This window comes from Trebonia kvetii (genome assembly GCF_007827045.1).
Lineage (GTDB): Bacteria > Actinomycetota > Actinomycetes > Streptosporangiales > Streptosporangiaceae > Trebonia > Trebonia kvetii.
In genome coordinates, this window is sequence record NZ_RPFW01000003.1 from 1 (window position 1) to 115,343 (window position 115,343).

Below are 115,343 nucleotides of genomic sequence, written 5' to 3' on the forward strand. Positions count from 1 at the left end.
TGCCCCCATCGGCAAGGTGCCGCCGCCGACGAACACCCAGGCCAGGGAAACACGCAGCCCAACATCATCGGGAAACACAATGCCGGAAACCCGGAACTACGTGAGCACCCAGGGTGCCGCTCAACACACCCCCGGCTACAAGCCCAAAAGCAAATGGAAGCCTGCCACCGGCACCGGCATCGCCCCCGACATCCACCCGCCCGCCCGGCCCCGCAAGAGCAGCCGGCAGGACAACAGCACCCCGGCACGTCGTAACGGAGGCAGCCAGCCATGGCACTGACCCTCCTCGACGACGCAATCACCAGCGACTCCACCCCACACACGGCCTGGCGTGTGCACGGAGAGGAGCACCTATGGCGAGTCTCCTCGCTCCCCGGCCGCTCCATGGACCGCTACAGCGCGCTCACCGCCGTGATCCTTGCCGACCTCACCAGCGGCGACATATACGCAGGGCACCCACGATGGAGCCACCTCGAATGCTTTGCCGCCGAACTCGGCCTCACTGTGCCCGACGTCCTCATCCTGACCGCCTCGGCCAACCGTCACACAGACGCTGGCAAGAACGCCGTGTCAACTGACCCCGAGGCCGCGGGATGAGTGCCCGGCACTCATCTAGGAACCGGGCACCCGGCATCACGCCCGCACCCGAAGCTCTCGTGCCACGGCAAGCCAGCAGCCCGGAAACGACCCCGCCCGCCGAACGGCTGGCCTACTCCGTCGACGAGGCCGCTGCGCTCACCGGCCTATCCCGCGACCTTCTCTACGACGAGATGCGCCGCGGCCACCTGGCCTACCTCAAGATCGGCCGGCGCCGCATCATCACCCGCCAGCACCTAGAACAGTTCCTCGCCATCACACCCAAGCCCCAGGCATCCCCAGGCAGCGAACTCAAGGCGGCAAACCGTGTGCCCTGATCCCGACCCCCAGGACAGGCGGAGAGTTGACCTGGACCTGTACGAGCACCTGATCAGGCAAGGCGTCGCCGAAGCAGACGAGCGCGGCACCGCCATCGACCACGTCACCGCCCGCCGCATGGCCCTATGGCTGCTGCCCCGCTCCCAGGACGACCCCGACTTCATGCGACACCTCATCCGCTTCGCCCAGACCGGAGCCGTCACCCGCGCCCTCAACCCGAAACTCCGCCAAAGGGCCTGGTCGGCCAGCCACCCCAATCGGCCATACGCATCCCGGCTCCTGCAGTACGTCGTCGCCCGCGGCGAGGACCGCGGCCCCATCGGCCCGAACTTCTCAGCCGTCTGCGAGCAGATGGACCAAGCCGACGCCAAGCTCATCGACCTCCGCGACCGACTCCGCGACAGCGGCCGCCGCCAGCAGCCGCCACCGGAAGCCGGCTACCGGCCGGTAATTACTCTGGCTCACCACGACCCCGAAAGCCAGACCGTCACTCTCATCCTCGACACCGACACCGCCACTGCCGCCATCCACGCCATCACCAGCAGCGCCACCAACCGCGAAGCCCATACCCGCGAAATCCAGCGCGAAAGCCAGAACCTTCCCCCAGGTTCCTTCGGCAAGCAGAACCGCGAGACCATCGCCTTCCAGGAAGCCCGCACCGCCGCCCGCCTGCGAGCCGTCGAACGCGCCTACCAAGCAGCCATCAATCACGAAGGCACCCCAGCATCAGAGCTCGCGCAGCTTCGCCCCCGCGTCGTCGGACCCAACCGTGAGATGGATGTGGAGTAACGCTTTCGGCGACTGCCTGGCCTGCGGCTCCGGGGTCCCATGCTCGGCTTGGAAGCAGCGCACATGCGCTGGTGGACTCACGGCGGCCCCAAGGAGGTGTGAAATTGGATGTCAGCCTGCGACCGCCAGATCGGTGGGGCGTCGCGTGCTTGACCTCCCCAGTTACCTGGGAGGTTCGGGCACCAGTCGGCGCTTGTCCGCTAGGTCGGTCACTTATTGTCCTAGTGATCTATAACTACGTGCGAGATATTCGAGCAAATCTCTGTGCCGAAATGAATACTCATATTGAAGGTTATATCCAACAAACCGTCGGAGCCATGACCGTTCCGGCTCGGAGCACCAGTCCAGAAATCCTTTCAGATCGGCCGGTAGCTGCCCTTCTCTGGCGAACGACCTTTCAATCAAGTACAGGTTGAAGAATCTTCCAAAACGGCTAAAGAAGGCGTAACAAATGGACAAAGATAGCGTGACGGCAGCAATGCCCGCCGTGATGGATTCCGGAATATAGTGCTTTATGACGAGTGCCAGCACAACGGCGGCAGCCGCGCACTGGAGGATGACGAAGCTCACATCACCGACAGCGCTTGGCGAGATTGTGCGTTCCGCTAGTCCTTTGTTGTTGCGTCGGCGTGACCGTGGTGCGATATAACCGATGAGCCTTGCAGACAAGTTGCCAACCATCCGTGCAGGGTACAATGACAGTCTGGACGCGTAAATCGAAAAAACCGATATAAAGAAAATGAAATAAAAGATTGGACTTAGCAGTAGCAACGCAGGATCGTCACGAAGCACCTCGATGACCGAGCTTCTCCGATTATTGGAGGTTTTTCTTTGGCTATTCTTCCGACTTTTCTCTCTCATCTTCTTAACTGCAACCGGTTCGGGAAGCATTGCATAAAAGAGGGAAAGAGTTGAGCAGGCATACCAGAACACTATCAATGAAGGAACAAGGGCGCCAGGCGCGCCAAATCTGTAAAAGGCACTAAGCCATGTGCCAATTGCGGCGAACCATGCTGGCACGAAGCTCAGAAAACCTTCCGCACAGCCTCCTAGCTCGGCGTCGTTGAGTTCGAATATCAACTTGGCGAAGCTGGGGGCGTACCATGCACCGATCCCTGCCGCCAGTCCGGCAATCACAGCAGTCAGGGTCGCTCCGTATGCCATTGCTACGAATCCAGCGATGAGTCCGCTTGGGATGGCTGCGAAAATATTCTGGATCAGTCTAGCACTTTTCAGTTGGCTCTTGTCTGCGTGGCGGAAGATATCAGTTAGCGAAAAACTCTGAGATGAACTTTCATCCATCCATGAGGCAATCGTGCCCAGCCACCGCTGGACGTCCTGCGCGCCATCGTATCCGAATACGCCGCCGTTCTCCTGCAAGAAACGTTGCCACAGGACATCTCTGGCTGCTGATACATCAAGGCCACGAAGTTCGGTGGGATCAGAATACTTGTATACTTGTGTGGCAATAGAGAATCGAAGCGGGCTTGTGAAAATTTCGAGCAGCCTCTGATCAGCGTCTCTAAGGTCCTCGCAAATTCGCTTCCATCCGGTCGATCGAGCACTGAGAGAATGCAGCGCACGAATTACCTGTTCTGCCTCAAGGCCAAGGAGGATAACTCTCTGGTCCGTTGATATCCAGCTATCGGGAACCTCAAGAAAATCTCCAACACGCGATGTTAGGACAAACGGCCTGAAAGGAACTGTACGTCCTGCGTACGCTTCAATTGCTCTACGGCATTCCTCTCTCTTCGTGGCTGGGATTTCATCGAACCCATCGAACAAAGGCAATATACTACCCTGCTCAACCAAAGCCTTTGCTGTCCCGGACCCTAGTTCCGGATATTCTTGGGCGAGCCGGGCTGCAATCCAATCGTCGATTTGCGGAGAGCTTCTAAATATCTGCCATCTATACCATTCTGACAATGGGAACAACTCCGCTACGGGTAGCGCCCGATCATTGACTGAATTGATCTGACCGAGTAGGACTAGCGCTGTAGTTGTTTTACCGTAGCCCGGTTCTCCCAGGATTACCATTCGACGGGGATCTTGAGACCATATCTCAGCGATCTGAGTAACTAGAAACTTGCGACCGCGCACCACGAGGCGCCCGGATTCAGAGATTGAAAAGCTTTTAGAATTTAGATTGAAAAGATCACCGACGACGCCTTGACGCTCGAGAGTCGAATGGGGCCCGTAGAGTCTCCTGGAAAGAATCTGGGTCCTCAGCCACTTAATTTGAGAGTGCGCGGGGTCGTGCAATTCACCCTGCTTCGACGGGTGCTTGTCGGTGATTTCGGCAAGCCATTGAGTGAAGCCTGGCCCAGCCACAGTTGAGGCAATGCCGGCCCCAATAGAGGCAATAATGCCGACAATGGCGAGCTTCTCGTCTATCGACCAATCGTGGTCAGATTTGAGAGCGAACCATGTGACAACCGGCAGTGCAACGCCGCTTACGAGAGCGAGCATTGCCACCAAGAAAATAACCGTACGCGCCCGCGTTCCTCTGGACAAGATTACTCTTTACTCATTAAGAAAGCGGGTTAATGGACAGTGAGGCGGACGATGCATACATGCAGCGAAGAGCTGTGGTTAGCTGAGATGCCACTTGCAGGCGTGGTGCCCTACATCTCCAACTGTGCCTCACAGCCAGCAGACGAATGCGGCTCCTCCGAGGAGTGGGCCACAGAAACGCCCAGTAATCTACAGGTGCGATCATGAACTCTCCTGTAAAGGTCTGCTGACGTGGGGACTCACCCCAACCATCAGTGGCCAGTCTCGATTTGGCAATGTCTAATTCTCGTTGATCACTCGTTTTCTAGCGAATGTCCGAATTCTACATTCCGGAGGGGCCACGCACGGTGGCGAGGGATGCGTCGCCATGGCGGGTAGTCGCGCGGTGTTTGCTGGGCCGCGCCCGTCAGCGCCTCCGCTCGAAAGGGCGCGGCTCAGCCGACGCCCCGGGCGTCGAGCTGCCCCGCACTCCAAGCTGCCCTGACGGTTGTAAGCACCCGCAACACTGCCAATGACGAATCCACAATCGTCGTGGACCTCTCCGGCGCGGACCTCTCCGGCGCGAAGCTAATCGGCATGCACTTCTTGAGCTTGCCCCCGTTTCCCGGACACCTTGTGGACTTCACCGGCGCGGACCTCTCCCATGCGGACCTCACCCGTGTTGGCCTCATGGGCGCGGACCTCTCCCGCGCGGACCTCACTGGCGCGAAAGGTTTCGAACCGGTGCTTCTTGACGCAGCCGGAAAAGACGGTGACCGCCGGGATACATTTCCCTACCCAGCCGAGCCGCAGTCTTGAGTCGAGGGGGCCATTCGGAGAGCCAACACTGCCAGCCACCCGGCGACGCAAGGCGACCCAGGTCGACGGTTATCCCAGCTAGCAGGCACGTCAGGCCCGCCAGGCAACCTTGCGCGACGGTAAAATTGCGCCTGAAAAGCGAAGTCCGACTGGTTCAGCGCCTTGACTCCCCATGGCACCTTCCGCCCGGACTTCCTCGATGCCGCTGGCCCGTTCACGTACATGCAGCTGTTCCCTGAACTCTGTAGGTGACAAACTCGGCGCCACCCGTGCCCGCAGTGCTGAAAACCCGCGATGCGGCCAGCTGGATCCTCCGCGACGCCGCCTGCGGCGTCCTCCAAGCCCAGCGCCCCGTAGGCGTGCTCGAGGGCGTCAACCAGATGGCCATCCAAGAGGAGGTGATCTGCAGCGGCCCATCCGGCCCCGGGACCCCAGCCCGAGGCCGAACTGCCGTTCGCAGCGGAGGCTAACACCCGGATAAGCGGTGAGATGTCTGGGCACCTCGTCCCCATTACGTCCCGGGATCGGGAGTCACTCGCGAAGATCCCAGCCCTCACGAACCAACCCAGGAAGTGGATGGCGCTGACAACGCGACTTGGCCGTTACCGAACAGACCGGCTCTCCGACGCGAATGCTGGCCATCCGGCCGAGCCCCCTCGCGGAAAGCTCGCGGAAGCGAGCCAGCAAGAACTGTCGGCCGAGGCGAGGGCGCTCGCAGCTACGCCGACAAATGCTCCTCTGAGATCACATTGTTCACTGCGATCACTCAAATTGGATCGTCTGGGCTCGGGGAGAGCAGTCACAGGTATCCGGGAAACCATGCCTCGGGTCCAGATTGCCCGGGCGGGGCAGTGCGCCTTGCTGGGCGGGCTCCAGAGACGGTACGTTCCCGAGGAGCCTATCTAGTCTGCGTGGCCTGGGAGAATGATGACGGAGCAGGTCGGCGAGGCCGAGATAATGGAGGCGTTCGCAGCGGGGCATCTCCTTGATTGCGGGGACTGCGGCACCCGGCGACCCGTGGATGCAGCCCTCCTTAGACAGTGCTGCGATGAGCAGAACGATCGTGCTGGTCGTCACGGGGTGAGGCTGCGTAACGCTGTGATTACAGGTTCCCTGGACTTCTCCGGGGCGGATGTGCGCTTCCCGCTGTGCTTTGAGGACTGCGAGTTCGAAATGCCGCTCATCGTTGAGGGTGATCTGCTCCGAGCTTTCCGGACAGCGGATTAATGACTAATTCACGCTGCGGACTGCCGTTCCAGGTATTCATCGTGGACCTGCTGCGGGGTCCGGTACTGTAGCCCGGAGTGCCGGCGCTTCGAATTGTACCAGAATTCGATGTACCTCACAACGTCTCGCCTGGCTTGTTCCCGTGTCGGGTACTGGGTGCGGTGGACGCGCTCGTTCTTCAGCGCGGCGAAGAATGACTCGGCCATTGCATTGTCATAGCAGATGCCGGTGCGGCCGACGGACTGCCGCAGGTTATATTTCTTCAGCGTCATGGCGAACTGCCCGGACGTGTAATTGCTGCCGCGGTCGGAGTGGAAAACAGCGGCAGGAGCGAGCGTGTAATTGCGGGCGGCCATCTCGACGGCCTCCTCGATGAGAGGCGTCTTGTAGTTATCGCCCGTCGCCCAGCCGATCACGGCCTTCGTGTGGCAGTCGATAACCGTATCAGTTACGTGGAATCCGAGCGCGGAAGGCACTGTCGGCCGAAGGCCGTCCTCACCTGCGAGGATTCCCACGTAACACGGATTCTGTGGACTGCGACGAAGGAGCATTCCACAGAATCGCCAAATACAGCCAGCCCTGCCACGTCGGAATATAGGTGATGTCGCCGACCATTACCCGGCCGGGCGCGCTGGCAGTGAAGTCCCGTTTCACGAGATCGGGGATGGCGTGCTCCTGGCCGTCGCCCTCGGTGAGGCTGAACCGCCACGGCCGCGGCTGGCACGGCTCCAGGCCCAGCTCGCGCATCACCGAGCGCACCAGCTCCGGCCCGGCCGGCACGCCCCAGGCCGCCAGGTCGGCGTGGACCCGCCGGTACCCGTACGTCCCGTCAGAATCGTCGAATGACTTCCGCACGATCACGGCGATTATCCCGCGCCTTTTCGCCGTCGCCGATTCCGGCGCGTTCCGCCATTCGTAGAAGCCTGATCGCGATACCTTCATCCACCTGCACATTTTCACGACTGACGGCACGTGCATATTACCCGATTCCAGGTAAGCCGCATACTCCGCGTCGATGAACTCGAATTTCTCGGTCACCGATGGTCGCGGGCGAAGTATGCTGCGGCTTTTTTCATGAACTCAAGTTCCATCTTGAGTTCCCGGTTCTCCCGCTCGAGCTCGCGGAGCCGCGCCCGCTCGGTCAAGGTCGGCGGCGGCTCCTCGCCGGCATGATCACGGCGATAGGCGGCAACCCAGTTGCCGAGGGTGCCCTCATTGATACCGAGCTCTTTCGCCACCCTGGCGATCGGGCGCGACGTCTCGATCACCATCTTCACGGCTTCATCCTTGAATTCAGGCGAGAAGCTCTTCTTCGGTCGGGGCAAGTTTTCAACCTTTCCAGATAATCCATCCTAATGGACGGACTGTCCGGAAGGCTCGGGGCACCTCAGGGCGCCGAACTTTACGAGCTTGGACTGAGAGGATGCACGCCGCTACCGGGCCTGCTGGCGAACGGTGTCTGACCTTGCCCCCGTTCGCCGGACACTTCGGGTGTGGGGTCAGGCGCCGTGGTCTGGCGGCCTGAGTCGTGTCTCGAAGTCGGCTGGGCTGAGCATCCCGAGGCTGGAATGCCTTCGCGCGGGGTTATACCAGCATTCTATCCATTCGAATATCGCGTTCGCTAGCTCTTTCCTGGATTTCCATGCCTTCCGGTCAAGAAGTTCTATCTGCATGGTGCCCCAGAACGATTCCATCATCGAGTTGTCGTAGCAGTCCCCGACCGTTCCCATCGAGCCGAGCAGCCCCGCGTCGCGGAGCCTTTTCCCGAAAGCCCAGGACGTGTACTGCGTTCCGTGGTCGGAATGCAGGATCGTTTTGCTTGACTCCGGGCGGCGCCGGAGGATAGCCATGCCGATCGCGTCGATGACCAGCTCCGATTTCTGGCTGACGTCAATTGACCAGCCGATGATCCGTCGCGAGCAGGCGTCCATGACCGCCGCGCAGTACACCTTTCCCTCGGCTGTCGGGTGCTCGGTGATGTCGGTCAGCCAGAGCTGGTCGAGCTCGGCGACCGCGAACTGCCGGTGCACCAGGTCTTCCTCGGTCGCGGCGTTGACCAGGTTCTTCCGGCCTTTGCGCCGGTGGACGCCCTGCAGGCCGGCTTCGCGCATCAGCCGGGCGACCCGCTTGCGGTTCACCGTCTCGCCCAGGCCCAGGACCAGCTCGGCGTGCACCCGCGGCCACCCGTAAGTGCCGCGCGATTCCTCGTGAACCGCCGCGATCATCTTCGCAAGCTCCCTGTTCCTCGCGTTTCTCGGCGATTCCGGCTTTCCGAGCCATTCGTAATAGCCGGACGTGGACACGTTCAGTACCCGGCAGGCCGCCGCGACCGGGATTCCGGTATCGGCCAGCTCTCGGACCAGCCGGAAGGTTACTTTGGGAGGACGCTTTCCCTGGCAAAGTAAGCGGCGGCGCGCTTGAGGATGTCGTTTTCCATCTCAAGCTGCCGGTTTTTCCGGCGCAGCTCTGCGATCTCTTTCTTTTCCGCGCTGGTTGGCTTTAGCGGGCTGCTGCTTTCGTCGGCGTCGGCCTGGGCGAGCCAGTTCCGCAGGCACGATTCGCTGATGCCGAGGTCTTTCGCGGTCTTGGCGATCGGTGCGGTGCCCTGGCGGGCGAGCTCGACGGCGCGCTGGCGGAACTCCGGAGGGTGCGGTGCGGGCATGGGGACATCCTTCCTGATGGCCGAGGCCATCTCAGGTCAGGTGTCCGGGAAACGGGGGCAAGCTCAGTCCGGATCCGCCGGGATCTTGACTTGTCCCGAACGCGAGTGACGGGGGCCCTGCGGACCAGCGCCAGCACATCGAAGCGGTCAGCGATCTGGCTATGTGAGTCGGAGATCGGCGGTCGGCTGCTGTGCGTGGATACCGTGATTGACGGCGGTGGCGAACGCTCCATTCAAGCTGACCGGATGCACGTCGGCGGCAACATCCGGCTGATCCACAAGTTCACGGCGCTTGGAGAACTGCGTTTTATAGGCGCGCGGGTTGGCGGCTCGCTTGACCTCACGGGCGCAAGGCTTGAATCGCCACTCACCAGACTGGCCCTGGACCTCGGCGAGGCAGTGGTCGAGGGCAGCATCTTTCTGGTTGACGACACCTCCGGCCGGCGTCCGCTCGTCCAGGGCCTCATCGACATGGGCCGCGCGCGGATCGGTGGGCAGGTTTTCATTCGCAACGCGTCGCTCGAGGCCGCCGCCGAGATGCCGGTGGACAGCGGATACTCACGGGCTAGGACGGGGGGCACTGCCCTAAGCGCCCCCCGGCTTTCCGTGGGCGCGGAGCTTGCCCTCGAAGGAGCCTGCCAGGTGAGCGGCGGCATGGATCTATCCATGAGCGAACTGAGCCGCGTATCCATCGGCACTGGATGCTCCTTGACCGCGCCGGGCCGCACCGCACTGGACCTGACCAACGCCGACCTCCTCTCTGATCTGAGGCTAGACAGTGGCGTGACGGTCCAGGGCACCACGCGGATCACCGGGGCGCGCATCCACGGGCGGCTCTCTCTAGGAGCCACACTGGAGTGGCCCGATACCAACAGCGAGCTGAGCACGCTCATTGCCGCAGAAGGCGCGGTGGTCGATGGTGATGTTGACTTGCAAGGCCTGCGTGCCAGCGGCGGTGCCATCCGGTTCCGGAACGCGACGATAGGCGGCATTGTCCTTGCCAAGGACGCCCAACTGTCTCACTCAGGCGGATACACACTCAACCTGCACCAGGCAACAGTGAAAGGCTCGGTGCGCCTGGGCAACGGTTTCCGTTCTGACGGCCTCCTCGTCCTCAACCGCTGCCTGATCGAAGGCCGGCTGGAATGAGCCGTTTCCAACCTGGTTATGCCTCGCGTAGCTGCAGTACGTGAATGGCCTTGGCGAGTTTCCCGGCGCGCCAGGGGCAGCAGCGGAGCTTGCGGAGGATCCTCCACGTCTTGAGCTGGGCATTCGCACGCTCGCCGGGCGCGCGGAGTTTCGCGTGTGCGCGGTTGGCTGCTTTCTGCGGTTCGGGTTTGTTCCGGCCCTTGTACGGGACTTTTGCCCAGGTACTCCCTTGGTAGCCCTTGTCCGCGAGGGTGACCAGGCCGGCTTTCTCCAGTTCGTCGAGCACGCCCCAGATCCACTCGGCCTTCTTGTCGTGCACCGAGCCGGGCAGCGCCCCGGACACCCACAGGATGTCCCCGTCCGGACTGGCGATGACCTGCAGGTTCATCCCGTGCATCTTGTGCTTGCCCGAGTAGAAAGGCCGGTCCGCGGCGAGACGGTCAATTGCGATAAGCGTGCCGTCGAGGATGACGTAGGCATGACCTGCCCTTTTAGCATCGCGGACTGCCTGCCGGAGTTTCGGCGCCCTGGCCGCGAGGAGCTCCACGACCTCGTTCACGTACCGCCAAGCCGTGGTCCTGCCGATCCCGAACCCGGCCGCGAGGTCGGCGAACGTCTCGCCCTTGCGCAGGTAGGCGAGCACGAGCAGCGCCTGCTGCCCCGGGTTCAGCTTCCGCCACCGCGACCCGAGCGCCTTCAGGTGCCGGCGGACGATCCCGGCCACGAAGTTAAGGGTCTTACGGGACAACGGCAGCGCAGCACGGTAGAAAAGCACGGAAGCCCCTGGTAGTCGAAGTGAAGCAAGTTTTGGTCGACTAGCTCACTTACCGGGGGCTTCCTCATGCCCGGCAGCGACACGCCGCGCCTACGCCAGATCGTGACGAACCCATTACACCCAGGATGGAATCAGCTCAATGTAACGGCGGGCGGTTCGAGGGCACGCCTCTGCAGCTAACCCCGCAACGAGACCACGCGATTGAGGCCATCTCAGCGACCATTAACGGCGGCATGGATCTGGGCTGGGCATCCATCTCACCTAGCGTGGACTTCACCAACGCGTCGACCACGTTCCTGGCCGACTCGCCTGACAACTGGCCGGCCCGCTTCACCATCTCTGGATTCACCTACGACCGCTTCCAGAACACCGGGCAGCCCAGCGATGCGAAGATCTGGGACGAGGGCGCCCGCTGCCGTTGGCTCAGCCACCAGAGCCCATTCGACCCAGGACCCTACGAGCAAGCCGCCCGCGTGTTCCGCCAGCACGGCTACTCCAGCCATGCCGAACACATGCTGATCACCCAGCGACGCATAGCCCGCGGAATCATCAGTGGCCGCGGCGCCTTCGCCCGGCGCGCCCTGGACGCTGTCTACGGCGCGACCGTCGGCTACGGCTACCGTCCAGGACGCGTGCTCTGGCTCCTCGCCATCCTGCTCGTCCTGGTAACCGCTTCGCTTGAACTGCCGTCAGTCAATTCGGCAATGCGCGCAACGACATCCTCCGGGTCCGTTTACACCACCCAGGGACTTCTGCCGGGCCAAGCCAGCCCATCCACGAGTGCCCTAACAGTGCCATCTGAGGTGCCCCGAGCCTTCCGGACAGTCCGTCCATTAGGATGGATTATCTGGAAAGGTTGAAAACTTGCCCCGACCGAAGAAGAGCTTCTCGCCTGAATTCAAGGATGAAGCCGTGAAGATGGTGATCGAGACGTCGCGCCCGATCGCCAGGGTGGCGAAAGAGCTCGGTATCAATGAGGGCACCCTCGGCAACTGGGTTGCCGCCTATCGCCGTGATCATGCCGGCGAGGAGCCGCCGCCGACCTTGACCGAGCGGGCGCGGCTCCGCGAGCTCGAGCGGGAGAACCGGGAACTCAAGATGGAACTTGAGTTCATGAAAAAAGCCGCAGCATACTTCGCCCGCGACCATCGGTGACCGAGAAATTCGAGTTCATCGACGCGGAGTATGCGGCTTACCTGGAATCGGGTAATATGCACGTGCCGTCAGTCGTGAAAATGTGCAGGTGGATGAAGGTATCGCGATCAGGCTTCTACGAATGGCGGAACGCGCCGGAATCGGCGACGGAGAAAAGGCGCGGGATAATCGCCGTGATCGTGCGGAAGTCATTCGACGATTCTGACGGGACGTACGGGTACCGGCGGGTCCACGCCGACCTGGCGGCCTGGGGCGTGCCGGCCGGGCCGGAGCTGGTGCGCTCGGTGATGCGCGAGCTGGGCCTGGAGCCGTGCCAGCCGCGGCCGTGGCGGTTCAGCCTCACCGAGGGCGACGGCCAGGAGCACGCCATCCCCGATCTCGTGAAACGGGACTTCACTGCCAGCGCGCCCGGCCGGGTAATGGTCGGCGACATCACCTATATTCCGACGTGGCAGGGCTGGCTGTATTTGGCGATTCTGTGGAATGCTCCTTCGTCGCAGTCCACAGAATCCGTGTTACGTGGGAATCCTCGCAGGTGAGGACGGCCTTCGGCCGACAGTGCCTTCCGCGCTCGGATTCCACGTAACTGATACGGTTATCGACTGCCACACGAAGGCCGTGATCGGCTGGGCGACGGGCGATAACTACAAGACGCCTCTCATCGAGGAGGCCGTCGAGATGGCCGCCCGCAATTACACGCTCGCTCCTGCCGCTGTTTTCCACTCCGACCGCGGCAGCAATTACACGTCCGGGCAGTTCGCCATGACGCTGAAGAAATATAACCTGCGGCAGTCCGTCGGCCGCACCGGCATCTGCTATGACAATGCAATGGCCGAGTCATTCTTCGCCGCGCTGAAGAACGAGCGCGTCCACCGCACCCAGTACCCGACACGGGAACAAGCCAGGCGAGACGTTGTGAGGTACATCGAATTCTGGTACAATTCGAAGCGCCGGCACTCCGGGCTACAGTACCGGACCCCGCAGCAGGTCCACGATGAATACCTGGAACGGCAGTCCGCAGCGTGAATTAGTCATTAATCCGCTGTCCGGAAAGCTCGGAGCAGATCAATCCCAGAGCAAGGGAGCACGACAGCTAGATCCCTGCGGCGACGGCCAGGTCCGCTGCTTCAGCCCAGCCTTGTACGCCGTCGACACCGTCATCCCCCTTATATCCTTGGATCAGCGCTCCACGTGGTATCCCGACCCCAATGTCAGCAACGGAACATTGATTCAATGGTGGCTCAACATCGCAGCGATGCTGGGCTGGCTCCTGTCCTCAATCTTTGCTCTCTCCTTCGCGCGCCTAGCCCGTAGCACCCAGTAATCGTGAGAGCATCTCAGCTGCAGGAGTTCGCACCACCTCTTAGCGTCGCAACCTGGACGCCGATCCTCCAGCTGGATCGGCGCCCTGGCGGTCTCCCTGAAGCGGGCCATCAGGTATCACGAATCGGACGGGGCGGCGCAGCGCGACGTTCTGGATGCCGCGGCCGGGTACCTGTCCGTCACCGCCGCCCGGCTGCCTGAGAGCCCCGGTCCTGGCAGACCAGTGAAGCAGCCAGCTGGCCGGGTACCGGCCCGCCGCGTTCCGGCCTTACCGCGGCCGGCCGCTCCCCGGCGAGCCGCGCGTGAACCCGCCTGTCCTAGAAGCGGAAACCGAACAGGCCGCCGTCTTCGGAGGCGTCGGTAAGGCGCGGTTCCATGACGTACGGGGCGGGGTCGAAGCCGCGGCTCTCGGCCTTGGCGAGGTCGTCGGAGTTGAAGGTGGCGATGTACTGCATGCCCTCTGCCGCGCAGGTCTCGGCAGCGACGGCAAGGGCGCGGGCGAGCTGCCGGTCGTCGACCCCGTCGAAGAGGTGGCTGTCGTGGACGAGGAAGTCGGGGCCGCGGCCGTCCTGGTGGGCGATGACCGCGGTGGTGAGGTCGAAGCAGAAGATAGACATGTGCCCGATGCCGTGGCTGGCGTCGGTCTCGATGCGCGGCGTGATCTTCAGGCTCGTCGGGGCGGGGTCGATCACGAGGTAGCCCTTGCGGCCGGTGCCGTACAGGCGCTGCGCGTAGTCGTCGAATAGCAGCATCGCCCTTCGCACGCGCGCCCCTCGCTCTTCCAGGTCGGTGCGGATCTCCTGCTGGAGCCCGGCCCGCTCCGCCCGGATCTGCTGGGCGCTGGCTTCCAGCGCCCGGGCGGCATCCAGGCGGTTGCGCAGGGCCTCCAGCCCGGCTTCCTCGCGGGCCAGTGCCTGCTGCATCATGGTGAGCGCTTCCAGGGCGCCGCCCTCGCTGAGCTGGCGGAGGACCGCGGCCTGCTCGGTGCCGAGTTCCGCGCGCTGCCTGGCCCGGTCGGCGAGGCGCCGGCGCCTGGTCTCGATTTCCTCGGTCAGGTATACACGGCGGTTGCGGACGACGGCCTCGTGGAACGCGCGGACCTCGTCGAAGCGGCGGCGGACCTGGTCGCCGAGGAGGACGCCGAGGTCGCTGTAGACCGGTTCCAGGTACCTGACCTCGGTGTCGGCGGTCTCCTGGACGGCCCGCTCGAGCTGCTCGAGGTTCCGCTGGTCGATGACGTCGTCGTTGCCGAGCTGCCGGATCCGCCGGTCCAGGTCGTCGGCGCGGTCCTTGAGAGCCTCGTACTGCGGCACGACCCTGAACTCGCCGACCTGCGCCCGCAGGTCAGCCGTCCTGGATTCCGCGACCGTGACCTGCGCGCGCAGGTCAGCGGTGGTGCCGACGATCCTTCCCCAGATGGGGTCGTTCACGGCCCTGCGGAGCTGCTTGCGGGCGGCCTCCCTGGCTGCGAGGTCGCGATAGCGTCCCGCGAGCTGCCAGTCGAGCCCCAGCAGGTAGGCGAGGTTCGTGGTCGCGTCGGCCTCGGGCTGCCGGCTGAAGCTGCGCTGCGGCTCGTTGAACGCGTGCGAGGTGACCCGGCGGATCGTGAAGGACAGCAGCGCGCGGCCGCTCACCCCCGGGTGGTCGCCATGCAGGCCGTACAGGGCCGACTCGATGAGCCGGTTCCACTCCGCGACCGGCGCGCTTCCCCGGGCCTGGCGGAACATGACGCCAGGGGACTCGGTGATGTCCGGCTCGAGGCCGACCACGCCCGCGCGCGCCCCGGACCGGGAGACCCGCACCCCGGCGGGCTGGCCGGGCCAGTCCAGGTCCAGGCTGAACGTCACAGGCCGGAGCTGCCGTTGCATGACGACCATGCCGTCGGCCTGCGCGCCGAGCAGGAAGTGGAGCAGCTCGATCACGCTCGTCTTGCCCGCGCCGTTGCGGCTGTCGGTGGTCGCGGACCTCGCCGTGGTGTCGGATACCAGGATGTTCAGGCCCGGGCGGAACTCCAGCGTCTTGAACCGGGGATTGTCAGCGCTGAGGCGGCGCAGCATCGCCCGGCCTCCTCACCGTCAGCAGGTCGTCCCGCAGGTCGACGGCGCCTACCGCGTGCAGGACGTCCAGGGCCAGCACGAACCAGCCGAACGGCACCGGCGCCTGGTAGCCCTGGCCTGCCCGCCAGTCGCACAGCTTCCGCCACGCCTGGCTGACGGTCGCGGGCTGGTCGAGCTGCTGGACGATCTGCGCCCCCACAGACAGCAGCGCCCGGTCCGGCGTTATCCCCTTCGTCGGCGTGATCAACTTCCCGTTCCCCCGTCGGGCTCCGGCACCCAGCCGTCAGGTGCCGGCTCGAAGATATGACAGCGCTCGAAGAAGAACGTGACGACGGCCCAGGCTGCCACGTGCTGCCGCAATCCTGGGCGGCGGTTTCCCAGCACGTAGGACACCAGGTCCTCCATTACCTGGTCCGCGTCATCGCCCCGCTCTGCCCTCGACTGGCGGTAGTGATAGGCGAATCCTGCGGCCATCTCGTCTTCCAACATCGGGTCATTCATCCCCTGGATGTACTCGCCGACAAGCGGCGAATCACGCATTCCCCTGGTAAGTTCCTCCCGGTATTCCGGAGATATTTTATTGTACTTCATCTTGCGTGTATCCGGGATGTAGACATGGTAATTGCCAGGAATTTCCCTCCTGGCGGCAATAAGGTGCTCAAGGAGCGGCTCAAGGTCCGCAAGGCCAATTCCGTAAACGAGTTCCTCGACCTTTATCCGGCCGAACAGGTCCTCGCAATGTCCTATATCGAGGTGCATGATCTCGTTCCACAGCTTCCTCGTCCCCATAGAAGCAAAGGAGAGGCGAGGCAGGGCGGCCTGTGCTTCGGAGAGCATCATGGAGATGTCCGGGTGAGTTCCCCAACGGTCATTGCTGACGAATACGAAGGTGTCGAACTCTCCTCCGCGCTGCCTAGTCGCCGATTCCAGGTCCGACTCGAACTTCTTCCTGATGGCCTTCATGTCGATCGCCAGGGGCGAGTAACAGGCGTAGAGTTCCCGAGCGTTCACCCTTAATCCGTCGGCGCCCCTGTCCCCGATGTTCCCGTACGCCCTTATATCGATGTAATCATCGAAGCGGCGGCTCATGACATCATGAAAGAAGTCCTCGAACTCCTCTCCGCGGCACTCATCCATTTTCTTGTGGAACTCAATCTTGACAAGAACCCTCTGCTCGTAGAGCATCTGCACCCCGGCCTCATGGAGAATCGAAATTCAAGCGTTCATCATAACCTGGAAATATGCCGGCGAGAAGGGCTGGTCCCGGAATTGCACGGGCAGTTTCTCCTGGGCTCGCCTGCGTGGCTGCCGCGGGCGCAAGGGGGCGCTAGGCACACCGCGCGGTCGGCTCCAGGCGGCGGCCGACGCCCTCGAGCGCGGACACGGGCCTGGCGGGCGGTCAGGTGACCGAGGTAGCGGCGAGCAACGCTCAGAGCGCGGCCGCGTCTTCGTGTGCTGCCGCTCTGCGCTTGCCGCCGTCCTCCCATGCCGCTCTGGAGTCATGACTCAAGCGACGGTTGCCGGTCCTGCGGGATCTTCGCCCTCACCAGCTGGCTGAAGGCGGCCTGTCCGATAGCAGCGCGCTCGCGCTTGATTCCGCAGGTGACCGGGATCCCAGTTCCCGGTCACCTGATGCCGCAGCAGCGCGGCATCCAGCAGCACTGTCGCTGCGTCGATGCTCCGACCAGCCTCGGCGAGCAGCAGGCCAAGCTATGTCGGCAGCGTGGCTGCTAACAGACCTCAGCCTTATCAAACCGCCCCCGCTCTAGGGTGACCACGCCGAACTGACGGTAGGTGACGGCCTGGCTTCTTGCGTCGCCGACCGCTTCAACGTCTACCAAAAGTCACTACAGACGTGTCACGTGGTCAATACGAGGCCAAGTCATCAACGGAAGAGGTGGCAAGCAAGTCGTTTGTGCAGGTAGGGCAGTACGAAGACGTGTAGCGGACGACCGGACTCATGATCTGCCGGCCGCGGAGACGGTGCAGATGTCAGGCAGATGGTGAGATGGAATGGCGCTGAAGCCTAACGCATGCTGACGACCGCTACCGAAGCGCTGTGCCCGACGCACTAACCGTAGGGCTACATCTTTAATACCGGGTGGAGCAGGAACCTTCTCATCTGGGAGCCAAACGGGGAGCCAACGAAGGCAGACACTCAGCGACGTAGGGCGATGGCGCGCGACGATTGTCGCAGCTGAACGGCATGCCGAGCCATAAGCAGCGACCCCCAGCGATCAGTCGCATGCGCCTTGTAAGCGGACGGTCAGCGGTTCGAATCCGCTCACCGGCTCCATCCCAGACCGTCAGCGTCAGCCCTCCTGCCTGCGGAAACGCAGGGGGGAGGAAGGAAGATGACGCCGGCACCAGCCGCGATCTTCAAGATCCCCACAAAATCCCCACAGCGGGCCCGGGCGGTCCTCCAACTTCAACCGTCGCATCCTCCAGCCCGCCTACCTCGCCGCAGGCTGGCGGAACAGTTCCGGCGAGGGCCAGTGGACCTGGCCGCGGCAGGTGCCTGTCGCGGTTTGAGCGGTGCCCGCACTGGCCGGCGCGCTGGGAAGGCAACCACCGGCGTCCAAGCGGCAGAGTAGGCGTCCCTCGCCGTGAGCGCCTGTTACTGGTCGTGTCAAGACGGTTGGCGACCCGGCCGAGAGGTGGCGCGAGATCCGCCGATAGGCGCGGCTAGAGAGGCCTCGGCGCCGGGGTGCAGATGCGTATCGAACTGGCTGATCTGCGTGCTTGTGCCATCGTGATGCGCGCCGCGAAGCGTTCCGGCAGCGACGCAGGGTCCGCCGTGCGCTCTGCAGGGTGAAGTCAGGCGGGGAGGGACGGACGGGGGTCAGCGCGGAGAACGGCGTAGAGGATGCCATCGTGATACGTGCTGTCGCGCCACTGCGCGCCGCGGGTAACGCCCTCGCGCTTGAACCCTGCCGCCTCCAGCGCGCGCTGCTCGGCCACGTTCTCCACATCGGTGTGCGCCTCGACCCGGTTGACTGTCGTGTGCCGGAAGAACAACTCCACCACCTGGGCTTGCGCCGCAGTTCCGATGCCGTGGCCCCGGTACTCGGGCCGCAGCCAGATGCCGATCATCGGGCACCGGGAGCCCGCGGTCGGGCCCCACTGCGTCCAGTGCCAGCTCACGTCCCCGGCCAGCTGGCCATCGGCGGCGATCACAGCCAGCCCGCCATCGGCGTCTAGCCGCGCGGGCCTTGGCTCCGTCCGGCTCGCCGGCCCGAAATCATCGAACGGGCTCTGCCCGCCGGTCAGCAGGTGCATGTCGTCAGGTTGCTGCGGACGCAGGCTGACGGCCAAGAGTGTCCTCCAAGACAGGAATTGCCACAGTGATCAGGCAGAAATTACCATCCTCAGGTATTGACCCGGGATGCCCGGTCCGGCGCCTCTCGCAATCCGGGTATCCATGCGCGCCGGTGGCGGTTACCGGCGAGCAGCGTCCTCGAAACCCTGGAGGCCTTCATGGTCTCACGCGCAGAATCGGGCAGTCGGCGCCCAGGCGCGCTCACAGCCGACATGGTTAGGTACCGTTCCTATTCGGCGATATCGGACGCTTGGCTTCGAGGCTACAGGGATGATCAGAACTCACAGTGACGGCACCTGGGCGCTTGGCAGCCGTGGTGGCGTTAGGCCGTTCCGTAGCTGATGGCGCTGGTGCATGATGGGTGCCATGACCACCCTGGTGCGCCCGGGCAGCGCCGCCCGGGCGGAGGGCGCCCGGAAGGTCGCGAGTGATAGCGAGCTGCGGGAGATCGCTGCCGCGGGTGCCGGGTTCATCATCGACCCGTTCAACAGGCGGTGGCACGCCGCGGCTTGCCCGCGCGTCGCAGTCATGACGGTCGGGCAGGCGAAATGGCACGTCGGCACGGCTGCCGCGCGAGAGGCGTTCCTGGAGCAGCGGCTCGCCCGGTATCCCGCCGCGCAGCCGGTCCTCCCGTGCCCGTCCTGTGGCGAAGATGCTCCAGGGCCGCGGGCACTGCCTGGCATCTTGTCCCCTTCTGCGGGCAGCGGGGCGGGAGCGCAGCTGCGGGATCCGTGCATGCGTCGCTCGGCCAGCGGCTTTGGGGTCTGGGCTGATGAGTATGTCCGCAATGACTCCGCCGCCGGATCGTCTGCCGGCCTACTGCGCCGCGTAATCGTCGGCGAGATCCGCTCCTTGCCCGCGCCGGCCGGCCGCGTCCTGCACGCGAGCTACGGCGGCCAGCGCCGGCCCGGGACCGACGTGGAGAACCTGCTGTTCAACAACATCGACCAGACGCTCGCGCTGTTCGGCGGGCCCGGCTCCGCGGGCATCCGGTTCGAGGACCTCGGCCCGGCCGTGCCGCCGGCACCTGACGGCACGCCGCGGCATAGTTGCTACCGCTACTGCCTGGCCCCGCGCGGCGCCGGGTTTACCGCAGTCCAGCAGGGACCGCTCATCTGCCGTATCCCCGAGATCCCCGTCCTGGACGGTCCCGCGCGGCTGGCCGCGCGCATCTGGCTCGCAGCCCGCCGGGCACGGCCGCAGCCGGCCGGCGTCCCGGCTGAGCACGGCAGCTTCCTGCTCAAGGTCATCGTGCACCAGCTGGACCCGGCGCAAAGCATCAAGGCGATCATCGACGGCGTGACCGCAGCCATGCAGCGCGACGACCCCGGCCGAGTAACCGAGGCTGTGAGCCGGCTGTCCGTTCTGCTGAACGCCGATCCGGACGAACTGCTCGCGCTCGCGACCGCGCCGGGTGCCCCCCTGGGAACACGATCCCGGCCCGGGCCTGCATCCAGGCAGAGCCTGTTCACGCTAGACAGCAGCGCCCAGGTCCGGGTCACACCTGACGATGACCGCTGCATCGCCGCCGAGGTGACAACCACTGTCAACCACGGCCCCACCCGCCTGTCAGCCGAGGTATACACAGCAACCCGCGGACCAGACGGTACTGGCAAGGCAGGGCAAGCCCAGCCGCCATGACTCGCGCCAGTGACGTGGACTGATATCCGCCTTGCCTGCATCCGCCGGTGATCGCAAGCGTCCGATCTGGGGGTTTGTGCAGTCAATGCCGGGCTGGTCCGGGGATGCCTGAGTCCGCTCCCTGTCCCTGACAGGCGCCGGGTTCTGCGAGCGGGGCGGCGGGTCATAGGGGCGCAGCGCCCGCGCAGTGTTTTACGAGCTGTGCGCGTAATTAGTCGGGGAGTTCGCGGGAAGGTTAATTTCGGCACTGTCTGCGTGTTTTCCGGGTGCGGGGGTTTCCGGTGTCGGCAGGTGTACGGGATGGAACCCGTATTAGCTGGCGGTGCGGAATGACGGCCGGGTCCGGGTTTCTCGCGACCGGTGCAGGGACCGCTTCTACTTGGCCAGACGGCGGCCTAGTCGGCCACTACATGTCCACTATCAGGCAACTTGGCCACTTGCCGATGGGGAGGCCTCCTCGTAGCGCGGTTCTCGGTTGTGGAGCATTAGCCGACGCCCGTCGCGCCGGGGTCGACTTGACCACTTGCGGGCCTCGATCGAGGTCAATCAGGCTCCTGAACTGCACGCTGGTCCTACAACTGGGTTCCCCGCGCGGGCGTGCGGCCCTCGGCGTCGGGTGCCGTGGCGGCCGGCAGTGTCATGCGGGCGACGGTAGCGGTGCTCGGGCGGCGGGTCGAGCCGGGCCGCACCGGGAGACGGGCGGTGAAGCCGGTGACGAGCACCGAATGGCCGGCCTGCATTTTTGTTTTGTGGAAAGGCGTGTAACGTAGAAGTTAAGCTCCGGTCCCTGGCAGGTCCATCCGTGAAATCCGCGGTGGCATCGCAGGCCCGGATTTTTTATGCCTGGGCAGCGCTCGCGAGAATTCGCGGTCAGCTGATGGTACCCGTTTTCCGTCCCACCGGAGGCACTCATGCGTGTCAGATTCATCAGGCCCGGCAACATGGCCCAAGCCATCACCAGCCAGCTCCAGCCGGTCGCCAGCGAGCTTGTCGCGGCGCTGCGGGAGGCGGCAGCCGCAGAGCGAGGCCGCAGTAGGACTGGAGAGCGCCCATGACGCTGCTCGACCATGTCGTCCTCCAAGTCGACGACCTGAACGCCATCGGCGACTGGTACGACCAGATCGTCAGCCTGGCCGGGGGTACGCGAACCTTCGACATGCCGAACCTGATCGGGTACGCCCTGCCTGGCCAGCCAGCCCAGCTGTTCTTCTCGCTGGCGACCGACCCCGGTGGTCGCCAGACCCACGTTGCGCTCAGGGTCGAGGACGAGGCGACCGTCCGACTCGGCCACGAGTTCGCCACCGCAGCCGGCGCCGAGATCCTCCACGAGCCTCGGCTGTGGCCGGAGTACGGACCGGACTACTACGCGGTGTTCATCCGCGACCCGGCCGGAAACAACCTCGAACTCAAATGCCAAGCCTCCACCGGACGGCCAACGCTCTCGACGTAACGCATCACGCCGGCAAGACCATCACAGCCAACCCACGCGCACACGAGGGAGGGACATTCATCATGACCACCATCAGCATCATCGGCTCGGGCAACATGGCCACCGCCATCGGCACCCGGGCGGCGAAGCACGGCCACACCATCGAGGTCATGAGCCGCGACACCGCCAAGGCTCATGCACTCGCCGACAAGATCGGCAACGGAGCCACCGCCGGCACGTTCGGCGCAACGCCGCTGGGCGACATCGTCATCGTGGCCGTCCCGTACGCCAGCGCCGTGCCGGTCGTCGCCCAGTACGGGGACGTGCTGGCCGGCAAGGTCATCATCGACATCTCCAACACCTTCAACGCCGACGCCACCGCGCTGGTCACCCCTGACGGCATTTCCGGCGCGCAGGAGATCGCCATGGCCGCCCCGGCGGGCGCGCACGTCGTAAAGGCGTTCAACACCGTCTTCGGCCACGTCCTGGCCCAGGGCCGCCCGCTGGACGTGCTCATCGCAGGCGACGACGCGGACGCCAAGGCGAGCGTGTCGGCGTTCATCGAGAGCCTCGGGCTGCGCCCGCTGGACACAGGAGACCTGGCGATGGCGCACTGGCTGGAGGGAGTGGGCCCGCTGCTGATGGGCCTGGCCCGCCACGGCGCAGGGTTCAACATCGACCTCGGCGTCAACGTCTCTGGCTGATGGGTGCGGCGGTGGCCGCGTGGCCGGCGGTCGCGCTGGTCGGTTCCTACGAGCTGCTCATGATGGTCATCCGTTCTGCCCAGCTGCCCGCAGCCGGCATGGCCATGGACGGGGCGCCTGAGTGCATGCCTGATAACGATCCGTTGCAGGTGCTGGCCTCACAGGTATTCGCGGTCGAGCTAGCGGCCGGTCGCGTGCCATCGGTGCGCGTCATCCGCGCACGGTTGCACGTGGGTCAGCCGCGGGCCCAGCGGGTACGCGCATACCTGGCCGCGCTCAACAGCGCGCAGGCGACCGCACCCCGTGGACATTCGGCTGCGATCTCCGAGGTTCGACGCGCTGCCTGACGGGACCGCCCCGACAAGCAGCGCGAAATATCCGCCGATATAGCGCGAACCCCGTCGCGTGGCAGCGACGGTCCGCGACGTCCAGATCAGGGCAATCTGTATGCCAGTTGCCTCCGTCGGCCGGGCGACCTAACGCCCGCTCATGCCGATGAGCGGACGGCCGGCACGCTCGGAGACCGAGCTAGGGCTTGCCACGAGGAGCGCGGTGTTACCGCTGCCCGGTTACGGGACAGCCCGCGTGGCCATGATGACCTTGAGGCCGCTGCCAGCGGCGAGGGGGAATCACGTGACGGACACACTGGAACAGATCGGCGCCTTGCTGCACGAGGCGGGCGAGACCCACCATCGCGTTTTCCGGATCATCGACGGAGCCGACGACGACTGGGCTTCCTGGTACACGTGGTGGCTCATCAACCTGTCGGAGCTGACGGACCTGCTGGACGGCAAACCCGTGCCCAGCGAGCTGACCTACCTGCTTGTCAGCCTCGACAAGCAGTACACGGCCGAGGCGCCAGGTGACCCCTGGGAGAACTACTACGCCAGCCGGATCCTGCGCCACTTCCGACCATCCGGTGACTGAGAGCGGCACCGCGCACCGTCGCGTTCCAGCGGCGCGGGTCCCGGTGAAGCAGGCTCGTGACCAGCGCCCAGAACTCAGCGCGAGTCCGGGGAAACGGCGATCCTGTCCTCCCTGGCATGACGCGGGGCAGACCCTGCGATGACGGCGGCATGAGGCCGCCACAGGCAGGCTAAGGTGCCGCCCCCGCACGCGACCGTTTTATCCGGCCAGCCATCGCCTTGCCAGGGCATACCGCTCGACGCATACCGAGATGATCTGCGCTAGGGCACATGCCGGGCCAGCGCGGCGACCAACGACAAATAGTCGGCAGGTCCGCAGGGTCCGCAGGTGCAGTTTTGAGTTGCGTTTGAGTGATCGGTGCCGGGCGGGACGGTCGGGCGGTTCAGCCTGAGGCCGTGCAGCGCGTACCGCCGCACGGTGCGCCTGCCGGCGCCCGGCGGGGCCAGAGCGCAGGCGAACTGGTCCGCCCGCCCCGGGACGAGAGGGAATCGCGTGACCGTGAAGGAGAGCCGTAGGGGGATGCTAGTCCGTGCCCGCCCGGCTGGCCGCGGCCGCCAGCGCCCGGCGCACGGCGGCTACCTGGCCGCTGACCGAGCTTGCGTAGCGCAGCGGCAGGCATCCGTCCGGCACCTCGCCGGCGCTGCCGTCCTCGTCGCGGCGCTGCTCGATGACCACCGGGAGCTGCGGGCACTGGCGCCGGATGGCCGCGGCGATGCCCAGCGCGGGATCGAGCCCGTGCAGCACCACGTCCGCCGCCGCGGGCAGCGGGCACGCCTGCCCGTGCATGACCGGGCACGCATGCGGGTCCTCACCCGGGCCGGAGCAGAACGCGACGTCGAACCCCGCGTCATGGAACAGGGAGAAATCCGAGATCGCCAGGGCTGGCCGGTCATCCTCGATCAGCAGCCGTGGACGGTGCCCGGACCTGTGCGGCGAAAGCCATTCGCTTCTGGACGCCCGCTGCTTCATGATCCACCTCCAACTGCGTACCGTCTCATTAAGCATTCGGGCCTGCTCTCCGGGCAGGGCCGTTGGTCCTGACCGGGGACAGCTGGCGCGGCGTCCGGCGACCGCGTCCTGGCCTGGCGGTGGCAGGTCAGCCGCTTCGCGGCCGCCTTCGCGCCGCAGGCTCCGACAGCGGCCGGGCCGGTACTGCACCCCCGTAACAGCCAATATGCGCTCCCTGCGTTCTTGTTATCTCTCGGCGGGCGAGCGCGAATATTCGGCGTTCGGGCGTTATTCGGCTGCGTCGGAGGGTCAGTAGCGCGGTTACGTTTCGTGATTGGCGGTCGGATTCGGTGCGCGTACTGACACTGAGCCGCCCGATTTTATGGGGGGATTGGCGGTCATGGACTGATCATGGACCCGTGGCTTGAGGGATAACCGGCTGTTCTGCGGGGCCCCTGCGTGGCGCCCGCGGCCGCCGCTATGCGGGAGGCTGCGCGAGGGCCAGCGCCCGGCGCCAGTGCTCGGTGACCGAGTGGCGCAGTCGTTCGGTGTCGACGGCCGGGGAATCGACAAGCCGTTGCAGTCCGATTCCGCGGAGCTGTGCGAGGACGGCGACCGCGGTCTCCTCGGCGGTGACGTCCGGCCGGATGGTGCCGTCGGCGATTCCTGCGGTGACGTCCTCGCGCAGGTCGGCGCGGAATGCCTCGTCCCGTTCGCGGAAGATCCGGGCCAGGTCTGCCGCCGTCGCCGCCTCGGCCCACAGCAGCAGGAATGCCCGGTTCGGCATCCTCAGCTGGCTGAGCGCCCCGATGTACCCGTCGATCACGCGCAAGAGCCGGTCAAGGCCGGGTGGCATGCCGTCGAGCCCGGGCACGAACCCGCTTTGGGTCGCTTGGGCAAGGCGCTGGAGGAGCGCCTGCTTGGACCCGAAGTAGTGGGTGACGAGCCCGCGGCTGTACCGGGCCCGCTCGCCGACGCGCGCCAGCGTCAGCGAGTGCACCCCCTGCTCGACGACCAGTTCGGCGGCGGCATTGAGCAGCGCGGCTTCGGCCTGGTCGCGGCGCTGCTGCTGGGTGCGGCGGTCGGTGGTGGTCATGGATATGAGGCTATAACATACTTGTCATCTAGCCAACAAGTATTTGAGGCTGGCGGTGTCGTCCAGACCATGCTTCGAGCACGTCGGGGCCTGTGCCGGCCCTTACCCTCGCCGGAATGCAGGCCGCGAGGGTGAGGGCCAGCCTCACGGCCAGGCCCGGGGCCATCCGGGCGAGGCGACGCGCCGACGCAAGGGCCGCAGCCAGGCGCGACCGGGCGATGTCGCTTCCGCTCGTTGCGCTGCTGCCGGTTTCGTGCTGCTCATCAGGTTTACTGCGGTCGCGCATGTCATCGTCGGCTCACGGGTCTTCCGTGAGTTCACGAATTCCGAAGCGCCGCCGGCCGGGAACCCGAGGACCCGGACGTGTAGTGCGGTCCTCAGTCCGCAGTATGCCCGGACCCTGTGTCCTCCGGCCCCTCCCGCGGGTCAGGATCGCCCATGCTCAGCCGTACCGGCTTGCCGGTCAGCTCCTCCAGCTCAGCGCAGAGCCGGTCGGCCTCCGCATGGCCATGGCCGATTACCACGCCCGGCCGGGCGGCGCGGATGCTAACCCAGACGTGGTCCAAGTCCCCGCCGACCGACACCGCGGACACCCCCGCCGCCTGTCCTATCCGCCGGCGTACCAGGTCACCGATCTCCTCGATAAGCAGCTCCTGGACCGTCCGGATCTCCGACCCGGCGGCGACCCCGGCCTCCCCGGACCCGGCCACCTCGATGTGGTCCGCCAACAGGCGGCTCGCCATCTCCCGCCGGCCCTGCTCATCAGCGGCCTCGTACGCCCGGGCCGTTGCGGCGGCCACCTCCAGGTCCACATGCGGGTTCAGGTACACCCGCAGCGCCGCCGGCGGCTCGCCGGGGTCCTGCTCCGCGATGACATTGCGGCGGGCGGTGGTGTAGTTCTCCCCGGTCTCGGCCATCCGGGCGCGGACCTGCTTCTTGAACGCGCTGTCGTCAGTCACGCCATGTCCTTCGCGGCGATGCTGCCCCGCGCCCTGATCGCCTGGCTTGGCAGTGACCGGTCGTACACGACAGCGCGAACCAGCGGCCCTTGTCCTCACCGCCGCCGCGGGCGCGGGCCGCGGCCAGCTCGGAGTGCGGCAGGCGCTCCTGCCACCAGCCAGGCTACCCAGCATCCCCGGCACCTCAAACCAGGGCATCCCGCACCGGTTCCGGCCGTCGGCGTGGTCTTAGGCCCGGCATCGCGCCCTGGGTGCCTGCGAACGGCCAGTTCTCTGTGCCTTGGCCTGAGACCGCATGGGACTCGTGGCGCTACCGGCCGGTTTCGGCAGGGCGGGCGTAGGGCTCGGCGCCGCCGACGGTAAGGCCGAACAGGTCGCAGAGCCGTCGGATGTCTCCGCCGGTTGCCGAGGCCTCGTGCAGGATGCGGTCCTCGGGGACGGCCTGGGGGGAGGTGCCGAGGGTGTGGGTGATCCAGCTGCTGCTGACCGGGGATTCGCGCACGGCGGTGTACCAGTCGATGAACAGGTGCGGGTTGACGGTGGCGGGCCAGCGGCGGGCGCGCTCGTCAAGCCAGGCGGCCAGCCGCTGGCGGACGGGAGCGCAAGTAGCCGCCGCTATGCGCAGCATGTGGCACGGGGCAGGATCCGTCGTCCACGCAGCGCAGCATGTTCTGCGCTGGGAATGAAGCTCCTCGCGGGCCTGCGCAGTCCTTCATTCATCGGCTCACCCGGGCTAATGTTTCCGGAGGGGTGATTGCGAATGTTCCCCTTGCGGCCCGAGGGCGAGGGCGGTCCGGAACAGGACATCATCGGCACGGCTGGTGAAGGCCTGAGGCGTCGCCACCTGTGGTGGTACGTCGTGGCTGCCGGCGTGTTCGCGCTGGCCGGCGTCATCACGGTGGCATCGATGTTGTCTTCGCAGCGGCATGCCGCAGCTCCGCATCCCAGCGGAGTCACTGCCAGCCATGCCCGGCCCGAGCCCCCCGCGCCCGGCGCGGTGCCGACCCAGGCCTGGGCTGCCTCACTCAACATCGCCAACTGGCCGATGCCCGGGTCTGGCACAGGAACGCCTGGCGGCATGATCGCTGGCGGTGTCGCCGGAAGCGGCGTGGCCGGGAACAGCGGCTGGGAGCTCACGGTGCGGGACGTCGCGCGGCCCGGACAGCGGTGCACCGCAGCGGTATTGCTGTACCTGTACGGCACGATCACCGATGCGTACCCGATATCACCTCACCCGGCATTGCAGACCCCGGCCGGCGACCTGGCGTTCATCGCCCTCGGCGCGCGATCACCGGGTGTGGGCGTTGCCCTGCTGCAGCTTGACGCCCCAGGAGCGGCATCGGCTGATCCAGGTCGCACCGGCGGATTCGAGATCGACGTACCGATCCTTCCCGTGACCGCATGCGGACAGCGGTACTACCTTGGCGGCTTCGCCTACCCGCTGGCCGGCAGACTGGACCTCTCCGTGGCGGGCAACAGCGCCAGCCCGGTTCACTATCTCGTGCCCGCACGACTCACCCGGCCGAGGGAGCCAGGGGTGTGGCACGGCACCAGATAAGCCGGCAACGCGCGGCGAGTTCCGCCCGGGCACGGCCACCACGAGCATCGCTCACATGTCCAGCGCGAACTGAACCGGCGCGGCGATGACGGCGTTCGCCCAGCCGTCACGCAGCTGGCCGCCTCTGCAGCCAGTCACCAAACACTGAGACGGCCAGGACTGGCCAATCGTCCGCCGCGCACAGGACAGGTCGATCTGCACCCGGTGATTGCGCACGAGCCAAGGTGGCGGACAACGAAAGATTCGGCGATAGGGAACTCGGTCGGTCGGCGTTTCGAACGGTCGGCGACTGGCAGACTGGCGGCATGAAGCCAGTCGCGGAGGTCCCGGACGCCGGTCGCGGCGGTTGCGCTGGTCAGCGGGTAGCTGCCCGGGGCCGTCGGGCTGTTCGCGGCCGACGCCAGGCGCTGACCTGCGGCCGCTTCCTGCAGGGCCCCGATCAGCCTCGGTGATCATCCGCCGACCGCCCGTGGGCCGTGGTCCTCGCTCGGGCAGGCGGCTGCCGGGCTGGTTCAGCGGGCGGTGGCCAGGCGCAGCACGTGGGCCCGCTCTTGTGCTCCGAACCACGGCGGTGACCCTGCGGCGGCGTTCTCCGTGAGCCGGCCTGGCTGGGAAGTGGCGGTCAGGGAGACGTGCACCCGCGGGTCGCTCAGGCCCCATTTGAGCAGGGCCTGAGCCCAGGTGGTGACGCCGAAGGGTCGCAGCGGCGCGAGGTCGGCGGGGCCGGGCGGCCGGCGCATGAGCTGCCCCTCGCCGAGGGGGCGCATCAGCAGGACGCCGAGGCCGAGGTCGTCGGCCAGCGGCAAGATGGTCCGCTCGACCTCCCGGTGAGCCGGGTTGTAGGGCACTTGGACGGCGTCGATGCGGCCGGTGCGCATGACCTCGGCGAGCTCGGCGAAAGCGGCTGGCGAGTAGTGCGTGGCGCCGATCAGGCCGACCAGCCCGCGGTCCCGGGCGGCCTCGAGCATGGGCAGGTGCGCCTGCCAGGCCACCAGGTTGTGGATCTGCATCAGGTCGACCCGGCCGCCGTACCAGTTCACCGCCCGGGACAGCTGCGCCGCGCCGTCGGCCGCCGAGGCAGTCCAGACCTTGTCGGCGACGAAGACCTGCTCGCGGTGGCCGCCCAGCGCGTCGGACAGCAGCTGCTCGGCCTGGCCGTACATAGGCGAGGTGTCGATGACCCGGACACCAGCCGCGATGGCGGCCTCGACGAGCTCCCCTTCCCGGCCGGCCGCGGCGGCGGCTTCCAGCCGCCGCCAGGTGCCCAGCCCGACCACCGGCAGGCTGACCCGGCCCTTGCCCAGGCTCCTGTTCTCCAATCCCGCCGCCCTCCGCTTAGCCGGGTCCCCAGTCCGATCATGCCCGCACACGATCCCAGGTCAACCAGCTGGGCTCACCAACCCCCGGCCATGCGCGGAAGATGGCTCGTGATCCGCCTTACGCGCGCTGGGTCAACCACCGCATCATCGTCTGCGGGTACCGCCGCTTTCACCGCCTCCCAGGAGAGGCCGTCGAACGCGGGATCGCTGACCGGCTCGATATAGGCGCGGAAGCCGTCGGCGTTTCCTGCTGCGCCTGGGTGCTCGCCTGCTTCCAGGCGGTGCTGCCGGTGAAGTCGGTGCGCACGAGTTCTGACCCGCTCAGCTTCGGCAGCATGCCCATGGACAGAGCCTGCCAGGTCCACTGGCACGCGCACCTGTAATCCGCCCAAGGGACATCAGCCGCCGTTGGCCGACGCGTGACAGGCGCCTCCCGCGGTTCGCGCTCTGAGCCGCCGCCGGCACGCCAGAGCCGACGGTGGGCGCGCTAGAAGTCTCTCCGCAAGGGCCCGCCTGTCCCGGCCAGCGCGCCGTGGCGGCGACACGGCGCGCTATGCCTCAGAGCGGACGGACGTTCTCCGCCTGCGGCCCCTTCTGCCCCTGGGTCGTGTCGAACTCGACCTTCTGGTTCTCATCCAGCGACCTGTAGCCGGAGCTTGAGATCGCAGAGAAATGCACGAAAACGTCCGCCGTCCCGTCATCGGGGGCGATGAAACCAAAGCCCTTATCGGCGTTGAACCACTTCACTGTCCCTGTTGCCATCAGTCCACGTCCTCTATCCACTATGCCGCGACGCGGCCTGCCGCGTCGGCTGCGAGTTTACCTGTCCTGGCTCCCACCGCGGGGTCCACCTCATTCCCGGTCTTCCGCAACACCAAGTTAGCTGCCAGGTCAGCCCAACACCCCGTCCGCGTCGAGCACTGCTCCGCCACCTGCCGGGAGCCGGCGCCGATAAGTGCCGTTTGCCTCACATCGAGTTGTTAACGGAAACTATTGCCGTTTCAGGCTACGTTTGCCCGGTTGACGATTCGGCGTAGCCGTTCGTCGTAGGCGTGGTTGTTGCGCCAGATGATGTACCTGCGGATCATGCTGGCCTGGTCTTTATGGCTGGCGTGGTCGGTGCCGTCGAGGGCGAAGTAGCGCAGCGCTGTGAACTGGGCCTCTATCCGGTTCAGCCACGAGGAATTGGTCGGCGTGTAGGCGATCTCAACGTTGTTCGCGCTGGCCCAGGCCCCGACGCGGCCGTCCTTGGCGGTGGTCAGGTGGGGGCTGAAGTTGTCGCAGATGATCGCGATACGCACGGCAGGCGGGTAGAGGGTCCGCAGGTAGCGGCAGAATTCCAGGAACCGGGTCCGGGTCTTGCGCGGCTTGACGTGCCCGAACAGCTTGTCCTCTCCCAGTTCGTAGGCGGCGAGCAGGTGCCGCACGCCCTCGGTGCGGGTGTAGGTGGCGCGCATCCGCGGCCGCGGCGCCCGGCCGGGCTCTTTCCCCTTGCCGCTGACCGCGGCCCACTGCCGGCCGGGCCGCGGCTGGAGGTTCAGCGGACCGAACTCGTCCATGCAGAAGATGACCTCCGGTTCTCCCGCCTCAGGGACCACCTCACGGTCGGCGATCGCGTACAGGTGCTCCACCCGGGCCTTCTTCGCCTCGTAGTCCGGGTCCTTCGAAGCTTTCCAGGTCTTTATCCGTTGAAAGGTGACGCCCTCCTCGCGGAGCAGCATGCGCAGGCCCTCGTGGCTGATGTCGTCGACCACCCCCTCAGCCACCAGGAACTCCGCCAGCTTCGACAGGCTCCAGGCCGAGAACGGCAGGCCATGCTCAGCAGGCTTGGACCTGGCGATCTTCTTGATCTCCCGCCGCTGCGGGAGCGTGAACTTCGGCGGCCGGCCGCCTTTGTACTTCGGGTACAGCGAACCGAACCCGTCGGCGTTGAAGTTGCGGATCACGTCCCGCACCCGGTCCTCGCTGGTGAAGGCGACTTTCGCGATCGCCGGCACGTCCATGCCCTGAGCCGACAGCAGCACCATCTGCGCCCGGCGCCAGGTCACCACCGAACCCGTACCCCGGCGCACGATCCGCACCAGGCGCCGGCCCTCATCATCATCGATCTCACGCACCCGCAGCCGTTCCGCCACCGGCCAAGTCTCCCGGATCAGGACCAGCGGGCACAGCACCACGCCGGCAAAACTCAACCGGGCGAACCTAACTTGTTACGGCACTATATCGAGCACCGCTACTTGAAGCACGATTTTCTTGGGGTGCACCGCCTATATCGCTATGAGCTGAAGATACATCCTGGCCATGCTCATCAATAAGCTCCAGAGAACGCTCAGCCCATCGTTAATGGCGATTGATCCTCGTTCGACTCTTTGGGCGAGAACGCCATTACGTGACGAACCGCTCACGGCCGTACCTTAGGTCGGTTGAGAAGTGTACGCTATAGCGGAATGGAACGTAAATCGATGGATGCCGAATACCTCTTCAAGCTATATCGTAGATGGAGCGGGAGAGGCACCGCCATTGCGTCACCCGGTACGGCGGCGTCCACGTGAAGCCGCCCGGCCGCTGCGTCCGGGCGCCCGAGCGCCGCCAGAACCTGGGCTGGGTCGAGGGCGCGCCGTGGGTCGGACTCACCACGGCCGGCCAGCGCGAGGCCGAGCAGCGCGTACGCGGCGTGCCGTTTCATCCCCATGCGTCTGGCCAGGTCGAGTGCTTCGGCGAACAGAGCCTCGGCCGCGACCGGCGAGCCGTCAAGGTACTCGGTCAGGCCCAGGTTGAAGGTAGCGATAACGGCACTATGCCGGGCGTCGAGCGTGCGGGCGATGTCGATCGACTCGGCGAGGTGGCGGCGGGCGGCGTCGAAGTCCCCTATCCACAGTTCGTAGTCACTGAGGTTGGTGAGCAGTGTCCCCGCATAGAGCCTGTCACCGGTCTGGCGGACGAGCCGTAGTGCTTTGACGGGAGCCCCGTCAGCCAGCCGACCGCGGCCGGACCGAGAACCCGAGCTGCCCGAGCACCTTGACCGCACCGGACTTCCCGCCTTCGAACTCACCCGAGGCCAGCTGCTGGCCGGTGGCGAGCTCGTAGGCGGTGCCGAGGATGGCCTTGGGCGGGTAACTCTTGTCGTCCCAGATCAGGTCGTACGTCGTGGTCGGGGCGAAGCCGTGGGCGGCGAAGAAGGCCTCTGATCCGAGCCGGTCGTATTCTCCGATCGCGCGCAGCACGTCCGCGTGAGTGCCGCGGTTCCAGCTCACGGTCATGGCGGTGTTCGCTCCTCTTTGGGCTGCCGCTGGTCGCGGGCATGACAGGTCCGTCGCGGCACCGGTCACGGCGTAGGCCAGCCCGCCGTCAGTTCTCCGGCGATCACCTGCCTCATCCCTGTCTCCCGCTCCCTCCCGCTCGCGACCCCGTGTCTAAAGCGTCGCCGCGGTCGGGATGAGCGGCCATCGCCCGATCGGGATGATTTTCCTGCAGACTCCGGGGGGCTCAGATCGGCGGCAGAACGGGGCGTGGCCGGGTCAGGGTCGGGACCAGACGGGGCCAGCAGGCTGTGGGCCCGGGCGCGCTCGGCCGGGCGATCGACGTCCCGAATCGGAAAGCGGACCCGCGACCGCACCGCTTACATGACGGCGACGATCTGCGACCTCTCTCCCCACCTCGCTGACCCGAAAAGCCTCGATTGATGCAATTAGCATTTGCTTGTCGCAAATGTTAATTGCAATCGTAATCATTGCCCTGACTGAGAAGCCAAGAACACAAAGGGATATGCTAGTTCCGCTTTGCCGCGCCATGAGATGTCACTATCTGTCTGGTCGGACGGTGCGCGGCGGCGCGTTAGGAGGAGCTGGGGCCCGGCTGGACACAGTCCAGGCTGATTGGCAGGAGGTATCTCCTTACCCGATGGCCAGGGCTGAGGCGAGAGGGGAATGACCAGAATGAGTCCGATATCCCATGGATTCCGACGGCGCCATACCGTGCCCGACGGCGCTGTGGACCGGGTGCCGCCGGGGCAGTACGTGACCGACGGCTTTCCTGTGCTGTCGGCAGGGCCGACCCCTCGCACCCCGCTGGCGGAATGGACCTTTTCCGTCCGGAAGGGCGGCGAGACGCTGAAGTCCTGGAGCTGGGAAGAACTCCAGGACCTGCCCGCGGAAGCCGTGACCGTTGACATCCACTGCGTGACGCGCTGGTCCAAGCTGGGGACCGAATGGCGTGGAGTTTCCGTCGACACCCTGCTGGGTCAGGTTGAGGACGACGCACGGTACGTCATGGCATTCAGCGATGGCGGCTATACCACCAACCTGCCTGCGGAGGACGTCAGGGGCGGCAAGGCGTGGGTGGCCTTCGGCTACGGGGGCATACCGCTCGCGCCTGAGCACGGCGGCCCGGCTCGGCTGCTGGTCCCTCACCTGTACTTCTGGAAGAGCGCCAAGTGGGTCCGGGGTCTGGAGCTTATGGACGAGGACCAGCCGGGATTCTGGGAGACCTACGGTTACCACATGTACGGAGATCCATGGAAGGAACAGCGGTACCAGGGCGATTGACCTGGCAAGTCGCGACAGTCACCGCGGCGCGGCGGGAGACGCCGTCCGTGCGCACCATCGAACTGGATGTCCCGTTCTGGCCGGGCCACCGGGCCGGGCAGCACTTGGACGTCAAGCTGACGGCTGAGGACGGCTACAGCGCGGAGAGGTCGTACTCGATCGCGTCGGCCGCCGGCGAGCAGGTGGCCATCGCGGTGGAGCGGCTCGACGACGGCGAAGTATCCCCTTACCTCACCGACGAGTTGCGCGTGGGCGACCAGCTGGAACTGCGCGGCCCGGTCGGCGGCTATTTCGTGTGGGAGAAGGGTGACGGCGGCCCGCTGATGCTCGTTGGCGGCGGCTCGGGCATCGTCCCGCTCCGGGCCATCCTGCGCGAGCGCGAGCGCACCGGCGGCGATGTCCCGGTCCGGCTGCTCTATTCGGCCCGCACTTCCGCTGATCTCATCTACCGCGACGAGCTTGCCGCCCACCGCGATGGCGTGGAGGTCTTCTACAGCCTGACCCGGGAGCAGCCAGCCGGCTGGACGGGCTACACACGGCGGGTCGACCCCGCGCTGCTGGCCGAGACCGCGTGGCCCGAGGGAAGGAACCCGCTGGCGTTCGTTTGCGGGCCGACAAGCTTCGTCGAGATCGTGGCCGATGGGCTAGTCACGCTCGGCTACCAGTCCGGCCGGGTCAAGACCGAGCGGTTCGGCGGAATGGGAGGACGCTGATGGACAAACTAGACGGAAATGGTGCCGCGGGACTGTTGCATGAGGTCTTCGGGCAGGAAATGACTACCGCTGTCGCGACGTGCGCCTCGTGCGGGGCGGCGGGGCCAATCGGCGAGAGTGACCTTTATCTGGACGGCCCGGGAACGGTTATCCGCTGCAGGCACTGCACGGGCGTCCTGATACTCATCACACAAATACGGGGCATTCACTGCGTCGACTTGATGGGCGTGCGCGCGATTGACACGGTAGGAACCATCGCCTGAGCTGATGCATGAGCAGTAAGCGAAGTTGCTTCCCGTAGCTATCCGGATTCCGCCTCGCCCAGCCGCCTCGCGGCGGGGGAAGCCCCGCCCCAGACGGGTGGTCTGGGGCGGGGCGGTGATTCCGTTCTCTATGGGGCCACGGTTCTAGAAATTGAAGCGCCAGACGCCGCGGCCGTGCGTTGCGGCATAGATATAGCCCCCTGGGCCGGACGTCAGGTCATCGACTGCGACGTTCGGCAGGCCGGAGCCCAGGTGGCGCCACGTGGTGTTGGAGCCTTCGAACTCGCCGGCGGTGTACACCCCGGCGTCGGTGGCCAAGGCTAGCGTGCCGGGGGCGAGCACCAGGGCGTCGGAGGCGACGTCCGGCAGGTTGCCGGAGATGTCGGTCCACGTCTGGCCGCCGTTCCCCGTCTCGAAGACGTGGCCGGTGCCCCCGCCGGGGACGAACCGCCGGGAGTACCCGTTGAATACCGCGTAGGCGTGGGCCGGGTTGGCCGGGTCAACGGTGACGCCGGCGATGTACCGGCCCGGCAGGCCAGCCGTGTTCACCTGGTGCCAGGTGCCGCCGTAATTGGTGGCGATACCCGAGGCGAATGCTGGGCCAGGGTTTCCGCCGCCAGCGACCCACGCGGCGTAGATGACCTTGCCTTTGCCGGCTGACGACAGCGCTGTGACCGAGTGGCCCGCTCCGGTGTCGTATACCGGCGTCCAGCTGCAGGCCGCCTCGGTGGCGCAGGACGTGTTCCAGCCGTCATTGGAAACCCATACGTCCTCGCCGCCGCCGATCCAGGTGTTGGGGTTCTTCTGGTCCTGGACGAGTGGCATGACGAACCGCGGATTCGGGTCGCAGTTCGCGTTCGGCGTCTGGCCGACCGTCGCCTGGCCGATGCAGGTGAAGCTGGCGTAGTCGCTGAACGAGTGGCCGCCGTCCGTGGTGGTGTACAGCGCGCCGTAGGTGTACTCGCCGACCCACTTGTTGGCGTTACCCGGATCGACGATCACGTCGAAACCGTCACCGCCCGCTGGCGCGACCGCTTGGGTGAACGCGGTGTTGTCCACCATCGTGCCGTTGTCCTGCAGGCCGCCGACCACCTGAGTGGTCCCGCCGGGCAGCTGCCCGGCCCGGGCGTCGTAGAACTGCAGGTTGTGCAGCGTGGCGTTGAGGTCGGCCCAGTTGCCGTCCTCGGCGCCGTCGGTCAGCGGCCGGCTGTACACCCCACCGTCGTTGCCGATGACGATCTTGCCGTTGGTGATCATCATGGCGTGCTGGTCGGGGTGCGTTGTGTTCGGGCAGGTGTTCGTCGAGTCGCAGGCGAAGGGGTAGTTCCAATACGGGCTGGCCGTCACCCAGGTCTGGCCGGCGTTGTTGGAGTCGAAGACTTCCTCAAGACCCGCGTATACATGGTTTGGGTTAGCCGGGTCGACCGCGAGATCCTGGTTATACCAGGCCTGGACGCCGACGCCGTAGCCAGAGCCGACGCCAAGGGCCGAACCAGAAGCGGCGAGTGAGGCCTCGTCGCCGATCTTGGTCCAGGGGCCGGTCACGCTGGCGGGGCTGGAACCCGTCCTCGACGCGAGGAAGATGCCCTGGAGCACGGACTCGCCGCCGGCCGCCTGCAGGGCGGGCGACTGGACGACCGCGTACAGCTTGCTGCCGTCCGCCGAGTAGGCAAAGGTGGTGCGGCCGATGTCGGAGGCAACGATGTCTCCGGTGGGCGTGACCTCGCTGAAGGACTGTCCGTGATTGGTCGACTCATAGAAGCCGTTGTAGGTCGTGTGGCCCGGTCCGTGCCAGCCGATCGCGGTGATGACGTCCTTGCCGCCCGTCCCGGGGACAACCGCGACGTCGGTCACCTGCTGGTCGTAGGGCGGAAAATCAGTGGGACCGGCAGGGTCGAGAACCTCAGACCACTGGTGCTTGGACGCGTCCCAGCGGAACAAGCCGTTGTTCGTGGCCGCGTACGCGTCGCCGGCCGGGTCGAAGGCGATGCGGAAGATCGTGCGCGGCCCGATCGGGTCGGCCTGGCCGCCCACCTCCGTCCAGGAATTGCCGTCGTTGGTACTGACCCACACGCCGTCGCCCTGGTAAGAGTCCTGCGACTCATTGGCCTCGCCGGTGCCCAGCCACAGCGAGCCGTCCACCGGATCGACCGCGAGGGCGCCAGTGGACATGTCGGGAAGGCCGTCCGTGACCGGGGTCCAGTGCGCGCCCTGGTCATAGGAGCGCCACACGCCGCCGGCAGCCGCGCCCGCGAACCAGGCACCGTCCCGCGTGGTCGCCAGCGCCGTGACCCGGCCACCGACCACGGAGAAGCCGGCGCCGACGTTCGACCAGAACGGGTCAGTGTAATTGGCCGGCTGGGCGTTGTACGGCTGGGTGGTGAACTGCTGCCACTGGCCCGGCGTCGACGGGATCTGCGCGGCCTGCTGCGCGGCGGCGCCGATCGCGTCACCGGTCAGGTACCCGGCCGGCGCGGTACGCTCCGCGTTGTAGGCGGCCATCGTGTTCATGAGATCACCGTCATCACCCTGGTGGGTGTTCGTCGGAGTGGTCTGAGTGACGGCCGGGCTGGCCGTGCCGGACCTGCCCGCGTTGAGGAAGCCGCGCAGCGCTGACTGGCGCGCCGCCGCTCCTCGCAGCGGATGCGCTCCGGTTGCGGCGGCCCAGCCTGGCTGTGCTGTCCCGAGCGCCGTGGTCACGGCGGCGATGCCGACTGCGAGTGACCCGATCACGCGCAGTCGACGGGGGTGTCTCGGACGTTGCATGTGGTCTCCATTCGATGCCTGAATCCCGGGTCCGCCCTGTCATCCCGCGATCCAACGGCGAGCTGAATGTCCAGATGCTCCTACAAATTAAGGGTGAATGGTAGGCATTCCGTGTAAATTTTTTCGCTTCGCCGTCAACCATTCGGCAGTTTCTCGCTGAAGTTCGCCGCAATAGTCGACTAGCGTGGGGCCAGAGCGGGGCGAATTTGTTAGCTCTGAGTAGCCATAATCCGGGCTCGACGGGGCTGGCGCAGTTCGCGGTCCCGGAAGGCTCAAAGGGCAATCGTGGCTGCTGCAGCAGTCACTAAGTTAGTCCAGGTTGATGGGGTGCAGTGCGCGCTTTAGGTCACGCAGGCCGACGCCTCACGCTTGGCTTGGTGGCGGCAGCCTTCGGTAGCTCTCCAGGGCGGCCCTGACTCGCGCTGCTAGCCAGGCATCGAAGTCCTCGCCGAGCGGCCTCGCTGGATCGTCGGGGAACGATCCCGTGCCGGAAGCCCGGTCTCCGTAGCGCGTGATCCGGCTCCGCTGCCGCCCGCCTGGATCGGTGACCGAGTATAGGAAGAACAAGTGCTCGATCCCCGCCGCCTTGTACCGCTGCTCGAGCTGCTTGTCGTTCACGATGCCGTTCGTCCGTGGCATGAACGTCCGGCCCAGCTCGTAGCTTCGATCGAAGTCCGACATCTCGAACCCGACCCCGAACTCCAGCCAAGGGTCGCCGGCCTCGAAGACGAGCCAGGAGGGGGGTTTCCTGGTGGCGCCGGGGTCGGGTCCGAGCTGGCTCATCCGTCCTCCTGCGTCACGTCAGAGACAGGCCGGCATGCCTGGCGGGGACTTGCCTTTGTTTTGGAGCGCGTACAGGAGTGTATGGCTTGCCTCGATCGTGCGCGGCGGGAGCCAGCCGACGCCGATCCAGAGCCACATGTGCAGGCGTAGAGGCGGCCCGCTGTCATTTGGAATGCAGACGATCGGGGCATCATCGAGAAGATGCACGAGACAGTGACGAACTCACGCGACCTCACCGGTCCCGCACCCGGGATTGTCTTGTTCGGGATCGGAGGGGGCCTGTTCGTGCTCGGGGGCATGGTCGCCGGCGTTTCAGCCCCCTTCTACCGTGCCGGACTGCCTGCGGGGCAGCGCGGTCCCGAATCCGCATGGATCGTGGGATACGTATGTGCCGCGCTGGGCGTCGGCCTGGGCATCGCGCTGCTGGCCGCCCGCGACCGCCTGCACGCCCGGGCGGCCGTGTCCCTGCCGTTCGTTGCGATCACGCTAATCGCTCTGCCGATGCTGGTATCCCGGACGACCACGTTCACCGGCGCGATCCTGCTGCTGTGGCCCATCCTGTACGCCGGGTGCCTGCTGAGCGAGGCCGTGACCTGGGCCACCATCACCGCGAGCCTGCTCTCGCTGGTGGCCGCGAGCGTGGTCGATCCCCATCTCACCGTCACCAGCTACGGTCCCATGGCAGCGACGCAGGCACTGACGGTGTGGGTCATGATCACGCTTCAGCGCCGCGTGCACCGGGTCGTGGGAGAGCTTTCGCGCCAGGCGAGCACCGATCCCCTGACCGGCCTGGCCAACCGGAGGGCACTACTGGACACGCTGGACCGCGAGATGGCCGCACACCTGCGCCGAGGCAAGGCCCTGTCCCTGATGATGATCGACGTCGACCAGTTCAAGCAGCTCAACGATACCGCCGGACACGACGCGGGCGACGAGGTGCTGCGCCGGCTGGCCGCGGTGCTTTCCGGCGGGTCGCGGCGCGGCGACCTGGCCGCCCGGTTCGGCGGCGAAGAGTTCATGCTGATCATGACTGACTGTGCCCTGCCTGACGCGGTGGCCCGTGCCGACCAGCTCCGGGCCCAGATCGCGGCCGAGTCCGTCGGCTGGGACCATGCCCTCACGGTCAGCATCGGTGTCGCCGAGCTCCGCCGCGATTTGCCCGAATCCGATGCCGGAGCCCGGCTCGTCGGTCAGGCCGACGCGGCCCTGTACGCGGCAAAGCAGGACGGGCGGAACCGAGTCGAGGCCTACCAGAGCTGATCATGGCGAGCGCTGAGCCGGTCGGATACTTCAGCCGGACTTGCCTCCGACGCTTGTCGCGGGATATGTGACAGCCTGCCGTTCGCGTCCATGTCACCTACTGGACACCACCACGAGATTCGTTTGCGCGGCGACGGCCTCGAACTGCTGCAACCCGTGCGCCCCGGCCTGCGTGTTCTCATGATGGTGTTGCTTTACGAACTCAAGCGCCGCCTGCACCGAGTCGAAGCGCTGTTCGCTGTCGATGACGTACAAGATCTGCGGTACGTAATGCGAAATATCCTCGCCCTGGTAGCGAACTGCATCCATTTGCGGCCGGCATGCAGATCGCCGGTATATTTGCGATTGAGCCGGAACGCCTTCTTGGCGAGCAGTCGCTGGCCGGGACGGGTGCGCAACAGGCTCTGGCAAGCAACGGGCCGACGACGGCGCTGGTCGCCACGAGCAGGACTGGTCCAAGCCATTGGAACGGCCCGCTGAAATGCACTCTGTCTCCAGTGGTGAAAATTCCCGTCACCACGCATGCGACGACTAGCGTCACGATGACAACTAGCACGCGCTGGTATCGCCGTGACTCGTAAAAGATCGCATTGGCGGCGCGCTGTCCCCTCTTGATGCTGAATTCGGGCTGTCGCATGCTCTCGATGAGCTGCTGGTCTTCCGCCGACAGAGTCATCAGTCCAATCCGTACTCGCGGTAGCGGTCACGCAGCTCGTAGGTTTCAAGGTCCTGGTACGGCTGGATCGCTATAAAGGGACGCAGCGAGTTCCAGGCGCTGCGACAGGCGCGCCGCGTTGTAGGTCAGCATTGCCCGCAGAAGTCGCGCGGGCTGCTAACGCCGGAATAGTGCCGCTTACGCTAACCGTCGCGGGAATCGCACTGCTCTGGTTGTGCTTCACGAGGGATTGGCGCGTCGCCGCTAATCCAGGCGTGAATTTGGCCGCTCCGCTACCGGTCGCGACGGGGAGCCAAGTCAACCAGGGTTAACAATCCGGCCGAGAGGGCGGAAAACGGTGGACCCGGCGAGCCTGGTCGACTGCGCGCGGCAAAAGAATCGCTTTCATCGCACGTCTCCGATCACTCTAAGTAGCGTCTCATGTACTGTTAGTTTCCGATCGGCCCGGTTGCCGACCGGAGAGAGCTGTGGAGGAACCGATGTCTGAGCCTGGGGCCGAGCCGTCGATCCGCGGGAACCTGCAGGTCGGCCGCCGAGCCCCTCGCGATAGCGCTGCTGCGCAGGCTCGCGGTGCTTGACCTACCCGGCGGCCGGTCATCGCACTCTGTGCCGACGCCGCGAGGCGGCGGCGCGCCGATCGCCGTCGGCCTTGTCGCGGCCGTGCTTATCGCGCCAGGGACCGGCAACGCCAGGCCCGCGCTCGCGGCCGCGATCGGGTTCTCCGGTCTGCTCGGGCTGCTCGACGACCTGGGCGGCCTGCCGGCGCTGTCTCGGCTTGTCCTCCAGGCCGCCGGGGCAGCCGCGGTGGCGGCGATGCTCGTCCCGCCGGTCAGGCTCCCGGCTTTCGACCTCGCGGACGCGGCGGTGGCACTGTGGCTGGCCGGGCGCTCGCCCGCGCTTTTTCTCGCAACTGGGGAGGCTTAAGGTGCAGGTGCTCATCGTTACCCACTACTTCCCGCCGGAGACCGGAGCGCCACAGGCGCGGCTGTCAGCGCTCGCCTCGGCCTGGGCAGCCGACGGCGACGACGTGACAGTGCTGACGGGGATGCCCAACCATCCCACCGGGGTATTGCCGCCGATGTACCGGCGGACGGTGCTCTGCCGGGAGATGGCCAACGGCTACCGTGTCATCCGCACCTGGCTGTACGTCACGCCCAACGATGGCGGGGTGCGCAAGAGCCTGAGCCACCTGAGCTTCATGGTCAGCAGCGTGCTGCTGGGCTGGCGGGCCGCCGGGCCGGCCGACGTGGTGCTTGTCTCCTCGCCGACGTTCTTCTCCGTGCTGTCCGGGTGGCTGCTTGCCAAGGTGAAGCGGGCGCGCTTGGTCGTGGACGTCCGCGACCTGTGGCCCGCCACCTTCGTGGAACTCGGCGTGCTGACTAATCGCCGGGTCATCGCCGTGCTCGAGCGTCTCGAGCTCGCCGCGTACGCGGCCGCGGACCAGGTGGTTGTCGTCAGCGAGGGGTTCCGCGCCGATCTGATCAGGCGCGGTGTCCCCGCGAGCAAGGTACACACCATCCGCAACGGGGCGGACACCGAGCGGTTCGCCGTAGCCGAGGGCGCCGAGCGCGGCTGGCGTGCCAGGCTCGGTGCCGGCCCGGAGGACTGCCTCGTCCTGTACGCGGGCACGCACGGTATCTCCCAGGATCTCACGGCGATCGCCGACGCGGCGGCACTGGTCGCCCGCCGGCCCGTCGGCTCGGCCGTCCGGTTCGCGTTCGTCGGCGACGGCGCGGACAAGCGGCGGCTTGAGAGCCACGTCGAGGAACTTGGCCTGCGCAACACCATGCTGCTGCCTGGCGTGCCGAACGGTGAGATGCCCCGGCTGCTCGCGGCGGCGGACATCTGCCTGGTCCCGCTGCGGGACGTGCCGCTTTTCGCCTCGTCCATCCCGTCCAAGATGTTCGAGTACCTGGCCGCGGGCAAGGCGGTCATCGGATCGCTGGCGGGCGAGGCGGCGCAGATTCTCGCCGAGGCGGGCGCCGCCGTGGTGCCGCCCGAGGACAGCGAGTCGCTCGCCGCCGCGATCGCCACGCTCGCCGCCGACCGCGAGCTGCGCGAGCTGATGGGCAAGACCGGCCGTGCCTTCGTCGAGGAGAACTATGACCGCAGGACGCTCGCGAGGCAGTACCGGAACATCCTCGACCTGGCGTGCGTGACGCGATGAGGCTCCTGGTCACCGGCGGAAGCGGGTTCTTCGGCGGCTACGTGCTTGCCGAGGCGGCACGGCGCGGGCACGAGTGCGTCGCCCTCGCGCGCTCTTCCGCGGCGGCACGGCGGGTTGCCGCGGACCACGCTTGCTGCCGGTGTTGTCCGGCATGTCACGGTTAAATATCGTTAACCGCGCATGGCTACCCGTTCGGCGGGGAAGGTTCGTATGGGAGTCCCCTGATCATCGAACGGTGGGGTGACGTATGCGCAGTGTGCTCTCGCGAGGCGCGGGGTGGCTGTGGCACTGGCTCCGTCACTGGCCACGCAAGAAGATCCTCATCTGGGGCTCTGCGAGCCTGGCGCTGGTGCTCGTGGCCGTCGTCAGCACCGGCTACGTGATGCTCGGGCACTTCAACGCCAACCTGCGGCAAGACGACATCCGCGGCCTGCTCGGCGCGCAGCCGGTCAACCTGCACCCGCAGGCGGAGAACATCATGGTCATCGGCTCCGACTCGCGGCAGGGGCTGAGCAAGGCGTACGGCAGCGGCCTGGTCACCGACCAGTCGGACACGCTGATGATCATCCATATCCCGGCCGACAGGAAATGGGCCGAGGTGATGTCGATACCGCGAGACTCGTGGGTGAACATTCCCGCCTGCGAGATGGGCGACGGCCAGCTGTCCCAGCCGACCCAGTTCAAGATCAACGAGGCGTTCGCGATCGGCAACCTGGACGGCAATCACACCGAGCTCGGCATCGCCTGCACCGTGAAGACGCTTGAGCAGGACACCGGCATCTTCATCAACCACTTCATCTCGGTCAACTTCACCGGCTTCAAGGGAATGGTCGCCGCGCTCGGCGGCGTCTACGAGTGCAATCCCACCCCGATCAACGACCCGAACTCCAACCTGCACCTGACCGCGGGCAGGCACTTGCTCACGCCCACCCAGGCGCTCGGCTATGTCCGCGCCAGGTACTCCCTCGGCGACGGCAGCGACCTCGAGCGGATCGGCCGCCAGCAGGCGTTCATGTCGTCGCTGATCAGCAGGGTAAAGAGCGAGCTGCTCAACCCGCTCGCGATCTACCGTTTCCTCGACGCCGCCACCAGGTCGCTGACCATCGACAGCCAGCTTGGCGGGATCACCGGCCTGTACAACCTGGGCGAGTCGCTGCGCGGCATTCCGTCGAGCAAGATCGCCTTCTTCACGATTCCGAACTTCCCGCGCGGCGAGGTCGTGCCAAGCGACACCGCCAACGTGCTGTGGACCCAGCCTGAAGCCAGCAAGATCTTCGCGTCGTTCCGCGACGACGTGCCGGCGAGCGGGGTGTTCGGCTCCCATTCGCCCGCGAAGACGACGGGAAAGACATCGCCGACGCGGTCCGCGCCGACCAGCATCGCCGCCGAGGCCGCCGGTGACGCGCCGCTTGGCGGCACGCCGTCCGCGACAGGCACGCCGTCCGCCACGGGCACGCCGTCCGCCACGGGCACGCCGTCCGCCACGGGCACGCCGCCCGCGACCGCCACGCCCGCGGAGGGCGGGACGCCGCCAGGCACGCAGACCACCCCGGCCACCATCCAGGCGCGCACCGCCAACCAGTCCATCTGCGCCGGCTGAGCGCCCTGCCGGTCGTGCGACCGCGCTGCGGATACCGTTGACCGCGTGAAGTTGGCGTCAGGTCGAGCGTGGCTCGCGGCCGTCGGCGCGGCCGTGTGCGCCGTGCTCGCCGTGTGTGCCGCGCTCGCTGCGTTGCTGCCCGACGTCGCCGAGGCCGGCGGCTACCACGGCGGCGCCCTGCCGGCCCGCGCCGCTGTGACGTCCGGCGCCGTGACGACGAGCGCCGCGGCACAGGCGAGGCACGTCGTGATCGTCGGCATCTCCGGCCTGAACTGGAACCTTGTCACCCCGTCCGCGACGCCCGCGCTATGGCGGCTGGCCGGCGCCGGCTCAGTGGGCTCGCTCGTCGACTACGCGCAGCGGCCGGTCGCCTGCCCCGCCGACGGCTGGCTCACGCTCAATTCCGCGGCTCGCGCCCAGGGGCCGCGGCCGTGCGATGCGCTGCCCGCCGTCGTTGGGGCGGGCGGCGGCGCCCGGGTCCCCGCGCTGCCCGCGATCATCCGGGCCAACGAGCCCTACCACGAGTCGCCGGCCTGGGGCCTGCTCGGCACGCTCGCGACCTGCGCGACCGCCGTCGGTCCCGGGGCCGCCCTCGCCCTCGCCGCCCCGTCTGGCGCGGTCGCCTCTTACCTGCCGTCCGCCGCGGACGTGTCGCCGTCGGTGCTGGCCCGCTGCCCGCTGACCGTGGTCGACCTAGGCCAGATCGAAGCCACCGAACGGGTTCGTGCCTCCGCCATCAACCGCCAGCTGGCTCGCTTGACGGCGGAACTTCCCGCGGGCACCCTGCTCCTGGTCACCGCTCCCGGTGCGGCGGCCGGCCAGTCCGCCGGCTCTGCGCCGGCCGGGCCGCCGCATCTCATGTCCGTGGTGGTCAGCGGCCCTGGGTTCGCGAGCGGGCAGCTCGATTCCGCGGCCACCAGGCGGCCGGGCATCGTGACGCTCACCGACCTGACGCCCACGGTGGCCGGGTGGCTCGGCAGTGCGGTACCCGCGGGCACCGTCGGCGCGCGGATCACCAGGTCGGACCGGGGTGACCTGGATGCGACCGTGGCCGGCCTGCGTGCGCGGGACACCGCCGAGCAGGTCTGGATCGCCACACACGGCTGGTTCTTCATCGGCTACGGCATCGCCGTGGTGCTCGCGTTCGGGGTCCCCGCCGCCCTTTTCTGGGGTGCGGAACCGCGGCGCCGCGAGCGCCGCGCCCGGTGCTGGCGTGCCGCGGGGACGGCGGCCGCCGCCGTGCCCTTGGCCTCGTTCCTTGCCAACAGCTTCCAATGGTGGCAGTCCGACGGGCCGGCCTGGTGGCTGTACGGGCTGACAGCAGCCGGGACGCTGGTGCTCGCCACGGCGGCGCTGCTCCGCGGGCCGTGGCGGCGCGACCCGGTCGGCCCGATGGGCGTGCTGTGCGCGGCTACCCTGCTGGTCCTCGCGGTCGACGTGATGACGGGCTCGCGGCTTCAGCTTGACGCGCCGTACGGGCTGTCGCTGCTCGTCTCTGGGCGCTACTACGGAATCGGCAACGACGCGCTCGGCGTGTACTGCGTGTCCGCGCTCGTCGCCGCCGCCTGGACCGCCGGACTTGTGCGCCGGCCCGCACTGGCGGCCGGGCTGGTCGGTCTGCTCGCCGTGGTGGCGTCCGGCTGGCCGGGTTTCGGCGCGAAGACGGGCGGCACGATCGCGCTCGTCCCCTGCCTGGTGCTGCTCGTCGCGTGGCTGGCCGGTTTCCGCCTTGGCGGGCGCATGGCGTTGCCCGTCGCGTTCAGCGGCCTTGCCCTCTTCCTCGTGTTCGCCGTGATCAGCTACCTGCTTCCCGCGGCGGGCATATCCGACATGGGGGCGTTCGCCGCCGACCTGCTGCATGGCAGGGCGGGTGACTTGCTGCAGCGGAAGGCCGGCTCCAATGTGGGATCGATCACCACGAGCACCCTCGGCTGGCTGATTCCCGTGGTCGCGGTGGCGTCCGCCGCGGCGTTGTGGCGGCCCGCGGCCATGCGGCTGCGCACGCTCGCGTGCGCCTTCGAAGCCCGGCCGCTGCTGCGAATCCTCGGCTGGCTGTGCTGGCTGGTCCTGGTGATCGGGTGGTTCGCTGATGACTCAGGGGTAATCGTGCCCGCGGCGGCTCTCCCGTTCGTGATACCGCTGACGATCGGAATGGCTTCGTCCGTTTCCGCTGCGGCTGGTGGGGCAGGCTATTTTGGTAGCGCCCTCGCCGGGCCCTCCGTCGCGGGCAGGACCCCCAGGTTCGACCACCCCCCGAGGTAGAGGACGCCCTAGTGCAGTATCAGCTTTCGCGTCTTGTCATTGGTCCGACCCTGCATCTGCTCGGCCGCCCGCGGGTGTCGGGGCTCGAACACGTGCCCGCGAGCGGACCCGCGATCCTCGCGTCCAACCACCTGTCGTTTATCGACTCGATGTACCTGCCGCTGATGATCTCCCGCCCGGTGGTGTTCCCCGCCAAGGCGGAGTACTTCTCCGCGAAAGGGCCGCTCGGCCGGATGTGGGCCGCGTACCTGCGCTCAACCAACCAGCTCGAGATCGACAGGAACGAGGCACGGTCGGCGCAGGCGACCCTGGAGGCCGCCGCGGAGATCCTCAGGGGCGGCGACCTGTTCGGGTTCTACCCGGAGGGCACCAGGTCGCCCGACGGCCGGCTGTACCGGGGCAGGTCGGGCCTGGGCTGGCTGGTGATGAACACCGGCGCACCCGTCTTGCCCGTCGCCATGATCGGGACGAGGAAGATGCTGCCGCCGGGCGCGCCGCTGCCCCGCCCGACGAGGATCGACATCAAGATCGGCAAGCCGATGGAGTTCGGTCACCTGGCCGGCGACCCGCCCGCCAGGGCCCGCCGCACGATCGCCGACGAGGTGATGCGCGTGATCGCGGATCTTTCCGGCCAGGAGTACGTCCATGAGTACGCGTCCGACGTCAAGGCCCGGCTCGGCGAACCCTGAATCACTCCCACTCATCGCCGCTGATCGCGGGGAACTGGCCGGTCGTCTCGCCGGGATTCCACACGTACATCGGGCCGGTGCTCGACCCAGTCCTCGGCAGTGCCTGGTCTTCCGGCGGTGCGACAGCGAATGCCGCGGGCGACTCCTCCCAGGGAGGAAGCGGACCTGCCGCAGGCAGGGCTGGCCTGACCGGCGGCGCGGGGAGCGGCACCGGCCCGTCCGGCGGCGGTGCGGGCGGCCACGGCGGCGCCTGCGGCCTCCGCTGCCCCCGGAAGTACCTTCCGTGCGTGCCGCCGGCCGCCCAGGATCCTGAGTGCGGCGAGCGCGCGGCTGGCAGGGCGTGCTGCACGCGGGCGTGGCGGGCTTGACCTGGCCGCTGGCCGGACCGGGCTGCCGTGGCGGTGCCTGAGGAGCGGGCGAGGCGCCTGCGGCGGCGGGCCCTTGTCACGATGATCGCGGCGATCAGGCAGGCGATCAGCACAGCCGCTCCCACCGCGAGGCCGACGACGAGCGAGCGCAGCAGACGGCCGGGATCGGCCGGGCTCTTGATCGCCCGGCTGGTGACCGCCGGAGCCGCTTGGGTGGGGGTGGCCGCTGGCGTCGCGGCTGGCGTGGGCGTCGGAGCAGGCAATTTAGCGAAGATGGCGGCCGCCGCGGCGACGGCCGCGGCGGCGTCGAGTCGTCCGTGCCCCCGGCCGGCCGCCGTTGTGCGGCCCGCACCGCCGGGCGGAGCGGTCGCGCCGCGCTCGAGCGCCCGCGTCACCGCGGCGACGCCGAGTCGCGGATATCGCGAGCGGATGAGCGCCGCGACGCCCGCCGTAAGCGCCGCGGACATGTCGGTAGAGGCGAGTGACTGGTAGCCGCCGCCAGGAGCGGCCACCGTGAGCCCCGCCACCGGGTTGCCGGTCGTGCCGGCGGTGCCCGGGGTCTGTCCGGAACCTGGCGCGGTGAGCGCGACGTATGAGCGCGTGTTCGTGAACGGTGCGAGGCTCCCGTCCCGCGCGGTCGCGCCCACGGCGATCACGCCCGGATAGGCAGCTGGATAGTTGACCGAGTCGCTCCCCGCGCCGTTGTCTCCGGCCGGCGCGACGAGCAGGACATCATGGGCTAGCGCGTAGCGGACGGCCGCGCGCTCAGCCGCGCTTCCGCCAGCGGCGGCAGGATCTCCGGTGGATGCCGATCCCAGTGTGCCCGGATCAAGCGGCAGCGCGATGATGCTGGCGCCGTGGCCGACCGCGTACCTGATGCCGGCCGCGATGGCCGCGGGCAGTCGCCGCGCCACCGTGGCGTCCGCGGTCAGCGGATCGTCATACTCGATGGTGACCTGGACCGACAGGATCCTGGCGGCCGGCGCGACGCCGGTGAGCCCGTCGGTGCGGCCGTGCCCGCGCCCGTGCCCGGCGATGAGGCCGGCTACCGCGGTTCCCTCTTGTCCCCAGTAGGGCGATCCCTGCTTGCGTCCCGTCGCGGCGAGGTCGGGACCGGCGGTCACGCTGCCGGCCAGATCGGCATGGCTCAGGTCGACGCCGGTGGACAGCACGGCGACCGTCACGCCCTTGCCCGCAGCGGGTGCCGCCCGCACCGCGGCGGGTACGTGCAGCGCGGCGAGCCACCACTGGGTCGTGCGGTTGACCGTCTGTGCCCTCGCGGGCAGGCCGGCGGCGGCGGCGGGCAGGCCGGTAGCGATGATGGCGGCGAGCGCCGCAACGACTGGCGGCAGGCCGCGCAACGGGCGAGCCACGTGGGTCACGCGTACTCCCGATCCGACCAGGGCTAAAGCATCAGCTACGGCGAAACACCGACAAATCGTGCTTAATCATGTCACGTGGCTAAGCTCGGGACGATGCTCGACGCGCTAACTATTTCATGACGTTAGCGGCACCACCGAACACAACGGGCGACTGGGCCGGGCGTCACCACCGCGGCCGCTTGCCGCCAGGCGCCGACGCGGCGAGCGTCACCCTGGTGCCCGCACGGATGCCGAGCTGCCCGGCGGCGTTGCCCTGCGAGACCGCGATAGCCACCCAGTCGCCGCTGTCGCGATAGCAGAGCAGCTCACCCGGCGCGACATCACCGAAGGCGGTGACGAACGGAGCCACGGTCTCCCGGCCGTCCCAGGCCAGCGTGACGGCCGCACCCGGGATCAGCCCGGCCCGGTGCGCCTCCGTGCCGGGCAGCGAGAGCTGCACGTTGCCGAACCCGTCCACCGTCACCACCTCGGCATGCGCCACAGTGCCTGCCAGTTCGGTGCCTGCCAGTTCGGTGCCTGCCAGCCGCCACTCCGGCGCCGGCAATGTGACAAGACTTGATACCTCGACCGGCTCGCCCGTCTCGTCGAGCGGTGTCCCGGTCGCGAGCCGCGCGGCGACCGGCATGAAAATGTCCCTGCCGTGGAAGGTGGCGGGCACGTTTTCCAGCCACAGCGCCTGGTTGGTGAGCGAAACGGCGCGCGAGGCGCCACCTGCCGCCGCCACGGCGAGGGAGAGCAGGCCGTTGTCCGGGCCGACGAAGATCGATCCGCCCGCCTCAACCGCGACCGCGCGGCGCGCGGTGCCGACGCCGGGGTCGACCACCGCCACGTACACCGCGGGGGGCAGGTAGGGGACCGCCTGGGAGAGCACTACGGCGCCGCGCCTGATGTCGCCAAGAGGAACCATGTGCGTTATGTCGATGATGCGTACATCTGGCGCGATCTGGGAAGCTACTCCATGGCAAATCGCCACGAAAGCGTCTTCTAGTCCGTAGTCGGTCAGGAACGTGAGACAGTGAAATCCGGCCATAGGCTCCGGAGCCTATGCGAAGGGGGGAGCGATGCCAGCGTTGTCGGAGCGTGACATGCGCCTCCTCGCCTTCGAGCGCGGTACCTGGCGCAGCGCCGGGGCGAAGGAACAGGCCATCACCGAGACGCTCGGCATCACCGCGACGCGCTATTACCAGCTGCTCAATGAGCTGATCGACAGCCCTGAAGCGCTCATGTTCGACCCGGTGCTGGTCAAGCGGCTCCGCGCGCAGCGGGCACGCCGGCAGCGCATGCGTTCCGCGTAGCCGGGTACCAGAAAGCGGTGACCCAGACTCCGGCTGCCCAGACTCCGGAACCACTGCCCCCTGCCAGAACGCCAGGCGGCCGGGCCGGGCTCGCCGCGATCGTGGCCGGCCCGTCGCGCGCGCTCGTGGCCACCGACTATGACGGCACGCTCGCGCCGATAGTCGCCGACCCGGCCGCTGCGGTGCCCGCGCCTGGCGCCGCGGCCGCGCTCGCCAGTCTGGCGAGCCGTGTCGGCACTGTGGCGATCATCACCGGCAGGGCCGCGGCGGACGCGGTGGCACTCGGCGGCTTCGCGGACGTGCCCGGCCTCATCGTGCTTGGTCACTACGGCGTACAGCGGTGGCAGGCGGGCGTGCTCAGCGCGCCCGCCATCCCGCCCGGTGTCCAGCTGGCGCGGGAGGCGCTTCCGGGGCTGCTTGCCGAGTCGGGCGCGCCCGAGGGCACATCCATCGAGGACAAGGGCACCGCGCTCGCGGTCCATACCAGGCGGACGGCGGACCCGGCGGCGGCACTCGCGCTGCTGCGCGGTCCCCTCGGCCGCCTCGCCGCCAGCACGGGGCTGGCCATCGAACCGGGCCGGATGGTGCTCGAGCTCCGGCCGCCAGGCACGGACAAGGGCGCCACCCTGCGGGCGCTCGCCGCGGAGCGCGCGGCCGGGTCGGTGCTGTTCTGCGGCGACGACCTCGGTGATCTCGCGGCCTTCGCCGCCATCCGCGAGCTGCGCGCGCAGGGCGTGCCCGGGTGCGCCGTCGCCAGCGGCAGCGCGGAGACGCCCGCGGTGGCCGAGGCCGCCGACCTGGTGGTCGACGGCCCTGCCGGGATTGTCCGGCTGCTCGCCTCGCTCGCCGGGCGCGTGTTAAGTACGCGGTCGTGCTCGCGTTACGCGGCCGGGCGGCCCGGGACGAACACGGTCCAGCCCGCGGCCCGCCAGGCGGCGGCGTCGAGCGTGCAGCGGCCGTCGATGAGCACGGGGTTCGCCACCGTCGCGCGCAGCGCCGCCGGGTCAATGGCCCGGTAGTCGGCCCACTCGGTGAGGTGGAGCACCAGATCGGCGCCGTCGGCTGCCTCGTGGACCGAGTCGGCGTAGCGGAGCTCGGGGCGGACCCGCTTCGCGTTCGCCATGGCCACCGGGTCATGGACAGAAACGATTGCGCCCTCGTCGGAGAGACGGCCGGAGATGTCCAGGCTCGGCGAATCCCTGATGTCATCGCTGTTGGGCTTGAACGCGGCGCCGAGCACCGCGATGCGCTTACCGGACAGGTCGCCGCCGAGGGCCTGGCGCGCGAGGTCGATGACGCGGTGCCTGCGGCCGAGGTTGATGGTGTCCACGGTGGTCAGCAGGTCCACGAGCGAGCCGACGCCGCGCTCGCCCGCGGTGGCGCGGAACGCGCGGATGTCCTTGGGCAGGCAGCCGCCGCCAAAGCCGAGACCCGGTGAGAGGAACTTGCGGCCGATGCGCTCGTCGATGCCGATCGCGTCCGCGAGCTTGATCACATCCGCGCCGGAGGCCTCGCACATCTCCGCCATCACGTTGATGAAGGAGATCTTGGTCGCCAGGAAGGAGTTGGCCGCGACCTTGACGAGCTCGGCGGTCTCCAGGTCCATGGTGATGCCGGGGATGCCGGAGGACAGCGGGGTGTCGAAGACGCGGCGCAGCAGCGTCTCGGCGGATTCGCCGGTTACACCGAACACGATCCGGTCCGGGGTCAGGCTGTCCTGCACCGCGTAGCCCTCGCGCAGGAACTCGGGGTTGAACGCGTAGTCCACCAGCTCGCCGGCCGGCGCCGCGGCCTGCATGCGGTCGATGAGCTGCCGTGACGTCCCGACGGGAACGGTCGACTTGCCGACGACGAGGGTGGCGCGGTTCAGGTGCGGCGCGAGCGCCTCAGCGGCGCCGAACACGTAAGTCAGGTCCGCGTGCCCCGTGCCGTCCTTGGACTGCGGCGTCCCGACGCAGATGAAGTGCACGTCACCGAACTCGCCGATCTCGGCGAACGAGTCGGTGAACCGGAGGCGGCCGGCGTCCAGGTTCTTGCGCAGCAGCGGCTCGAGGCCGGGCTCGAAGAACGGCGTCTCGCCGCGCGCCGCCTTGGCGATCTTCTCGGCATCCACGTCGATGGCGAGCACCTGATGGCCCAGGTCCGCCATGCAGACGGCGTGAGTGAGGCCCAGATAACCCGTGCCGATGACGCTGACGCGCAGGATCTGTCCGTTGCCACCCATGGAGTCCTCAGCTTCTACTTGTGGTCTTGGCCGTCTTGTTGCAATGCTCCAGTTGCCTGTCCGCGCGGGTCACCCTACCCGACCTTGCTGCAGGGGATCGTCACAAACCACCACTCGTGCACAAACGAATACGCCGTGACGCCAGGCATGGCACAGGTCTTTGACGCGGCGGCGGCGACGCTGGTCCAGGCCGGGCTAGTGGTACGCCCGTTGGTTACCCGGAAATTCAGCGTAACCGCGACCAGGAGCAGCGCGGTGAACCCCGCGGCGGGAAGCCAGCGCAGCGCGGCACTGACATGACTCGTTCCCTCCTGCCGTGGCCGCATGAGAGCGACCAGAGCCGTGTAGAGCAGCATAGCGGGCGCGACAACATAACGCGGCTGTATCACAGGGGTGTTGACGATCACTTCGTCACCGAAGATCGCCAGGCTGTAGGCCGCGGCGACTGCCGCCAGGGTCCAGTTCGGGTCGGTGAACCTGGCCGCGGCGAGGCCGATGATGACGAGCACGACGACCCACGCGCCGATCATCAGGGCATGGTGGGCGGCAACGTTGAGTATGTGCAGCGGTGCGTAGTACCCGCGGTAGTCCGCTCCCGCGCCGCCGAGCGATCGCTCGCCGAACAGCGCCCGCGGCATGACCCGGGTCAGGTAGTTCCGCAGCACGAAGAACGGGCCGTTGTATCCGTAGCTGAGGTGGTGGCTCTTGCCCAGCAGGGTCTGGCTGAACTGGAGCAGCACGCCCGTGGCCCATACGATGGCCACGCACCAGGAGTTCCTCGACCGGTCGGCGATCAGCCTCGCGGCCACAAGCGGTGCGAACACCACGCTCAGCACCGCGGTCCAGGACACCGTCAGCATGACCACGGGCGACAGGATCCGTCCGGCCCTGGTGCCCGGAATCCACAGCAGGGTCCAGAAGGCGCCGTAGAGGCCGAAGAACTGCACGGTCACCAGGTCGTTGTTGACCTGCGTGTAGGCCAGCGGTATCGCGCAGGCCGGCGCGGCGATGAGCAGCCGCAGCCAGGGGCTGCGCAGATGCGGTCCGCTGGCGATGTAGGCGACGAGGCCGTACATCGCGTACTGGAGAGCCGCGAAGGCAGCCATCACCCCGGGCGCCCAGCTCAGCGGGAACTCGACGGCGATCTGCGTGAGGACGCGGGCGGGCAGCTGGTAGTAGCTGCTGATCGGCGTTGTCATCGTCTGCCAGAAGGACTGGTTCAGCGCCCCGTTGAGCAGGAACTTCGCGTCCTCGATCCAGATGGTGTTCAGCGAACCAGGGCCGACGGTCCTGCTGAGGCTGATTGCCGCGGCCGCGACGACCCCGGCAACCGCGAGCAGGACCTTCCGCCGGCCGACGGGGCCGCTCGCCGTGCCCAGGAACAGATCGGACCGCAGCCAGTTGACCAGGATCCCGGCAAGCCCGCGTACGCTCAGCCGCGGGGTGGTGGCTATGGTTTCACCCACGCCAGTTCTAGTGCCCGTTTCCCGACTCATAGTCGCTTTGCATACCCTCTCACTGGCCGCTTCCAGCCAGAGGATTAGCGGCACCTCGGTAACAGGGAACTAGCTAACTGTGAGTAAGCCTACTTGTACTCTCGTGAGCTGATCAGAATTACAGACTATTCTGAGGGGTCGCGCGTCTTCGGCTGACGTGCGCGGATTGCGCAGAAGGACGGACTTTGCGGTGACTGAGCAGACGAGCGCTGACTCGCTGAGGCCGACGGCCACGGCGGGCAGCCTCGGTTATCTGTCGCGTCTTGCCGGCCTGCCGGAATGGCTGAGGTCGGCGCTGTTCCTCCAGTCCTCCGCCGGGCGTCCCGGCTGGCGGAAGATCCTGATCGCCGTCGCCTTCGTGATCGCCGGCGCCGCCGTGAGCCTTGCCCGCACCGCGGGTCCCGGCGCGCTGAACACGATCTGGATCGAAGACGCGGGCAACTTCCTGCAGGACGCGCTGCACCAGTCGGTGATGACCGCTCTCACCACCCAGATGAACGGGTATTACGACTTCGTGCCCCGCACGATCACCGCGATCGCGGCGACGTTCCCGCTCACCTGGGCGCCCGGCATCATGGCCGCGGGCGCCGCGCTCGAGTACGCGATGTACGGCCTCGTCGCCTACATCGCAAGCGGGCCGCACCTGCGCAGCCCCTGGCTGCGGCTGCTGATCGCCGCGCCGGCCTGCCTGATACCTTTCGGGTACACCCAGGTCAACAACGACCTGGCCACCGTGCAGTTCGTCGGGCTCTACGGGATCTTCTGGCTGCTGCTGTGGCGGCCGGTGACCCTCGGCGGCCGGCTGGTCGCGCCTGTCATCATGCTCTGCACCACGCTGTCCAGCATCCTGCCCGTGCTGCTCGCACCGCTGGTGGCGGCCAGGCTGATCGCCGGCCGCTCGAAGACGTCGATCGCCGTCGCCGTGTGCTGGGGCGCTGGCCTGCTCACGCAGTGGACGATTCAGTGGCGCGGCATGAGCAACCGGTCGAACACGCTGTTCACCAACCCGGTCTGGATTCTGGGTAACTACTTCACCAGGGTGGTGCCGCGGGCGCTGTTCGGCGAACTGGCCCTGGGCGGTCCTGGCACCAACGGCGAGGGCCACCCGCTGCCGCTGAGCATTTCCAATATGACGATCCATAACGCTCTGGTCGTGGTTGCGTGCGCTATCGTGGTGGCGGTTGTCGTCGTCGCACTCGCCAGGCTCACCGCGCCGAACTGGCCGCTCGCGATAACGGCCATGGCGTTCAGTGTCCTGGTGTTCATCGGTGAGATCGTCGACAACCTGCAGGTCGTGCAGCCGCGATACGTCATCGCGCCCGCACTGCTGCTGTACACGGCGATCGTCGCCATGCTTCGCCCGCGCGGCGTGACAGGCGGGGAGTTCTCCGCTAGTGAGCCAGAAGGCGGGCTCGGCGGTGACGCTCCCGTCAACGCCGCGCGACGCGGGCCCTGGCCCGTGGTCGCCGCGGCATGGACTCCGGTCACCGTGTTCGCCCTGCTCCTGGCCGTCGTCGTTGGATTCAACTTCCGCGTTATCAACAACCGTTCGGAGAGCCCGCCATGGACCGCCGTCATTGCAACCGCCACTCAAACGTGCATGAAACCTGGCATGGGTGACTACGTTTACCGCCATGCCTGGTGGCGGCTGAATATCCCGTGCAGTAGGGTCTGACCGTCGTGAATCCGCTAACCGCCCGCCGTGCCTCAGCCGTGGCCGCGCCCGAGGAGGCCGCCGCCCGCCGCCCGGTGACGGCATACCTGACGTGGATCTTGCCGACCGTCGTGACAGCAGCACTCGGCCTGTACGAAGTCGGCGTGCCGCAGCTGTGGCGTGATGAGCTTGCGACTTGGTCGGCAGCGACTCGTACCCTGCCGCAGCTGTGGGCCATGCTGCACAACATCGACGCGGTCCTCGGCTTCTACTACTTCGGCCTGCACGGGTGGATGGCGGTGTTCGGCGATTCGCCGACGGCGATGCGCATCCCGTCCGTCATCGCCATGACGGCCACCGCCTCGGTGGTCGCGCTGATCGGACGCCGGCTCGGCGGCAATCTCACCGGCCTCGCGAGCGGCCTTGTCTTCGCGCTGATCCCCAGCGTCTCCAGGTACGCGCAGGAGGCCAGGCCCTACGCGTTCGCGATGTTCTTCGCGGCGCTCGCCACGCTGATGTTCCTGCGGGCCATGGAGCGGCCGGCCTGGTCTCGCTGGGCTATCTACGCGGTAGTGGTCGCCGCGGCGGGAGCGGCCAACCTGATCGCCGTCACCGTCGTCGCGGGGCACCTGGCCATCGTTTTGTGGGATTTCTGCCAGCGCACCGTGCGCGTCGGCGGCGACGGGGACGGCGGCAAGGCACTGCCCGGCGGGCGGCTTGATCCCCAGGGGACACCGCTGCTGCTTATGCGGCGGTTCCTGATCGCGGCGGTCGCCGGCGGACTGCTCGTCACCCCGCTTGTCATCGCTGGTCACACGCAGCAGGGCTGGCAGATCGGCCAGCAGGTGGAGCCGCACGTCGCTCAGCTCTTCGGCATCAGCGGCGGGCTGTGGCAGGAGCTGTTCGCCTCCATTCCCGTCGCGGCCCTGGTCATACTGCTCTCGATCGCGGCCCTGGTGGCGGGCGCCGACGCCCGGCAGCGGGTCATCGCCGGCTACGCCATCGCTTTCGCGATCGCCCCGGTGATCGCCGTCTGGTTCATCTCTCGCGGACCCTGGTCCTACTGGACCTTCAGGTACATGCTGTTCAGCCTGACAGGCTGGGCGGTCGCGGCCGGCCTGGGCATCACCTATCTCACCGAGCGCGCCAAGGCTACCCGGCTGGCACGGCTGAGCGGTGTCCTCTCGCCCCGGTACGCCGTGGCGGCCATCGCCGTCGTGCTTGTCGGCCTGGCCGGAGTCCACGACCAGCTGGCGATCCGGCGCAACGTGGCGCACAACCTGTGGGCCTACCCCTCGCAGCCGCCCAACGGCACGGCGGTGGACTACCGGGCCGCGGCGCGCATCGTGGCGGAGCGGGCCAGGCCGGGCGACGCCATCGCCTACCAGCTGAGCGACCAGAACCACTACCAGGTCGACACCAGCCTCAACTACTACCTCAATGGCGTGAAGAACAGGCCGGCGCCGGTCTTCCAGGCCCAGTCCCAGATCCAGGCGGAGTCGCTGCAGCCGGTCCAGTGCGTCGACCCGTCCGCGTGCATCTCCGGCACGCCGCGGATCTGGGTCGTCTACGTCACGCACCTGGCGGGCGATCCGTTCTCCGCGCTTCCCGGTAACGAGGAGGCGCTGCTCCAGGTGCTCGGCTACTACACGGTGACGCAGTGGCAGGAGAACGGGATCACTGTCGCGCTGCTCAACGTCTAGACCCTGGAACGCACGCGCGTTCAGGCGGGCGCGGTCAGGACGACTGCTTGCGCAGCAGGTCGAGGTAGGCGGTGCAGTCCTCGTAACGCGGCAGTTGCCCGGCCTGCCGCGCCTCCTCGAGGGTGGGCGCCGCCGCGTCCTTGGGCGACAGCAGCGGAGCGCCGCCGATCTCGCCGAGCGGCCAGTCGATGCCGATCGCCGGGTCGAGCGGGTGCACGCCGTGCTCGCGGCCCGGGGCATACGGCGTCGAGCAGAGGTAGACCAGGGTCGCGTCGTCGGTCAGCGCCATGAAGGCGTGCCCCAGACCCTCCGAGATGAACACCGAGCGGCGGGACGTCGAATCGAGCCCGACGGCCTCCCACTCGCCGAACGTGGGAGAGCCGACCCGGATGTCGATGATCACGTCGAGCCCCGCCCCGGCCAGGCAGCTCACGTACTTGGCCTGTCCAGGCGGCACGTCGGCATAGTGAATGCCCCTGATCACACCGCGCTGCGACACAGAGCAGTTGACCTGCGCGATGTCCAGCCGGTAACCGAGGTCGGCGGCGAACTCCGCGCCCCGGAATTGCTCGGCGAAACTGCCCCGGTCGTCGCCATGCACCGTGGGGGTGTAGACCCAGGCGCCTTCGATGCCAAGTGGTTGCACGCGACGACCCTACCAGGGCAGAAAACCGGACGGCCCGGCCCCGTTGCAGGGTGCCGGGCCGTCCGTTGGAGCTTGAGATCTTAGGAGACGATGACGACCTTCTCGGCCTGCTGTCCCCGGTCGCTCTGCGTGATCTCGAACTCGACCCGCTGGCCCTCTTCGAGGCTGCGGTAGCCATCCGCCTGAATCGCGGAAAAGTGGACGAAGACGTCCTTGCCACCGTCGACGGCGATAAAGCCGTATCCCTTGTCCGGGTTGAACCACTTGACGGTGCCCTGAGCCATTCCAAACAACTCCCTAACTGCTGCTCGGGCTTCGAGCCCCGCCCTTGCAACCGCGGAACCCGTTGATCGCGACCTTACGCGGCAACGACCAGAAAAGACCTTACCGCTTGCGCGGGGCCGATGACGCCAGATAGCCGTCAATCACATCAACGCGCACAGTAATGATCACCCGTGGAATTGCTCGAACTCCTCGATGGTCGGCTTAATGGCCGCGGGAACGGTGACAGATGACGCGACCGCGTCGAGCGTCTTGAGTCCGTCACCGGAGTTGATGATGACAGTTTCCGCGTCGGGGTCGAGCTGGCCGTCGGCGAGCAGCTTGCGCAGCACGCCGACGGTCACACCGCCCGCGGTCTCGCCGAACACGCCCTGGCTGCGCGCGAGCAGCCGCATCGAGTCCACCACCTCGGCGTCGGAGACGTCCGCCACCGCGCCGCCTGTCCTGCGGACCACGTCGAGCACGTACGGGCCGTCGGCCGGGTTGCCGATCGCCAGCGACTTCGCGATTGTGTCCGGCTTCACCGGGCGCACCACGTCCCAGCCCTTGGCGAACGCGTCGGATACCGGCGCGCAGCCGGACGCCTGCGCGCCGAACACCTTCCACGGCTTGCCGTCGACCAGGCCGAGCTCGGTGAGCTCGGTGAATCCCTTGTCGATCTTGACGAGCTGCGCGCCCGACGCGACCGGCACGACGATCTGGTCGGGCAGCCGCCAGCCGAGCTGCTCGGCGATCTCGAAGCCGAGTGTCTTCGAGCCCTCCGCGTAGTACGGGCGGACGTTCACGTTGACGAACGCCCAGTCCTCGTGCTCGCCGGCCAGCTCGGAGGCCAGCCTGTTCACGTCGTCGTAGTTGCCGTCCACCGTGACGAAGGTGCCACCGTACACGGCGGTGGTGAGGATCTTCTGCTCCTCGAGGTTGGCGGGAACCATGACAACGGACCGGATGCCCGCCCTGGCGGCCGCCGCGGCCACCGCGTTGGCCAGGTTTCCCGTCGACGGGCAGGCGAGGACCTTGAAGCCCATCTCGGTGGCAGCGGCAAGCGCCACCGCGACCACCCGGTCCTTGAACGAATGGGTCGGGTTACCGCTGTCGTCCTTGATCCACAGCCGCCGCATCCCGAGTTCGGCGGCCAGCCCGTCGGCGCGGATGAGCCTCGTGTAGCCGGGCTCGGTGGTCGGCCGGCTCGCGATGTCCTGCGGGACGGGGAGCAGCGCCGCGTAGCGCCAGATGTTCTTCGGGCCCGCCTCGATGTCGGCCCTTGTCAGCCGCGGGAAGTCGTAGCCGACCTCCAGCGGCCCGAAACACTGGTCGCAGGCGTAGAACGGGCCGAGCGGCACGGTGTTGCCGCATTCGCGGCAGGTGAGTCCGGTTGCGTTGCCGAGACGGAGGACCCCGGTCTCATCAGCGGGGCACGCGTCGGTCCGAGCGATCATGGGGCGAGGCCTCTCTCTCCCATCTTTCCCAGCGGTCACCATGACCGCAGGCCGGACTTGGCACCAGTCGCGCGCTTGCCTCGCCTTACTGAGGTTGCGTTACCGCGATGGTTGCCGGGGCTTCACAGGGCCGATCCCTCCACCCCTCTGGATGAGGTATTCAGTTATCGCCCGGGGGGGACGACCCCCGTACCCCCCGATGCGCGCCCGATGGCAAAAAGCCGCCATCGTATCGGCGCGCCTGGGCACTTGGTGCCCGCCGCGCGGGGTACCGGGCATCTCCTGCCGGGTACTAGCTGGTAACACTGTAACCGATCTATCCGCGCCCCCGGCAACGGGGTTATTAAGCCCTCAATTAGGCTAGCGCCATATGACAAACGACCCGAGTCGGCTACTCATTGTCGCCTCGAACCGGGGACCCGTTTCCTACGGTCAGGCCGCGGACGGGTCGCTGACCGCCAGGCGAGGCGGCGGCGGCATGGTGTCGGGGCTGATGTCGGGGCTCGGCGCGGTGGCGGCGGACGGCGGCGGGCTCTGGCTGTGCGCCGCGCTCAGCGAGGCCGACAGGGAGGCCGCGAGGCACCCGGAGCTGGCGGCAGTCGGCCCTGGCGAGGTTCCGGTGCGGATGCTCGACATCCCGGCAGGGGTGTTCGACAAGGCGTACAACGGCATCGCCAACTCAGTCCTCTGGTTCGTGCACCACATGCTCTTCGACACGCCGAATCAGCCGCATTTCGACGCGGCGTTCCGCGCGGACTGGACCGCGTACGTCGCCTACAACGAGGCCTTCGCGGACGCCCTCGCGCAGGAGTGCGGCCAGGGGACCCGGGTACTGATCCAGGACTACCATCTGTCGCTCGCGCCGCGACTGCTCCGCGACCGCCATCCGGCGGCGCGGATCGCGCATTTCGAGCACACCCCGTGGGCGCCGCCCGAGTACTACCAGATGCTGCCCGACGACGTGGCCATCGCGGTTCTCGACGGCATGCTCGGCGCCGATCACGTCGGCTTCCTGGCCGCACGCTGGGCGGATGCCTTCCTTGACTGCTGCGAGCGGGTGCTCGGCGCGCAAGTGACCAGGACCCGCGCGGGCGCCGGCCGGGTCGCCTACCGGGACCGGGTGACCGCGGTGGCGGTGCATCCGCTCGGCGTGGACGCCGCCGAACTGCGCGCGCGGGGCCGCGAGGCCGACGTCCGTGCGCACGCGCGACTGCTCGCTGAGCTGGCCGGCGGCAGGCAGCTGATCGTGCGGGTTGACCGCACGGAGCTGTCCAAGAACATGGTGCGCGGCCTCGCCGCCTACCGTGAGCTGCTGCGCACCAGGCCGGAGTGGCGCGGCCGTGTGACGCATCTCGCTTTCGCCTACCCGTCGCGCTCCGCGCTTCCCGAGTACCAGGCCTATACGGCGCGCGTCCACGAGCTGGCAGCGGAGATCAGCGCCGAGTTCCGGACGCCGGCCTGGGAACCGCTTATCCTAGACCTAAAGGACGATTACCCGCGCTCGCTCGCCGCGTGCGGGATCGCCGATGTGCTCCTTGTGAACCCGATTAGGGACGGCATGAACCTGGTGGCTGAGGAAGGGCCGATCCTGAGCGAGCGCGGCTGCGCGCTCGTGCTCTCCCGGGAGGCCGGTGCTGCCGCGCTTGTTGGTGAGGCGGCACTCCTCGTGAACCCTTATGATGTCAGCGCCACCGCTGACGCCCTGCATGCCGGCCTGGCCATGCAGGCCGCCGAGCGGCAGCGACGCAGTGCGGCGATCGCGAGCGCCGCCACTGCCCGCGCACCGCGGCGCTGGCTGGCCGAACAGGTCGAGGCTCTTGGCTGACCATAAGCCACGATGGCGTTACGCTCCGTGTCTGATCGTTCGGATACGGGTAGAACGGCACTGTGGTGGTAGTGGTCCGGAAGAATCGGACCTGTGCGGAACAAGCACGTATAGCCTCAATATCTTCCTATAATTCAGAACGCCCGCTGGGTGCGCCTTGGTGCCCGGCACGAGACTGGGATCAGCCCAGACGCAGATGGGTTCCTTCATTGACCGTTGACAGCAAGTCTCCCGCCGTCCGGCGAAGCGCCCACGGGACGCATCCGGGCACGGAGCGTGATCACCGGGATACGGCGGGGCTGCTCCTCGCCCGGCTCACGGTCCTGCCCGCGCTGCTCATCCTCCCGTTCCTGCTGACGAGCTTTCCGCTGCTGGTGCTCGGGTTGTTCAAGCCCGCCCTGGTGATCCTGCTGTGGATCGCACTGTCGGCCGTGATGGTGCCGTTCACCTGGCGGCGGATTCCCTCGCTGACGGGCGCGCCGCTATTCGGCACGGTCGATGACGGCAAGGCCGGCCCCACGCCGCGGTGGGTGCTGTGGACGATCATCGGAATCACCGTCGTCTTCGGTGCTTTCCAGGCTGCCTACCACTCCCAGTTCATCATCGTCATGCTCGACCCCGCGTCGTACATGCAGTTCGCCAGCTGGATCTCGCAGCACGGATCGCTGCCGATCCCGCAGGACGCGGCGGCATTCGGCCACGCGACCGGGGTGACCTACGCCAGCGCCGCGTTCTACCAGGTCGGCAGCAATATCGTGCCCCAGTTCATGGCCGGGCTGCCGATGCTGCTCTCCCTCGGCTTCTGGGCGGGCGGCGCCCGTCTCGCGGTGTTCATGGGCCCGCTGTTCGGCGCGCTCGCCGTGCTCACCTTCGCCGGCCTCGTTGCCAGGCTGGTCGGCCCCCGCTGGGCGCCGCTTGGCGCGCTCGCAATCGGTATCACGATCCCTGAGCAGTTCGTCAGCCGCGGCACCTTCAGCGAAACACTGGCGCAGATCCTGTTCCTCGGCGCGCTGTCGCTGTGGATCGACGTGCAGCGCACCGATCGCGGCGCGGAAGACGCCGGGCGGTGGCGGAGCAACTGGCGGACCCACTGGCGATCAGCCTCCCACTGGCTCGCGTTTATCACGGGGCTGCTATTCGGCATCACGCTGCTCGTCCGCATCGACGGCCCGAACGACAGCCTGCTCGTCCTCCCGTACGCCGGCCTGCTGATTCTGCGGCGGCAGCGGCAGGTCATCCCGTTGATCGTCGGAATGGTCATCGGCACGGTCTACGGCACCGTGGACGGGGCGTTCCTGACACTGCCGTACCTGAAGACCAACTCGCAGTCGGTCAAGTACATGGTCGCCGCGGTGGTCGCGGTCGCCCTGGCCACCGGCGCGGCGGTCTGGTGGTACCGGCGGCGCGGCGCGGAGTTCCACTTCACTGCCGGCCCGAGGCTCGTCAAGGCCGCGACGGTGCTGCCGTTCGTGGTGATCGTGGGCTTCATCATCCGGCCCTACGTGGAGCGCAACTGGCACGCGCTCGAGTACGCGCCGCTCAGCCTGCACTGGGTGTACTGGTACACTGGCGGGCCCGTCATCTTGTTCGCGGTGATCGCCGCCTCCATGGTGAGCAGGCGGTGCGTCAAGGGCGAGGCACCCGTCTGGGTGCTGCCGCTGCTAACGTTCGCGTGGACGATCACTGAGTTCCTGCTGAGGCCCGCGATCACGCCGCATCAGCCGTGGGCGAGCCGCCGTCTGGTCCCCGCGGTGCTGCCGGGCCTCATCCTGCTCGCCGTGTGGCTCGCCGCCTGGCTCGCGCGCCGCGCTACGGTCGTGCGCCTGGTGAACGTGCCGAAACGCTGGGAAAAGATGCCGCGCGGGTTCGTCATCGCCTGCTGCGCCCTTGCCATCTTCCTGCCGGCGATGATGGGGAACTTCGGCCTCGGCCTGAAGACGGGCGGACCGTTCGGAGTCATGCCGTACTCCGACGGACTCGCCTTCCAGCGGACGTACGTCGGCGAGATCGCGATGATCAACAGGATCTGCAAGGCCATTCCGGCGAACTCGTCTGTTCTCATCGCCGATTACACGATGAACCAGCAGTTCGCCGAGTCCATCAGGGGACAGTGCGGCATCCCCGTGGCCGGAGTGCAGACCGTGGTGCCCAACGCGAATACGGCCCCGGGAAACAACATCGCGGCCGCCACTGTTCTCGCGGATGTCCGTGCCATCCAGAAGGCCGGCCGTCACCCGGTCGTTCTCGCGCCGACAAGTGCCCAGCTAACCCCCCTTGGTAACGGCACGGTGAGTTACATCTTCAGCGCGAACACGAGCATCGACGGACACATTATCTTCGGTACGCCCCGGAACCCTGTTAACCAGGTTTTCGCGGCCTATAGTTGGGAGCCGGCCAAGTGATTGCCGAATTCGAGGAAACCGCGCGCGAAGCAGAAGCAGAAGCAGAAGCAGAAGCCGCGCCCTACGTGACGATCGTCCTGCCTTGCTACAACGAGGAAGGGCACGTGATCGCCGAGATTGAGCGGATCTCGGCGGCGATGGACGCCAGCGGCTACTCCTATGAGCTGATGTGCGTGAACGACGCCTCCACCGACGACACGCTGGCCAAGCTGTATGAGGCCGCGCCGCGTTTCCCGAAGATGGAAATCGTCAACTTCCACCGCAACAGCGGGTCAGGCACCGTCCGCCGGATCGGCACCCAGCGCGCCCGTGGCGAGATCGTCGTGTGGACCGACGCCGACATGACGTACCCGAACGAGCGGATCCCCGAGCTGGTCCAGATCCTGGAGAAGGACCCGACGGTCGATCATGTCGTCGGCGCGCGGACCAGCGAGCAGGGCACCTACAAGCTGCTCCGGGTGCCGGCTAAGTGGTTCATCCGCAAGTTCGCCGAGCAGCTGACCGGGGCGAAGATCCCTGACCTGAACTCGGGCCTGCGGGCGTTCCGGCGCGAGGTTTCGCTGCCCTACCTTCGGTTGCTGCCCGCGGGGTTCTCCTGTGTCACCACGATCACCGTGTCGTTCCTCTCGAACAACCACGACATCTACTTCCTGCCGATCGACTACTCCAAGCGGGCAGGCAAGTCGAAGTTCAAGTTCGGCAAGGACTCCTACCGGTACATCCTCCAGGTGCTCCGGATGACGATGTACTTCAACCCGCTCAAGGTGCTCATGCCGCTGGCGCTGACCCTCTTGGGCATTGGCATCGTGAAGGCCATCTACGACGTGTCCGCAAACCATTTCAAGATCGCCACGGACACAGTGCTGGTCTTCGTCACCGGTCTTCTTATCGCGTCCCTGGCGCTGCTCGCCGACCTGATAGTCAGATCCAGGGACAGCTAGGCTCCGGCGTGCGGCGGAAGCAGCCGGTCCGTCAGCGGCCCGACGACCTGCTCCGGTGTGAACCGCTCGGCGGCGAGCTGATGTGCCGCGTGGCGCAGCTTCAGCAGCGCCTCGCGGTCCTCGGCCAGCCGGAGCAGCGCGTCGGCCAGCGCCGCCGGGTCGCCCGGCGGGACGAGCACGGCGGCTTCTCCGAGGACCCGGCGCTGCGGCGCGGTGTCGGACGTGACGACCGCGCATCCGGCGGCAGCGCCCTGGAACACCTTGTTGGGCACCACCCGCAGCGCCTTATCTCCGGTGCCGAAGATGCCGAGGCAGACGTCGTGCGCGGCGACGAGCGCGGGCAGCTCGGCGGCGGGCACCCAGTCGAGCCAGCGCACGGACTGGCTGGCAGCGGCAAGCCGCTTGGTCTCCGCCTCGTCCTGGCCGCGGCCGATCATGGTCACCTCGACCGGCGCGCCCGCGATGCGGCCGAGGGCCTCGCCGATGACCGGAGTGCCCTGCAGCGGCGTGTACAGCCCGTAGAAGACGACCTTGACCGGTGCCGCGGGGTCGGCGGCGGGCCCGACGGCGGTCTCGTCCCGTGCGGCCGTGAACCACGGCGCGGGCGCGCCGACGTGCACAACAACCGCCTTCGCCCGGTATTTGTCCGGGACGGTCTCCAGGTGCTCCTCGGTGTCCACCACCACGATGTCGGCGGCCCGCAGGGCGGCCGAGTCGATCAGCGTCAGCAGCCTCGTCTTGAGCCCGCCGCCGGCGATCCTGCGGTCCTTGGCGGTACCCGCCGCGCTGATCAGGTGGTCGAGCACGATCGGCACCTTGCCGCGGCGGTACAGCAGCCGCGCCAGATGCACGTCGAAGTGGCCGAGGTAACCGACCACGACCGCATCGGGCCGCCCCAGCTTGCGGGCCTTCACCGCCAGTCCGAGCCAGCGGTTGCCGAGCCGCACGGCGAGGCCGGCCGCCTTCCACGGCTTGGCAAGCATGTCAACACGGTCCGCGGTGGACAGTCCGAGCGGTATGTTGCATTCGGCCACGTCGAATCCCCGAGCGGCCAGACCCTCGGCAATGGTCGCGATGCGCGGGTGCATCGCGGTGTCGTAAGTGCCAAAGATTACGGTGCGCATGATGTCCGTACCCTACCGGCAAGGATGATGGCTTGAAGGCGCAAGACCTCCTTAAGCGCGCACTGGGCAGCCGGCTGCTCAAGTGGGGCGTCGTCGTCGCCGCGGTCGTCGTCGGGGCCTATGAGATCCACAAGGAATGGGGCCAGGTCCACCACGCGCTCGGCACGATCGGCCTCGTCACCTGCCTGTGGGCGCTCCTTGCGCTGCTCGGGATGCAGTTCGCGACCCTGCGCGTGTGGCAGACCCTGCTCGCCGGGCTCGGCTCGCCGCTGCCCCTGCCGGCGGCCGGCCGGATCCTGTTCATCGGGCAGCTCGGCAAGTACATCCCCGGGTCGGTGTGGCCGATCCTCGCACAGATGGAACTCGGCGCGCGGGCCAAGGTGCCGCGTGCCAGGTCGGCGAGCGCCTCGGTGCTCGCGATGCTGCTTTCGCTGGTGACCGGCCTGATCGTCGCCATGGTGACGCTGCCGTTCGCGCAGAGCGACATGCAGTACCTGTGGGTGTTCCTGATCCTGCCCGTGGTCCTCGTCTGCCTGCACCCCCGGGTGCTCAACCCGCTGCTCGGCAAGCTGTTCAAGCTGGCTAAGCGCCCAGGACTCGACCAGCCGCTGACCGGGCGGGTGCTCGCCCGCGCTCTCGCCTGGGCGTTTGTCGCATGGCTGTTCAACGGCCTGCAGATCTTCCTGATGGCGGAGAAGTTCGGCGCGCCGGTTGGCAAGACGTTCCTGGTCGCCCTGGGCGGGTACGCGTTCGCCTGGTGCGTCGGCTTCGTGATCGTGATCGCCCCGGCCGGTGCGGGCGTCCGTGAGGTGCTGCTCATCGTCTTCCTGACGCCGGTCATCGGCAAGGGCCCCGCCATCGCCGTGGCGGCGTGCTCCCGGGCGGTCAACACCATCAGCGACCTGCTGGTCGCAGGCGCGGCCGCCGCGACCCGCCGTCGCGGGCTCACCAACACCGCGGGCACGGACGAGGGAAAAGGCCAGCCGCCGATCCCGACTGAGTCCGTCACGCCGGTAACGTCCGCCCCGGACGCCGCCAGCTAGCGGAACCGCGCTTAGCCGGGGGAACCCGGATTGGCTGCCTAGGAGGCTTCGGCGAGGATCGCGGTGAAGGCGCGGTGCAGCGCGTCCTGCCAGTCGCCGATCGGCTCGATGCCCGCCTTGTGCCAGGCGTCGTGGCCAAGGACGGAGTACGCGGGCCGCTGGGCCGGCGTCGGGTAATCGGCCGTGGCGATGGGGCGGGGTGTAAGCCGCTGCCGTTCGGGATCATGGGTTTGATCTTCGTTGTAGAGACGGAAGATCTCCTCGGCGAAGCCGAACCAGGTCGTCTGGCCGGAACTCGTGGCGTGGTACACGCCGGCCGGGGCGGACGCGTCGATAAGCGCGCAGATCTGCGTCGCGACGTCCGCGGTCCACGTGGGCTGGCCGTGCTGGTCGGCGACGACGCCAGGCGCGGTGCCGTTCCTCGCCAGCCGGAGCATCGTCTTGACGAAGTTCTTGCCGTGCGCGCCGTACAGCCAGGCGGTGCGGACGAGGTAGCTGCCGTCGGGGAGGGCGGCGCGGACCGCGAGCTCGCCGGCCAGCTTGGTGCGGCCGTAGGCGCCCGCGGGCGCGGTCGGCGCGTCCTCGGCGTACGGCGCGGACGCGTGGCCGTCGAAGACGTAGTCGGTGGACGGGTGGACGAGCAGCACGCCCGCCTCAGCGCAGGCGCCGGCGAGGTTGGCGGCGCCATTGCCGTTGATGGCAAGCGCCTCGTCCTCGTACTCTTCCGCGGCGTCCACCGCGGTCCACGCGGCGCAGTTCACGACGACGTCCGGCTTGGCGGACGCGATCGCGGCGGTGACGGCCGGGCCGTCGGTGAGGTCGAGATCCGCCCGGGTGAGGGCGGTGCACTCCTCGCCTCTGGCGGCAAGCAGCGCCGTCATGTCGCGGCCGAGCATTCCCGCCGCGCCGGTGACGAACCAGCGGGTCACGACTACTCCGCAGCCGGCTCGGCTGACGCGGGCGTTGTCCGGGCGGGAGGAGCCGGGCGGTGCAGCGGCTCCCACCACTCGCGGCTGGCGGCGTACCACTCGATCGTGGCCTTGAGGCCGTCGGAGAACGCCGTCTGCGGCGCGTAGCCCATCGAGCGGAGCAGCGAGTCGTCCAGGCAGTACCGGCGGTCGTGGGCCTTGCGGTCCGCCACGCGCACCACGTCGTCCCAGGACGCACCGCACTTGTCGAGGATGGCCTCGGTCAGCTCGCGGTTGTTCAGCTCGACGTCGCCGTTGATGTTGTAGACCTGGCCGGCCTCGCCCCTTTCCAGCACGAGCTGGATGCCGCGGCAATGGTCGTCCACGTGGATCCAGCCGCGGACGTTGAGGCCGTCGCCGTACAGCGGCACCGGCTTGCCGTCGAGCAGGTTGGTGGTGAACAGCGGGATGACCTTTTCCGGGTACTGGTACGGACCGTAGTTGTTGCAGCACCGGGTCACCGAGACGTTGACCCCGTGGGTGCGGGCGAAGGCGATGGCGATCAGGTCGCCGCCCGCCTTGGCCGCGGAGTAGGGGGAGTTCGGGTCGAGCGGAGACTTCTCGGTCCAGGCGCCCTCGGCGATCGTCCCGTAGACCTCGTCGGTGGAGACGTGCACGATGCGGGGGATGCCCACGCTGCGGCACGCGTCGAGCAGTACCTGAACGCCGAGCACGTTGGAGTTCATGAACTCGCTCGCCCCCGCAATCGACCGGTCCACGTGCGACTCGGCGGCGAAGTTGATCACCGCGTCGTGGCCGGGCAGCACCTCGGCGAGCTTCGCCGGGTCGCAGATGTCGCCTTGCACGAACGTGTAGCGCGGGCTGTCCTGCACCGGGGCCAGGTTCGCGAGGTTGCCGGCGTAGGTGAGCTTGTCGTAGACCGTCACCGCGGCGTCCTCGTACCCGGGGTAGCCGCCGGAGAGCAGCGTGCGGACGTAGTGCGAGCCGATGAAGCCCGCGCCGCCTGTCACCAGAATCCTCATGAGCTGATCTGCACCTTACTGTGGTCGCCGAGCACGAGCCGGTGCGCCCGCGGTACCCGGGGCGCGGGGGTCACTTCCGCGTCGTGGCCGATGATCGAGGCCTCGATCCTGCGGGTGCCGCGGATGGAGACGCGGGACATGAGGATCGAGTACTCGATCTCGCTGTCGTCGACGCAGCAGTCCTCGTCGATGGCGGTGAACGGGCCGATGTAGGAGCCGGTGATCGAGCTGCCGGCGCCGATGATCGCCGGGCCGACGATGCGCGAGCCCGCTACCGTCGCGCCTTCCTCAACGACGACCCGGCCGATGATCTCGGAGTCGTCGCTTACCGTGCCATCCAGCCGTTGTTCCATGCCCTCGAGCACCAGCCGGTTGACCTCGAGCATGTCGGCGACGTTGCCCGTGTCCTTCCAGTACCCGGTGATCGTCGTCGAGTTGACCGTGCGGTCGTTGTCGAGCAGCCACTGGATCGCCTCGGTGATCTCGAGCTCGCCCCGCCAGGACGGCTTGAGGCTGGCGACCGCCTCGTGGATGGCCGGCGTAAACAGGTAGACGCCGACCAGCGCCAGGTCGCTCTTGGGCTCCTTCGGCTTCTCCTCGAGGCTCCTGACCGCGCCGGAGTCCGGGTCGAGCTCGGCGACGCCGAACGACCGCGGGTCGCTCACCCGGGTCAGCATGATCTGGGCGTCCGGCCGGGAGCCGGTGAACTCGTCCACGATGGCGTCGATGCCGCCCACGATGAAGTTGTCACCCAGGTACATCACAAAGTCGTCGTCGCCGAGGAACTCCCTGGCGATCAGGACCGTGTGCGCGAGACCGAGCGGCGCGAGCTGCCTGATGTAGGTGGCCTTGATGCCGAACTTCGAACCGTCCCCGACTGCCGCCTCGATCGCGGGGGCCGTGTCGCCGACGATGATGCCGACATCGGTGATGCCGGCCGCGGCGATCGCCTCGAGCCCGTAGAACAGCACGGGCTTGTTCGCCACCGGGACCAGCTGCTTCGCTGAAGTGTGGGTGATCGGGCGCAGGCGCGTGCCGGAGCCACCGGATAGGACGAGAGCTTTCATGGCGGAAAAGTAGCAAACCCTCTCGAAGGGGAACGGGTGGTTCACCGACCTGTTCTGTGCCTGTTCACTGTACGCGTTCGGCAGAGGCGGCCCATGCCGTATAGAAGAACGCCCAGTACGCGGCCCCCGGCGTTTGCACTCTCCCTATGAGAGTGCTAAACATGGGACTTGGCACTCTCCCAGTGAGAGTGACAACCATGACGGCGGGATCGGGCGATGAGGCACCGCTGGTCGGCAGGGAAGGACTGCCGGGCGGCCGTGCCGTCCGTCGCGGGCTTCGGCCGGTCCTAACCCGTAGCCACGGAGGACTGGAACCAATGGCAGCGAAGATGATCGCGTTTGACGAGGACGCCAGGCGCGGCCTCGAGCGCGGCATGAACCAGCTTGCCGACGCCGTGAAGGTAACCCTCGGCCCCAAGGGCCGGAACGTGGTACTCGAGAAGAAGTGGGGAGCCCCCACGATCACCAACGATGGCGTGTCCATCGCCAAGGAGATCGAGCTCGAGGACCCGTGGGAGAAGATCGGTGCCGAGCTGGTCAAGGAAGTAGCGAAGAAGACCGACGACGTTGCCGGCGACGGCACGACGACGGCGACCGTGCTCGCCCAGGCGCTGGTGCGCGAGGGCCTGCGGAACGTCGCCGCCGGCGCCAACCCGATGTCGCTCAAGCGCGGCATCGAGTCGGCCGTCGAGCGGGTGAGCGAGGAACTGTCCAAGCTCGCCAAGGACGTGGAGACCAAGGAGCAGATCGCCTCCACCGCGTCCATCTCTGCCGGGGACACGGCGATCGGCGAGATGATCGCCGAGGCCATGGACAAGGTGGGCAAGGAAGGCGTCATCACCGTCGAGGAGAGCAACACCTTCGGCCTCGAGCTTGAGCTCACCGAGGGCATGCGCTTCGACAAGGGCTACATCGCGCCGTACTTCGTCACCGACCCGGAGCGTCTTGAGGCCGTTCTCGAGGACCCGTACATCCTCGTGGTGAACTCCAAGGTCTCCGCCAACAAGGACATGCTCCCGCTGCTCGACAAGGTCGTGCAGTCCGGCAAGCCGCTGCTGATCATCGCCGAGGACGTCGAGGGCGAGGCCCTTGCCACCCTGGTGGTCAACAAGATGCGCGGCCTCTTCAGGTCCGTCGCGGTGAAGGCGCCGGGCTTCGGTGACCGCCGCAAGGCCATGCTGGGCGACATCGCCATCCTCACCGGTGGCCAGGTCATCAGCGAAGAGGTCGGCCTCAAGCTGGACAGCGTGGACGTCAACGTGCTCGGCCGGGCGCGCAAGGTCGTGGTGACCAAGGACGAGACCACGATCGTCGACGGTGCCGGCGACGCGGACCAGATCGCGGGCCGGGTCAACCAGATCCGCACCGAGATCGACAACACCGACTCCGACTACGACCGCGAGAAGCTGCAGGAGCGGCTGGCCAAGCTGGCCGGCGGCGTGGCCGTCATCAAGGCGGGCGCGGCGACCGAGGTCGAGCTCAAGGAGCGCAAGCACCGCATCGAGGACGCGGTGCGCAACGCCAAGGCAGCGGTCGAAGAGGGTGTCGTGCCCGGCGGCGGTGTCGCGCTGATCCAGGCCGCTCGCACCGCCTTCGACAAGCTCGACCTGTCGGGCGACGAGGCGACCGGGGCGCAGATCGTGCGCCGCGCCGTCGACGAGCCGCTGAAGCAGATCGCGATCAACGCCGGCCTTGAGGGCGGCGTCGTGGTCGAGAAGGTGAAGTCCCTGCCCGCGGGCCAGGGCCTGAACGCGGCCACCGGCGAGTACGTCGACATGCTGAAGGCCGGCATCATCGACCCCGCCAAGGTCACCCGCTCGGCGCTGCAGAACGCGGCGTCCATCGCGGCGCTCTTCCTCACCACCGAGGCGGTCATCGCGGAGAAGCCGGAGAAGACTCCGGCCGCTCCCGCTGGCCCCGGCGGCGGGGACATGGACTTCTAAGTCCATCGCCGCTTAGCAAGACGCCTAACGGCCCGGACCGGCAACGGCCCGGGCCGTTTCGCGTCCACGGGCTCTGTTAGCGTGCCGGCATGGGAATCAAGCTCTCCGAGTCCGCGATCCGGCTCATCGACGGCCGTAACTACGCGGTACTCGCCACCGTCAACGCCGACGGCAGCCCGCAGACCTCGGTCATGTGGATCGGCAGGGACGGCGACGATATCTTGTTCTCCACGGTGGAGGGCCGGCTGAAGCACCGGAACATGGTGCGCGACCCCCGGGTGAGCGTCACCGTGATCGAGTCCGCCGACCCGGAGAACTACGTGGAGCTGCGCGGCCGCGCGTCGATGACGCCGGACGTCGGCCGCGCCTTCGACACCGGCCTGTCCTGGAAGTACGACGGCAAGGACCCGGGCGAGGACAAGCCCGGAGCGGTCCGCGTCATCGTCCGCGTCGAGGTGCTCAAGGCCGCCGGCTACGCCGCCTAGTGCTGCCAGGTCTCAGTATTCGCACGATGTGACAAATGCCGTCATTACTCCCCGGGATGCGCCCCTAGCATGTCCGGTCATGAAGATCATTCTGGGCCGCAGCCTGGCCGCTGCGGCCGGTGCCGCGCTGTACCTGCTGGCATCGGTCCTCCCGGCGAGCGCCGCCCAGAGCACAGCCAGCAGTCCGACCGTCAAGTCCTTCGGCGTGAACACGAAGTCACTGCCATCGACGGGCGGGAAGGTCCAGCTAAGCGCCGTCGTCAAGGGCGCCAGTACCTGCGCTTTCACCTCGTCGCCTGCTCTCAAGGGCCTCCCGGCCAAGATCGCGTGCAGCGGCGGATCTGCCAAGCGCACGGTTGCCGTGCCCGCCAACAAGACCGCGGGACAGCAGGCCTACAAGTTCGTGCTGACCGTCAGCGGCGGCGGCCGCAAGGTCGCGACCAAGCCGCTGACTGTCGTCGTTCGCGAGGCACCGCCGGCGGTTACCAAGCTCGCGGTGAGCCCAGCGGACCTGCCGTCAGGCGGAGGCGCAGTGGTGCTGTCCGCCGGGGTTAGCCGCTCGGCGAAATGCACGATCTCGGCGAGTCCCGCTGTCCCTGGCCTGCCGGTGACCAAGGCCTGCGCGGCGGGCGCCGTGGCCGTCGGGCTCAAAGTTCCTGTCACGCTGCCCGCGCTTGGTGGAACGGCATCGCAGAACTACCGCCTCACTCTCACGGTGTCCGGGCCCGGCGGCACGAGCAGTGCCTCGACAGCCGGCAACGTCTGGTCCGCCATGAAGTTCTCCGCCCCGCTAAGCGTCGACGCCCCCGCCGGCTGGGTAGGCACCGTATCGTGCGTCTCCGCGACCTTCTGCATGGGGTTTGACCTGGCCACCGGCTCCGCGGAACGCTGGAACGGCACCGGCTGGTCTGCCCCCGTGCGACTCGAGACGGGTCCGTACCTCAACAACGGCTACAACATTCACGCCTCCTGCGTGAGCACGACCTTCTGCCTGGCCGTGGACACGAGCGGGAACAGCTTCACCTACAACGGCACGTCCTGGTCGCGGGCCGCCGGCATCGGCCTGAACGCCGTCGCGGTGTCCTGCGCGAGCCAGGCGTTCTGCGTGGCCGTCGACGCGACGCGGGCGGCGACCTTCAACGGCTCCGGTTGGTCGGCGCCGGCCACCGTCGCCGCGACCGACGTGCTCAAGGCGGTTTCCTGTACGAGTGACTCCTTTTGCATGGCCGTGAGCGCGGCGGGTATGGCCTACGCCTACGGCGCGTCGGGCTGGGACGCGGGCACCCAGTATGACGTGCCTTTCTACGCAGTCCAGGTGTCCTGCGCGAGCGCCGAGCTGTGCGCGGCCGTCGACCGGAGCGGACACGCGCTGCTCTACAACGGCAGCTGGTCTGCTCCCGCGACGCTCAGCGCTAACCCGATGAACGATGTGTCCTGTGCTCGCGGCACCTCCTTCTGCATGGCGCTGAGCGGTGGCAGCTACTACACGACCGACGGCGCCACCTGGTCCGGAGCGCGAGCGCTCGATCAGCCCAAGACTTCTGTGCTGTCCTGTGCGAGCGCGACGTCCTGCATGGTGACGGACGGAACGACCATCTTCGTGCTGAGCGGCACGTCATGGACGCATTCGGCCGCTCCAGGCGGCGGGTCGAAGCACGGCTTCACCTACGCGGTCTCCTGCCCGACTCGGTCGTTCTGCATGGCGGTGGACTGGTCCGGGGCATACCTCACCTACAACGGGGACAAGTGGAGCACCCCGCAGGCCATCAGCCCGCTGGCGAGCGAGGTTGACTCGGTGTCCTGCACCAGCGCGACCTTCTGCATGGCGGTGGACGCTTCGAACTCGAAGGGCCTTGGCGGGCACATCTTCATCTTCAACGGGACTGCCTGGAAGTTTCTGGTTCAGGATGGCCTGCCGCTGAGTTCGATCTCCTGCACCGACCCGAACTTCTGCGAGATGCTCACCTACGGGACAACGTCGCAAAGCGTCTACACCGCCACCTGGAACGGCGTCAGTGTCGGTAACGGAGCCCTCGACGCTTGGCTGGGCTTCGGGCCGGCCCCGGGCGAGGGTCAGGTGTCCTGCGCCACCAGGACCTTCTGCGTCGCGGTTGACGACCTGGGGAACGCGTTCACGTTCAACGGCAGCACCTGGTCCAGTGCCACCGCACTCGACCCGGGCTGGGCGGTCACCATGACCGGCGTCTCCTGCCCGTCCACGAGGTTCTGCGTGGCGATCGACGCGCAAGGCCATCAGTACACGTTCAACGGGAGCACATGGACCGCACCCGCCACCATCGACAGCGTGGGCGTACCGCAAACGGTCTCGTGCACCGTCGCCCGGTTCTGCCTGATGGGGGACCTCAGCGGGAATGTGGCCAGCTTCAACGGAGCGACCTGGTCCGGCACGTCCAACGTCGATCCGGTGACGACCCCCGGTACCGGCATCACCGGCGTCTCATGCGCGGACGCCGCCAACTGCGTGGCGGTTGACTGGGAAGGCAACGCGCTGACCGGCACGGGCTGAGCATCTGTCCGCCGGCGTCCAGTCCACGATGATGCCGGGGCATCGCCTGCGGAGCGACGGCGGGTCAGCTGTTGTTCTTGGCGTCGAGGGGGATCTCGAACCAGACGGCCTTGCCGTCGGCGGTGGGGCGGGAGCCCCAGCGGGTGGCGAGCTGTTCCACCAGGTACAGGCCCCGGCCGCCCTCGTCGGTGGCGCGTGCCGTGCGCAGCCTGGGCAGCCGGAGGTCGGGGTCGAAGACCTCGACCCAGACCGATGCTGCGCCGCGGCGCAGCCGCATGGTGAATTCGCGTGGCCGGTAGACCGGCGCGAAGTGGGCGCCGAGCGCCAGGCCGGATGCGGGGGTGAGCGCGCCGACGTTCGCACCACCCGACGCGACGTCGGCCAGCGACGACTCCAGCTCCAGGTCGAAGCGGCGCCCGGCCGGGCTCGGGGTCACCGACGCGTGCAGCACCGCGTTCGTCACCACCTCGGAGACGAGCAGCAGGGCCAGGTCGGCCTGGTCGGGATGCATTTTCCAGGCCGCGAAGGTGGTGGTGGCGAGCCGCCGCGCCTCGGAGACCATGATCGGCTCGGCGGGGAAGGACCGCTGGAAGGACGCGAGATCGTCGGGTGAGGAACGGAACACCAGGATTGCCATGTCGTCGTCGATGTCGCCTGGCACGGCGTTCTCCGCGGCCACCGCGAGCGCGTCCGCCGACGGCGCCGCCGCGAGCAGCGCGTCACGCAGCATGGCGACCGCCTCGGCCTCGCTGTAGTGACCGTCGCCGTCATCCCTGGTCCGCCGGTCGGTGAGCCCGTCGGTGTACAGCACGAGTGCGGCGCCGGGCGCCAGGGTTACCGTCTGCTCGCGATAGGTCGGCAGGCCGCGGATACCGCGTCCGCGGACGCCGAGCAGCACGCCCTTGTGCCTGACCTCAAGGGGGCGGATAACGCCGTCGACAGCGAGCAGCGGCGCGGCGTGTCCCGCGTTGGCGAACGTCAGCTCCCTGGACCAGGCGTCGTAGATCAGGTAGATGCAGGAGACGGTCGGCGGGTCGCCTCCCGCGCCCACCGGGGCGGTGGAGCGGACCCACTCATCGAGCTTGCGCATGATGTCGGCGGGCGACTTCTCGTCCTGCGCGTAGGCGCGCAATGCGGCGCGCAGCTGGCCCATGGTCGCCGCGGCCCGCGCACCGCGGCCCTCGACGTCCCCGATCACCAGGCCGACCCGGCCCGCGGCAAGCGGGATGATGTCGTACCAGTCGCCGCCCACCTGGGTCTGAATGCCCTGTCCCTGGGTGGCGAGCGGCTTGGCGGGGACGTAGCGGAACGCCACCTCGAGACCGTCGAGTTCGGGGACGGAGTCGGGGAGCAGCGACTGCTGGAAGGCGAGCGCGGTCCGCCGCTCGGCCTCGAAGAGCATGGCATTGTCGATGGCCACCGCCACCCGGGAGGCGATCGCGCCGATGAGGTCGCCGTCCGAGAGGTCGTAGTGCGGGTCCGGCCGGTCGGTGAGCCTGGACAGGGCGAGCGACATGCCGCCGAGCAGCTCGCCGCGCGCGTACAGCGGAGCGGCGATCACGGACGTCAGCCCGGCCTGGTCGGCGGCCGACATGGACTGCTCGCTCGGCGCCGGGTAGAAGTCTGCCTGGAGATCCGGAACCACGATCGTCTCAAGGCGGGACATGGCCTGCTGCATGAAGTGGCCAGGCGGGTAGTGGATCGCCTCGCCGACCCGCGCCCAGGTGCCCTCGGGCGGCTCCCAGCCCCCGGCGTGCGCCGCCGCGCGCCTGATCAGCTTCTCGCCGCTGAACAGGTCGATGAAGCAGTGGTCGGCGAACCGGGGCACCAGGATCTGGGCGACCTGCCGCAGCGTCGCGTCGAGCTCGAGTGAGCCGGCGAGCCGCTGCCCGATTCGCTCGAGCACCCGGAGCCGGTCTGGCTCGCGCAGCGAGTCCCGCCGCCCCGCCTCGGTGATGACCAGCACGATGCCGTCGATTTCGCCCGACGGGTCGCGCAGCGGCACCGCCACTTCCCTGATAAAGAGCAGGCTGCCATCGCTGCGGTGCCCGGCGAACGAATCCTCCCAGGAAATGCCGCTCAGCACCTGCCTGGTGATCTGGTCGACCCGGCCGGGCTCACCCTCGGGAAGCAGCCCGAGTTCGCCAAGGGGCTTGCCCGTGAACGACACAGTGGCGCCATCGAGACGTAGCAGCTTAGCAACGTAATCGTTTGAGAACACTACGTTGCCGGCCCGGTCCGCCACGATGACGCCGATCTCGGCCTGGCTCAGCACGATCTCTGCCGGCAGGCTCTCATTCCAGCGCGTCATTGTCACGCTCCGGTCACCTGAACAGGTCTCCTGGTTACTCCTTGGATACGAATACGTGTGAGGCTACCTCTGCCGGAAGATCGATGGGCTCCGCCACGTCCGCGCCGTCCGCGCCACACACCCGGACCCCACCTTCCACCGCCGCGAGTGATACCTCGCGTCCGGGTTGTATCCCGGCCCGCTTCAGTTTAAGCATCAGGTCCATATCGCTTTGGAGTTGCTCGGTGATCCGGGTAACCGTGGACCGCACCGGCTCCTTGGCCGTGTGGATGATGTCGACCATCGTGGCGTCTGGTGCGGCGTCCGCGTGCTCCGGCGACGCGGCGAGTTCGTCAAGCCCTGGGATGAGGTTGCCGTGGGGGCAGCGCTCGGGGTGCCCGAGCATTTCGTACAGCCGCCGCTCGACGGATTCGGAGATGACGTGCTCCCAGCGGCACGCCTCGATGTGCACCTCTTCCCACGGCATCTGGATGACGCTGACAAGCAGGCACTCGGCCAGCCGGTGCTTGCGCATCACCCGGGTGGCCAGCGACCGGCCGGCGTCGGTAAGCGCGAGCTGGCGGTCTCCCGCCACGTGGAGGAGACCATCGCGCTCCATCCTGGCGACCGTCTGGCTGACCGTCGGGCCGGATTGGGCAAGCCGCTCCGCGATCCGCGCGCGCAGCGGGACGATCCCTTCCTCTTCAAGTTCGAACACCGTACGGAGGTACATCTCCGTCGTGTCGATAAGCCCATGGGCAGTCACTGAAAAATTCCTCCTGACAGCGATGCTACGCGCTCGCGTCACCACCGTCAGAAACCTAAGAAGACTGTCGAATATGCCTAGGGGGACAGCCTTTCGACCGTCCAGCCGTCACCGGAGCGGCGGCAGCTGAGCCGGTCGTGCAGCCGGTTCGGCCGCGACTGCCAGAACTCGATCCGGTTCGGCACGATGAGGTACCCGCCCCAGAAGTCCGGCATCGGCACCTCGGTGCCCTCCGGCCAGCGCGCGGACAGCTTGGCGACGCGGTCGTCGAGTTCGTCGCGTGACTGGAGCACCGTGGACTGACGCGACGCCCAGGCGCCGATCTGCGACAGCCAGGGCCGCGAGTGGTAGTAGGGCTCGCTTTCCTCCATGGTCAGCTGCCGCACGGACCCCTCCACCGTCACCTGGCGGCCCATGGCGTACCAGGGGAAGAGCGCGCAGCAGCGCGGGTCGGCGGCGAGGTCCCGTCCCTTGCGCGAGGTCCGGTTGGTGTAGAAGGTGAAACCGTCCGCGTCGTGCGCCTTGAGCAGCACGGTCCGCGCGTGCGGCACGTCACCGATGGTTGTCAGCACCATCGCGTTCGGCTCAGGCAGCCCGGCCGCCATTGCCTCATCGAACCAGTGAGCGAACTGCTTCATCGGGGAGCTGTCGAGCATCTCGGGAGTCAACGCCCTGTCCATAACCGTAGATCTTAGGTCCGCGGCCCGGCAGGCCACGCGCTGCCATCGCCTGGGTGAGAAAGCGCGATCCCTGCACGTTCCGCGAAATTCTGCGGTTCTTTACGCGGTAGCAGCCTATCACTGTCGCGCAGAGCGGAGTTTGAATGAAATTCTTCAGCATCTAGAGAGGTAACGATGTCAGACTTCAAGCCGGGCCTCGAGGGCGTCGTCGCCTTCGAGACCGAGATCGCCGAGCCCGACAAAGACGGCGGCTCACTCCGCTATCGCGGCGTGGACATCGAGGAGCTCGTGGGGCACGTGTCCTACGGTCACGTCTGGGGGCTGCTCGTCGACAACGCGTTCGGCCAGAGCCTCCCGTCCCCCGAGGCGGTCGAGCTGCCGGTACGCACCGGCGATGCCCGAGTAGACGCGCAGAGCGGCGTGGCGGCACTCGCCGCGCGGTGGGGCCTGCGCCCGCTTTACGACATCACGCCGGAGCAGGCACGCGAGGACGTCGGCCGCGCAAGCGCGCAGCTGCTGTCGTTCATCGCCCAGTCCGTGCGGGGCACGGATCTGCCGCCCGTTCCGCAGCGCCTCGTGGACGAGGCGACCTCGCCCGCCGAGGCATTCCTCGTCCGCTGGCGCGGCGAGCCGGATCCGCGGCACGTCAAGGCGCTCGACGCGTACTGGGTGAGCGCGGCCGAGCACGGCATGAACGCCTCCACGTTCACCGCCCGGGTAATCGCGTCCACCGGCGCCGACGTGGCCGCCGCCCTCTCCGGCGCGGTCGGCGCGCTGTCCGGTCCGCTGCACGGCGGCGCGCCGGCCCGCGTGCTGCACATGATCGAGGAGGTGGAGCGCACCGGCGACGCGGAAGGCTACGTGAAGGGCGTTCTCGACCGCCACGACCGCCTGATGGGCTTCGGGCACCGGGTCTACCGAGCCGAGGACCCCCGGGCCCGGGTGCTACGGCGCACCGCCAAGGAGCTCGGCGCGCCCAGGTTCGAGGTCGCGCTCGCGCTGGAGAACGCGGCGCTCGCCGAGCTTCGCGCCCGCCGGCCTGATCGCGTGCTCGAGACCAACGTCGAGTTCTGGGCGGCGATCGTGCTCGACTTCGCCGAGGTGCCCGCGGACGTCACCCCGGTCATGTTCACCTGCGCGCGGACGGGGGGGTGGTCCGCGCACATCATGGAGCAGAAGCTGACCGGGCGCCTGGTCCGCCCGTCGGCCAGGTACATCGGCCCGAGTCTCCGCCCGGTGCGAGAAGTGCCAGGCGCAGCCGAGGTTTTGTTTTAACCTCAGCCACCGTGCGGGGACGGCGCGGCTCTTGCGCCGTCCCCGCGGCGGGGCGAACTGGGGGGCTGCGCGGGCCCCCGATGATCGGGGGGTGCAGAGAGGTCGTCTCCCCGCAAAGTAGCTAGGCTGGTTTGGTGACCTCCACCGCTAGCATCATCATTCCCGCCAATATCAAGCCGATAGACGGCCGGTTCGGCAGCGGTCCGTCAAAGGTGCGCTATGAGCAGGCCGCCGCGGTGGCGGCGGCACGTGAGCTGGGCACCTCGCACAGGCAGTCACCGGTCCGGGCACTCGTGCGGCGGATCCGTGACGGTGTCGCTGAGCTCTTCAGACTCCCGAACGGGTACGTGGTGGCCCTGGGCAACGGAGGAACCTCAGCGTTCTTTGACGCGGCGGCGTTCTGCCTGATTCAGGAACGGTCACAGCACCTGTCGTTCGGTGAATTCTCGTCGAAGTTCCTGACGGTGACCGCGCGCGCTCCCTGGCTTAAGGAGCCATCGGTGATCGTCTCGGCGCCAGGCAGCCACCCGCTGCCGGTCGCCGAGGGCGGCGTGGACGCCTACGCGCTTACCCACAACGAGACGTCCACCGGGGTGCGGATGGACATCCGGCGCCCCGCGGGGACGGATGACGATGCCCTCGTCCTCGTCGACGCGACGAGCGGCGCGGGCGCGCTGCCGGTCGACCCGGCCGAGTTCGACGCGTACTACTTCGCACCGCAGAAGGTTTTCGGCGGCGACGGCGGCCTGTGGCTTGCCGCGCTGTCCCCCGCGGCGCTCGCCAGGATCGAGAAGATCGCCGCGAGCGGACGGTACATCCCTGACTTCCTGTCGCTGAAGGCCGCGGTCGATAACTCCGTCAAGGACCAGACGCTGAACACGCCGGCGATAGCCACCCTGGTGCTGCTGGCCGCCCAGCTGGACTGGATGCTCGCGGAAGGCGGCCTTGCCTGGACCCAGGCACGCAGCAACCGTTCTGCCGAAATCCTCTATGACTGGGCCGAGAAGTCGCAGTTCGCGACGCCGTTCGTGACAGACCCCGCGATGCGGTCGCCCGTGGTGGGCACGATCGACTTCACCGGCGGCGTGAGCGCCGACGGGGTCGCCCGGGTGCTGCGGGAGAACGGGATCGTGGACACCGAGTCCTACCGGAAGCTCGGCCGTAACCAGCTGCGGATCGGAATGTTCCCCGCGGTCGACCCCGCGGACGTGGCCGCGCTGACCGGATGCATCGACTTTGTGGTCGAGCGAATGTCTTAGTGGGCGATCGCGCCGATGACGACCACGAGGACGAGCAGTCCGAGAACGGTCGGCATCAGCCAGCGGGGCACCCTGTTCACGAGTTCAGCGTACGTTGCGGTGGTTCCTGGTGAGACTGTTCGTCGCTCTCGCGCCGTCTGAGGCGGCGCTAGACGATCTGGAGGCGGCCTGCGCGCCGCTGCGGGCTGGCGCCGCCGAGTTGCGCTGGACCGGCCGTGAGCTGCGGCACATCACTCTCGCCTTCCTCGGCGAGGTCGGCGAGGACCGGCTGCCCGCGCTGCTGCCGAGGCTCGAGCGTGCGGCGCGGCGGCATCCGGCGTTCGGCCTCAGCATCGCAGGCGGCGGCGCGTTTCCCAGTCCGGCGCGTGCCACCGTGCTGTGGAGCGGTCTCGCGGGCGACAGGAAGGCGCTCGGGGAACTGGCGATGTCGGTCGGCGCGGGCGCACGCCGGGCGGGCGCGGCGCCGCCCGACGAGGGCAGGCGGTACCGGCCGCACGTGACGCTCGGCCGCTGCCGCGTCCCCGCCGACCTGCGGCAGGCCGTAGCGGAGCTGTCTGGTTACGCCGGGCCTGCGTGGACGGCCACGGAGATCCAGCTCATCCGCAGCACGCTCGGCGGTCAGCCGCGATACCAGACCATCGGCGCCTGGCCGCTTAAGACTGGCTTATTTTTTCGAGTATCGGCGCCGCCTGGCGGAGGATCTGGCGTTCCTCGGGGGTGAGTTCCTGCAGGCGCTGCGCCAGCCAGGCCTCGCGAAGGCGACGCACGCGCTGCACCAGGTCCCTGCCGTCCGGTGTCACGGTGAGTATGACCTGCCTGCGGTCGGTCGAATGCGGCTCCCTTAGCACCAGGCCGCGCTCCTCGAGCACGGCGATCACCCGGGTCATCGAGGGGGGCTGGACCTTTTCATGCTCGGCGAGCTCGCCTGGCGTCATCGGGCCCTTGCGCTCAAGTGCCGCGAGGGCGGCGAGCTGAATGTCGGACAGGGCGGTCTCTGGGCCGCCGAGTCCGAGGCGCTCCACGCGGAGACGCCGTGCGAGCCTGCTGACCGAGATCCGCATCGCGGTGGCGAGACCCGGGTCCGTCTGTGTACCTGCCTCAGGCATCCACCAAGTACATCATGCGCGGGCAGGTCAGATAGGCATGGTCGGCTAGCCTTGGGGTGTGAGTCAGAGTCCGCAGGTCGGTCGCGGTCAGCGGCGTCCGCCGCCACCGCCAAGGGAAGCGGACGACCGTAAGGTGACCGCCACCATCACGTTCGGCTGGGCAGTAGCGCTCGCCGTGCTGCTTGCCGTGCGCAGCGAGCTGCCCGCCGATGTCCGCTGGTGGATATGGACGTGCGTCATCGGCGTGCTGATGGGCCTGTTCGGGCTCTGGTACGTGCCGCTACTCAAGCGCAGGCGGGCGCGCATCGCCGAGCGGGCCAGGGCCGCGCAGGAGGCTCAGCTCTCCTCGGGGTACGAGTCGCGGGACAGCGGCTCGAACACCGTTTCCTCGACAGAGACGCCAGGCAAGTCCACGAGGTCGTAGCCGAATTCGTCGATGACCGGGACGGCGGCGTGCACGGCGGCCCCGGTGAGCACGGCCTCGGAATGAGCGCCGCACCCGTGATCGGCCGAGACCACCCGGCCGTCGTCGGGTGCGAACGCGTTGCCGCAGGCGCCGAAGACCCGGCCGAGGCCGCCGCTCAGCGGGACGAAGAAACCGCAGGTCACGCAGTTGGCGGGGGCGGCGTGGGACAGCGGCGTGCGGGGCCCGTGATCGCTCTCGTACCAGCGCTCCGCCGTGTCGTCGCGGCCGAACGAGGACAGCACCCGTGACCGGCCGGGCGCGGGCAGTTCCGACGGTTCGGCCGGCCCCGCCTGCTCGTTCTCTGTGTCGGTCCAGGGCAGGAACCAGTCGGTCACCGCGTCGTCGCCGTCGAGGACGGCGAACGGTACGAGGCGCTCGTCGTCCAGGCTCGCGGGCAGCAGGTCGCCGATTCCGACATCGCCTGGCCGCAGCCGGTCGTGCCAGGGCACCCAGGCGGGCGCCAGCAGCGCGTCCGGGCCCGGAAGCAGGACGCTCTCGTCGACCGTCACCAGCTTGGACCGCGGCGCGCGCGTCACGGTGACCGCCCAGCGCCAGCCGGCGTAGGCGCGGTCCGCGCAGCCGAACAGGTGCATGACGACACGATCGGCGACGGGCTCGACGCCCAGATGCTCGCCGATGGCGTCCGAGGTCACCCCGGCGTCATCGATCAGGGCCTTCCTGGCCACGTCAACAGCGTCGGCGCAGACCTGGTCCGCTTCCTTCGCCCGGTTTCTGATCGTGCTCACGACTGCCAATTATTGCTCCCGTCGCCCGATAGGGCTCGTCGCAGTGCCGCAGACCAAGAATACTGTGAACATGCGGATGTCGGATGCGCTGCGCCGGGCTGGTGATGCCGCCCATGCGACGGGCCAGGCGTTCCGCTCGGGCGGTCAGGCCTCCGGCCAGGCAACCAGGCGGACGGCGCGCTTCGTGCACCGGATCACCGGAGCACAGGGCGCGGACAGAACCGGTCTCGGCACGCTCTTCGAGATGACCGCGGCGAGCGGCGCCGCCGACGCGTTCGTGACCGTGGCGCTGGCGGGCACGATCTTCTTCAGCACGTCCGTGGACCAGGCCCGCGGCCGCGTGGTGCTCTTCCTGATCATCACGATGGCGCCGTTCGCCGTGCTCGCGCCGTTCATCGGCCCCGCGCTGGACCGGATACAGCAGGGCCGCAGGTTCGTGCTCGCAGGCACCATGCTCACCCGCGGCCTGCTCTGCTACGCGATGTCGGCGAACGTGAAGGACTCGGTGACGCTGCTGCCCGCCGCGTTCGGCATCCTGGTGCTGCAGAAGGCGGGCGGCGTGGTCAAGGCCTCGGTCACGCCTCGCCTGCTGCCCGCCAACCTCACGCTTGTCACCGCGAACGCGCGCTCTGGTCTCATTTCGATCGCCACGTCCACGGCGGCAGCGGTCCTCGCCGCCGGGGTGCAGTTCGCGGGCGGCGCCGCCTGGACGCTGCGTGTCGGCACGCTGATCTACCTGGCCGCCATGGTGCTCGCGCTCCGCCTTCCCGAGCAGATCGACGTCCCGGCCGCGGAACGCGCGCCGGCGCCCGCGCCCGAGCAGGGGCGGGGCCCAGGTCGCGAGCCCCAGCCGGGGACACCGACGCGGCCGGACATGCCGCGGCCCACGCTACCCCTGGAGGCCGGGGAGAAGCCGGACGCGGGCCGGGGGCACCACGGCGGGCGCTGGCGGACCCTCGCCAACGTCGGGCCCATCGTCGCCGAGGCGATGACGGTCAACGCGGTGCTGCGCGCCTATTCCGGCTACATCCTGTTCCTGCTCGCGTTCCTGCTGCGCAGCGTGAACCTCGGTACGGTCTTCGGCCATGAGGTCTCGCACAACTTCGCGCTCGGCGCGCTCGCGCTCGGCCTGTCGGTCGGCAGCCTCGCCTCGATGATCCTCGGCTCCTTCTTCCGCGGCCGGGCGCCGCAGCTGATCATGTTCAGCGTGCTCGCCATCGCCCCGGTGGTGACGGCGTTGTGCGCGTGGCAATTCGGCCTGTGGGCGGCCGTCATCGTCGAGGCCACCGCGATCTTCTGCGCCAGCCTCGCCAAGCTCGGGCAGGACTCGATCGTCGGCCGCGAGATCGGCGATGAGATCAGGTCCTCGACGTTCGCGGTCTCCGAAACGCTGAACCAGGTCGCCAACGTGGCAGGCGGACTGGCGGGCGTGCTCGTGTCGATGCTGAACAACGGGCAGGTCGGCCTGAGCATCGCCGCAGGCGGCCTGCTCGTCGCGCTTGTGCTGCTCGTGCTGCGCCGCAGGCAGCGGGTCGTGGCAACCGAGCACCGGATGCCGCCCGCGCAGGCCGCGAGCACCCGCTAGGTTGCGTTTGCTGAGCGCCCGATGGCACAAACCGCCATCGTATCGGGCGCTCTGCAAACGCCTATCTCCCGGGGGGACGACCCCCCGTACCCCCCGAGGCCGGCCTGGCGGCCGGGTATTGAGTCGCGTGCCCGACGGGGAAACCGCCCTTATGCCTCCCGGACCCTGATTCCGGCCGGTCAGGTGGCTCGGAGGGCCTCCGCTGGGGGCAGCCGTGCCGCCTTGACGGCGGGATATGCGCCGGCCAGGGCGCCCGCCACGAGGGCGATCCCGAGCCCGCCCGCCACGGCGACCGCGGGAACCACCACCGGCTGGCCCGCCGAGATCGCGTAGCCGGCCGTCGCGGCCGCACCGAGCAGCACCCCGATGGCCCCGCCGAGCAGCGAGAGCAGCAGAGCCTCGGCGAGGAACTGCGCCGCGACGTGCCAGCGGGCGGCGCCGAGCGCGCGGCGCAGCCCGATCTCGCCGCGCCGCTCGAGCACGGAGATCACCATGATGTTGGCGATGCCGATCGCGCCCACCGCGGCGGCGATCCCGCCGAGGCCGAGGAACAGCCCGGTGAGCGCGGTGCCCGCGGCGGCCCGTGCGGCAAGGATGCTCGACGGCGTGCTCACCTGCACGCCCTCGGGCTGCGCGGGGTTGGCGGTGAACGGGAGCACGCTGGTCACCGCCTGCACTTGATCCGGCAGCGCCCGCAGGTACAGCTCGGTCGGGTGCCCGCCAAGGCCGAGCAGCCGGTGCGCGACGGGAAACCCGACGAGCGCGGCCTCGTCGATCTCCGGGGCGAGCGGCACCGGTGAAAGGATGCCGATCACGGTGAAGTACAGGCCGCCCAGGTACACCTGGGTATCCGGAGCTACCTGGTCGATGCCGAGGGTCCTGGCGGCGACCGCGCCGAGCACGACCGCCGGGTAGCGCTGGGTGGCCGCGTTCAGGAAGGCCCCGTGCGACACGGCGCCGCCAAGCGTGCCGAGCAGGCCGGGCTGCGCGGCGAGCACCGAGATGCCGCCGGTGTCGATGGCGGGCACCATGCTGGTGCGCCGGACCGTCACGGCCGGCACGTAACCCACCGCGGTCACCGACTCGACCGGCGGGATCCGCGCGATCATCGGCTGGGCGGTCAGCGGCAGCGGGGCGGGCGACCCGTCGAAGCCGCTGCCCGCGGACACGGTGAGCAGGTTGGCCTCGGCCCCGAGCTGGCTGAGCAGGTTCGCCTTCGATGAGGCGGAGATGCCGAGCACCGCGACACCCGCGGCTATCCCGATGGCGATGCCGAGCGCGGAAAGCGCCGCCCGCAGCCTGCGCGCCCGCAGGCCGAGCAGGCCGCCGCTTATCAGGTCCGCGGCCCGCAGCCGCGGCCTTTTCGCGGTCACCGTGGCGCTCCGTCGTCAGACACGATCCTGCCGTCCCGCATGAGCACGTGCCGGTCCATCGCGGCGGCGACCGCCTGGTCATGGGTCACCACGACGACCGCGGTCCCGTCGTCGGCGAGGCCGGCGAGCAGCGCGACGATGGTCGAGCCCGCCGCGGAGTCGAGGTTCCCTGTGGGCTCGTCGGCGAACACCACGTCTGGCTTGCCGATCACGGCCCGGGCGATCGCCACCCGCTGGCGTTCGCCGCCGGACAGCTGGGCGGGACGGTGGCCGAGCCTGTCGCCGAGCCCGACCCGGTCGAGCGCGGCCACGGCCGCGGCTCGCCGCTGCCTGGCGGGCGTGCCGTGGTAGAGCAGGCCGAGCGCCACATTCTGCACCGCGTCCAGGTGGTCGAGCAGGTGGAACTGCTGGAAGACGAAGCCCAGACGGTGGGCGCGCAGCCGCGACACGGCCGCGTCGGAAAGGCCGGAGACCTCCTCGCCGCCGATCCGCACGCTGCCCCGCGACGGTCGTTCCAGCGTGCCCGCGACGTGCAGCAGCGTGGTCTTGCCCGAGCCGGACGGTCCGACGATTGCGGTCCGCTCGCCGGACCTGAGTGCGAGCGTCACGTCGGCGAGCGCCCGCACCGGGGTCGCGCCCGGGTAGGTCTTGCCGACACCGGTGACGGTGAGCAACTCGGTCACTGGGCCGGCACCTCCACCCGCTGGCCCGCGGCGATGCCCGCGCCCGAGACCTGCACCAGGGTGGACGAGAACAGGCCGGTCCGCACCGCGACCAGCTGCCTGGCGGCGGCGGCGCCCGTTCCGTGCACTACCTCGACCGCGTAGCCGCCGCCGGCCAGCGCGACGAGCGCGCTCACCGGGACGGCGAGCACGTCATTCACGTGCGCCGCGACGATGCTGACCGACACCGGCGCCTGGTCGAAGTCTCCGGCCGCCAGCGGGCGGTTCAGCCGGACGGTCATCGCGACCGATTCCTGACTGCCGCCCCCGCTCTGCCCCGGCTGGGCGCTGGGATCCTGTCCGCCGGCGGCTGTCCCCGCCGTGGCGACGGATGAGACCGCGGTGACGGTACCCGGGATGGTCGTCACGCCGTCAGGCAACGTCACGGTCACTTCCTCACCGCGCCGCACCAAGTACTCCTGTGCGACCGGGAGCTGCGCGGTGACGACGGGAGCGGTCGACGTCGCGGTCAGCACCTGCGCGCCCGGCTGCGGCGGCGAGCCGAGGCCCGGGGCCACGCTGGTGACCCGGAGCGCGCCTGGTGCGAAGACGACCTGGCCGAGCGGCACGGTTCCGGTGGCCGGCAGGCCGGCCGCCTCCTGCCAGAGTTCGACCGCGTATGCGGTCGCTGCTGTGTAGTAGTCGCTGACCGTGAGGTACTTGCCGAAGCCGAGCGCGATCACGTTCCTGTCGAGCTGGGCCACGTCGGGCCCGGGTAGCACCCACTCCGACAGCGACCGCCATGCCGGCCGTGAGCCGTAGAACAGCGTGACGGGTGTGCCGTCGACCTCATACAGCCGGTCTCCCCGGTGCACGATCGCCCCGGTGGCGGGCAGCGCCGTGTAGGCGGTTCCCGCCGCCTGGTTGACGACTCCGTAGGACCCGCGGTAACCGAGTGCCCCCGCGACCTGGACCGTGTTGGTGAGGTCCGTTCTGACCACCGGGGCGGTCCTGGTAGCGATGCCCGGCGTGGCGGCGGCCTGCTGCCGCGGGTACAGCGCGTAGCCGCCGATGAGGGCCGCCGCGGTGGCGCCCGCGGCGAGCAGCGGCACGCCCGCCGCGGCGGCCAGGCGGCGGCGCGGTTCGCGGTCAGCCGTCATTGCTCAGGCTCCCCAGCGTCGACGCCTGGATCTCCGCGGTTACCTGCGCGACGCATGCCTGAATGGCGTGCTGCCAGACGGGGTTTTGCTTGCCGCCGGCCGGCCCCTCGCTCGCGGACACGCCGAACCCGTGACCGGGCGTGTACTGGGACCGCGCTGTGGGGTCGGTGACCTTCGGCAGGCCGTGCGCCCGCAGGCACTCGGCTGCCCTGACGCCGGCCTGCACGAGCTGCGGCGGGGCGGGCGGCTCGTCCATCGGACTCAGGCCCGCGGTCGCGATAAGCGCCGCGCAGGCGTGCCGTACGGCGTCTAGTACCGACTGCGAGGCATTCTGGAAACTGCGGCTGTCGCTGTAGACCTGACCGCTCGGGGTGAGTACCGGATCGGCGTAGCCGGGAATGCCATGCTGGCGGATGCACTGGGCTGCCGCATGCAGCGCGCTGGCCCGGGCGCCGCCCGCCGTGCCGGCAGTGGCCTGGCCTCCGGGTGCGCTCTGGCTGAGGCTTGGCACGGCCGGCGGCGCGGAGCCCGAGCCGCCGCAGGCGGTCACGGGCGCCGCGATGGCCGCCGCCAGCGCCGCGGCCAGGCCGGCCGCCCGTGGCCGCAGTCGGATCCTGTTCATGGAAATTCCCTTCGCGCCTGGCCGGCCCGCTGCGAGCCGGCGGGCACAGTTCTACGGGGCGCGCGGTAACAGCTGCCCAACACGAATTGGGCGCTGCCACCTGCCGGTGTTATGCCGATGTCATGCCGGCCAGGGCACCATGGGGGGGTGCGCGTGCTAGTGGTTGAGGATCAGCGGGTGCTCGCCGACCGGATCGCGGAAGGCCTGCGCGATCAGGGCATGGCGGTCGACGTCGCCTACGACGGCGCGACCGCGATGGAGCTCACGGCGGTCACCGGCTTCGACGTGATCGTGCTCGACCGGGATCTGCCCCGGGTGCACGGCGACGCGGTATGCGCGGCGCTTGTGGCCGGGCCGACCGTCACGCGGATTCTCATGCTCACCGCGGCCGCCGGGGTCGAGGACCGGGTCGACGGGCTCAACCTCGGTGCCGATGACTATCTGGGGAAGCCGTTTGCGTTCACCGAGCTGGTGGCGCGGGTCCGCGCCCTGGCCAGGCGGGCGCCGTCCGCGCCGCCGGTAGCGGTGATTGGCGACCTGGTCGTCGACCGGGCCAGGCGGCGGGTTACCCGGTCGGGACGGCCGGTAGTGCTTACCCGCAAGGAGTTCGGCGTGCTTGAAACGCTCGTCGCCGCGGACGGTGGCGTGGTCAGCGCCGAGGATCTGCTCGACCACGTCTGGGACGTCAATGCCGACCCGTTCAGCAACACGGTCTCTGTGACGGTCTCCCGGCTGCGGAAGAAACTGGGCAGCCCGCCGCTGATAGAAACCCTCGTCGGCACCGGATACCGGCTGCGCGGCCTGCCAGCGGAACCTGGCCGACGATGAGGACACCAGGCGTGCTCAGCCGCCGGCCAGTGCGGCTGCGCCTGACGCTGCTCTATAGCGGCCTTTTCCTGCTCGCGGGGGCGGCGCTGCTCATAGTGACCTACGGCCTTGTCGCGAACACCCTGCGGTCGACCGTGCCACAGGACCAGATCACCGCGATCACAAAGTCGTCCGGGTCGATGGACAACTGCAAGGCGAGCGCGACCACACCTGCCCAGGCAGAGGTATGCAAGCAGGAGGCGATGGCGGCCGCGCAGGGCATCGCCAACGCGACGGCGCAGGAGCAGCGCGCCGAGGCGCTCAGCCACCTGCTTGACGTCTCAGTCGCCGGGCTGGCCGCGATGGCGCTGGTCTCTGCCGTGGGCGGCTGGATCATGGCCGGGCGGGTGCTGCGGCCAGTGCACGCGATCACCGCGGCGGCGCGCCGTGCGTCCGAGGAGAACCTGGGTGAGCGGATCGCGCTGGCCGGACCGGAAGACGAGCTCAAGGAGCTCGCTGACACGTTCGACGCGATGCTTGCCAGGCTCGACGCGGCGTTCGCCAGTCAGCGCAGGTTCGTCGCGAACGCCTCGCACGAGCTGCGCACGCCGCTGACCGTGATGCGCACCGCCATCGACGTGACACTGGCCAAGAAGGAACGGACCCCCGCGCAGCTTGAGGCGATGGCCGCCGAGGTTCGGCAGGCGACCGGCCAGGCCGAGCGGCTGGTCGAGGCGCTGCTCACGCTGGCGCGCAGCGACCGCGGCACAGGACCGCGGTCAGTCCTCGACCTGGCCGTGCTTGCCGAGGACGCGCTTGACGCGGCGGTGCCGGCGGCCAGGGCGGGCTCGCTGCGGATCACGTCCGAGCTAAACCCTGGACTAGCGCTCGGTGACCCGGTGCTCGCCGAACGGCTGGTGTGCAACCTGATCGACAACGCGGTGCGGCACAACGTCCCTGGCGGGTGGCTCGAGGTTGCCAGCGGCGGCCGCGACGGCCTCGCGTTTCTCACGGTTGCCAACAGCGGGCCGGTCGTCGGCGAGCCGGAGGTAAGCGCCCTGTTCGAGCCCTTCTACCGAGGGTGCCAGCACGGGGGACCTGACGCTCCGGAAGGCAGCGGGCTCGGGCTGTCCATCGTCCAGTCAGTGGTCAGGGCACATCGCGGCGACATCGCCGCCACCCCGCTCCCGGGCGGCGGCTTGGCCGTCACCGTGCGCCTGCCTGGCGGCTGAAGGGCCTATGCGCTGGCGGGGCGGGTGGGCCGGCTGGCGCCGCGCTCTTCCGGCGCGATGTCGTCGGCGACGGCGCGCAGCAAGTCGGCGATCGGCTTGGCTTCCTTCGGCTCCGGGTGCTTGCCGCGCCGGTAGGCGTCGGAGATCCCGTCGAGCAGCTTCATGAGGTCCTCGATGATCGGGATCATCTCGTCGGGCTTCTTCCTGGCGTGCTTCGCGACGGCGGCCGTTACGTTGGGCAGCGCCTCGAGAAGGCGCACCTGGAGCGCCTGCGCGCCCTTGCGCCCCTCCGCGATGCCGAACTCGACGCGCTGTCCCTTGGCCAGGGCGGTCGTCCCGGCCGGCAGCGCGGACGAATGCACGAAAACCTCGCCCCCGTCATCGCGGGCGAGGAAGCCGAACCCCTTTTCGGCGTCATACCACTTGACCTTGCCGGTAGGCACGAGCAAGACCTCACGTCGATAGAAACTGACACCCGGCAGGCCGACGATGGCAGGCCAGATGTAATGGCGGGTTCTAGGCTATCGGTACCGCGAGGGTATTGGCAGCACGGTTATTTCGCCCTGAGCGCAGTCTCGCCAGCCCTCGGCCTCGCCACCGTCTCTTCGCCGTGACGGTCTTGGCGGGGAGGGGTCACGACCTCGCACGTTCGGATGGTGCTGGGACGGGATCGCGTGCGAGGCCGTGAGTCCATTGGCAGATCCTGGCAAACCCCCCGGTTCGCCGGTCGCACTACCGCTATACCCGGGGTGTATGCGTGAAAACCTACGGTGACGAAGCGTCTAGTGTTGCGATACGTGGCCGCTCGCGCCGTAGGCGATGGCCAGGACGACGACCACCGCAATGACGATCCACAGCCAGTGCCTTCCGGTCACCGGGAGCTTCATCTTCTGACGGCCTCTGGTCACCACCCAGGCGACGCCCAAGCCGATGAGGACCAGCAGGACGATTCCGCTCACCAGTCTGCCTTCCGCGTCGGCGGGCCGCCACCGCTGGCCCGCCACCGAAATTCGCTCCCTTGCGAGACTACGCTACGAGGTTCGTTTCGTCTCCGTCCGCCATCTCAGCGCTGCTATGCGTGGCGCATCCACAGGTTGGTCTCAACGTAGCTTCCCTGGTCACGCTCCGCGTCCATCTCCACCAGGTCGAGCGCGCCGGGCACCACGTACGTGCCGGTCTGCGGGAAAGCCATCCCCGTCCAGTCTTGCCACTCGGCGACGGTGCCCGTCACGATCATCGACCGGGGAGCGGGGCCGAGAATCCCGGCGCCGAGCCGCTGGTGGGTGCGGATCCACGGGTCGATGTGCAGCCCGTCGGGCCGGGCCCACCTGGCGAAGTCCGCCATCGGGGTCAGTGGGTAGCGGCTCTTGAGCGTCGGCCTGACCGGCACCACGACCCGGCGCAGCCCGGCCTCGGCCGCCCGGTCGCGCAGCGCGGTGATGACCTGGCCGGCCAGTCCGGCGCGCTGGCGGCCGGGGTCCACCGCCACGGCCATGACGCACAGCGTGTCCGGCGCCTCCCCGGCGTGCTGCCCTGCTAGCGCGCTCGCGAGCGCGCCGTCGTAGCCGTCGGGCAGTTCGCCTGCCTCGCCGCTCCACCGCAACGGCACCGCCCAGCCGCCGGCGGTGACGGCGCCGTCTTCCAGCAGGCGCACGTCGAACTGGGGAAAGAGCTGCCAGGCGCGGCCCATGAGCTCCGGGGCGCACCGGTCGTGGAGTATGAATTCCGGCCAGTCGGCGAGCAGTGCCTCGTCGCTCTGCGCTGCCAGGTCAGGCCGGTCCGAGGTGGTGATGATCCGCTGCTCCATGGGTGTCCCTCTGGTCAGTGCCGCGGCGCGGGAACGGGCGCGGATGCGGTGAATCCGTTGCGGGCCAGTTCCTCGGCCTCGGTTAGCGGCATCGGCATCGCGAGCAGGAACCCCTGCCCGTAGTGACAGTCCATCGAGGAGAGCAGGTCTCGCTGTACCTCCGTTTCGATTCCCTCGGCGATCACGTCCAGGCTGAGGGTGCGCGCTATCTGCACGATGCCCTCCGCAAGGGCCAGGCGCTGGTCGGAATCGGCGATTCCCTCGACGAAGGACTTGTCCATCTTCACCACGTCGATCGGCAGGTCCCTCAGATAGCTGAGCGAGCTGTACCCGGTGCCGAAGTCGTCGATGGCGAGCTTGACCCCAATGCCCTTCAGCTCCGCCAGTTCCGAGTGCAGCCGCTCGTCCCTGCGCAGCAGGGCGCTTTCCGTGAGCTCCAGCATGATGGCCTGCGGTTCGAGGCCGGATGCGGCGATGGCCTGGCGGACGGTGCCGGCGAACCTGGTGTCGGCGAACTGGCGCGCCGACACGTTCACGCTGACCCAGAGGTCACGGTTCCCCGCGGGCCGGTCCTCGGTCAGCGGCCCGGGTTCAGTGGCGGCATGACGCGTCCCTGGTGGAGCCGCCGCCTGGCGCAGCCGGACGATGTCGGTGGTGGCCCGCCGCAGCACCCAGGCGCCGATGGCGATGATCTGCCCGGTCTCCTCGGCCAGGGTGATGAACTGGCCGGGGTGCATCATGCCCCACTCGGGGTGCGGCCAGCGGATGAGCGCCTCGAAGCCGGCCAGGTCTCCCGTGTCGAGTGCCACGATCGGCTGGTAGACCAGGGAGAAGGCGGAAGTCGCGAGCGCCTCTTCTAGCGCCTCCTGGATTTCCCGCCGCCGCATCAGGCCGGCGCTGAGCACCGGCTGGTAGAGCCGCCACTGCCGCTTGCCCGCGGCCTTGGCCGCGTAGAGCGCCAGGTCCGCGTGCCTGAGCAGCTCGTCGGTGTCCGTGCTGTCCACGGTGGTGGCGACGCCGACGGTGACGGGGGTGGTGATCAGCCCCGCGGAGAGCGTGAATGGCTCGCGGAACGCGTCGACGATGCGATCCGCGGTTTCTTCGACGGCCGCGATGCTCTCCGCGTTGCCGATGAGCACCGCGAACTCGTCACCGCCGAGGCGGGCCGCGGTGTCCGATTCGCGGACGAGTGCGGCCAGGCGGCTTGCGGCGGCCACGAGCAGCTCGTCGCCGACGCTGTGTCCCTTGGTGTCGTTTACGACCTTGAAGTCGTCAAGGTCGACGAAAAGAACGCCGGTGACCATCCCGGTGCGCTTGGAGCTGGCGACCTGCTGCGCTATTCGGTCCTGGAAGAGCAGCCGGTTGGGCAGCCCGGTCAGGGCGTCGTGGAAGGCCCGGTGCTTCAGCTCCTGCTCGAGCTGGTGCTGGCCGGTCACGTCCCTGAGTGTGAAGACAAGGCCGGCCACGCTGGGCTCGGCGCGCAGGTCACTGCACCTGGCCTGGATGTGCACGATCCTGCCGTCGAGCCGGGTGATCCGCTCCTCCACGACCCGCGGGCCGGACCGTGCCCGTTCGCGCAGCCGCATGAACGTGCGGGCGAGATCGTCGCGGTCTTCGTTCGCCACAAGATCCCAGAAGCGCCTGCCAACCGCGGCGACCTCACCGAAGATCGCGGCGGTCGACGGCGTCGCGTACTTGACGGTGCCGTGGTCGTCGACGATCACGATGGCGTCCGAGGCGTCCTGCACCAGGGCGCGGAAATAGGCCTCGTTGCGCTGACGGATGGCCTCCTGGCGGAGCAGGACGCTCCGCAACGTCAGCGCGACCTGGTGTGCCAGGATCTCGAGCGTCCCTGACAAGTCAGCCAGGACGCGCCGGGCACCGAACACCGCTATCAGGCCGGTCGGCGTGTCTCCAGACGGCCTGTCCTGCAGCGTCAGCGGGCAGAGCAGCATGGCGTCGGCGCCGGGGCGGGCCGTCCTGGCCTGCTCGGGCAGCAGGTTCATCGGCGTGAGGATCGGCGCCGTCCCCTTCACCAGCGGCAGCCAGGTCTCGGCGAGCCGCCCGAGCTGACGGCTCCGCGCCTGATCGCTGCCGCTGTTCACGGCGAGCAGCGTGCCGTCGATCCGGACTCCGAGCAGTGCGTCGCCCTGTGACTGGCCGTGCAGCAGGGCGTCAACCGCGCTGCGCACGGCCACGGCGACCTGCGATACGTCCGCGGTGGTCACCAGGGACAGGCTTGCCTGCCGCAGCGCCCTCTCCCTGTCGAGCGCACGGCGGTGCGACGCGGCCGCGTCCCACAGCCGGGTCAGCACGAGCAGGTAAAGCACCGCGGAGAAGACCGCGATCACCTCGACCTCTTCCCCCGAGGTCTCTGTGACGGTGAGCAGCACAATCGGTGCGATCAGCGAGGCGAGCATCAGCAGGGCGAGCCGGACGGGCGAGACCTCGACCTGCTGCCTTGGCACCGGGTCGGTCAGCCGTGTCATGCTCGGGTGCAGCGCCGCGGCGCCCCACGCGGTGTAGAACAGGGCCCAGCCGAGGTCGACGATGGTCCCGTTACGGAAAGTGCCGTGCAGCTGCATCGCGGTGAACGCGGTGTCGGACGCCAGGCAGGCGACGGCGCCTACGGTGAGCAGCTGAACGGACCGGGCCCGTCCGGTCCCCGGCGCGAGCAGCCTCGTAAGCAGGGCGAGCATCAGCACATCGCCGAGCGGGTAGGCGATCGCCACGGTCTTCTGCAGCCCGGTCAGAGTCTGGTCGTTGACGTAGGGCCGGATCAGGAAGGTCCACGACAGCAGCCCAAGGCCGGCGGTGAGCGTCAGCGCGTCGATGAGGCTGCGCAGATCGCCGTCCGGGGTGCGCCACTTGATGAAGATCAGCAGCCCGGCCGCGTACAGGGGGTAGCAGGACAGGTAGAGCACGTCGGCGAACGACGGGAAGGGCAGCGCCACCTGGAGTTGCTTCGCGATCAGGAAGGTGAGCTGGCCGGCCGCGAAGCAGCTGAGCGCGGCGGCGAGCAGGATCCACGGCGCCTTCCTCGCAGGCCGGTTGACCACCAGGCCTGTGATGATGGCGGCCACTCCGCTGAGGCTGATCAGCCCCCAGGCAACGATGCGCGGGCCGCCGCCGAGGCTGTAGTAAATCCCGATGAGCAGTGCGACCAAGACGGCGTAGCCGCTGAGAACATATCTGTGCTCCACGGCAATCCTCCTGTGCTCGCCTGATTTGCTGAGTAAATTTCAGATCTCTCGTAAACGCACTGTACCCACCTTCTGTACCCCCTCTACCTGCATCTCTGTGCAATTTGCGATGAATTTAGGCAATTGATAGAAGTGTCGCCAAGGAATGCTGCGGGCAGGAACTGAAGGTAATGACATCCGTCCTCGTTCATTTCGGGACATTACATGGGAAACCATTCGTGACTTACATGCCCCAGCCCGGAGAGACGACGCCCGATGCCTTCGTTGTGGTGGTCAACCAGCTAGGCCAGCACTCCTTGTGGCGTGCGGCGCTTCCGGTGCCTGGCGGCTGGCGGCGGCAGTCCGGCGTGATGCCGCGAAGCGACTGCCTGGCCGCCATTGAGGGCGCATGGCCGGACATCGCGCCAGCCAGCGTGACGGCCAGGCCAGGTGACCAGGCAGCGGGCGACGGCGAGGCGTTCGTCCACGAGCTCTTTGCCCGGCAGGCCGCCGCCCGGCCTGATGCAGTGGCCGTCGCGGCCGGCCGCGCACGGGTGACCTACTGCGAGCTTGACGAGTCGGCCGGCCGGCTCGCGAGACACCTCCGCGAGAACGGGGTGGGGCCTGAGGTAGTCGTCGGCGTCCACCTGGAGCGGGGCATCGACCTGATCAGGGCCGTCCTCGCGGTCATGAAGGCGGGCGGCGGATACCTGCCGCTCGACCCGGCCCTGCCGGCGGAGCGGCTCACAATGATGTGCGCCCAGGCGGGACCGGCCGTGGTGCTAACGGCGGCGGCAGCCTCGTTTCCCTGCCCCACGGCCAGGATGCTGCCGTTCGCCGGGCAGGCGGACCTCGCATCAGGGCCCGCCGCGGGTCCGGTTGGCCGCCCGCATCCGGACAATCTGTGCTACGTCATCCATACCTCGGGGTCCACCGGCGACCCCAAGGCGGTCGCCGTCAGCTACGGCAGCCTGGCCAGCGAGATCGCCCCGCTGGCGGCCGACTACCAGATCGGCCCGGACGACCGGGTAGCGCAGATGGCCGCCATGGCCTTTGACACGTCGGTAGAGCAGATTTTCGTCGCGCTGACCAGGGGGGCCAGGCTGACGCTGCCGCCGTCTGGCACCCTGGCGCCCTCCGACCTGCTGCGCGGCATCCAACGCAGGGGAGTCACCGTCGTGGACCTGACGCCCGCCTACTGGCACCAGATGCTCGCCCTCACCAAGCCGGACGACGAGCGCCTGCGCAGCCTCCGGCTGATGATCACCGGGGGCGAGATGGCGGATCCCGCCGACTGTGCCGCCGCACTGCGGGCGGTGCCGGGGGCCCGGCTACTTAACGCGTACGGGCTTACCGAGGCGACCATCACCTCGGCCCTTTTCGAGGTGAGCGGCTGGCGGCCGCCGGAACCGTGGACTGCGGTGCCGGCGGGCCGTCCGGCAGGCCCCGCGCGGATCACGATCCTGGACGGGCACCTCAACCCGGTACCGCCCGGGGGATCGGGCGAGGTCTACATCGGCGGTCCCGGCGTCGCGCGCGGCTACATCGGGCGCCTAGGGCTCACCGCGGAGCGGTTCCTGCCCGACCCGGCGGGCGAGCCAGGCAGCCGGATGTACCGGACCGGAGATCTTGGCCGCTGGCTCATGGACGGCACTCTGGAGATCGCGGGCCGGATTGACCGCCAGCTCAAGGTCCGCGGCTACCGCGTCGAGCCGGGAGAGATCGAGACCGTACTCGCCGGGCACCCGGACATCGAGGAGGTGTCGGTGGTGGCGTCGTCGAACCACTCGGGCCACACCCGCCTTGTCGCCTACTACACGCCGACTCGCACCGCGGCGCGAACGGCCCTGCATCACCCGCGGGCGGCGAGCCTGCGGCGCTACCTGCTCGACCGGCTGCCCAGCTACATGGTTCCCGCGGCCTTCATCGTCCGGCACCCGCAGCAGAACCCGGCCGCCAGGCCCCGCAAGGAAACCGGCGATGCCCGCAGGGCAGAGCGGACACGGGCCATGCCCGCGCAGCAACGTCGGCAGGGCGGGCGCGGCAAGGCCGAGCCGCTCACGCCCACCGAGGCAGGGCTGTCCGCCTTGTGGGCCAGGCTGCTCACCCAGGACCAGGTGGGCCTTGAAGACGAGTTTTTCGCGCTTGGCGGCGACTCACTGCTCGCGGCGGAGATGCTGGCGCATACCGACGCTCTCTTCGGCATCCCCGCGGACTCGGTGCGCTCGCTCACCCGCAGCCTGCTGCGCGATCCCACGCTGCGCGCGTTCGCGGCGGCGGTGGAGGATGCCCGCGCGGGGCGGCTGAGCACTGACGGAGACCAGGCCGAGATCGACTTCGACCGCGAAACCAGGCTCAGCCTCAAGGTCCGCGAGCGCGGCGCCCAGGCGGGTTCCGCACACGGTGACCAGGCACCGTCCCGTGCCGAGCCGGAGTGGCGCAACCCGGGTGAGGTGCTGCTCACTGGAGCGGCCGGATTCCTCGGCGCCCACCTGCTTAGCGAGCTGCTCGCCGCCACCGGCGCCCGGGTGCACTGCCTGGTCCGCGCTCGCGACGAGAACGCCGTGCTATCGCGGCTCAGGCATGCCGCCGACCGGTACGAGCTTCCTGTCCCGCGGGGCGATCGCGTCGTGCCACTGCCCGGTGATCTCGCCGAGCCGCGGCTCGGGCTCTCCGATGCCAGGTTCCGTGAGCTGGCCAGGAGGCTCGACACGATCTACCACGCCGGCGCCCAGGTCAACTTCATCTACCCGTATCAGGAGCTGCGGGCGGCGAACGTGACGGGCACCAGAGAGCTGATCAGGCTCGCCGCCATGTACCGTGCGATCCCGCTGCACTACGTGTCGAGCACCGCGGTACTCGCGGGCCTCGGCGTGGCCGGCGTCCGCGAGGTGACGGAGGAGACGCCCCTCGCGTATCCCGAGCTGCTGCACATGGGATACGTGGAGACGAAGTACGTTGCCGAGGAGCTGCTGCGCGCCGCTGGTCGCGCCGGCCTGCCGATGGCGATCTACCGGCCGCTGGATATCGTCGGCAGCCTGCGCACCGGCGCGTGGAGCACGTCGACCGAGATGGCCGCGATGATCAGGTTCATCGCTGACACCGGACTCGCGCCCGATATCGACCTTCCGCTTGACTTCGTGCCCGCCGATGCCTGTGCCGCGGCCATGCGCCATATCTCGGTCACCGCGGGTGCGGCGGGCCGTACCTACCATCTGGCCAGCCCCGAGATGGCGCCGATAGGCACCCTGGTCGGGCGGATGCGGGACAAGGGGTACCAGATCGCGGACATACCCGTCGACGACTGGGTGCGGGAGCTCGCGCGGCAGGCTGCCCGCGACCCTTCGCACCCCATGGCGGCCTTCCTGCCGCTCTTCGTGGGCCGGGTGGCGGGTGGCCTCACTGTGGCCGAGATGTACCTGTCGCACGTCTTTCCTGTCTATGGCCGGTCCAATACCGAGCACGCACTGCTCGGCAGCGGCATAGCCTTCCCGCCCGTCAGCGGGGAACTGCTTGACCGCAATGTGGAACGGCTGATGCAGACGGGCTACCTGCCGGCTCCGCAGGCCGGGCAGCTGCAGGCGCATGTCGGCTAGCCGCTACCCGGGCTGGGAGTCGTTCACATTCCCGGTCGGCCAGGCCAGCGCTGACCAGCCGGTGGCCTTCTGCGCGGACCTGAGCCCCGCGAGCGTGCTCGGCGGGTACCGGCGCGGCATCGTCCCGATCCCCGCGGAAACCGAGTTCATCCGCACCCGCAATGAGGTCCTGTACGAGGACAAGGTGGCTGCGGGGGCGATCGCCATCGTCGGCGGCTCGCGGGACGACCCCTACTGGGTGGCGTGGTGGTCGCCCGACCCGAGACTACTGATCCAGGGAGAAGGGGTCCATCTGGGCAGGAACGTCAGGAAGCGGCTGCGCAGGGACGGGCTCGTCACATCGGCCGACACGGCGTTCCGGCGGGTCGCCGAGGAGTGCCGGGCGGGCCGTGAACCGCGCTGGCTCACCGACTCGCTGCTCGGTTCGCTCGCCGAGCTGCACACCGCCGGCTGGGCACACAGCATCGAGGTGTGGCGCGGCGACGACCTGGTCGGCGGCGCGCTCTGTATGGGCATCGGCGAGGTGCTCAGCGGCGACTCGCTGTTCGGACGGCACCCCGGCGGGGCCGCGATCGCCGTCGCCGACATGTGGGCCAGGCTCGGGGTAGTCGGCGGGAAGGTCATCGACGCACAGTGGGACAGCCCCTTCCTGCGCTCTCTCGGCGCCGCGCCGGTGGCGCGAGAGCAGTACCTGGCGCTGCTCGACCGGTCGGCGGCACCCGTGTCGCTGCCCCGCGAGGCGCTCCCCGCGCTGCGGCTGCTGCCCGCACAGCCCTGAGCGGCCCGGAGAGCACGCTCAGGGCCATGGAGAGGGGCCTAAGCCCTAACGGCCTGGGGAAACCTCTGAGCGGCCCTACATGCGCTCGGGGAGGGGCACGCCAAGCAGGCCGAGACCGGTCGTCAGCACCCGCAGCGTGGCGGCGCACAGCGCGAGCCTGGACTGCCTGGTCTCCTCGTCGTCGGCCTTGAGCACCGGGCACTGCTCGTAGAACGCGGTGAACAGGCTGGCGACCTCGAACAGGTAGCCGCAGAGCCGGTGCGGCTCGGCCGTGTCGGCGACCTGGGTGACGATCGCGCCGAACCCGAGGAGCTTGAGGCCGAGTTCCCGTTCGGCCGGCTCGGTGATGACGATGGGGCCGCCAGGCGTGTCCTCGCCGAGCCCGGCACGCCGGAAGATGGACCTGATCCTGGTCGTCGCGTACTGGAGATAAGGGCCGGTGTTTCCCTTGAAAGAGATCATCCGGTCCCAGTCGAAGATGTACGCGCTGTCCCGCGAAGTGGAGAGGTCGGCGTACTTGATCGCGCCGATGCCGACGTCCTCCGCGATCGCGTCGAGGTCGAGGCCCTCATCGTCACGCTCGGCCTCGTCCAGGAGCGTGCGAGCCCGCTGGACGCCTTCCGTGAGCAGGTCGCTGAGCTTGACGTTGTCCCCTGCCCTGGTCCGCAGCCGCTGGCCGTCCTTGCCCTGGACCATGCCGATCTGGGCGTGCTCGAAGTCCTTGCCGGCCGGCAGCCAGCCGGCCTCCCTGGCGGCGGCGAAGATCATCCTGAAGTGCAGCGCCTGGTCGGAGCCGACGACGTAGATCGCGCGGTCGACGTTGACCTTGTCCACCCGGTACCTGACCGTTGCCAGGTCGGTGGAGGAGTAGTTGTAGCCGCCGTCGCTCTTGCGGATGATCACCGGCAGCGGGGTGCCGTCCCGGTTGGTGAATCCTTGCGGGAAGACGCACAGCGCGCCGTCGCTGATCCGCGCGAGCCCCTCGGCCTCAAGGTCCTCTGCGACGTCGGCAAGCATGTCGTTGTAGAACGACTCGCCCCTGATGTCATCGTCGGTGAGCGTGACCCGCAGCCGGGCATAGGTGTCCCGCAGGTACGCCTTGGACATGTCCACCAGGTCCTGCCAGAGCTGCATGGTCGCGGGGTCGTTGCCGGACTGCAGCTTGACTACCCGTTCCCGCGCCCGGTCGGCATACGCCGGGTCGGAGTCGAACTTGACCCGTGCGTGCTGGTAGAAGGCGTTCGGGTCGGTGCGAAGCAGCCCCGCCTCCGCGGAGTCCTCTCCCACGTCGACCAGGTGCTCGATCAGCATGCCGAACGGCGTGCCCCAGTCACCGACGTGGTTGTCCCTGATCAGGTGATCACCCATGAAGTCGGTCACCCGGGCGATCGCATCGCCCACGATCGTCGAGCGCAGGTGGCCGACGTGCATTTCCTTGGCGATGTTCGGCGAGGAGTACTCGACGATGACCGTCTTTGGATTCGTGGTCCGCGGCGTGCCGACGCGGGGGTCCGCGAGCATCTCGGTGGTCGCCGCGGCGATCCAGGCGTTGCTGAGCCTGAAGTTGACGAAGCCCGGGCCGCTGACGGTGGGCGGCTCGGCGATGTCACCGACGTCCAGGTGGCCGACGATCTCCGCCGCGATGTCCCGTGGCGCCTTGCCGAGCTGCTTGGCCAGCGAGAGCGCCACGTTGGACTGGTAGTCGGCGAACTGGGAGGGGCGGATCAGCGGGTCCGCGTCAGCGTAGGCCGCGCCATAGGCGGCTACGAGGGCGTCGCGCACCCGTGCGCTGAGGACCTGCTGTGGATCTGCCATGTGTCAAGCCTATCGGCCCGGTTGGGAAGGGCCGACCGAATATCACCCGGAGTTACCGGCCGCCAGGTGTCACCGCTCGCGACGGAGGAAGTGGGCGCGGCGCTGCTCGCTGACGCCGATCCGCTCCCGGATCTTCTCGGTGATCTCTCCCCTGGACAGGGTGGCGGCCAGAGCGCAGGCCGAGGTGACGGCGCGGGCGGTGGACGCGCCATGCGCGATCACGACAGTGCCGCCGAGGCCGAGCAGCGCGGCGCCGCCGTACGACTCGGGCTCCAGGCGGTGGCTGAGCTCGCGCAGCCCGCGCCGCTGCAGCGCGGCGCCTAGACGCGCGGCCCTGGTGCTGGTGAGCGCGGTGCGCAGCTCGCCTGCCGCGAACCTGATGGCGCCCTCCAGGGTCTTGAGCGCCACGTTGCCGGTGAACCCGTCGGTGACGATCACGTCGACCGCGCCCGCCATCAGGTCTCCGCCCTCAATGTTGCCCGCGAAATACAGCGGTTGCGCGCCGCCCTGCGGCTCGGCGGTCAGCAGTTCGTGTGCCCGGCGGGTCAGCGCGTTGCCCTTGCCAGGCTCCGCGCCGATGGTGAGCAGCCCCACCTTGGGCTTGGGTATGCCAAGCGCGATCTGCGCATACGCGACGCCCAGGTGGCCGAACTGCACGAGCATCTCCGGCTTGGGGTCCGCGGTCGCGCCGGCGTCGATGAGCACGGTCGGCTTAGGGTACGTCGGCAGCAGGACGGCAAGGCCGGGACGCGGCACGCCGGGCAGCGGGAGGACCCGGTGCCTGGCGCTTGCCACGATGGCGCCCGTTGACCCGGCGGAGACGACCGCGCTCGCCTGGCCGCGCCGCACAAGCTGGCACGCGACGGCGATGCTCGACCTGGGCCGCCGGAAGCCGGCCAGGGCGCCCTCGCCCATCCCAACGGAGTCCTCGGCGGGCACGACGCGCAGATCCGAGCTCGCGCCGAGCCGGGCGATCACCGGGCGCAGCCGCGCCGGCGGGCCGGTGAGCAGCGTAGTAAGGCCGTGCTCGCGCTGCGCCGCGAGCGCGCCGGCGACGATCTCGTCCGGCGCGTAGTCCCCGCCCATCGCGTCGACCGCGATCACCGGTTCGCGCGCAGGAACGCGCAGCACCGGCGTCGGAAGTTCACGGGCGTCATCCTGGCCCGGCGGCACATGGCTCACGTGAGTGCTAATCCCCTAAGTCTCTGTCGTGGCCAAGATTAGACATCTTTCGCAGCCATTATCGCCAGCCCTAAAGCAGGGGCGGGCAACCGGGAGATGAACCCGGTCACTCGCAGCACGGAAAAATCTCCTGCCGGGGCAGGCCTGGCAGGAAGACAACTGTTCACTATGCTCGCAGCCATGGAGCTGAACGGAACTTCCGCGGTTGTCACTGGTGGCGCGAGTGGACTTGGCGAGGCGACGGCGCGCGTGCTCGCCGCCGCGGGCGCGCACGTGGTGATCGCCGATCTGAATGAAGAGCTGGGCAAGCAGGTCGCCGAAGAGATCGGCGGGCAGTTCGCCAAGACGAACGTGACCGACGAAGGGGACGCCGCAGCGGCCATCGCCGCCGCCGAGGGGTCGGGTCACCCGCTTCGGGTGGTGGTGAACTGCGCCGGGATCGGCTACGCCGCCCGCACCGTCAACCGCGACGGCTCGCCGCACGACCTGGCGAGCTTCGCCAAGGTCATCGCGGTGAACCTGACCGGCACCTTTAACGTGCTGCGGCTCGCGGCGTCGGCGATGGCGAAGACCGAGCCCGCCGACGCGGACGGCCAGCGTGGCGTCATCATCAACACCTCCTCTGTCGCCGGCATCGAGGGCCAGACCGGGCAGATCGCCTACTCGGCGTCCAAGGGCGGGATCATCGGGATGACCGTCCCCGCCGCCCGCGACCTTTCTGTCATCGGCGTGCGCGTCAACACGATCTGCCCAGGCGTCATCTTCACGCCTATCTACAAGTCCATCGCTGGCGGCGGCAAGGAAGCGGACGAGTTCCTTGCCAGGCTGGCGGCGCCGGTGGTATTCCCGAAGCGGCTTGGGCGTGCGGACGAGTTCGGGCAGCTGGTCCGCTCGCTGGTCGAGAACGACTACATGAACGCGGAGGTCATCAGGTTCGACGGCGGGATCCGGTTCCAGCCCAAGTGATGCTTTCGGGGGAGGTATGTCGGGGATCGCGGGGTGCCTCGCACTGGCGGGGGGAACCAGGCCGGACGCGGACTGGGTGCTCCGTGCTGTGCGGCGGATGGCGCACAGAGGGCCGGACGACGAGCATGTGATCTCGGACGGTCCGATATCGCTTGGCGCCAGGCGGCTGGCGGTCACTGAACCGTCAGCCGCCGGGCGGCAGCCGATGCGGTCCGCCGACGGCCGTTTTCTGATCGTCTACGACGGGGCGATCTACAACTACGGGGAACTGGCGCAGCGGCTGCGGTCGCGCGGGGTGACGCTGCGCGGCCGGTCAGACACCGAGCTGCTGCTTGAGACCTACGCGGCGGAGGGCAGGGAGGCGCTGCGGCGGCTGCGCGGCATGTTCGCCTTCGCCATCTGGGACAGCCAGACCGGAGAGCTGTTCTGCGCGCGCGACCCGTTCGGCATCAAGCCGATGTACTACACCCTGGCCGAGGGCGGCAGGCATCTGCGTTTCGCGTCGGAGCGCAAGGCGCTGCTCGGCCCCGGCGAGGTCACGGTGATCGATCCCGAGGCGCTCCGCAGGTACCTGGCGTTCCAGTACGTCCCAGCGCCCGCGACCATGACGCCGCCGGTAAACTGCCTGCCCGCGGGCTGCTTCCTGTCGGTACGGCCAGGCGAGCCGCTCGACCGGCCCGTCAGGTACTGGCGGCCGATGCTGCGGTCGGCCCGCTCGCCCGCCGCGGACTCACCGGAGCGCGTGCTCGCCGCGCTGCGCGGCTCAGTCGCCGTCCACCTGCGCAGCGATGTGCCGGTGGGCGCGTTCCTGTCAGGCGGCGTGGACTCCGCGGCGATCTGCGCGATCGCGGCGGAGACCAAGCCCGGCATGCTCACGTTCACCGCCGGGTTCGCGCGTCCCGGCTACAGCGAGATCGAGCAGGCGCAGGAGACGGCCGCGGTCCTCGGGCTGCGGAACGTGCCGTACCTGATCACGGCGCAGGAGTTCGCGGCGAGGCTGCCGCAGATCATCTGGCACCTGGACGACCCGATGGCGGACGCCTCGGCGGTCGGCCTCTGGTTCGTCGCCAGGGAGGCACGGCGGCACGTGAAGGTGGTGCTGTCGGGAGAGGGCGCCGACGAGCTGTTCGGCGGCTACCGCGTGTACCACCAGCCCGGCGTGGTCAGAGCGGCGACCAAACTCGGCCCCGGGCGTTCCATCGCCGCGGCGATGGCCGACCGGATACCGTCCGGGCAGAAGGGCAAGGGGCTGCTCGAGCGCATCGCGACACCGCTGCGCACCAGGTACATCGGCAACGCCAACGTCTTCTCGGCCGCGGAAATCGACGTGCTGACCAGGTACGGCGGCGGCAGCGCCTACGACGTGACCGGCCCGCTATTCGACCAGGCCGACGCCGCCGGGCTCGATGACGTGGCCACCATGCAGCTCGTCGACATCAATACCTGGCTGCCCGGCGACATCCTGGTCAAGGCCGACCGCGCGTCAATGGCGCACGGCCTGGAGCTGCGTACGCCGTTCCTCGACCGCGAGGTGATGTCGGTGGCGAGCAGGCTGGCGCGGGCGGAGAAGACCGCCGCTGGCACGACCAAGTTCGTGCTGCGCGAGGCGGTGGGCAGCCTGCTGCCGCAGGAGAGCGCGGAGCGCCGCAAGCTCGGCTTCCCCGTCCCGATCGGGCACTGGTTCCGCGGCGAGCTGTCCGGCTACGCAGATCAGGTGATCCGCGAGGCGCACACCGAGGAATGGCTGGACAAGCGGGCGGTCATGGATGTGCTGCGCCGCTTCAAGGCCGGCGACCCCGACGTGCGCTGGCGGCAGGTTTGGGCACTGGCGGTGTTCTCGCTCTGGCACCAGATCTTCGTGGAGCGGGTCTTCGACCCGGTTGCGCTCGGCTGGCAGGCCAGCTTGCGGGGGGACGACCCCCCCGCACCCTAGCCTTCGGCGGGCAGGATGCCGCTGTCGGCGAGCGCCTCGCGGATCTTGCGCCGTCCCCGGTGCAGCCGGGACATGACCGTGCCGACGGGCGTGCCCATGATCTCGGCGATCTCGCGGTACGGGTAGCCCTCGATGTCGGCGAGATAGACCGTAGTACGGAACTCGTTAGGCAGCCCGCGCAGCGCGCGGAGCAGGTCCGAGTCGGTCATGTGGTCGAGCGCTTCGGCCTCGGCCGAGGGGACGGGCGGTGCCAGCCGGTCGGCGGACATCTGCCATTCCTGCAGGTCGCCGCCGAGCGCCTGCTGCGGTTCGCGGCGGCGCTTGCGGTAGACGTTGATGAACGTCGTGGTGAGGATGCGGTTAAGCCAGGCACGAAGGTTGGTGCCGGGGCGGAACTGGTGGAATGCCGCGTACGCCTTCGCCGACGTCTCCTGGACCAGGTCCTCGGCGTCGGTGGGGTTGCGCGTCATCCGTAGTGCCGCCGGGTACAACTGGCTGAGCTGCGGCACGACGTCGCGCTCGAACCGGATGCGACTGTCGTCGTCTTCCATCGGGCTCATACCTGGCTCCGGGGGTTGGTCGGCTCCTTCTCACTCATGTAGACGAATGAAACGGCTCCGGCGGTCCAATATGTGACTGAGATCACCTCAAGATATGTCGCGTCGTCGCGAGTAAGCTGTATCTACCCTGAAAAAACGCTCATAAGCCAGCAGACAGGCGGAGCGAAGGGGCTAAATCCAGCCGCTGTACCACATGTGAGACAGCCAGTCCGAGTACGGGATGATCTTGCCCGAGAGGATCGGGTAAAAGTACCAGAACACCCCGAGGACGGCGAGGACATAGAGGGCGACGACTACCGACCCGATCGCCCTGTGCAGCCGGGAAGAGGCCGAGCCCAGGATCAGGCCGAGGCACAGCACGATGCAGATGATCAGGAACGGCTCGAACTCGAGCGCGTAGTAGTAGAACTTGGTCCGCGACACGAACGGCAGCCAGGTCACCCAGCCGGCGGCCACGCCGAGCAGCGCCGCGCCTGCCCGCCAGTCCCTGCGGGTCAGCCACCAGCCGAGGCAGAACAGCATGGCGGGCAGCGAAACCCACCAGATGGCGGGGTTCCCGATGGCGAGCACTTCCTGGACATACGGGCCGGTCGTGCCGGTCTTGGCGACGTGCAGCCCCGCCGAGTCGGTGAAGCTCGTCCAGTAGAACGCGACCGGACGGCTGATGACGAACCAGTCCCACGGCTGCGACATGTACGGGTGCGGCGACTTCAGGCCGACACCGAACTGCAGCATTTCCTTGTGGTACTGGAACAGCGAGTACAGCGGGGCGACGACCGGGTTGCTGACACCGTTCTGCTGTGCCCAGTCCCTGTCGTAGCCGGTGTTGGTGATCAGCCAGCCAAGCCAGGTGAGGGTGTAGGTGACGAGCGGTATCACGCCGAGCGTGAGCGGCAGCCACTTGGCGTCCCTGACAAGCGCGCCGCGCCAGTAGGCGCGCAGGCCGGCCGCGCGGCGGGCGCCGAGGTCCCAGGCGATGCACAGGCCGGCGAACGCGAGGATGTACCAGGCGCTGTACTGCTTGGTCGCGCAGGCGAGGCCGATGAGCACGCCGGCCAGCACGCGCCACTTCCTGATCCCCAGCGCCGGCCCGGCCTGATCGACTGGCCGGAGCACCACCGCCTCGGCCAGTCGCTCCCTGGACACGTCACGGTCGACCACCAGCGCGCCGAACGCGGCGAGCACGAAGAACATCAGGAAGATGTCGAGGATCCCGGTCCTGCTGAGCACGAACTCGAGGCCGTCGAGCGCGAGCAGCAGGCCGGCCGTGCAGCCGAGCAGCGTAGAGCGGGTGAGCCTGCGGGCGACGCGGCACATCACAAGGACGGCGAGCGTTCCGAAGACCGCGGGTGCGACCCGCCAGCCGAGGGTGGTAAGCCCGTAGATCCACTCGCCGACCGCCATGACCAGCTTGCCGACCGGCGGCTGGACCACGTACTCGCCGCAGCCGGTGCCGGAACAAGCCTGAAAAATGCTGGTATGCCCGGCGATGATCAGGTTGTTGACATAATCGGCGTTCTTGGCGGGGTTTGGAATGATGTTCCATTCCACCCCGTGCTTGAGGATGGACCAGGCGTCCTTGGCGTAATAGGTCTCGTCGAAGATGACCGCGTTGGGAACCGATAGCCTGTTGAACCGCAGGATGGCCGCGAACAGCGTCACGAGGAGCGGACCGATCCAGCCCCACAGCCGGTCGTCCGGCATCGGTGTCAGCAGCCGGCCGCGGAGCGCAGCGATCCGCTCGGCGGCGGTGCCGCCTGCCGCCTCGCCGGCACGTGAGAAGACGTCGGCGGCCATGTCGCGGCCGCCCTCGGCGGGGCCGTCGTCGGGATCCTTGGCCGGCTGGCCGGCCTGCGTAGCGGTCATCGAACGCAATGCTATGTGGAGGCAGGCCCGCGTGGGGACGAGAAATTCTGCCGATCGTGTACCTGGTAGGGAACGCGAAGGTAACGCCCAGGTTGGCGTTTTGACGCTGGCCGGCGTGCCGATCGGCCAGGCCGCCGATGCGCCGGCGCGGCTCGCCGAGGCACTTGCCGCCGCCGACGTGATCGCGGCCGAGGACACCAGGCGGGTCAGGCAGCTCGCCGCCGCGCTTGACGTGCGGCTGAGCGCGCGAGTGGTCTCCTACTACGACGTGATCGAGGTGCGGCGGGCCGCCGAGCTTGTGGCCGAACTGGCGGCGGGCAAGGACGTGCTAGTGGTGACCGACGCGGGCATGCCGGCCATCAGCGATCCCGGTTACCGGCTGGTCGCGGCCGCGGCGGCGGAGGGGATCCGGGTGACGGCGGTGCCCGGCCCTTCGGCGGTGACCACGGCCCTGGCGGTCTCCGGCCTGCCCACCGACCGGTTCTGCTTCGAGGGCTTCCCGCCGCGCAAGACCGGCGAGCGGGCTCGCCGGTTCGGCGAGCTGGCCGCCGATCCGCGCACGCACGTGCTTTTCGAGTCGCCGCGGCGGGTCGCCGCGACCCTGGCGGAGCTGCGCGACTCGCACGGCGATGACCGTGCCGCGGTCGTCTGCCGCGAGCTCACCAAGACGCACGAGGAGATCGTGCGCGGCTCGCTCGGCGAGCTCGCCGCCTGGGCGGCGGGCCAGGAGGAGTCAGGCGGCGGAGTCCGGGGCGAGATCACGCTGGTCGTCGCCGGCATCGGCCAGGCGGCTGTCAGGGCCGCCGCCCGCGCCGCGGCGCGCGAGGCGCGCCGAGCCGAACGCCACCGCGACGGCTAGGCAGGCGAACGGCACGGCGGTCGTCACGTAGCGGTAGTCGAATTCGGCGGTGGCGGCAGGCGCGACGATCAGTACCACCGAGCACAGCCAGGGCAGTAGCGCCTCCCGTCCGCCACGCCGCCACCGCCGCGCGATCCCGTACAGGCCGGCCAGCAGGATCAGCCCGTATACCGTGCCGGGCAGCCATATCCAGCGCTGATAGGCGCGGATGAGGCTGGCGAACGGGTTCACGATCGCCGTGGCGGTGGCGCCGCGTACGTAATAGGCCTCGGGCGTGGCGTACCCGCCGAACGGGCTGAGCGGTATGTGCGGCGAGGTGTACCCGAACAGGTAGTCGTCGTAGGTCTGCGGGTTGGGGAAGACCGAGCGGTTCCACTCGAAGGACCGCACGGTGTCGTCCCACGCGGCGCGCGCGTAGTCGAGCGGCTGCGCCTCGATGGCCTTGATCGCGAACCGCTCGGCGAGGGCGTTGACCTTCGGGGAGAAGACCGGCTCAGGCAGCCGCCACAGCGGGCTTGCGTGCGTCCAGATGTAGGCCTGCGCATCCGGCCGCTGGCCCGGCGGCACCGAGGTGCACAGCGGCAGCAGATCGGCGGGCAGCGACATCCGGGAGCAGTCGGCGAACGTCATCACCCGCGAGTACAGGAAGACCCCGGTGGAGTCGGTCATCGCGAACTCGCCGTGCGCGGAGTCGTACCAGGCCTCGTAGCCGGCAAGCGGCACGCCGAAGGCGACCACGGCGACGGCCAGCCCGGCCGCCAGCGAACGCCACGACCGCCAGTGCACGATGATCAGGTAAACCGCCAGCACCCCGAGCAGCGGCAGGCCGGTGGACCGGACGGTGGCGGACAGGCCGAGCAGCAGGCCGGCCGCGAGGCAGGCCGGCCACGACGGGCGCGGCGTCCACAGCGCCACCGTGATCCCGGCCATCGCGAGGAACAGGAACAGCGTGTCCGCCATGATCAGGTGCTCAAGCTGGATCTCGAACCCGTCGAACAGGACGGGCAGCGTCACGAGCACGGCGAGCCAGGCAGGCGCGCCGAACCGGTGCCTGGCGACGGCGTACATCATCACCGCGACGAGCAGGGCCATCAGGTGCTGCGTCGCGGTCACCAGCAGGAAGCTGTGCGCGGGGGACAGCAGCCACAGGAAGACGGCGTAGCCGGACGGGCGGGTGGTCTCCGGCGTCAGCGTCACCGCGGCGCGCACGTAGGTGAAGGAGTCGTTGAACCATGACTGCCAGCGATCACCCAGCTCGGCGTCAATGCGCAGCAGCAACGCGAGAAAAAGCGCCGCGGAGAGCAGCCGGTGCCGGGCGACCGGTCGCGTCGCCGACCGCCATACACCCGCAGGCATTACCCTCAAGCCCGTATCCTCCTACTCCTGGGGGCGCTGTGCCTAACGAGCGCCCCATGCGCCCGGCTTTGTCCGTAATGCGCCGAGTGCCACGGTAATACGGTGAATGGAGTTTACGTGGAGTTGACCATTGTCATGCCCTGCCTCAACGAGGCGGAAACTGTGGCAATCTGCGTACGCAAAGCCGTGCAGTTCATCGCGGACAGCGGAATCAGCGGCGAAGTGGTCCTCGCGGACAACGGCTCGACCGACGGCAGCCGCCAGCTCGCGGCCGACGCGGGCGCCCGGGTGGTGCCGGTGGCCGAGCGCGGCTACGGCAGTGCCCTGATGGGCGGCATCCTGGCCGCCAGGGGCGAGTACGTGATCATGGGCGACGCGGACGACAGCTACGACTTCACCAACCTGATGCCGTTCGTCGAGGAGCTGCGCAAGGGCGCGGACCTGGTGATGGGAAACCGCTTCAAGGGCGGCATCGCCCCGGGTGCGATGCCGCCGCTTCACCGCTACCTCGGCACCCCGGTGCTCTCCTTCATCGGCCGGCTGTTCTTCCGCTCGAACATCGGTGACTTCAACTGCGGCCTGCGCGGCTTCCGGCGCGACAGCGCGATCGCGCTCGGCCTGCAGGCCACCGGCATGGAGTTCGCCTCGGAGATGATCGTGAAGGCCGCCCTCGCGCACCAGAAGATCTCCGAGGTCCCGACCACTCTCGCCAAGGACGGCCGCAGCCGTCCGCCGCACCTGAACACCTGGCGGGACGGGTGGCGGCACCTGCGGTTCCTGCTGCTGTTCAGCCCGCGCTGGCTGTTCTTCATCCCCGGCCTCGTGCTGCTGATCGTCGGCCTCGGGCTCGGCGCGGCCGTCGCGCTCGGCCCGGTCACCATCGGCGGCGTCTCACTCGACGTGGACACCCTCGTCGCCTGCGGCGCATGCGTCGACATCGGATTCCAGGCGATGCTCTTCTGGCTGTTCACCCAGGTGTATGCCGGTTCGGAGGGATTCCTGCCCACCGAGCCGAAGGTGCAGCGGCTGCTCGGCAAGCTGTCACTCGAGCGCGGCCTGCTGACCGGCGCGGCGGTGGGCCTGGCGGGCCTCGTCGGGCTCATCTTCTCGCTCACCTACTGGCAGGGGCAGTCCTTCGGTCACCTCAACTACGAGCACGCGCTGCGGCTGATGGTCCCGTCGGTGACCGCGCTCGTGCTGAGCTGCCAGCTGATCCTCGGCACTTTCTTCCTGTCCATCCTCGGGATCAAGCAGACAAGGCACGTCCCGGTTGGCGGCACCGCCACGCTCAATGTGAGCGACGACCACGCCACAACCCGTAGGCTTTAAGCCATGTCACCCGCCAATCCAAAGCACATCCTGACCGCGGCGGCCTGGCCCTACGCCAACGGCCCGCGGCACATCGGTCATGTCTCCGGCTTCGCCATTCCCAGCGACATGTTCAGCCGGTACCAGCGGATGGCGGGCAACAACGTGCTGATGGTCTCCGGCACGGACGAGCACGGGACCCCCATCCAGGTGCAGGCAGACAAGGAAGGCGCCACGGTCAGGGAGATCGTCGACCGGTACAACGGTGTCATCGGCACCGACCTCGCCAACCTCGGCGTGAGCTATGACCTGTTCACCAGGACCACGACCCGTAACCACTACGCGGTCACTCAGGAGATTTTCCTGACGCTGCTGAAGAACGGTTACATCTTCCCGAAGACCGCTCTCGGCGCGATCTCGCCGTCCACCGGGCGTACCTTGCCCGACCGCTATATCGAGGGCACCTGCCCGATCTGCTCCTATCCGCACGCGCGCGGCGACCAGTGCGACAACTGCGGCAACCAGCTCGACCCGACCGACCTGATCAACCCGGTCTCCAAGATCAACGGTGAGACGCCCTTGTTCGTCGAGCAGGAGCACTACTTCCTCGACCTGCCCGCCTTCACCAGCGTGCTCGGCGACTGGCTGAAGTCCAAGGAAGGCCACTGGCGGCCGAACGTGCTCAAGTTCTCGCTCAACCTGCTCGACGACCTCCAGCCGCGGGCGATCACCCGCGACCTCGACTGGGGCGTCCCGGTTCCGCTCGACGGCTGGCGGGACCGCAACGACAAGCGAATCTACGTGTGGTTCGACGCCGTGATCGGCTACCTGTCCGCGTCCATCGAGTGGGCGCGCCGGTCCGGTGACCCGGAGGCCTGGCGGGCCTGGTGGAACGACGAAAGCGCCGAGGCCTACTACTTCATGGGCAAGGACAACATCGTCTTCCACTCGGAGATCTGGCCGGCCATGCTGCTCGGCTACGCGGGCCACGGCGACAAGGGCGGCACCGCGGGGATGTTCGGGCAGCTCAACCTGCCGTCGGAAGTGGTGAGCAGCGAGTTCCTCACCATGGAGGGCCGCAAGTTCTCCTCCTCCCGCCAGGTGGTCATCTACGTCAAGGACTTCCTCGAGCGCTATGACGTGGACGCGCTGCGGTATTACGTCGCGGTGGCCGGCCCGGAGACGCACGACACCGACTTCACCTGGAGCGAGTTCGTCCGCCGCAACAACGACGAGCTGGTCGCGACCTGGGGCAACCTGGTCAACCGGGCGGTGTCGTTCGCCGCGAAGAACATCGGGTCCATCCCGGCGGCCGGCGAACTGACCGACGCGGACCGCGCGCTGCTCGAGACCACCTCGGGCGCCTTCGCCACCGTGGGGGAGCATCTGTCGCACTCCCGGTTCAAGTTCGCGACCAACGAGGCCATGCGCGCGGTCGGCGAGGCCAACAAGTACTTCTCCGAGCAGGCGCCGTGGAAGCTGCGGACATCGGACCCGGAGCGGATGCAGACGGTCTTGCACGTGACGCTCCAGGCCATCGCCGACGCGAAGACGCTGCTCACGCCGTTCCTGCCGCGCTCGTCGCAGGCGGTGCACGAGATGCTCGGCGGCAAGGGCGACTGGTCAGGCATGCCGCGGCTGGAGACGGTGGACGAGGACGGCGGCCCGTCGTACTCGGTGATCACCGGCGACTACGACTCCACCTTCCGCTGGGAGTCCCGCCCGGTGACCGCCGGCGCGGCGCTCGCCGTCCCCGCCCCGCTCTTCACCAAGCTGGACCCGTCCGTGGTCGACGAGGAACTCGCCCGGCTCGGCGGCGAATCCTTTTCTTCCTGATGGAAGCGTCTGGGGCCACTTCAGGGGAGTGGCAGGAAGAAAAGGGTTCGAGGAGTAATGAGTAATCAGAACGGGGGCGTGGATTTGCCTGCTTCCCTCGCCGCTGCCGAGGGGGCGGCGGCGCTCCCGGATCCGGGTGGCTTCGACGCGCACACGCACATGGACATCATCGGCCTGCCGGTCGACGGCTTGATGGCCGCGGGGCAGGCCGCGGGAATCCGCCGGGTGGTCAACGTCGGCTGCGACCTGCCGTCTTCACGGTGGGCGGTGTCGGCCGCCGCCGAGTACCCGGACGTGTACGCGGCGGTCGCCATCCACCCCAACGAGACCGGCGCGGTCTACCGGGAGCGCGAACCGGTGCTCGCCGCGATCTCGGCCATGGCGGAGTCGCCGAAGGTGGTGGCGATCGGCGAGACGGGCCTTGACTACTACCGGGACTACTCGGCTCACGACGTACAGCAGACGTGGTTCCGCGCGCATATCGAGCTTGCCAGGCGGACCGGCAAGGCGCTGATGATCCACGACCGCGACGCGCACGAGGACGTGCTGTCGATCCTGGAGGAGTACGCGCCCTGGCCGCCGTACTCGGTGATCTTCCACTGCTTCTCGGGCGACGCGGAGATGGCGCGGCGGTGCGCGTCGGCGGGCTACGTAATGAGTTTCGCAGGCAACGTGACGTTCAAGAACGCGGACTCGCTTCGCCGGGCGGCGATTGTCGCCCCGGCGGAGCTGCTGCTCGCGGAGACCGACGCCCCGTACCTCACCCCGGTACCGCACCGTGGCAAGCCGAACTCCCCGGCGATGACCGCCTACACGATCCGCTTCCTGGCCCACCTGAAGAAGCTGGACCTCGCGGACTTCTGCCGCCACCTGCAGAACACCGGCGCCCAGGTCTTCGGCTGGTAGCGCCTCGATGACAGCTACGGCGGCCGTGCGCCTGCTCGGTGCCGGGGACATCAGGGACATGGCGGCCAGGCTCGGGGTGCGGCCGACCAAGAAGCTCGGCCAGAACTTCGTGATCGAACAGGGCACCGTCCGCAAGATCGCCTCGCTGGCCGCCCCGCGTCCCGGCGACGTGATCCTCGAGGTGGGCCCCGGCCTCGGGTCGCTGACGCTCGCCCTGCTCGAGGCCGTTGCCGACGCGGCGGGCCCGGCGTTCGCCGACGGGATCTGCGGTACCGCCGTGCGCGACGGTGCGCGGCTGCCCCCGTCGGGGCCAGAGATGATCCCGCTGCGCCTGGTGGCCGTCGAAATCGATCCAGTGCTCGCCGCGCAACTGCCCAAGACGCTCGCGGAGCGCGCACCCGGGCTCGCCAGCCGGGCGACCGTGCTCGCCGGCGATGCGCTCTCGGTCGGGGAGCGGGAGATCGGGTCGCCCGCGCCGACCGTGCTCGCCGCCAACCTGCCGTACAACGTGGCGGTTCCCGTGGTGCTTAACTTGCTCGCCGCCTTCCCCGCGCTGGAACGCGGCGTTGTCATGGTGCAATCC

General features: G+C 68.3%; 103 protein-coding genes, 3 pseudogenes and 1 riboswitch (1 of these 107 running past the window's edge). Of the genes and pseudogenes, 55 read left to right on the forward strand and 51 right to left on the reverse strand.

Features of this window, described 5'->3' with window-relative positions; translation table 11 throughout:
* From EAS64_RS44775 to EAS64_RS14795, 4 genes are all read left to right on the forward strand, one after another.
* A partial coding sequence (locus EAS64_RS44775; protein WP_222849329.1) for a hypothetical protein occupies positions 1–280 on the forward strand: 280 nt, incomplete at its 5' end.
* Positions 271–597, forward strand: a complete 327-nt coding sequence (locus tag EAS64_RS14785) for a hypothetical protein (RefSeq protein WP_145853605.1) — start codon at positions 271–273, stop codon at positions 595–597. The genes EAS64_RS44775 and EAS64_RS14785, both read left to right, overlap by 10 nt.
* A 59-nt stretch (positions 598–656) precedes the next feature.
* Positions 657–914 carry a helix-turn-helix domain-containing protein gene (locus EAS64_RS14790; protein ID WP_187365937.1) on the forward strand — a complete coding sequence of 86 codons (258 nt, stop codon included), beginning with the start codon at positions 657–659 and terminating at the stop codon, positions 912–914.
* On the forward strand, positions 904–1,704 hold the full coding sequence (locus tag EAS64_RS14795) for a hypothetical protein (RefSeq protein WP_145853607.1): 801 nt from the start codon (positions 904–906) through the stop codon (positions 1,702–1,704). Before EAS64_RS14790 ends, EAS64_RS14795 begins: the two co-directional genes overlap by 11 nt.
* Before the next feature lie 213 nt (positions 1,705–1,917).
* On the opposite strand, the gene EAS64_RS14800 is transcribed toward EAS64_RS14795, so the two are convergent.
* A complete protein-coding gene (locus EAS64_RS14800; RefSeq protein ID WP_145853608.1) occupies positions 1,918–4,182 on the reverse strand; it encodes an NACHT domain-containing protein in 2,265 nt (754 codons plus the stop codon).
* Between the two features lie 567 nt (positions 4,183–4,749).
* Between EAS64_RS14800 and EAS64_RS14805 the strand changes: the two genes are divergently transcribed.
* Entirely contained in the window at positions 4,750–5,016 is a 267-nt protein-coding gene (locus EAS64_RS14805) for a pentapeptide repeat-containing protein (protein ID WP_222849330.1), read from the forward strand.
* Between the two features lie 1,235 nt (positions 5,017–6,251).
* Here EAS64_RS14805 and EAS64_RS14810 read toward each other — a convergent pair.
* From EAS64_RS14810 to EAS64_RS14825, 4 genes and pseudogenes are all read right to left on the reverse strand, one after another.
* The gene (locus EAS64_RS14810; protein ID WP_187365938.1) at positions 6,252–6,758 is read right to left on the reverse strand and encodes an integrase core domain-containing protein; all 507 of its coding nucleotides are present in this window, start codon (positions 6,756–6,758) and stop codon (positions 6,252–6,254) included.
* Between the two features lie 211 nt (positions 6,759–6,969).
* Positions 6,970–7,221: pseudogene (locus EAS64_RS45865) on the reverse strand (IS3 family transposase); the annotation flags it as partial.
* A 56-nt stretch (positions 7,222–7,277) separates the two neighbouring features.
* Complete coding sequence (locus EAS64_RS14820; protein ID WP_145853611.1) at positions 7,278–7,568, reverse strand: transposase; 291 nt, start codon at positions 7,566–7,568, stop codon at positions 7,278–7,280.
* 174 nt (positions 7,569–7,742) lie between these two features.
* Positions 7,743–8,905 (reverse strand): IS3 family transposase gene (locus EAS64_RS14825; RefSeq protein WP_439333597.1). Its coding sequence is split into 2 segments (ribosomal slippage): positions 7,743–8,617 and positions 8,617–8,905, totalling 1,164 coding nucleotides; the frame shifts between segments, so codons are not numbered across the junction.
* A gap of 195 nt (positions 8,906–9,100) precedes the next feature.
* On the opposite strand from EAS64_RS14825, the gene EAS64_RS14830 reads away from it, so the two are divergent.
* Positions 9,101–10,054 (forward strand): hypothetical protein, encoded by a 954-nt coding sequence (locus EAS64_RS14830; RefSeq protein WP_145853612.1) that lies wholly within the window; start codon positions 9,101–9,103, stop codon positions 10,052–10,054.
* Between the two features lie 16 nt (positions 10,055–10,070).
* Here the strand turns inward: EAS64_RS14830 and EAS64_RS14835 are convergent, their stop codons facing one another.
* Positions 10,071–10,829 carry a transposase family protein gene (locus EAS64_RS14835; RefSeq protein WP_145852752.1) on the reverse strand — a complete coding sequence of 253 codons (759 nt, stop codon included), beginning with the start codon at positions 10,827–10,829 and terminating at the stop codon, positions 10,071–10,073.
* 266 nt (positions 10,830–11,095) lie between these two features.
* Here EAS64_RS14835 and EAS64_RS14840 point away from each other — a divergent pair, with 266 nt between their 5' ends.
* The 4 genes and pseudogenes from EAS64_RS14840 (at position 11,096) to EAS64_RS14855 (ending at position 13,010) form a co-directional block, all read left to right on the forward strand.
* Complete coding sequence (locus EAS64_RS14840) at positions 11,096–11,689, forward strand: hypothetical protein (protein WP_145853613.1); 594 nt, start codon at positions 11,096–11,098, stop codon at positions 11,687–11,689.
* Positions 11,690–11,693: 4 nt separating this feature from the next.
* Positions 11,694–11,984 carry a transposase gene (locus EAS64_RS14845; RefSeq protein WP_145853611.1) on the forward strand — a complete coding sequence of 97 codons (291 nt, stop codon included), beginning with the start codon at positions 11,694–11,696 and terminating at the stop codon, positions 11,982–11,984.
* A 92-nt stretch (positions 11,985–12,076) separates the two neighbouring features.
* Positions 12,077–12,292, forward strand: a pseudogene (locus EAS64_RS45870) (IS3 family transposase); the annotation flags it as partial.
* Positions 12,293–12,503: 211 nt separating this feature from the next.
* Positions 12,504–13,010 (forward strand): integrase core domain-containing protein, encoded by a 507-nt coding sequence (locus tag EAS64_RS14855; RefSeq protein ID WP_187365938.1) that lies wholly within the window; start codon positions 12,504–12,506, stop codon positions 13,008–13,010.
* Between the two features lie 614 nt (positions 13,011–13,624).
* Here EAS64_RS14855 and EAS64_RS14860 read toward each other — a convergent pair.
* The 4 genes from EAS64_RS14860 to EAS64_RS14875 all read right to left on the reverse strand — a co-directional run bounded on the left by EAS64_RS14860 (position 13,625) and on the right by EAS64_RS14875 (position 18,679).
* The gene (locus EAS64_RS14860) at positions 13,625–15,364 is read right to left on the reverse strand and encodes an ABC-three component system protein (RefSeq protein ID WP_145853615.1); all 1,740 of its coding nucleotides are present in this window, start codon (positions 15,362–15,364) and stop codon (positions 13,625–13,627) included.
* Positions 15,342–15,611: an ABC-three component system middle component 6 gene (locus EAS64_RS14865; RefSeq protein WP_145853616.1), complete on the reverse strand. Its 270-nt coding sequence runs from the start codon at positions 15,609–15,611 to the stop codon at positions 15,342–15,344. The genes EAS64_RS14860 and EAS64_RS14865 overlap by 23 nt, the downstream gene beginning before the upstream one ends.
* Complete coding sequence (locus tag EAS64_RS14870; protein ID WP_342782055.1) at positions 15,608–16,549, reverse strand: ABC-three component system protein; 942 nt, start codon at positions 16,547–16,549, stop codon at positions 15,608–15,610. The genes EAS64_RS14865 and EAS64_RS14870 overlap by 4 nt, the downstream gene beginning before the upstream one ends.
* A 1,632-nt stretch (positions 16,550–18,181) precedes the next feature.
* Positions 18,182–18,679: a GNAT family N-acetyltransferase gene (locus EAS64_RS14875; protein ID WP_222849331.1), complete on the reverse strand. Its 498-nt coding sequence runs from the start codon at positions 18,677–18,679 to the stop codon at positions 18,182–18,184.
* Between the two features lie 370 nt (positions 18,680–19,049).
* Between EAS64_RS14875 and EAS64_RS14880 the strand changes: the two genes are divergently transcribed.
* Complete coding sequence (locus EAS64_RS14880; RefSeq protein WP_145853619.1) at positions 19,050–20,324, forward strand: hypothetical protein; 1,275 nt, start codon at positions 19,050–19,052, stop codon at positions 20,322–20,324.
* A gap of 572 nt (positions 20,325–20,896) precedes the next feature.
* Here the strand turns inward: EAS64_RS14880 and EAS64_RS43575 are convergent.
* A complete protein-coding gene (locus EAS64_RS43575) occupies positions 20,897–21,064 on the reverse strand; it encodes a hypothetical protein (RefSeq protein ID WP_187365940.1) in 168 nt (55 codons plus the stop codon).
* 171 nt (positions 21,065–21,235) lie between these two features.
* Between EAS64_RS43575 and EAS64_RS43580 the strand changes: the two genes are divergently transcribed.
* The 5 genes from EAS64_RS43580 (at position 21,236) to EAS64_RS14900 (ending at position 23,384) form a co-directional block, all read left to right on the forward strand.
* Positions 21,236–21,379: a hypothetical protein gene (locus EAS64_RS43580; protein WP_187365941.1), complete on the forward strand. Its 144-nt coding sequence runs from the start codon at positions 21,236–21,238 to the stop codon at positions 21,377–21,379.
* Positions 21,376–21,774: a VOC family protein gene (locus EAS64_RS14885; RefSeq protein WP_145853620.1), complete on the forward strand. Its 399-nt coding sequence runs from the start codon at positions 21,376–21,378 to the stop codon at positions 21,772–21,774. Before EAS64_RS43580 ends, EAS64_RS14885 begins: the two co-directional genes overlap by 4 nt.
* Positions 21,775–21,836: 62 nt before the next feature.
* Complete coding sequence (locus EAS64_RS14890; RefSeq protein WP_145853621.1) at positions 21,837–22,457, forward strand: NADPH-dependent F420 reductase; 621 nt, start codon at positions 21,837–21,839, stop codon at positions 22,455–22,457.
* Positions 22,457–22,804 (forward strand): hypothetical protein, encoded by a 348-nt coding sequence (locus EAS64_RS14895; protein WP_222849332.1) that lies wholly within the window; start codon positions 22,457–22,459, stop codon positions 22,802–22,804. The genes EAS64_RS14890 and EAS64_RS14895 overlap by 1 nt, the downstream gene beginning before the upstream one ends.
* 286 nt (positions 22,805–23,090) lie before the next feature.
* Positions 23,091–23,384 (forward strand): hypothetical protein, encoded by a 294-nt coding sequence (locus EAS64_RS14900; RefSeq protein ID WP_145853623.1) that lies wholly within the window; start codon positions 23,091–23,093, stop codon positions 23,382–23,384.
* A gap of 522 nt (positions 23,385–23,906) precedes the next feature.
* Here EAS64_RS14900 and EAS64_RS14905 read toward each other — a convergent pair.
* The 4 genes from EAS64_RS14905 to EAS64_RS14920 all read right to left on the reverse strand — a co-directional run bounded on the left by EAS64_RS14905 (position 23,907) and on the right by EAS64_RS14920 (position 27,015).
* Positions 23,907–24,353, reverse strand: coding sequence for a hypothetical protein (locus EAS64_RS14905; RefSeq protein ID WP_145853624.1), 447 nt, complete (start codon positions 24,351–24,353; stop codon positions 23,907–23,909).
* Between the two features lie 457 nt (positions 24,354–24,810).
* The gene (locus EAS64_RS14910) at positions 24,811–25,428 is read right to left on the reverse strand and encodes a TetR/AcrR family transcriptional regulator (RefSeq protein ID WP_145853625.1); all 618 of its coding nucleotides are present in this window, start codon (positions 25,426–25,428) and stop codon (positions 24,811–24,813) included.
* Positions 25,429–25,805: 377 nt separating this feature from the next.
* Positions 25,806–26,387, reverse strand: coding sequence for a KH domain-containing protein (locus EAS64_RS47160; RefSeq protein WP_145853626.1), 582 nt, complete (start codon positions 26,385–26,387; stop codon positions 25,806–25,808).
* Positions 26,388–26,697: 310 nt separating this feature from the next.
* Positions 26,698–27,015: a hypothetical protein gene (locus EAS64_RS14920; protein ID WP_145853627.1), complete on the reverse strand. Its 318-nt coding sequence runs from the start codon at positions 27,013–27,015 to the stop codon at positions 26,698–26,700.
* Positions 27,016–27,147: 132 nt separating this feature from the next.
* Here EAS64_RS14920 and EAS64_RS14925 point away from each other — a divergent pair, with 132 nt between their 5' ends.
* Positions 27,148–27,945, forward strand: a complete 798-nt coding sequence (locus EAS64_RS14925; protein ID WP_145853628.1) for a hypothetical protein — start codon at positions 27,148–27,150, stop codon at positions 27,943–27,945.
* Between the two features lie 512 nt (positions 27,946–28,457).
* Here the strand turns inward: EAS64_RS14925 and EAS64_RS14930 are convergent.
* From EAS64_RS14930 to EAS64_RS14945, 4 genes are all read right to left on the reverse strand, one after another.
* Positions 28,458–29,264, reverse strand: a complete 807-nt coding sequence (locus EAS64_RS14930; RefSeq protein ID WP_187365942.1) for an aldo/keto reductase — start codon at positions 29,262–29,264, stop codon at positions 28,458–28,460.
* 74 nt (positions 29,265–29,338) lie between these two features.
* Positions 29,339–29,641, reverse strand: a complete 303-nt coding sequence (locus EAS64_RS47950) for a DUF6924 domain-containing protein (RefSeq protein WP_439333598.1) — start codon at positions 29,639–29,641, stop codon at positions 29,339–29,341.
* 181 nt (positions 29,642–29,822) lie between these two features.
* A complete protein-coding gene (locus EAS64_RS14940; RefSeq protein ID WP_145853631.1) occupies positions 29,823–30,026 on the reverse strand; it encodes a cold-shock protein in 204 nt (67 codons plus the stop codon).
* A 239-nt stretch (positions 30,027–30,265) separates the two neighbouring features.
* On the reverse strand, positions 30,266–31,456 hold the full coding sequence (locus tag EAS64_RS14945) for an IS630 family transposase (protein WP_222849333.1): 1,191 nt from the start codon (positions 31,454–31,456) through the stop codon (positions 30,266–30,268).
* Positions 31,457–31,761: 305 nt separating this feature from the next.
* Here EAS64_RS14945 and EAS64_RS45875 point away from each other — a divergent pair, with 305 nt between their 5' ends.
* Positions 31,762–32,214, forward strand: coding sequence for a hypothetical protein (locus EAS64_RS45875; protein ID WP_246115699.1), 453 nt, complete (start codon positions 31,762–31,764; stop codon positions 32,212–32,214).
* A 19-nt stretch (positions 32,215–32,233) separates the two neighbouring features.
* Here the strand turns inward: EAS64_RS45875 and EAS64_RS14955 are convergent, their stop codons facing one another.
* On the reverse strand, positions 32,234–32,524 hold the full coding sequence (locus EAS64_RS14955) for a ScoMcrA-related endonuclease (protein WP_145853633.1): 291 nt from the start codon (positions 32,522–32,524) through the stop codon (positions 32,234–32,236).
* A gap of 714 nt (positions 32,525–33,238) precedes the next feature.
* Between EAS64_RS14955 and EAS64_RS14960 the strand changes: the two genes are divergently transcribed.
* From EAS64_RS14960 to EAS64_RS47450, 3 genes are read left to right on the forward strand one after another with little or no spacing between them, the layout of a single operon-like run.
* The gene (locus EAS64_RS14960) at positions 33,239–33,808 is read left to right on the forward strand and encodes a sulfite oxidase-like oxidoreductase (protein WP_439333599.1); all 570 of its coding nucleotides are present in this window, start codon (positions 33,239–33,241) and stop codon (positions 33,806–33,808) included.
* A 47-nt stretch (positions 33,809–33,855) separates the two neighbouring features.
* The gene (locus tag EAS64_RS14965; protein ID WP_246115700.1) at positions 33,856–34,521 is read left to right on the forward strand and encodes a ferredoxin reductase; all 666 of its coding nucleotides are present in this window, start codon (positions 33,856–33,858) and stop codon (positions 34,519–34,521) included.
* Complete coding sequence (locus tag EAS64_RS47450) at positions 34,521–34,784, forward strand: DUF6510 family protein (RefSeq protein WP_222849334.1); 264 nt, start codon at positions 34,521–34,523, stop codon at positions 34,782–34,784. The genes EAS64_RS14965 and EAS64_RS47450 overlap by 1 nt, the downstream gene beginning before the upstream one ends.
* Before the next feature lie 144 nt (positions 34,785–34,928).
* Here EAS64_RS47450 and EAS64_RS14975 read toward each other — a convergent pair whose 3' ends face one another.
* Both EAS64_RS14975 and EAS64_RS14980 read right to left on the reverse strand, forming a co-directional pair.
* Positions 34,929–37,550, reverse strand: coding sequence for a glycosyl hydrolase (locus EAS64_RS14975; protein ID WP_145853636.1), 2,622 nt, complete (start codon positions 37,548–37,550; stop codon positions 34,929–34,931).
* A gap of 363 nt (positions 37,551–37,913) precedes the next feature.
* Complete coding sequence (locus tag EAS64_RS14980) at positions 37,914–38,333, reverse strand: hypothetical protein (protein ID WP_145853637.1); 420 nt, start codon at positions 38,331–38,333, stop codon at positions 37,914–37,916.
* 201 nt (positions 38,334–38,534) lie between these two features.
* Here EAS64_RS14980 and EAS64_RS14985 point away from each other — a divergent pair, with 201 nt between their 5' ends.
* Entirely contained in the window at positions 38,535–39,593 is a 1,059-nt protein-coding gene (locus EAS64_RS14985) for a GGDEF domain-containing protein (RefSeq protein WP_145853638.1), read from the forward strand.
* A 93-nt stretch (positions 39,594–39,686) separates the two neighbouring features.
* Here the strand turns inward: EAS64_RS14985 and EAS64_RS14990 are convergent, their stop codons facing one another.
* Complete coding sequence (locus tag EAS64_RS14990) at positions 39,687–39,902, reverse strand: hypothetical protein (RefSeq protein ID WP_145853639.1); 216 nt, start codon at positions 39,900–39,902, stop codon at positions 39,687–39,689.
* Between the two features lie 973 nt (positions 39,903–40,875).
* Here EAS64_RS14990 and EAS64_RS14995 point away from each other — a divergent pair.
* The 6 genes from EAS64_RS14995 (at position 40,876) to EAS64_RS15020 (ending at position 46,987) form a co-directional block, all read left to right on the forward strand.
* On the forward strand, positions 40,876–41,193 hold the full coding sequence (locus EAS64_RS14995; RefSeq protein ID WP_145853640.1) for a hypothetical protein: 318 nt from the start codon (positions 40,876–40,878) through the stop codon (positions 41,191–41,193).
* 1 nt (position 41,194) lies between these two features.
* Positions 41,195–42,436 carry a glycosyltransferase family 4 protein gene (locus tag EAS64_RS15000; protein ID WP_145853641.1) on the forward strand — a complete coding sequence of 414 codons (1,242 nt, stop codon included), beginning with the start codon at positions 41,195–41,197 and terminating at the stop codon, positions 42,434–42,436.
* A complete protein-coding gene (locus EAS64_RS47455; RefSeq protein ID WP_145854757.1) occupies positions 42,433–42,600 on the forward strand; it encodes an NAD-dependent epimerase/dehydratase family protein in 168 nt (55 codons plus the stop codon). Before EAS64_RS15000 ends, EAS64_RS47455 begins: the two co-directional genes overlap by 4 nt.
* Before the next feature lie 83 nt (positions 42,601–42,683).
* Positions 42,684–44,036: an LCP family protein gene (locus EAS64_RS15010; RefSeq protein ID WP_145853642.1), complete on the forward strand. Its 1,353-nt coding sequence runs from the start codon at positions 42,684–42,686 to the stop codon at positions 44,034–44,036.
* Between the two features lie 45 nt (positions 44,037–44,081).
* A complete protein-coding gene (locus EAS64_RS15015) occupies positions 44,082–46,298 on the forward strand; it encodes a hypothetical protein (RefSeq protein ID WP_145853643.1) in 2,217 nt (738 codons plus the stop codon).
* A gap of 11 nt (positions 46,299–46,309) precedes the next feature.
* A complete protein-coding gene (locus EAS64_RS15020) occupies positions 46,310–46,987 on the forward strand; it encodes a lysophospholipid acyltransferase family protein (RefSeq protein WP_145853644.1) in 678 nt (225 codons plus the stop codon).
* A 1-nt stretch (position 46,988) separates the two neighbouring features.
* Here EAS64_RS15020 and EAS64_RS15025 read toward each other — a convergent pair whose 3' ends face one another.
* Together EAS64_RS15025 and EAS64_RS15030 are read right to left on the reverse strand one after the other, a co-directional pair.
* Positions 46,989–48,737 carry a S8 family peptidase gene (locus tag EAS64_RS15025; protein WP_145853645.1) on the reverse strand — a complete coding sequence of 583 codons (1,749 nt, stop codon included), beginning with the start codon at positions 48,735–48,737 and terminating at the stop codon, positions 46,989–46,991.
* 163 nt (positions 48,738–48,900) lie between these two features.
* The gene (locus EAS64_RS15030; protein WP_145853646.1) at positions 48,901–49,767 is read right to left on the reverse strand and encodes an SAM hydrolase/SAM-dependent halogenase family protein; all 867 of its coding nucleotides are present in this window, start codon (positions 49,765–49,767) and stop codon (positions 48,901–48,903) included.
* Between the two features lie 31 nt (positions 49,768–49,798).
* Here EAS64_RS15030 and EAS64_RS15035 point away from each other — a divergent pair, with 31 nt between their 5' ends.
* Positions 49,799–50,032, forward strand: coding sequence for a DUF3263 domain-containing protein (locus EAS64_RS15035; RefSeq protein ID WP_145853647.1), 234 nt, complete (start codon positions 49,799–49,801; stop codon positions 50,030–50,032).
* A gap of 125 nt (positions 50,033–50,157) precedes the next feature.
* Positions 50,158–50,865 (forward strand): annotated as a pseudogene (gene otsB / locus EAS64_RS45880) (trehalose-phosphatase); the annotation flags it as partial.
* 47 nt (positions 50,866–50,912) lie between these two features.
* Here the strand turns inward: otsB and EAS64_RS15045 are convergent.
* Together EAS64_RS15045 and EAS64_RS15050 are read right to left on the reverse strand one after the other, a co-directional pair.
* Positions 50,913–52,256, reverse strand: a complete 1,344-nt coding sequence (locus EAS64_RS15045) for a UDP-glucose dehydrogenase family protein (protein WP_145853648.1) — start codon at positions 52,254–52,256, stop codon at positions 50,913–50,915.
* A gap of 74 nt (positions 52,257–52,330) precedes the next feature.
* On the reverse strand, positions 52,331–53,722 hold the full coding sequence (locus tag EAS64_RS15050; RefSeq protein ID WP_145853649.1) for a hypothetical protein: 1,392 nt from the start codon (positions 53,720–53,722) through the stop codon (positions 52,331–52,333).
* Positions 53,723–53,942: 220 nt separating this feature from the next.
* Here EAS64_RS15050 and EAS64_RS15055 point away from each other — a divergent pair, with 220 nt between their 5' ends.
* Positions 53,943–55,427, forward strand: a complete 1,485-nt coding sequence (locus EAS64_RS15055) for a hypothetical protein (RefSeq protein WP_145853650.1) — start codon at positions 53,943–53,945, stop codon at positions 55,425–55,427.
* Positions 55,428–55,432: 5 nt separating this feature from the next.
* The gene (locus EAS64_RS15060) at positions 55,433–57,109 is read left to right on the forward strand and encodes a glycosyltransferase family 39 protein (RefSeq protein WP_145853651.1); all 1,677 of its coding nucleotides are present in this window, start codon (positions 55,433–55,435) and stop codon (positions 57,107–57,109) included.
* A gap of 34 nt (positions 57,110–57,143) precedes the next feature.
* On the opposite strand, the gene EAS64_RS15065 is transcribed toward EAS64_RS15060, so the two are convergent.
* The 3 genes from EAS64_RS15065 to thrC all read right to left on the reverse strand — a co-directional run bounded on the left by EAS64_RS15065 (position 57,144) and on the right by thrC (position 59,473).
* Positions 57,144–57,755 carry a dTDP-4-dehydrorhamnose 3,5-epimerase family protein gene (locus EAS64_RS15065; protein ID WP_145853652.1) on the reverse strand — a complete coding sequence of 204 codons (612 nt, stop codon included), beginning with the start codon at positions 57,753–57,755 and terminating at the stop codon, positions 57,144–57,146.
* Positions 57,756–57,835: 80 nt separating this feature from the next.
* Positions 57,836–58,039: a cold-shock protein gene (locus EAS64_RS15070; protein ID WP_145853653.1), complete on the reverse strand. Its 204-nt coding sequence runs from the start codon at positions 58,037–58,039 to the stop codon at positions 57,836–57,838.
* 165 nt (positions 58,040–58,204) lie between these two features.
* Positions 58,205–59,473, reverse strand: coding sequence for a threonine synthase (gene thrC / locus EAS64_RS15075; protein ID WP_145853654.1), 1,269 nt, complete (start codon positions 59,471–59,473; stop codon positions 58,205–58,207).
* Between the two features lie 16 nt (positions 59,474–59,489).
* Positions 59,490–59,631, reverse strand: a riboswitch (SAM riboswitch).
* Positions 59,632–59,843: 212 nt separating this feature from the next.
* Here thrC and EAS64_RS15080 point away from each other — a divergent pair.
* The 3 genes from EAS64_RS15080 (at position 59,844) to EAS64_RS15090 (ending at position 64,641) form a co-directional block, all read left to right on the forward strand.
* Complete coding sequence (locus EAS64_RS15080; protein WP_145853655.1) at positions 59,844–61,298, forward strand: alpha,alpha-trehalose-phosphate synthase (UDP-forming); 1,455 nt, start codon at positions 59,844–59,846, stop codon at positions 61,296–61,298.
* Between the two features lie 209 nt (positions 61,299–61,507).
* On the forward strand, positions 61,508–63,700 hold the full coding sequence (locus EAS64_RS15085) for a hypothetical protein (RefSeq protein ID WP_145853656.1): 2,193 nt from the start codon (positions 61,508–61,510) through the stop codon (positions 63,698–63,700).
* Positions 63,700–64,641, forward strand: coding sequence for a glycosyltransferase family 2 protein (locus EAS64_RS15090; RefSeq protein WP_145854759.1), 942 nt, complete (start codon positions 63,700–63,702; stop codon positions 64,639–64,641). Before EAS64_RS15085 ends, EAS64_RS15090 begins: the two co-directional genes overlap by 1 nt.
* Here the strand turns inward: EAS64_RS15090 and EAS64_RS15095 are convergent.
* Positions 64,638–65,765, reverse strand: coding sequence for a glycosyltransferase (locus EAS64_RS15095; RefSeq protein ID WP_145853657.1), 1,128 nt, complete (start codon positions 65,763–65,765; stop codon positions 64,638–64,640). The genes EAS64_RS15090 and EAS64_RS15095 overlap by 4 nt on opposite strands.
* Positions 65,766–65,797: 32 nt before the next feature.
* On the opposite strand from EAS64_RS15095, the gene EAS64_RS15100 reads away from it, so the two are divergent.
* The gene (locus tag EAS64_RS15100) at positions 65,798–66,808 is read left to right on the forward strand and encodes a lysylphosphatidylglycerol synthase domain-containing protein (RefSeq protein WP_145853658.1); all 1,011 of its coding nucleotides are present in this window, start codon (positions 65,798–65,800) and stop codon (positions 66,806–66,808) included.
* A gap of 38 nt (positions 66,809–66,846) precedes the next feature.
* On the opposite strand, the gene rfbD is transcribed toward EAS64_RS15100, so the two are convergent.
* The 3 genes from rfbD to EAS64_RS15115 are packed head-to-tail and all read right to left on the reverse strand — an operon-like array spanning position 66,847 to position 69,826.
* Positions 66,847–67,737, reverse strand: coding sequence for a dTDP-4-dehydrorhamnose reductase (rfbD, locus tag EAS64_RS15105; RefSeq protein WP_145853659.1), 891 nt, complete (start codon positions 67,735–67,737; stop codon positions 66,847–66,849).
* 2 nt (positions 67,738–67,739) lie between these two features.
* The gene (rfbB, locus tag EAS64_RS15110; protein ID WP_145853660.1) at positions 67,740–68,759 is read right to left on the reverse strand and encodes a dTDP-glucose 4,6-dehydratase; all 1,020 of its coding nucleotides are present in this window, start codon (positions 68,757–68,759) and stop codon (positions 67,740–67,742) included.
* Positions 68,756–69,826 carry a glucose-1-phosphate thymidylyltransferase gene (locus EAS64_RS15115; RefSeq protein WP_145853661.1) on the reverse strand — a complete coding sequence of 357 codons (1,071 nt, stop codon included), beginning with the start codon at positions 69,824–69,826 and terminating at the stop codon, positions 68,756–68,758. The genes rfbB and EAS64_RS15115 overlap by 4 nt, the downstream gene beginning before the upstream one ends.
* Positions 69,827–70,143: 317 nt before the next feature.
* Here EAS64_RS15115 and groL point away from each other — a divergent pair, with 317 nt between their 5' ends.
* The 3 genes from groL (at position 70,144) to EAS64_RS15130 (ending at position 74,781) form a co-directional block, all read left to right on the forward strand.
* Positions 70,144–71,769, forward strand: coding sequence for a chaperonin GroEL (gene groL, locus EAS64_RS15120; protein WP_145853662.1), 1,626 nt, complete (start codon positions 70,144–70,146; stop codon positions 71,767–71,769).
* 89 nt (positions 71,770–71,858) lie between these two features.
* Complete coding sequence (locus EAS64_RS15125; protein ID WP_145853663.1) at positions 71,859–72,254, forward strand: PPOX class F420-dependent oxidoreductase; 396 nt, start codon at positions 71,859–71,861, stop codon at positions 72,252–72,254.
* Positions 72,255–72,333: 79 nt separating this feature from the next.
* On the forward strand, positions 72,334–74,781 hold the full coding sequence (locus tag EAS64_RS15130; protein WP_145853664.1) for a hypothetical protein: 2,448 nt from the start codon (positions 72,334–72,336) through the stop codon (positions 74,779–74,781).
* A gap of 64 nt (positions 74,782–74,845) precedes the next feature.
* Here the strand turns inward: EAS64_RS15130 and EAS64_RS15135 are convergent, their stop codons facing one another.
* The 3 genes from EAS64_RS15135 to pdxH form a co-directional block, all read right to left on the reverse strand.
* Positions 74,846–77,092, reverse strand: a complete 2,247-nt coding sequence (locus EAS64_RS15135) for an ATP-binding SpoIIE family protein phosphatase (RefSeq protein ID WP_145853665.1) — start codon at positions 77,090–77,092, stop codon at positions 74,846–74,848.
* 34 nt (positions 77,093–77,126) lie between these two features.
* On the reverse strand, positions 77,127–77,837 hold the full coding sequence (locus EAS64_RS15140; protein WP_145853666.1) for an iron-dependent transcriptional repressor DtxR: 711 nt from the start codon (positions 77,835–77,837) through the stop codon (positions 77,127–77,129).
* Between the two features lie 77 nt (positions 77,838–77,914).
* Positions 77,915–78,553: a pyridoxamine 5'-phosphate oxidase gene (pdxH, locus tag EAS64_RS15145; RefSeq protein ID WP_281283268.1), complete on the reverse strand. Its 639-nt coding sequence runs from the start codon at positions 78,551–78,553 to the stop codon at positions 77,915–77,917.
* 138 nt (positions 78,554–78,691) lie between these two features.
* Here pdxH and EAS64_RS15150 point away from each other — a divergent pair, with 138 nt between their 5' ends.
* From EAS64_RS15150 to thpR, 3 genes are all read left to right on the forward strand, one after another.
* Positions 78,692–79,792: a citrate synthase 2 gene (locus EAS64_RS15150; RefSeq protein ID WP_145853668.1), complete on the forward strand. Its 1,101-nt coding sequence runs from the start codon at positions 78,692–78,694 to the stop codon at positions 79,790–79,792.
* Between the two features lie 134 nt (positions 79,793–79,926).
* Positions 79,927–81,051: a phosphoserine transaminase gene (gene serC / locus EAS64_RS15155; protein WP_145853669.1), complete on the forward strand. Its 1,125-nt coding sequence runs from the start codon at positions 79,927–79,929 to the stop codon at positions 81,049–81,051.
* Positions 81,052–81,160: 109 nt separating this feature from the next.
* Positions 81,161–81,772 carry an RNA 2',3'-cyclic phosphodiesterase gene (gene thpR / locus EAS64_RS15160; protein WP_145853670.1) on the forward strand — a complete coding sequence of 204 codons (612 nt, stop codon included), beginning with the start codon at positions 81,161–81,163 and terminating at the stop codon, positions 81,770–81,772.
* On the opposite strand, the gene EAS64_RS15165 is transcribed toward thpR, so the two are convergent.
* Positions 81,705–82,157, reverse strand: coding sequence for a MarR family winged helix-turn-helix transcriptional regulator (locus EAS64_RS15165; protein WP_246115701.1), 453 nt, complete (start codon positions 82,155–82,157; stop codon positions 81,705–81,707). The two genes, thpR and EAS64_RS15165, sit on opposite strands and share 68 nt — an antisense overlap.
* A gap of 58 nt (positions 82,158–82,215) precedes the next feature.
* On the opposite strand from EAS64_RS15165, the gene EAS64_RS15170 reads away from it, so the two are divergent.
* Complete coding sequence (locus tag EAS64_RS15170) at positions 82,216–82,581, forward strand: DUF2530 domain-containing protein (protein WP_145853671.1); 366 nt, start codon at positions 82,216–82,218, stop codon at positions 82,579–82,581.
* Here EAS64_RS15170 and EAS64_RS15175 read toward each other — a convergent pair.
* Positions 82,494–83,369 (reverse strand): DUF3027 domain-containing protein, encoded by an 876-nt coding sequence (locus tag EAS64_RS15175; RefSeq protein ID WP_187365944.1) that lies wholly within the window; start codon positions 83,367–83,369, stop codon positions 82,494–82,496. The two genes, EAS64_RS15170 and EAS64_RS15175, sit on opposite strands and share 88 nt — an antisense overlap.
* Positions 83,370–83,439: 70 nt before the next feature.
* Between EAS64_RS15175 and EAS64_RS15180 the strand changes: the two genes are divergently transcribed.
* Positions 83,440–84,954 carry an MFS transporter gene (locus tag EAS64_RS15180; RefSeq protein ID WP_145853673.1) on the forward strand — a complete coding sequence of 505 codons (1,515 nt, stop codon included), beginning with the start codon at positions 83,440–83,442 and terminating at the stop codon, positions 84,952–84,954.
* Positions 84,955–85,133: 179 nt separating this feature from the next.
* Here EAS64_RS15180 and EAS64_RS15185 read toward each other — a convergent pair whose 3' ends face one another.
* The 4 genes from EAS64_RS15185 to EAS64_RS15200 are packed head-to-tail and all read right to left on the reverse strand — an operon-like array spanning position 85,134 to position 88,771.
* On the reverse strand, positions 85,134–86,327 hold the full coding sequence (locus tag EAS64_RS15185) for an ABC transporter permease (RefSeq protein ID WP_246115703.1): 1,194 nt from the start codon (positions 86,325–86,327) through the stop codon (positions 85,134–85,136).
* The gene (locus EAS64_RS15190) at positions 86,324–87,010 is read right to left on the reverse strand and encodes an ABC transporter ATP-binding protein (RefSeq protein ID WP_145853674.1); all 687 of its coding nucleotides are present in this window, start codon (positions 87,008–87,010) and stop codon (positions 86,324–86,326) included. Before EAS64_RS15190 ends, EAS64_RS15185 begins: the two co-directional genes overlap by 4 nt.
* On the reverse strand, positions 87,007–88,149 hold the full coding sequence (locus EAS64_RS15195) for a peptidoglycan-binding protein (RefSeq protein WP_145853675.1): 1,143 nt from the start codon (positions 88,147–88,149) through the stop codon (positions 87,007–87,009). The genes EAS64_RS15190 and EAS64_RS15195 overlap by 4 nt, the downstream gene beginning before the upstream one ends.
* The gene (locus tag EAS64_RS15200) at positions 88,139–88,771 is read right to left on the reverse strand and encodes a hypothetical protein (protein ID WP_145853676.1); all 633 of its coding nucleotides are present in this window, start codon (positions 88,769–88,771) and stop codon (positions 88,139–88,141) included. Before EAS64_RS15200 ends, EAS64_RS15195 begins: the two co-directional genes overlap by 11 nt.
* Before the next feature lie 147 nt (positions 88,772–88,918).
* On the opposite strand from EAS64_RS15200, the gene EAS64_RS15205 reads away from it, so the two are divergent.
* Together EAS64_RS15205 and EAS64_RS15210 are read left to right on the forward strand one after the other, a co-directional pair.
* Positions 88,919–89,599 (forward strand): response regulator transcription factor, encoded by a 681-nt coding sequence (locus tag EAS64_RS15205; RefSeq protein ID WP_145853677.1) that lies wholly within the window; start codon positions 88,919–88,921, stop codon positions 89,597–89,599.
* The gene (locus EAS64_RS15210) at positions 89,596–90,810 is read left to right on the forward strand and encodes a sensor histidine kinase (protein WP_145853678.1); all 1,215 of its coding nucleotides are present in this window, start codon (positions 89,596–89,598) and stop codon (positions 90,808–90,810) included. Before EAS64_RS15205 ends, EAS64_RS15210 begins: the two co-directional genes overlap by 4 nt.
* 5 nt (positions 90,811–90,815) lie before the next feature.
* Here EAS64_RS15210 and EAS64_RS46735 read toward each other — a convergent pair whose 3' ends face one another.
* The 4 genes from EAS64_RS46735 to EAS64_RS15225 all read right to left on the reverse strand — a co-directional run bounded on the left by EAS64_RS46735 (position 90,816) and on the right by EAS64_RS15225 (position 95,820).
* On the reverse strand, positions 90,816–91,253 hold the full coding sequence (locus EAS64_RS46735) for a cold-shock protein (RefSeq protein WP_145853679.1): 438 nt from the start codon (positions 91,251–91,253) through the stop codon (positions 90,816–90,818).
* Positions 91,254–91,592: 339 nt separating this feature from the next.
* Positions 91,593–91,769, reverse strand: a complete 177-nt coding sequence (locus tag EAS64_RS43585) for a hypothetical protein (protein ID WP_187365945.1) — start codon at positions 91,767–91,769, stop codon at positions 91,593–91,595.
* Between the two features lie 113 nt (positions 91,770–91,882).
* Complete coding sequence (locus EAS64_RS15220) at positions 91,883–92,617, reverse strand: GNAT family N-acetyltransferase (RefSeq protein WP_145853680.1); 735 nt, start codon at positions 92,615–92,617, stop codon at positions 91,883–91,885.
* A 14-nt stretch (positions 92,618–92,631) separates the two neighbouring features.
* On the reverse strand, positions 92,632–95,820 hold the full coding sequence (locus EAS64_RS15225; protein ID WP_145853681.1) for a putative bifunctional diguanylate cyclase/phosphodiesterase: 3,189 nt from the start codon (positions 95,818–95,820) through the stop codon (positions 92,632–92,634).
* Between the two features lie 227 nt (positions 95,821–96,047).
* Between EAS64_RS15225 and EAS64_RS15230 the strand changes: the two genes are divergently transcribed.
* Complete coding sequence (locus EAS64_RS15230; protein ID WP_246115757.1) at positions 96,048–99,395, forward strand: amino acid adenylation domain-containing protein; 3,348 nt, start codon at positions 96,048–96,050, stop codon at positions 99,393–99,395.
* Positions 99,385–100,173: a leucyl/phenylalanyl-tRNA--protein transferase gene (locus EAS64_RS15235; RefSeq protein ID WP_145853683.1), complete on the forward strand. Its 789-nt coding sequence runs from the start codon at positions 99,385–99,387 to the stop codon at positions 100,171–100,173. The genes EAS64_RS15230 and EAS64_RS15235 overlap by 11 nt, the downstream gene beginning before the upstream one ends.
* A gap of 75 nt (positions 100,174–100,248) precedes the next feature.
* Here the strand turns inward: EAS64_RS15235 and argS are convergent, their stop codons facing one another.
* Complete coding sequence (gene argS / locus EAS64_RS15240; RefSeq protein ID WP_145853684.1) at positions 100,249–101,988, reverse strand: arginine--tRNA ligase; 1,740 nt, start codon at positions 101,986–101,988, stop codon at positions 100,249–100,251.
* 69 nt (positions 101,989–102,057) lie between these two features.
* Positions 102,058–103,161 carry a phosphate acyltransferase PlsX gene (gene plsX, locus EAS64_RS15245; RefSeq protein WP_439333610.1) on the reverse strand — a complete coding sequence of 368 codons (1,104 nt, stop codon included), beginning with the start codon at positions 103,159–103,161 and terminating at the stop codon, positions 102,058–102,060.
* Between the two features lie 189 nt (positions 103,162–103,350).
* Here plsX and EAS64_RS15250 point away from each other — a divergent pair, with 189 nt between their 5' ends.
* Together EAS64_RS15250 and asnB are read left to right on the forward strand one after the other, a co-directional pair.
* A complete protein-coding gene (locus tag EAS64_RS15250; RefSeq protein ID WP_145853685.1) occupies positions 103,351–104,136 on the forward strand; it encodes an SDR family NAD(P)-dependent oxidoreductase in 786 nt (261 codons plus the stop codon).
* 16 nt (positions 104,137–104,152) lie between these two features.
* A complete protein-coding gene (gene asnB / locus EAS64_RS15255) occupies positions 104,153–106,069 on the forward strand; it encodes an asparagine synthase (glutamine-hydrolyzing) (RefSeq protein ID WP_145853686.1) in 1,917 nt (638 codons plus the stop codon).
* On the opposite strand, the gene EAS64_RS15260 is transcribed toward asnB, so the two are convergent.
* Entirely contained in the window at positions 106,066–106,629 is a 564-nt protein-coding gene (locus EAS64_RS15260) for a sigma-70 family RNA polymerase sigma factor (protein WP_145853687.1), read from the reverse strand. The two genes, asnB and EAS64_RS15260, sit on opposite strands and share 4 nt — an antisense overlap.
* 171 nt (positions 106,630–106,800) lie before the next feature.
* Positions 106,801–108,495, reverse strand: coding sequence for a dolichyl-phosphate-mannose--protein mannosyltransferase (locus EAS64_RS15265; protein ID WP_145853688.1), 1,695 nt, complete (start codon positions 108,493–108,495; stop codon positions 106,801–106,803).
* Positions 108,496–108,595: 100 nt separating this feature from the next.
* Between EAS64_RS15265 and rsmI the strand changes: the two genes are divergently transcribed.
* From rsmI to EAS64_RS15290, 5 genes are all read left to right on the forward strand, one after another.
* Positions 108,596–109,354, forward strand: coding sequence for a 16S rRNA (cytidine(1402)-2'-O)-methyltransferase (gene rsmI / locus EAS64_RS15270; protein WP_246115704.1), 759 nt, complete (start codon positions 108,596–108,598; stop codon positions 109,352–109,354).
* Positions 109,355–110,827: 1,473 nt separating this feature from the next.
* A complete protein-coding gene (locus EAS64_RS15275) occupies positions 110,828–112,039 on the forward strand; it encodes a glycosyltransferase family 2 protein (RefSeq protein ID WP_222849336.1) in 1,212 nt (403 codons plus the stop codon).
* Between the two features lie 3 nt (positions 112,040–112,042).
* On the forward strand, positions 112,043–113,854 hold the full coding sequence (gene metG, locus EAS64_RS15280; RefSeq protein ID WP_145853690.1) for a methionine--tRNA ligase: 1,812 nt from the start codon (positions 112,043–112,045) through the stop codon (positions 113,852–113,854).
* Between the two features lie 57 nt (positions 113,855–113,911).
* Positions 113,912–114,760, forward strand: a complete 849-nt coding sequence (locus EAS64_RS15285; protein ID WP_145853691.1) for a TatD family hydrolase — start codon at positions 113,912–113,914, stop codon at positions 114,758–114,760.
* Between the two features lie 7 nt (positions 114,761–114,767).
* Positions 114,768–115,343: the 5' portion of a ribosomal RNA small subunit methyltransferase A gene (locus tag EAS64_RS15290; protein ID WP_145853692.1), read on the forward strand. Its footprint extends 387 nt past the window's final position; the window shows 576 of its 963 coding nt (coding positions 1–576); the start codon lies at positions 114,768–114,770; its stop codon lies beyond the right edge, outside the window.

What these genes read in the sequence shown, in the direction of transcription:
- EAS64_RS14980 (WP_145853637.1), bottom strand. Translation starts at nt 38,333, where the DNA reads ATGAGCCAGCTCGGACCCGACCCCGGCGCCACCAGGAAACCCCCCTCC.
- EAS64_RS15095 (WP_145853657.1), bottom strand. Translation starts at nt 65,765, where the DNA reads ATGCGCACCGTAATCTTTGGCACTTACGACACCGCGATGCACCCGCGC.
- metG (WP_145853690.1), top strand. Translation starts at nt 112,043, where the DNA reads ATGTCACCCGCCAATCCAAAGCACATCCTGACCGCGGCGGCCTGGCCC.
- EAS64_RS15135 (WP_145853665.1), bottom strand. Translation starts at nt 77,092, where the DNA reads ATGACGCGCTGGAATGAGAGCCTGCCGGCAGAGATCGTGCTGAGCCAG.
- asnB (WP_145853686.1), top strand. Translation starts at nt 104,153, where the DNA reads ATGTCGGGGATCGCGGGGTGCCTCGCACTGGCGGGGGGAACCAGGCCG.
- EAS64_RS14860 (WP_145853615.1), bottom strand. Translation starts at nt 15,364, where the DNA reads ATGCTGCGCCGCCTCAGCGCTGACAATCCCCGGTTCAAGACGCTGGAG.
- EAS64_RS47455 (WP_145854757.1), top strand. Translation starts at nt 42,433, where the DNA reads ATGAGGCTCCTGGTCACCGGCGGAAGCGGGTTCTTCGGCGGCTACGTG.
- argS (WP_145853684.1), bottom strand. Translation starts at nt 101,988, where the DNA reads ATGGCAGATCCACAGCAGGTCCTCAGCGCACGGGTGCGCGACGCCCTC.
- EAS64_RS15035 (WP_145853647.1), top strand. Translation starts at nt 49,799, where the DNA reads ATGCCAGCGTTGTCGGAGCGTGACATGCGCCTCCTCGCCTTCGAGCGC.
- EAS64_RS15150 (WP_145853668.1), top strand. Translation starts at nt 78,692, where the DNA reads ATGTCAGACTTCAAGCCGGGCCTCGAGGGCGTCGTCGCCTTCGAGACC.
- EAS64_RS14990 (WP_145853639.1), bottom strand. Translation starts at nt 39,902, where the DNA reads ATGGATGCAGTTCGCTACCAGGGCGAGGATATTTCGCATTACGTACCG.
- EAS64_RS14905 (WP_145853624.1), bottom strand. Translation starts at nt 24,353, where the DNA reads ATGAAGCAGCGGGCGTCCAGAAGCGAATGGCTTTCGCCGCACAGGTCC.
- EAS64_RS14785 (WP_145853605.1), top strand. Translation starts at nt 271, where the DNA reads ATGGCACTGACCCTCCTCGACGACGCAATCACCAGCGACTCCACCCCA.
- thrC (WP_145853654.1), bottom strand. Translation starts at nt 59,473, where the DNA reads ATGATCGCTCGGACCGACGCGTGCCCCGCTGATGAGACCGGGGTCCTC.
- EAS64_RS15265 (WP_145853688.1), bottom strand. Translation starts at nt 108,495, where the DNA reads ATGACCGCTACGCAGGCCGGCCAGCCGGCCAAGGATCCCGACGACGGC.
- rfbB (WP_145853660.1), bottom strand. Translation starts at nt 68,759, where the DNA reads ATGAGGATTCTGGTGACAGGCGGCGCGGGCTTCATCGGCTCGCACTAC.
- EAS64_RS15230 (WP_246115757.1), top strand. Translation starts at nt 96,048, where the DNA reads ATGCCCCAGCCCGGAGAGACGACGCCCGATGCCTTCGTTGTGGTGGTC.
- EAS64_RS14975 (WP_145853636.1), bottom strand. Translation starts at nt 37,550, where the DNA reads ATGCAACGTCCGAGACACCCCCGTCGACTGCGCGTGATCGGGTCACTC.
- EAS64_RS15080 (WP_145853655.1), top strand. Translation starts at nt 59,844, where the DNA reads ATGACAAACGACCCGAGTCGGCTACTCATTGTCGCCTCGAACCGGGGA.
- EAS64_RS15235 (WP_145853683.1), top strand. Translation starts at nt 99,385, where the DNA reads ATGTCGGCTAGCCGCTACCCGGGCTGGGAGTCGTTCACATTCCCGGTC.
- EAS64_RS15210 (WP_145853678.1), top strand. Translation starts at nt 89,596, where the DNA reads ATGAGGACACCAGGCGTGCTCAGCCGCCGGCCAGTGCGGCTGCGCCTG.
- EAS64_RS15250 (WP_145853685.1), top strand. Translation starts at nt 103,351, where the DNA reads ATGGAGCTGAACGGAACTTCCGCGGTTGTCACTGGTGGCGCGAGTGGA.
- EAS64_RS43580 (WP_187365941.1), top strand. Translation starts at nt 21,236, where the DNA reads ATGCGTGTCAGATTCATCAGGCCCGGCAACATGGCCCAAGCCATCACC.
- EAS64_RS43575 (WP_187365940.1), bottom strand. Translation starts at nt 21,064, where the DNA reads ATGCAGGCCGGCCATTCGGTGCTCGTCACCGGCTTCACCGCCCGTCTC.
- EAS64_RS15130 (WP_145853664.1), top strand. Translation starts at nt 72,334, where the DNA reads ATGAAGATCATTCTGGGCCGCAGCCTGGCCGCTGCGGCCGGTGCCGCG.
- EAS64_RS14880 (WP_145853619.1), top strand. Translation starts at nt 19,050, where the DNA reads ATGACCACCCTGGTGCGCCCGGGCAGCGCCGCCCGGGCGGAGGGCGCC.
- EAS64_RS14885 (WP_145853620.1), top strand. Translation starts at nt 21,376, where the DNA reads ATGACGCTGCTCGACCATGTCGTCCTCCAAGTCGACGACCTGAACGCC.
- EAS64_RS15045 (WP_145853648.1), bottom strand. Translation starts at nt 52,256, where the DNA reads ATGGGTGGCAACGGACAGATCCTGCGCGTCAGCGTCATCGGCACGGGT.
- EAS64_RS15195 (WP_145853675.1), bottom strand. Translation starts at nt 88,149, where the DNA reads ATGACGGCTGACCGCGAACCGCGCCGCCGCCTGGCCGCCGCGGCGGGC.
- EAS64_RS15220 (WP_145853680.1), bottom strand. Translation starts at nt 92,617, where the DNA reads ATGGAGCAGCGGATCATCACCACCTCGGACCGGCCTGACCTGGCAGCG.
- EAS64_RS15115 (WP_145853661.1), bottom strand. Translation starts at nt 69,826, where the DNA reads ATGAAAGCTCTCGTCCTATCCGGTGGCTCCGGCACGCGCCTGCGCCCG.
- EAS64_RS15070 (WP_145853653.1), bottom strand. Translation starts at nt 58,039, where the DNA reads ATGGCTCAGGGCACCGTCAAGTGGTTCAACCCGGACAAGGGATACGGC.
- EAS64_RS15200 (WP_145853676.1), bottom strand. Translation starts at nt 88,771, where the DNA reads ATGAACAGGATCCGACTGCGGCCACGGGCGGCCGGCCTGGCCGCGGCG.
- EAS64_RS15010 (WP_145853642.1), top strand. Translation starts at nt 42,684, where the DNA reads ATGCGCAGTGTGCTCTCGCGAGGCGCGGGGTGGCTGTGGCACTGGCTC.
- EAS64_RS14920 (WP_145853627.1), bottom strand. Translation starts at nt 27,015, where the DNA reads ATGCTGCGCATAGCGGCGGCTACTTGCGCTCCCGTCCGCCAGCGGCTG.
- EAS64_RS15285 (WP_145853691.1), top strand. Translation starts at nt 113,912, where the DNA reads ATGAGTAATCAGAACGGGGGCGTGGATTTGCCTGCTTCCCTCGCCGCT.
- EAS64_RS45875 (WP_246115699.1), top strand. Translation starts at nt 31,762, where the DNA reads ATGGAGCGGGAGAGGCACCGCCATTGCGTCACCCGGTACGGCGGCGTC.
- EAS64_RS14940 (WP_145853631.1), bottom strand. Translation starts at nt 30,026, where the DNA reads ATGGCAACAGGGACAGTGAAGTGGTTCAACGCCGATAAGGGCTTTGGT.
- EAS64_RS15030 (WP_145853646.1), bottom strand. Translation starts at nt 49,767, where the DNA reads ATGGCCGGATTTCACTGTCTCACGTTCCTGACCGACTACGGACTAGAA.
- EAS64_RS14925 (WP_145853628.1), top strand. Translation starts at nt 27,148, where the DNA reads ATGTTCCCCTTGCGGCCCGAGGGCGAGGGCGGTCCGGAACAGGACATC.
- EAS64_RS15260 (WP_145853687.1), bottom strand. Translation starts at nt 106,629, where the DNA reads ATGAGCCCGATGGAAGACGACGACAGTCGCATCCGGTTCGAGCGCGAC.
- groL (WP_145853662.1), top strand. Translation starts at nt 70,144, where the DNA reads ATGGCAGCGAAGATGATCGCGTTTGACGAGGACGCCAGGCGCGGCCTC.
- EAS64_RS15165 (WP_246115701.1), bottom strand. Translation starts at nt 82,157, where the DNA reads ATGCCTGAGGCAGGTACACAGACGGACCCGGGTCTCGCCACCGCGATG.
- EAS64_RS15180 (WP_145853673.1), top strand. Translation starts at nt 83,440, where the DNA reads ATGCGGATGTCGGATGCGCTGCGCCGGGCTGGTGATGCCGCCCATGCG.
- EAS64_RS47450 (WP_222849334.1), top strand. Translation starts at nt 34,521, where the DNA reads ATGGACAAACTAGACGGAAATGGTGCCGCGGGACTGTTGCATGAGGTC.
- EAS64_RS14955 (WP_145853633.1), bottom strand. Translation starts at nt 32,524, where the DNA reads ATGACCGTGAGCTGGAACCGCGGCACTCACGCGGACGTGCTGCGCGCG.
- EAS64_RS14910 (WP_145853625.1), bottom strand. Translation starts at nt 25,428, where the DNA reads ATGACCACCACCGACCGCCGCACCCAGCAGCAGCGCCGCGACCAGGCC.
- EAS64_RS14870 (WP_342782055.1), bottom strand. Translation starts at nt 16,549, where the DNA reads ATGCTCTACGAGCAGAGGGTTCTTGTCAAGATTGAGTTCCACAAGAAA.
- EAS64_RS14985 (WP_145853638.1), top strand. Translation starts at nt 38,535, where the DNA reads ATGCACGAGACAGTGACGAACTCACGCGACCTCACCGGTCCCGCACCC.
- EAS64_RS15125 (WP_145853663.1), top strand. Translation starts at nt 71,859, where the DNA reads ATGGGAATCAAGCTCTCCGAGTCCGCGATCCGGCTCATCGACGGCCGT.
- EAS64_RS14890 (WP_145853621.1), top strand. Translation starts at nt 21,837, where the DNA reads ATGACCACCATCAGCATCATCGGCTCGGGCAACATGGCCACCGCCATC.
- EAS64_RS14895 (WP_222849332.1), top strand. Translation starts at nt 22,457, where the DNA reads ATGGGTGCGGCGGTGGCCGCGTGGCCGGCGGTCGCGCTGGTCGGTTCC.